The following is a 113398-nucleotide window of genomic DNA, read 5'->3' on the forward strand; positions in this document are numbered from 1 at the left end:
CTCGGCCGCTGGCTGATGAATACCCGCCCCAACTTGTGCGCGGCATTTCAGTGGAGGCCGAGCGCAGCGACGGCCCGTCGCCCTGCGAAGCAGTGGCTGTCCCCGCTCCCCGGGTCCCATCTGCGGGAGAGCGAGGAGCGGAGCAAAGGCGGATCAGGGCCACGACCTGTTTGAGCGAAGCGCAGCGTAGCGAGTTGTCGTGGACCCCGCCTTTGCGAGCACCGCAGCGTGCCCCCCTCGAAGAGGGGGACTCCCGCAGCTGGGTCGCCTTTCTTTGCTTACTTTCTTTGGCGAAGCAAAGAAAGTGAGCGCGGTCTGGGGCGCGCAGCCCCAGCTTCGCCCTCCGCAGGAGCAAAGCCCCCAGCAAAGGGACCAAAACCAAAACCACAAAGGCCAAACCTAAATGGGCTTCCTCCTAGAAACCCTCTTCGGCGGCCTCATGGTAGGCATGCTCTACGCCTTGGTAGCCCTGGGCTTCGTCCTGATCTACAAGGCCAGCGGAGTCTTCAACTTCGCCCAAGGCGCCATGGTCCTCTTCGCAGCCCTGGCCATGGCCAGATTCTCCGAATGGATCCCCCAATGGCTCGGCTTGGAAAACAAGACCATAGCCAACATCCTGGCCTTCGGAGCAGCCACGGCCAGCATGGTCGCAGTAGCCTGGCTGGTGGAACGACTGGCCCTCAGAAAGCTGGTCAACCAGCCCCCCATAGCGCTGCTCATGGCAACCCTGGGCATCAGCTACTTCATAGACGGCGCAGGCCAGCTCCTCTTCGGCAGCGCCGTCTACCGCATCGACGTAGGCATGCCCAAGGACCCCATGATCGTCATGGAGAAGACCTTCGAAGGCGGCCTGCTGCTCAGCCAGGAAGACCTCTACGCAGCGCTGATCTCGGCATTGCTGGTCGCAACCCTCACGCTCTTCTTCCAAAAGACCAGGACAGGAAGAGCCCTCAGGGCAGTAGCAGACGACCACCAGGCCGCCCAGTCCATCGGCATTCCGCTCTCACGCATCTGGGTGGTCGTCTGGTCCATCGGCGGCATCGTCGCGCTCGTCGCCGGGATCATCTGGGGCAGCAAGCTAGGCGTGCAGTTCTCCATCTCGCTGGTGGCGCTCAAAGCCTTCCCCGTGGTCATCCTCGGAGGACTGACATCGGTCCCCGGCGCCATCGTCGGCGGCCTGCTCATCGGCGTCGGCGAGAAGCTCTCCGAGATCTACCTCGGCCCCTACGTGGGCGGCGGCATCGAGAACTGGTTCGCCTATGTGCTCGCCCTCGCCTTCCTGCTGATTAGGCCGCAAGGTTTGTTCGGCGACAAGATCATCGACCGGGTCTAAAACCATGTTCTACCGGGAAAACGGCCAGTTCAAGACGAACTACCGCGCCGACGTCGCCCTCTTCCCCATCGCCCAGGACCGCTGGGCCATGCTGGGCTTGCTGGCCATCGCCTTCGTCGTCGTGCCGGGCTTCGCCAGCGACTACCTGTTCCGCGCGGTGCTCATCCCCTTCCTGATCCTGGCCCTGGCCGCCATCGGGCTCAACATCCTGGTCGGCTACTGCGGCCAGATCTCGCTGGGCACCGGCGCCTTCATGGCGGTGGGCGCCTATGCGGCCTACAACCTCAACGCCCGGATCGAAGGTTTGCCGTTGCTGCTGTCGCTGATCGGCGGCGGGCTGGCGGCCACCGTCTGCGGCGTGCTCTTCGGCATCCCCAGCCTGCGCATCCGCGGGCTCTACCTGGCCGTCGCCACGCTGGCCGCGCAGTTCTTCGTGGACTGGTTCACCAACCGGGTGAAGTGGGTGACGAACGACTCGTCCTCGGGCTCGGTCAGCGTCAACACGCTGGACATGTTCGGCTGGCGCTTCGACACCCCGGTGCAGAAATACCTGCTCTGCCTGAGCCTGGTCGCCGTGTTCGCGCTGCTGGCCAAGAACCTGGTGCGCGGCGCCATCGGCCGCGAGTGGATGGCCATGCGCGACATGGACGTGGCGGCCAGCGTGATCGGCATCCGGCCGGTGCACGCCAAGCTCACCGCCTTCGCGGTCAGCAGCTTCATCGTGGGCGTGGCCGGGGCGCTGTGGGGCTTCGTGCACCTGGGCTCCTGGGAGCCCGCGGCCTTCGGCATCGACAAGTCCTTCCAGCTGCTCTTCATGGTGATCATCGGCGGCCTCGGGTCGATTGCCGGCAGCTTCTTCGGCGCGGCCTTCATCGTGCTGCTGCCGCTGCTGCTGAACTACCTGCCGCACTGGCTGGGGCTGTCGCTGAGCACGGCCACCGCGGCGCAGCTGGAACACATGGTGTTCGGTGCGCTGATCGTGTTCTTCCTGATCGTGGAGCCGCATGGCCTGGCGCGGCTGTGGTCCACCGCACGCCAGAAGCTCAGGCTCTGGCCATTCCCGTACTGAGCATCAACAAAGAAGGAGACAAACCATGCAGAAGCTGAAGATCGTCGCCCTGGCCACCGCCCTGGCTGCATCCACCCTGGCCCTGGCGCAGCCGGCCGAGCAGTTCGTGCCGCTGCTGGTCTACCGCACCGGGCAGTTCGCGCCGCTGGGCATTCCCTGGGCCGACGGCAAGCAGGACTACTTGAAGCTCATCAACGCCCGCGACGGCGGCGTCAACGGCGTGAAGCTGGCCTACGAGGAATGCGAGACCGCCTACGACGCCGCCAAGGGCGTGGAGTGCTACGAACGCCTGAAGGCCAAGGGCACCGGCGCCTCCGGCTTCGACCCGCAGTCCACCGGCATCACCTTCGCCGTCACCGACAAGGCCTATGCCGACAAGGTCGCCATCGAGACGCCGGGCTACGGCCTGTCGCAGTCGGTCGACGGCACCGTCTTCCAGTGGAACTTCCCGCTGCTGGGCACCTACTGGACCGCCGCCGACGTGATGCTGCAGGACATCGCCAAGAAGGAAAAAGGCAGCCTCAAGGGCAAGAAGATCGCGCTGGTCTACCACGACAGTCCCTACGGCAAGGAACCGATCCCGCTGCTGCAGAAACGTGCGGCGGCCGATGGCTTCGAACTCGCGCTGTTCCCGGTCACGCCGCCCGGGGTGGAGCAGAAATCCACCTGGCTGCAGATCCGCCAGCAAAAGCCCGACTACGTGCTCTTCTGGTCGGCCGGCGTGATGACACCCGCCGGCATCCGCGAGGCCCAGGCCAGCGGCTATCCCCGCGACAAGATCTACGGCATCTGGTGGGCCGGCTCCGAACACGATGTGAAGGACATCGGCGCCGGCGCCACCGGCTACAACACCATCACCCTGCACAACGGCGCGGCCAAGGACAAGGTGCAGGACGACCTGCGCAAGTTCGTCTACGACAAGGGCCAGGGCACCGGCGATGCCTCCAGCGTGGGATCGCTGGCGCATACCCGCGGGATGATGATCGCCATGCTGCAGGTCGAGGCCATCCGCGCCGCGCAGGAGAAGTACGGCAAGGGCAAGACCCTCAGCTCCGAGCAGGTGCGCTGGGGCTTCGAGAACCTGGACCTCACCGCCGACAAGCTCAAGGCCCTGGGCTTCGGCGAGATCATGCGGCCGGTCAAGACCTCCTGCGCCAACCACATGGGCACCGACTGGGCGCGTATCGTGCAGTGGGATGGGGCCAAATGGCAGATCAAGTCGGACTGGTACCAGGCCGACAAGACGCATATCGACCCGCTGGTCAAGGAGTTCGCGGCCAAGTACGCCAAGGACAAGAACGTCACGCCACGGGCCTGCTGAACATGAGTGAAGCCACCGCGCCGCTGCTCGAAGTCAACGGCATCGAGGTCATCTACAACCATGTGATCCTGGTCCTCAAGGGTGTCTCGCTGACGGTGCCCGAAGGCGGCATCGTCGCCCTGCTCGGCGGCAACGGCGCGGGCAAGACGACCACGCTGCGGGCCGTCAGCAACCTGCTGGCGGGCGAGCGCGGCGAGGTGAGCAAGGGGCAGATCCGGCTGCGCGGCGAACGCATCGAAAGGCTCAGCCCTTCGGCCCTGGTGCAGCGCGGCGTGGTGCAGGTGATGGAGGGGCGGCACTGCTTCGCCCACCTCTCCATCGAGGAGAACCTGCTGGCCGGCGCCTACACCCGCAGCGACCGCGGCGAGGTGGCGGCCAACCTGGAGAAGGTCTACCGCTATTTCCCGCGCCTGAAGACCCGGCGCACCAGCCAGGCCGCCTACACCTCCGGCGGCGAGCAGCAGATGTGCGCCATCGGCCGCGCGCTGATGGCCAGCCCCCGCCTGGTGCTGCTGGACGAACCGTCTATGGGCCTGGCGCCGCAGATCGTCGAGGAGGTGTTCTCCATCGTGAAGGACCTCAACGACAAGGAGGGCGTGACCTTCCTGCTGGCCGAGCAGAACACCGGCATGGCCCTGCGTTTCGCCGACTACGGCTACATCCTGGAGAACGGCCGGGTGGTGATGGACGGCACGGCCGCGTCGCTGGCCGGCAACCAGGACGTGAAGGAGTTCTACCTCGGCATGGGCGATGCCCAGCGCAAGAGCTTCCGCGACGTGAAGAGCTACCGCCGCCGCAAGAGGTGGCTGGCATGAGCGCCGTGGCCGAGTTCTACGACACGCTCGAGACCCGCGCGCCCGAAGCCCGCGAGGCGGCCCTGTTCGCCGCCCTGCCCGCCCAGGTCGCGCTGGCGCAGCGTCACTCGCCGGCCCTGGCCCGCATCCTGGACGGCGTGGAGGCCGCAGCGGTGCGCGACCGCGCCGCGCTGGCCCGCCTGCCGGTCACCCGCAAGTCCGAACTGCTGCAGCTGCAACAGGCCGCGCGCGAGCAGGGCAGCGATGCCTTCGGCGGCTTCGCCACGCAAGGCTGGGGCGCCGGCATGCCGCGTGTCTTCGCCAGCCCCGGCACCTTGTACGAACCCGATGGCGCCCGGCCCGACCACTGGCGCCTGGCGCGCGCCTTCTTCGCCGCCGGCATCCGGCCCGGCCAGCTGCTGCACAACAGCTTCAGCTACCACTTCGTGCCGGCCGGCGCCATGATGGAGAGCGGCGCCCATGCCCTGGGCTGCACCGTCTTTCCCGGCGGCACGGGGCAGACCGAGCAGCAGCTGCAGGCCCTGGCCGAACTGCGCGCCGATGCCTATGTGGGCACGCCGAGTTTCCTGCGCATCCTGCTGGAGAAGGCGGCCGAGCGCGGCACCGCGCTGCCCCATCTGCGGCGTGCGCTGGTCTCCGGCGAGGCCTTTCCGCCCTCCCTGCGCGACTGGGTGGCGGAGCGCGGCGTGCAGGCCTTCCAGTGCTATGCCTCGGCCGACCTGGGCCTGATCGCCTACGAGACCGAGGCCCGCGAGGGCCTGGTGCTGGACGAGGGCGTGATCGTGGAGATCGTGCGCCCCGGCACCGGCGAGCCTGTGGCCGAGGGGGAGGTGGGCGAGGTGGTGGTGAGCAGCTTCAACCCGGTCTATCCGCTGCTGCGTTTCGGCACCGGCGACCTGTCGGCGGTGCTTCCCGGTCATTGCCCCACCGGCCGCAGCAACACCCGCATCCGCGGCTGGCTGGGCCGCGCCGACCAGACCACCAAGGTGCGCGGCATGTTCGTGCATCCGGCCCAGGTCGCGGAGATCGCGCGCCGTGTGCCCGGCCTGGGCCGGCTGCGCCTGGTGGTGTCCGGCGAGATGGCCGACGACCGGCTGCTGCTGCGTGCCGAATGCGATGCGCCCGGCCAGGCCCCACTGGCCGAGCGCCTGGGCGAGGCGGTGCGCGACATCACCCGGTTGCGCGCCGAGGTCGAGCTGTGCGCGACAGGCAGCCTGCCCAACGACGGCAAGGTGATCGAGGACGCGCGCAGCTACCGCTAGCCGGCAGCCGGTTTTCGCAGCCGGCCGTGGCGGCTTCGCAGGACGCATGGCGGGGCTGCGGCGTTTGCAGACACTGGCTCCTTTTTCGCTTCAGGAGCAGGAACCCATGCCAGGTTTGTCCCGTGGAATGGATCAGGACATCGGCCCTTTCGGCATCGCCATGCGGTTGATGGAAGCCTTGCAGCGCGCCAGCGGCGGGCAGGATGCGGTTGCGGCCGCGACCACGCCGGCCCGTGTGCTGCCGACGAATCCGCCAGGCGTGTCGCAGGGCGGCGCCATCGGCGGACCCATGGACATGGTGCTGAAGAAGGAGCTGGCCGAACTGCTGGGCCTGGGGCGCATGCTCCAGGGGCGCAACAGGAGCACGCAAGTCTTCAGCCGGCCCGGCACCACCACCGCCGCGCCCCGCACGACCACCACCACCATGCCGGCCGAGCTGCGCCGGGCGGAGGCGCCGCTGGACGCGCGGTTCCGCGAGGCCAGGCGCTGGCTCTCGCTTCCCCAGACCTCGGTCCTGATGCTGGAAAGAGGCATCCAGCCCGAGGCGGTGTGGACGCATCTCCGACGCCAGGTCGCGGCGGCGCGTGTCCTGCTCCGGTCCCGGATCGGCGGCGGCGAGGCCTTGCTGCCGCTGGTGCCCAGCGCGCACACCCTGTTCTCCGAGGCGTTCCGGGGCGCGGAGTCCGCCGGGCCGGCCTGAGCTGCGTCGGCACCGCCGACAGGACCGCCCTCGGGGGGCCTGTCGGCAGCCGCGCCATGCTTATGGTGCGCCGGCCGTGCCTGTGGCTTCCGCGCCTCGGACGGCCTTCAAGCCGCCATATCATCCGTCGATGGCCATGGCACCGCACCCCGCAGTTATTCCCGAGAGTGCCGTCATGGGTGATCGCCTGGGCCGCTTCGAGGTGCTGGAGGTGCTCTACCGCGGCGAGGCCTCCACCGTGCTGCGCTGCCTGCAGGACGAGCGGCCGCTGGTGGTCAAGTTCCTGCGCAACCAGGCGCTGGCGGTGGGCGACGTGGCGCGGTTCCGGCGCGAATACGAACTCTCGCGCCGGGTGCGCCACAGCCGGGTGGTCAGCGCCGAGACGCTGGGCAGCCACGACGGCGCGCTCTACCTCACCATGCCCGACGACGGCGCCGTCGCCCTGCGCGACCTGCTGCGCCAGGGCCCGCTGCCGCTGGCCGACGCGCTCTTCGTCGCCCTGGCCCTGGCCGACGCGCTGGCCGAGGTGCATGCCCACGACATCCTGCACAAGGACGTGGCGCCGGGCAATGTGGTGATGGACCTGGCGCGCGGCGTGGTCAAGCTGATCGACTTCGGCATCTCCGCCGAGATCTCCAGCGAACGCCCGGCGCTGGCAGCGCCGGCCGAGCTCGAAGGCACGCTGGCCTGCATGGCGCCGGAGCAGACCGGCCGCACCAACGGCGACGTGGATTACCGCTGCGACTTCTACGGCCTGGGCGCCACGCTCTACACCATGCTGGCCGGCAGCGCGCCCTTCACGGTGCAGGACCCGGTGGCGCTGGTGCATGCGCACCTGGCGCTGGCGCCGCCGCCGCTGGCCGAGCTGCGGCCCGATGCGCCGGCGGCGCTGTGCGCGGTGGTCGAGCGCCTGCTGGCCAAGCAGCCCGACGGCCGCTACCAGAGCCACGAGGCCCTGCGCCGCGACCTGGCCTATCTGCAAACCCATTTGGCCTTGCCGGATGCGCTGGCCGGCTGGGAGCCTGCGATGGGCGACCTGCCGCAGCGTTTCCAGCTGCCGGCCTGGCTGTACGGCCGCGAGGCGGAAACCCAGCGTCTGCTCGCCGCCTTCGAGGTGGCGGCCGGCGGGCCGGCCCAGGTGGTGCTGGTGGAGGGGCCTTCGGGCATCGGCAAGACCGCGCTGGTGCACGAGGTGCTGCGCGCCCTGCTGGCGCGGCGCGGCGAGATGATCGAGGGCAAGTTCAACCAGTTCGGCCAGCAGGCGCCCGGGGCGGCCTTCGCCCAGGCGCTGCGCCAGCGGGCGCGCCAGCTGCTGGCGGGCAGCCTGGAGCACCAGCGGCCCTGGCGCGAGGCCCTGGCCGCGCAGCTGGGCGCCAATGCCCATCTGGCGGTGCAGGCGGTGCCCGAGCTGGCCCTGCTGTTCGACGAGCCGCCGCGCGACGTGCCGCCGCTCGGTCCGCAGGAGGCCGAGAACCGTTTCCTGCGCACCTTGTGCAGCTGCTTTTCCGCGCTGTGCAGCGCGCAGCAGCCGCTGGTGGTGTTCATCGACGACCTGCAGTGGGCCGACCGGGTGTCACGCCGCCTGCTGCGCGAGCTGGCGCTGGACGACGGCCTGCGCCATTTGCTGGTGGTGGGCGCCTTCCGCAGCGACGAGGTGGGCGACGAGCATCCGCTGGCCCGCGACATCGAGGGCTGGACCGACGGCGACCGCGCGCCCCTGCGCCTGTCGGTCGGGCCGCTGCAGGTGGCGGACGTGGTGGCGCTGTGCGCCGATACGCTGAGCCGCGCCGCCGACGACGAGGAGCTGGCCGAACTGGCCGCGCTGTGCCACGAGAAGACCGGCGGCAACCCCTTCTTCCTCGGCCGCTTCCTGCAGGACCTGCAGCGCCGCCGCCTGATCTGGCGCGATCCGGACGGCCCGCGCTGGCGCTGGAGCCTGGTGCAGATCGGCCGCGAACGCATCGCCGAGAACGTGGTCGCGCTGATGCTGGAGCAGCTGCGCCGCCTGCCCGAGCTGACCCGCGAACTGCTGACCATCGCCGCCTGCCTGGATGCGCGGTTCCGGCTGCAGACCCTGGCGCAGATCCGCGGCGAAGGCGAGGACGCGGTGCTGCGCGGCCTGGAGCCGGCCCTGGCCAGCGGCGTGCTGGCGCCGACCGACGTGCGCTACAAGTGGGTGGGCGTGCTCGACGCCGCCGAGCGCGCCGGCCTGGAGGTGGAGCTGGCCTTCGCCCACGACCGGGTGCAGGAGGCGGCCTACCTGCTGCTGCCGCCCGAGCGCCGCGCCGCGCTGCACCTGCGCATCGGCCGCATGCTGTGCGCCACCATGGATACGGCCGTGCCGGACTTCGCGGTGGTCAACCACCTCAACCGCGGCGCCACGCTGATCCTGCACGACGCGGACGGCCGGGCCGAACGGGCACGGCTGGCGGCCTGGAACACGCGGCTGTCCTTCCTGGCGCGGGACCGGGCCTCCTTCGACTTGGCGGCCGACCATGCGGCGCGCGCGGTGGCGCTGTCCGGCACGGCGGCCTGGAAGGGCGACCGCGCCGGCGCGCTGGTGCTGCATGCGCACGCCGCCCGCATGGCCGGGCTCACCGGCGACGACGCGGCCATGCAGTCGCTGATCGAGGCGGCGATGGACCAGTCGCTGCAGGCCCACGAACGCGCCCTGCTGCTCGATGTGCGGGTGGAGGCCTCCTACGGCCTGGGCCGGCTCGACGAGACCATCGAACTCGGCCTGCAGGCCCTGGCCCTGCTCGACCTGGCGCTGCCGCAGGTCAATGCGCCGGCCGATGTGCTGCGCCTGGTGGCCGAGGTGCGTGCGGAGGTGGAGGCCCTGGGCATCGCCGCGCTGGAGGACCTGCCCGCCATGCAGGCGCCGCTGCCGCTGCAGCAGCTGGCGGTGATCGCCCGCATGACCGCCGCCGCCTATATCGCCCGACCCGCGCTGCTGCCGCTGCTGACGGTGGTGCAGATCCGCCTGATGCTGGCCCACGGCCATGCGCCGCTGGCGCTCTCGGCCTATACGGTGCTGGGCCTGCTGGTGGCCGAGCTGCTGGGCGAATACCGCTTCGGCTGGATGCTGGGCCGCATGTCGCTGGGCCTGATCGAGCGCCACGGCTGGCAGCCGGTGCAGGCGCATGCGGGCTTCTCCTTCGGCGCCTTCCTGCAGCATTGGGTGGAGCCGCCGCGGCCCACCCTGCCGGCCTGGATCGAGGTGCACCGCAACGGCCTGGAGAACGGCAACCTGCGCCATGCCAGCCTGGCCCTGGTGCTGCACGGCAGCCATGCGCTGCTGGGCGGCATGCCGCTGGCGCAGGTCGAGCCGCTGCTGGCGCGCCACCTGGGCGTGCTGCGCCGCATCCGCCAGCCGGTGGCCCACGACTATGTGCAGGTGCTGCACGAATCGGTGCGGGCGCTGCAGCGGCCCCATCTGCTGTCGCGGCCGTTGGAGCACGACGGCTGGCGGCGCGAGGCCACGCTCGAGGGCTTCGCGGCGCGCAAGGACCAGACCGGCGCGCTCTTCGTGCATGTCTTCGAATGCTGCCTGCTGGCCCTGGCCGGCAGGCATGCGGAGGCGGTGGCGGCGGGCGAATCCGCCGCCGCGCTGTTCTCCGCCGGACGCGGCCTGGGCATGGTGGCCTTCTGCATCTACTTCACCGCCTCGGCCCGGCTGGCGCTGGTGCGCGAAGGCCGGCCGCCCGAGGGCTGGCAGCAGCAGGTGGATGCCGCCCTGGCGCGCTTCGGCCCCTGGCTGGCCGCCAGCCCGCGGCTGCTGCCGCTGCAGCAGCTGCTGATCGCCCAGCGCGCGGCGGTGGCGGGCGAGGACGCCACCATGCGCCAGGCCCTGGACCAGGCCCTGGCGGCGGTGGCCGATCCCGACGAGCTGATGCTGCTGGCCATCGTGCGCCAGCAGCGCGCCCTGCTGCTCGACATGCCGGCCGAGCAGGCCGAGGCGCGTGCCGTGCTGCTGCGCTGGGGCGCGCCGGCGGCCGCGGCGGCGCTGTTCGGCGGCGGCCATGCGCCCACCGTGGCGGCTTCCGCGGCGCGCACGCTGGACCTGGGCGCGCTGATGAAGGCGGTGCAGGCCGTCACCGCGGAAATTGCCTTCGCGCCCCTGCTGCAGCGCCTGCTGCAGGTGCTGCGCGAGAACGCCGGCGCGGTGCGGGTGGCGGTGGTGCTGCGCGGCGGCGAAGGCTGGCTGCTGCAGGCCGACAACGAGGCGCCGCCCGGCGCGCCCTCGCCCGAGGCCCTGGCGCTGGAGCAGGCCGGCGCGCGCCTGCCGCTGGAGATCCTGCGCACCGTGCTGGCCACCGGCCAGCCGGTGCGCACCGACGACGCCCTGTCGGAACACCCCTGGAGCCGCCTCGACTACATCGCCCGCCGCCCGGTGCGTTCCCTGCTGTGCATGCCGCTGCTGCGCCAGGGCGTGGTCAGCGGCGCGCTCTACCTGGAGAACGACGAGGCCATCGGCGCCTTTCCGGCGCAGCGCATCGAGTTCCTGCAGCTGCTGCTGGGCAACCTGGTCAGCGCCCTGGAAAACGCCCGCCTCTATGCCGAGGTGCGCGGCCTGGCCGACTCGCTGGAAGCGCGTGTGGCCGAACGCACCCGCGAGCTGCGCGCCAGCGAGCAGCGCACCCTCGCCATCCTGCACAACATCCCCTTGCCCGTGGTGGTCTCGCGCACCTCCGACGACACCTTCGTCTATGCCAACGAGCGCGCCGCCGCGCTCGCCGGCATGAGCGCCCAGGCCCTGATCGGCCGGCCCCCGCACAGCATGTACCGCAACCCCGCGGAGCGCGACCGCATGATGGCGCTCTTCCAGCGCAACGGCCTGGTGCAGGACTTCGAGGCCAATCTCGTCGATGCGCGCGGCCGCGACTTCTGGGCCCTGATCTCCCTGGTGCCGGTGATGTACGACGGCGAGCCCGGCCGGCTGTCCACCGTGGTCGACATCACCGCCCGCAAGACCGAGGAGCAGGCCCTGCGCCGCGCCGCCGCCACCGACGACCTGACCGGCCTGGCCGGCCGCGGCCACTTCATGCGCATGGCCAGCCAGGAGCTGACCGAGGCGCTGGTGCATGGCCGGCCGATGGCCCTGGTGATGCTGGACGTGGACCACTTCAAGCGCATCAACGACCGCTACGGCCACGCCGCCGGCGACGGCGTGCTGCGCGAGGTGGCCCGGCTGTGCGAGGAGGTCACCCGCGCCCAGGACCTGGCCGGCCGCATCGGCGGCGAGGAGTTCTGCCTGCTCTTGCCCGATGCCGACATCGAGGCGGCCATGACCCTGGCCGAGCGCCTGCGCGCCACCCTGGCGCGCCATCCGCTGGAAGTGGGCGGCGAGACCCTGACCCTGAGCGCCAGCCTGGGTGTGGCCCAGGCAAGGGCGGGCGACTCGATCTCGCTGCTGCTGGCGCGCGCCGACGCGGCCCTGTATGTGGCCAAACGCAGCGGCCGCAACCGGGTCTCCGCCGCCTGAGCGCCGCTGAGCATGGTCCGGGTGCCGGCGGTCCGCTAAACTCGCGCACTTTGACACCGCTTGTCTCCATGGCCGCATCCCCTGGTTCCGCCACCCGCGCCAGTTTCGACCTGAAGAGCGCCACCCTGCCGCTGATCTCGGTGGTGCTGCGCACGGCGGACGCGGCCGCACTGGCGCACGAGGTCGAACGCCGCCTGGCGGAACAGGCCGATTTCTTCGACCACGACCCGGTGCTGATCGACCTGGCCCAGCTGCCCCCCGGCAGCGACATCGACTTCGCCGCCCTGGTGCGCTCGCTGCGCCGCCTGCGGGTGCAGCCGGTGGGTGTGCGCGGCGCGCGTGCCGACCAGCTCGATGCCGCCCGCGCCGCCGGCCTGACCGAAGCGCCCGACATTCCCGCGCCCCGGGCCGCCGCGCCCGCCGCCGCCGTCGCCCCGCCGCCGCCGGCCGTGCCCTCGGCCATGCCGACCATGGTGGTCGAGCGGCCGCTGCGTTCGGGCCAGCAGGTCTATGCACGCAATGCCGACCTGATCGTCATGGCGGCGGTGAGCAACGGCGCCGAGGTCATCGCCGACGGCAATGTGCATGTCTATGCGCCGCTGCGCGGCAAGGCCATCGCGGGTGCGCGCGGCAACACCGCCGCACGCATCTTCGCCACCTGCATGCAGCCGGAGCTGGTCTCCATCGCCGGCATCTACCGCACCGCCGAGACGCCGCTGCCCGAAGGCATCCTGGGCCGCGCGGCCAAGATCAGCCTGGTGGGCGAGAAGCTCGTGATCGAGTCGCTCGAATAGCGCGCGGCGCCGAGCACCCAACATCCCCGAATCCTCCAATTTTTCCGAATTCAACAAGGACAGCAACAACATGGCCAAGATCGTCGTGGTGACTTCCGGCAAGGGCGGCGTGGGCAAGACCACGACCAGCGCCAGCTTCGCCTCGGGCCTCGCGCTGCGCGGCTTCAAGACTGCGGTGATCGACTTCGACGTCGGCCTGCGCAACCTCGACCTGATCATGGGCTGCGAACGCCGCGTGGTGTACGACCTGATCAACGTGATCCAGGGCGAGGCCAATCTCAACCAGGCCCTGATCAAGGACAAGCAGTGCGAGAACCTCTTCGTGCTGGCCGCCTCGCAGACGCGAGACAAGGAGTCGCTCACGCAGGAAGGCGTGGAGCGGGTGCTGAAGGACCTGGGCGACATGGGCTTCGACTACGTGGTCTGCGACTCGCCCGCCGGCATCGAGACCGGCGCGCTGATGGCCATGTACTTCGCCGACGAGGCGCTGGTGGTGACCAACCCCGAAGTCTCCTCGGTGCGCGACTCCGACCGCATCCTGGGCATCCTCGGCAGCAAGACCAAGCGCGCGGTGGAGAGCGCCGAGCCGATCAAGGAACACCTCATCATCACCCGCTACAACCCGCTGCGGGTGGAAGACGGCCAGATGCTGTCGCTGCAGGACATCCAGGACATCCTGCGCATCCCGCTGATGGGCGTGGTGCCCGAGTCCGAAGTGGTGCTGCAGGCCTCCAACCAGGGCACGCCGGCGATCCACATCGAGAACAGCGATGTGTCGGAAGCCTACAAGGACGTGGTGGCGCGTTTCCTGGGCGAAGAGCGCCCGATGCGTTTCGTCGATGCCCAGAAGCCCGGCTTCTTCAAGCGCATCTTCGGGAGGTAACAGCCATGTCCCTGCTTTCCCTCCTGCTCGGAGAGAAGAAGAAGACCGCCAGCGTCGCCAAGGAGCGCCTGCAGATCATCCTGGCGCACGAGCGCACGGGCCTGGGCGGTTCGCGGCCGGACTACCTGCCGGCGCTGCAGCGCGAGCTGGTGGCGGTGATCTCCAAGTACGTCGCCATCGATGCGCGCGACATCAAGGTCAACCTGGAGCGCCAGGACAACTTCGACGTGCTCGACATCAAGATCGAGCTGCCCGAGGCCAGCGCCAAGCCGGCCCTCTGAAAGCCGGCCGCAAAAAAACGCCCGCGGGAGGCGGGCGCGTAACGGCAGGCGCTCGCATCGCCTACGTGGCGTTCATGAACCCCATGTCGCTCGGATAGTCGGGCCGCCCGGCAGCCGTGCCGAAGTTCTTCAGGTTGGGCAGCACGCCGTTGAGGTCCGCCTCGGCCACGCCGAACCAGCGCGCCAGGGTGGCCGCGTACTGGTCCACCGAGGTGCTCGGCAGCAGCCGGCCCTGGCCGATGTGCCACTGGTCTTCCGGCGCGGAGGTGTTGCCGATGCTGACCGGCGGCGCGGTGCCGTAGAAGGCCTGTCCCTTGACGGCGCCGCCCACGATGAAATGGTGGCTGCCCCAGCCGTGGTCCGAGCCGTTGCCGTTGGTCGCCAGGGTGCGGCCGAAGTCGGAGGCGGTGAAGGCGGTGACCTGGCTGGCCACCCCGAGCTCCACCGTGGCGTTGTAGAAGGCCGTCATGGCCGCGCTCACCTTGGTGAGAAGGTCCGGATGCTGGGCGTTGAAGTTGTCGTGCGTATCGAAGCCGCCCAGGGACACCATGAAGACCTGGCGCCGGGCCGGTCCCAGGCCGGCGCGGCCGGCGATCAGCCGGGCCACGATCTTCAGCTGGTCGGCCAGCGTGTTGCCCGATGGAAAGACCGTCTGCACCGCGCTGGTCGTGCCGATCGCGGCGGTGACCACGGTTTCGGAGGCGATCGCGCGGGCAGTCACCCGGGTGTACACGTCTTCCATCAGGTGGGTGCGCGGCTGCTGGATCAGCGTGCCCAGCGCCGCTTGCACGGCGGCCGAGCCATAGAGCGGTTTCTTGACGGCGGCGATGGCGATGGCACCGCTGGTACCCACCTGGTATTGCACCGCCTTCTTGCCGGATACGAACACCAGATTGCCCGCCGCGGAGATGCAGGTGAAGGTGGCGTTGCCGTTGGATGAGAGCACCAGGTCGCCGATGCGGCCGCCCCAGCCGCTGGTGGTGCCTTCGGCCCCCAGCGACTGCCAGACCGAGGCCTGGTCGTTGTGCGACATCAGCTTGGGCGGCAAGGCGTAGGCCTGGCTGTTGTACTGCACGCGCGTCAGCGGCACGACGAGCGGTCCGACGTTGAGCTGTACGGCCGCCTGACCGCTGTTGAACAGGTTCGCCAGCCCTGTCATGGCCGGGTTGAGTGCGTACTGGCGCCCGTCCGGCAGCGGGGTCTTGGGGTTGAGCAGCGTTGCTGCCAGGCTGGCCTTGCTCAGCGCGATGCCGCCGGCATTGCGGATGGCGAAGTACTTGGCATAGCTGGCGTCGTCGTAGGTCACGACGGTGTTGGCGTAGTCGTTGCCGCCGCCGAGGAACACGCAGACCAGCGCCTTGTAGTCCGATGCATCGGCCGCGGCGGCTTCGCCTAGCACGGCCAGGTCGATCGCCAGCGGCAGGGCGCCGCCGGCGAGCGCGAGCTGGCCGGCGCGTTGCAGGAAGCTGCGACGCGAAGTGTCGATGGCACGGGGCTCGCTCGAAATGTCGGGAGTGGGGACGGTTTTCATCATTTCTGCACCAGGTATTCGGGTGAGGACATGACCAGCAGCACGGCCGCGCCGATGCGGTCCAGCTTGGCGCTGGTGCTGCTGCTGTCCGTGAGGGGGATGGCGTTCAGCGCATTCACGATCAGGGTGACGGTGTCCGCGGACAGCTGCCCTGCGGCGAGCAGCAGGTTGAGCCGTGCCACCAGTGCCTGCGCATTGGTGGCCAGCGGCAATTCGTTGGTGTAGCTGGCGGCCAGGTCGAAGCTGTCGGAGGCATCGCTGGTGATCTGTGGCTTGTCTGGCGCGCCGACATATATGCCGTAGCGCACGACGGTCACCATGTAGTTGATGTAGCCGCTGACGGTCGATTCGTTGACGAGCTGGAATTCCGGCGCCACCAGCCCCGCCGTGGCGATGGTGGTGTCGGGCGGAACATAACCGGGCCGGAAGAAATTGAAGATGGAGGGCGCCCGCAGCGGGCTTTGCCCCAGTTGCGTGACCAGGGACTGGTCGTACATTTTCCAGCTGCCGGCGGCCGAATTGAGCCCGAAGGTGCGGCCCCATTGCGCCATGCGCAGCATCGGTTCGCGCAGATGGCCCCAGGTCGGATTGCTCAGGCCGGCGGGGCTGCGCGCCTCGTCGTCCAGCAATACCGCGGCCACGGTGGCCGCCAGATCGCCGCGCACGCCCCGGCCGTTGTTGGCGAATGCCGCCGCCACACGCCCCACATAGGCCGCGCTGGGATTGCTGGTGACCAGCCGCTGGATCAGCTGCCTGCCGATGAAGGGCCCGACGTTGGCATGGTTGGTCAGGGTGTCCAGCGCCGTCTGCCGCGCCGTCTCGGCGTCGGTGCCCGCCGGGATGGTGGTGCCGAGGAAGCTGATCTGCTCCGGGGAGTGCAGGCTGGCGTTCAGTGCCATCGGCAGGCGGGTGAAGGTGGTGGTGGGTGTCTGCAGACCGTTGAACCAGGTCATGACGTTGGCGGTCCAGTTGTAGTCGTAGCCGGTGAAGACCCGCGCCAGGTTGGAGACGTCGCTCTGCGTGTAGCTGTCCAGCGGCACGCCACCCGAGACGACCGGTGTGCCGTCCGCATTGAGCTGGACCAGGCCGATGGTCATCAGCTGCATGACCTCCCGGGCGAAGTTCTCGTCGGGCTGCCGGCCGTTGGCGTCGGCCTTCTGGCTGCCGCGGGTGTTGAGGTACATGCCCATGGCCAGGTGCAGCGAGACCTTGTCCAGCAGGGCTCGGAAGGTGCCCAGCGAGTAGCTCGACAGCATGTCGAACCAGTTGGCCATGATGTAGGTGAGCCAGAAGTAGTCGATGCCGTTGGCCGATACCGAGAAGATCTCCGACAGCGCCAGCGTGACGCGTTTGCGCACCATGTCCTTGGAATTGATGATCTGGTACCAGACCGCGAAGTCGAACTGGTAGGGCGTGAAATCGAAGATGTTGCTGTCCAGCACGCCATAGCCGTGCTGGCCCAGCCAGGTCCAGGCGTTGTTGGCCGGCACCACGTCGAACTGCTGCGCCAGGTAGCCGGCATAGCCGAGCGAGCGCACCAGGGCGATGTCGCCGTCGGAGGCATGGAACTGGCATTGCTGCAGGAACCTGGAAGCCTCCTGGTCGGTGGCCGGGACCATGTAGGCGCGGGTCTGCCCCAGCGGCCCCGCGGAGCCGCCGGCATAGCTGGTCTTGGCGATGGCGGCCAAGCCGGCGGCGGGTATCGGCGTGGCCGCCAGGCTGCGCAGGGCGGGATCGCTGCTGCTGGCGGAGACGGAGGCGGCCGGGTCGTCTCCGCCGCCGCCGCCGCCGCCGCAGGCTTCCAGCGCGGCCGCGGCGATCGCCGCGGGAGTCAGCCAGGCCGTGGAGGGCCGGGTCGCGGGCTCGGGCCCTGAATCGTGTTCAACGTTGGGAACATCGCTATTTGCCAGCGATGTCGATGGGTCGGGATGAAGGGTGGTGGTCATGCCTCCATCGTCGATCCAAGTGAGCATTCACTCAATATCCAGATGATCGAAATTCAAGCATCGTTTGGCGAGATGTGGCCCGAAATGGCCCTGGCGCCATTTCGCCGCTTGTGGCTGGCGCCTTATGCGCGGCCGGCCTGCAGCTGCGCGCGTGTGGCCAGGGCGGCGGTGCGCGCCGCTTCGGCGAAGTCGGCGCCGGAGGAGGCGTAGAGGATGGCGCGCGAGGAGTTCACGACGACCTGCCCGCCCTCGCGCCAGCCGGCCCTGACGGTGGCGGCCGCGTCGCCGCCCTGCGCACCCACGCCGGGGATCAGCAAGGGCAGCGTGGGCGCCAGCGAACGCACCCGTTCGATCTCCGCCGGATAGGTCGCGCCTACCACCAGGCCGAGCTGGCCGTTGCGGTTCCAGTCGCCCTGGGCCAGTTCGGCGATGCGTTCGTAGAGCATGGGCTGGCCCGGCAGGCCGTGCAGGCGCTGGGCCTGGAAGTCGTCGCCGCCCGGATTGGAGGTGCGGCACAGCAGGAAGGCCCCTTTGCCCGGCCGGCGCAGATAGGGCTCGACCGAATCGAAGCCCATGAAGGGCGACAGGGTCACCGCATCGGCGCCGTAGCGGTCGAAGGCCTCGCGGGCGTACTGCTCGGCGGTGGAGCCGATGTCGCCGCGCTTGGCGTCCAGGATGACGGGCACGCCCGGCGCCACCCGCTGCAGGGTGTTGACCAGGCGTTCGAGCTGGTCTTCGGCGCGGTGGGCGGCGAAGTAGGCGATCTGCGGCTTGAAGGCGATGGCGATGTCGGCGGTGGCTTCGGCGATCGCGGCGCAGAAGTCGTGGATGCGGCCGGCGTCGTTCTTCCAGGCGCCGGGGAAACGCGAGGGTTCGGGGTCCAGGCCGACGCAGAGCATCGAGCCGTTTTTGCGCTCGGCGTCGCGCAGCTGGTCGAGAAATGTCATCGGCCGATTTTACGGACGCTCGCCGCGCACCACGGCCAGGGCCCGGCAGATGTCTTCCCAGGCGCGCGCCTTGTCGTCCTGCGCGCGCAGCAAATAGGCCGGTTCGTAGCTGGCGATCAGCGGGAAACCGTCCACCGGATGCACCGCGCCGCGCAGCCGGCCCAGCGGATCGCCGCGGCCCAGCGCGGCTTGGGCGGACAGCCGGCCCAGCGCCAGCACCACGGCGGGCCGGTGCGCCTGCAGTGCCTGGGCCAGGCCCTCGGACAGGTCGATGCCCGGCTCGCCCTCACGTCCCACGGCCGCCGCCCAGACCCGGGCGCCACGGTGCAGGCCGGCGGCGCGCAGCATGGCGGCCAGGAGTTTTCCGGCGTCGCCGGCACCGGGGTCGGCGGTGGGACTGTCCACCAGCAGCAGCCAGACGGGTGCCTGCGGGTCTTCCCCCTCGGGTGTGGACATGGCCTGCCAGTCGCCGCGCAGAACCGCAGCCGGCACGGCTGCGGGCCGGACGGCGGGGGCGGGGCCGGCGGCCGGCGGGGTGTGCCGTGCGGCGGCTGGTGCCGGCGTTTCGGCGACGGGCGCGGCGGTGCGGACCGGCGGCGCAGGCGGTGGCGGCGCTGCCAGGGGCGGGGCCGCCGGAGCGGCCGCGGCAGCAGGGGCCGGGACACGCGGCATCCAGACCTGCACCCCCATCTCGCGCAGCATGGCGCGCTGGCGGTCGTCGAGCAGCAGGGAGTAGGGCGTATCGGTCACCGGCCGATTATCGACCGGCGGCGCGCGCGGCCTTCAGGACCACAGGCGCAGGCTCATCACGATGGCGTCTTCCCGCTCCGGGCCGTGCGAAGGGTAGTAGCGCTTCCTCAGCCCCACGCGGCGGTAGCCGTGGGCCTCGTAGACCTGCTGCGCGCGGGCATTGCTGGCGCGCACCTCCAGCCACAGCCAGAGCGCGCCCTGCCCGCGCGACCACAGCGCCAGCGCGTCCAGCATCACCTGGGCCCAGCCCTGGCGCTGGAAACGCGCGGCCACGGTGAGGTTGAGCAGATGGACTTCGTCCACCCCCTTCATCGCCACGAAATAGCCCAGCACCTGGCCCTGCGCCACCAGCTGCTGCGCCTGGTAGCCGGCGCGCAGCGAGTCGGCGAAATTGCCGGCGGTCCAGGGATGGGTGTAGGCCTCCTGCTCGATCGGCATGATGGCCGGCAGCTTGTCCACGGTGATCGGCTCGAATTGCGCCTCTAGGGCGTCTGCCAGTGCACTCATGGGCGGTATTTTCCGTCAGGGCTGCCCGTGCAGGGCCGCGGCGGATGCGCGTTCGGCGGCGCGCTCGGCCGTGGTCTTGGCGACCTTGTCGCGCACATACAGCGGCAGCGCATCGGCCGCGCCGCGCAGGCCGCCGGCGGCGATCAGGGCGGGCGCCAGCCGCAGCAGGGCGGCGGCGGTGGGCAGGGCGAACACCGAGGCGGCGGCCGGCGCGATACGGTCTCCATAGGCCGCGTGGGCATTGCCGCCCAGGGTCCAGCCCGCGGGCACGGACAGGTCTTCGGGGCGGTGCAGCCGCGCCTCGCCGGCCTCGGCCCGCCAGAGTCCGCTTTCGGCATCCCATACCAGGGCCTGGGCATAGACCTCGTCCATGCGGGCGTCCAGCGTGGCCAGCACGCGGGTGGCGCCGCTGAGCGCCCGGGTCTCTTCGGCCACCGCGGCCAGCGTATCGACCGGCAGCACCGGCAGGCCCTGCGGATGGGCCGCCGAGCGTGCGCCGTAGGCAATGCCCTGGGCGGTGGCGCAGGCGGTGCGCAGCCCGGTGAAGGAGCCCGGGCCGCGGCCGAACACCACCGCGTCGAGCCCGGCGAAATCCAGCCCGGCTTGCGCCAGCAGCGATTGCAGGAAGGGAATCAGGCTCGACGAAGCCTGCGCTCCGCCGGGGCCGGACCGGCTTTCGGTCTGGCCGCCGTGCAGGACGGCGGCGCTGAGCTGATCGGTACTGGTGTCGAAGGCCAGGAGCCGGTGGGAATCGCGGGACATCCGGCGATTATCGGCGCCCGCGGTGGTTAGACTGCCGCCCTTCTTCCCTGCCCGATCTGCCGCGATGCCCAGCTTTTCCTCCTCGCGCCGCGCCGCCGCCGCCCTGCTCTTGTCCCTGGCGCTGCCGGGCCTGCCCCTGACGGCCGCCGCGCAGAGCGCCGAGCGCCTGCCGCCCGAGGTGGAAGCCGCGCTGCAGCGGGCGCGCCTGCCGGCCGATGCGCTGTCAGTGATCGTGGCGCCGGCCGATGGCGGCGCCGCGCGCCTGCGCTGGCGTGCCGAGCGGCCGGTCAATCCCGCTTCGGTGATGAAGCTGGTCACCACCTATGCGGCGCTCGACATCCTCGGGCCGGCCTTCCGCTGGAACACGCCGGTGACGCTCGGCGGCCCGGTCGATACCGACGGCACGCTGCAGGGCGATGTGTTCATCAAGGGCCAGGGCGATCCGTCCATGGTGATGGAGCGCCTGTGGCTGCTGCTGCGGCGCCTGCAGGCCCAGGGCGTGAAGAACATCGCTGGCGACATCGTGCTCGACCGCAGCGCCTTCGTGCTGCCGCCGCACGACGCGGCCGCCTTCGACGGCGAGCCCAGCAAGCCCTACAACGCCGCGCCGGACGCGCTGCTGATCAACTTCCGCGCCCTCACCCTGGGCTTCGTGCCCGAGCCCGCCATCGGGCGTGCGCGGGTCATGGTCGATCCGCCGCTGGCCGGCCTGAAGCTGCCCGACACCGTGCCCCTGGCGCCGGCCCGCACCGCCTGCGGCGACTGGCGCGGCGCGCTGCAGGCCGACCTGTCCAGTCCGGACCGTATCGCCTTCGCCGGCAGCTACGCGGCCGAATGCGGCGAGAAGAGCTGGCCGGTGGCCTATGCCGATCCGGACCACTACGCGGAGCGCGCCATCTCCGGCATGTGGCGAGCCATGGGCGGTCGCCTGGCCGGGCGCGTGCGCGAGGGCCGGGCGCCGGCCGGCTTCGCGCCCGCCTTCAGCGCCGCCTCGCCCACCCTGGCCGAGGTGATCCGCGACATCAACAAGTACAGCAACAACGTGATGGCCCAGCAGGTCTTTCTCACGCTGTCGCTGCAGGCCGGCGGCAGCGGCAGCTTCGAGGCCTCCCGTGCGCTGGTGCAGGGCTGGTGGCGCGCGCGTTTTCCGGATGTGGAGCCGCCGGTGCTGGACAACGGCGCCGGTCTCAGCCGCGAAGGCCGCATCAGCGCCCAGGCCCTGGCGCGCCTGCTGCAGGCCGCCTGGCGCTCGCCGCTGATGCCCGACCTGGCCGCATCGCTGCCCATGGCGGGCATCGACGGCACCCTGCGCCGCAGCCAGGCGGCGGCCGGCAGCGCCCACCTGAAAACCGGCAGCCTGAACGACGTGGCCGCCGTGGCTGGCTATGTGCACACCGCCAGCGGGCGGCGCTGGGTGCTGGTGGCGGTGGCCAACGATCCGAATGCGGCAGCAGCCCGGCCGGCTTTCGATGCGCTGGTGAACTGGGCCGCGCGGCAGCCCTGACCGCCATGGAAAAAGCCCGCCGGGCTTGCGCGCGGCGGGCTTTGCTCGCGGGCCTGCGAGGCCCGGCCGTTCAGAACCGCAGGCGCAGGCGGTCGTAGGCGTAGTTGCCGAACAGGCGCTGCGCCTGGGGCGTGAAGTACACGAAGTCGGCGAACTCGTAGAGGTTGATGTCCAGCCCGCTGGCGATGGTGCCGGTGTTGCACAAGGCCGAGTTGACCTGGCCGTTGCCGATGCCGATCCCGGGACCGGAATCGACCGAGGTGCACACCACGGTGCCGCTGTCGGTGAAGCTGTAGCTGCTGGGGTAGGCCGTGATCAGGTTGTAGTAGTACTGCGCATCGACATACAGCACGTTCGCGCCCAGGTCGGCGATCGCCAGTTCCAGCGCGGTGTTGAAGGCGGTGGCGGCGGCGCTCAGGAGCGTGCCCTGGCCGCTGGTCGCGCCCAGGGGAGAGCGGGACAGGTCGTAGACGCCGGTCGACATCACGTACTTGGCACCGGCCGTCACCATGCGGCGCACCTGCGCGCCGAGTTCGGTGCCGGCGGTGCGGGCCTGGGCGACGTACTGGTCGCTGGTGATGGTGCCCGCGCGGTAGGCGGCAAAGCCCGCCAGCAGGTCGGAAGTGCCGCCGCCGACCAGGATCAGGTCGCTCGACTTGGGCGAGTCGGAGGCCAGGAAGCTGCTGATCTGCTCGGTCACCGTCGGCGTGCTGGCCACGCCGGCGGCATCGGGATGCAGGGTCACGCGGGCATTGCCCACGGCGTAGCCGGTGCCGCCCGAGGACTGCGGGGTGATGCCCACGCCGTAGCGCGAGGCCAGCTGCTGGGCCCAGATGTTGACCGTGCCGTCGTTGACGGTATAGCGGGTGCCGGTCTGGCCGACGTCGCTCAGGCCATCGCCGAACACGACGAAACGGCTGGGGCTGATCGCGGAATCGACGGTGCCGGAACCGCAGGCGGCGAGCAGCGCGGCCGATGCGCACGCGATGGTCAGCACGGCGGTGCGGCGCAACCAGGAAACAGTCATGAAAATCTCCGTCTGAAAAGTGGGGGGAGTGTAGCGAGCGGGTGGAAAGCCGGCGGTATCACCTTGGTTTCATTCGGCCGCGGCGCGCTGCAGGCGGTCGCGCACGCCGTCCCAGGCGGGATCGGCGGGCGGCGTTTCCACCCAGATCAGGGCCACGCCCTGCCGGTCGAAATCGCGCAGGGCGGCGAACAATTCGTGAGCGGCGGCCAGGGCGTCGCCGGGCATGGGCCGCAGCAGCACCGAGGGCGAGGGCGCCCGGATGGCCGAGCGGGCATACACCGCGATGCGCCTGGCGTCGGCGCCCAGCACATCGAGCGCGGACTGCAGCTCGCGGGCGCCCATCAGCCGCACCTTGGCGCGCGGCGCGTAATGCGATTCCAGCGTGCCGGAGGCGCGGGGCGCCGCGGTCTCCAGGCTCTGCGGCGAGCGCAGCGGCTGGCCGCAGGCGGCTTCGACCTGCGCGGCGGTCACGGCGCCCGGGCGCAGCAGCACCGGCGCGCCGCGGCTGCAATCGACGATGGTCGATTCGATGCCCACATCGCACGGGCCGCCATCGAGCACCAGCAGGTCGAAGTCGAACTCGGCCGCCACATGGGCGGCGGTGGTCGGGCTGACCCGGCCGAACTGGTTGGCGCTGGGCGCGGCCACGCCGTACACGCCGCGTGCCAGGCAAGCGGTGAGCACCGCCATGGCCACCGGATGCGAGGGGCAGCGCAGGCCGACCGAATCCTGCCCGGCGGCGGCCACGGCGGCGTGTTCCGGGCGGCGCGGCAGGATCAGGGTGAGCGGGCCGGGCCAGAAGGCATCGATCAGCCGGGCCGCGAAATCCGGCACATCAGCCGCGTAGCGGGCCAGTGCCTCGGGCCTTTGCCCCGGGGCGCTCGGGGGCGCCAGGTGCACGATCAGCGGATGGTCGCTGGGCCGCCCCTTGGCCGTGAAGATGGCCGCCACGGCGCTGGCGTCGTCGGCGTTGGCCGCCAAACCGTAGACCGTCTCGGTCGGCAGGCCGACGAGCCGGCCCTGCGTCAGCGCCTCGGCGGCGCGGGCGATGGCCCCGGGATCCTGTCCGTCCAGCACCATGGTCAGAAGGCTTCGATGCCCAGCAGCGCGCAGGCCGCCAGGGCGGCGTCGCGCGCGCCCCGGGCGTCGGCCGCGGTGAAGGTGAGGTGGCCCATCTTGCGGCCGGGCTTGGCATCGCGCTTGCCGTACAGGTGCAGGTGGGCGCCGGGCAGGGCCAGCACTTCGGCCCAGGCGGGGGTGCGCTGCGTGCCGGCGACATCGAACCACAGGTCGCCCAACAGGTTGAGCATCACGGCGGCGCTGTGCTGGCGCGGCTGCACCAGCGGCAGGCCGCAGAGCGTGCGCACCTGCAGGTCGAACTGCGAGCTGTCGCAGGCGTCGATCGTGTAGTGGCCGCTGTTGTGCGGGCGCGGGGCGATCTCGTTGACCACCAGGCGGCCGTCGGCCAGCACGAAGAATTCGACGCAGAGCACACCGACATAGTCCAGGCCGTCGGCGATCGCATGCGCCGAGCGCACCGCCTCGGCCGCCAGCGCCGCGTCGATGTTGCCGGCGTGGACCTCGGTCACCGCCAGGATGCCCTCGCGGTGCAGATTGCGCTGCACCGGGAAATGCACGAAGGCGCCGTCGCGCCCGCGTGCCAGCACCACCGAGCATTCGGCGGCCAGGGGCAGCATCTGCTCCAGCACGCAGGGCACGCGGCCAAGTCTTTCCCAGGCGGCGGCCAGCGCGGCGGCATCGGCAACACGGGCCTGGCCCTTGCCGTCGTAACCCATGCGGGAGGTCTTGAGGATGCCCGGCAGCAGGCGGGCATCGACGGCGGCCAGCTGCTCGGCCGTCTCGATCACCGCATAGGGCGCGCAGGGCACGCCGCAGGCCACGAAGTGCGCCTTCTCGGCCGCGCGGTCCTGGGCGATGCCCACGGCGCGCGCGGCGGGCGATACCGGCAGCCGCGTGGCCAGCGTGGCCAGCGAGGGCGCGGGCACGTTCTCGAATTCGGTGGTGACGGCGGCGCACAGGCCCGCCAGTTCGGCCAGGCCGGCGGCATCGTCGTAAGCCGTGCGGACATGGTGATGGCTGACCCGGCCGGCGGGGCTGTCCGGATCGGCGTCCAGCACCGCGGTGAAATAGCCCAGGCTCTGGGCCGAGTGCACGAACATGCGGCCCAGCTGGCCGCCGCCGAGCACACCCAGCGTGGCGCCGGGCAGGATGGGGGTCTGGACGGTCATGCGGCGTTGCCGGTGTCGGGCAGCGCCATGGCGCGGGCGGCCTCGGTCTGCGCCGCGCGGAAGGCTTCGAGCTGGCCGCGCAGGGCCGCGTCGGTGCTGGCCAGCATGGCGACGGCGAAGAGGGCGGCATTGGCCGCGCCGGCCGCGCCGATGGCAAAGGTCGCCACCGGAATGCCCTTGGGCATCTGCACGATGCTGTGCAGCGAATCCACGCCCTGCAGATGCCGGCTGGCCACCGGCACGCCGAGCACCGGCACGGTGGTCTTGGCCGCCAGCATGCCGGGCAGGTGGGCGGCGCCGCCGGCACCCGCGATGATGGCCCGCAGGCCGCGCCCGGAGGCCGCCTCGGCGTAGGCGAACATGTCGTCGGGCATGCGGTGCGCCGAAACCACCCGGGCCTCGTACACGATGCCGAACTGCTGAAGAATTTGCGTGGCCTGTGCCATGGTGTCCCAGTCGCTGCTGGACCCCATGACCACGCCGACCTGAACCGGACCCATGACTGCTCCTGTGTAGAGAGCGCGCGATTTTACCGGGTGCACCCCGGCACACGCCGCGGCCCGCGAATCGTGCTTGAATCCCGCCTTTCCATCCGTATCTCGAAACGATGATCGACGTCACCGTAGAAAACTTCGAAACCGAAGTCATCGCCGCCTCCCAGACCGTGCCGGTGCTGGTGGATTTCTGGGCGCCCTGGTGCGGCCCCTGCAAGTCGCTGGGCCCGGTGCTGGAGAAGCTGGAGACCGCTTACGAAGGCCGCTTCAAGCTGGTCAAGATCGACTCCGACCAGGAGCAGCAGCTCGCCGCCGCCTTCGGCATCCGCAGCATCCCGACCTGCGTGCTGCTGATGAACGGCCAGCCGGTGGACGGCTTCATGGGCGCCCTGCCCGAAGGCCAGGTGCGCGAGTTCCTCGACAAACACGTGCCGCCCGCCGATGAGGCAGAGCCCGAACCCGAGCCCGCCGAAGAAGCCCTGGCAGAGGAAGACGACGACAGCGCGCTCGAACGCCTGCAGGCCGCCGTCGCCACCGACCCGGCCGACGACGCGGCCCGCTTCGCCTACGTCAAGCTGCTGATGCAGCTCGGCCGCAGCGACGATGCCAAGGTGGCCTTCGCCCCCGTCATCGCCAAGGCCGGGCTCGACCGCCGGCTCGACGCCCTGCAGCGCTGGATGAAGGCCGACGACTTCGCGCAGGACGCCGACCTCGCCGCCATCGAGGCCCGCATCGCCGCCAACCGCCGCGACTTCGACGCCCGCTTCGAACGCGCCCAGCTGCTGATCGCCGCCCAGGCCTGGACCGAGGCCATGGACGAGCTGCTGGAGATCCTGATGCGCGACAAGGCCTGGAGCGAGGACCTGGCGCGCAAGACCTTCATCGCGGTGCTGGAGATCATCCAGCCGCCGCCGGTCAAGGTGGCCGACGGCCAGATCCCGCCGGAAGACCCGACGGTGGCCACCTACCGTCGTCGCCTGAGCAGCGTGGTGCTCAGCTGAGCCGATTCAGCGCTGGCCGAGCCGGGAGCCCTTGAACAGGTTCTTGAACTCGGCCGGCTGCGAGCGCCAGTACTGCGGCGGCGCATCCACCTGCGCGCCCAGGGCGGCCGCCGCGTGCCAGGGCCAGCGCGCGTCGTAGAGCACCGCACGCGCGATGCCGACCGCGTCGGCCTGGCCGCCGGCCACGATGTCCTCGGCCTGCTGCGGCTCGGTGATCAGGCCCACGGCGATGGTCGGCAGGCCGGTCGCCTCCTTCACCTTCTGCGCGAAGCTCACCTGGTAGCCCGGGCCCACCGGAATCTTCTGCAGCGGCGAGACACCGCCGGTGGACACATGGATCGCATCGCAGCCGCGCGCCTTCAGCGCCTGCGCGAAGGCGATGGTGCTTTCCAGGTCCCAGCCGCCCTCGACCCAGTCGCTGGCCGACACCCGGATCCACACCGGCAGCTCGGCCGGGAAGGCGGCACGCACCGCGTCGAACACCTCCAGCGGAAACCGCATGCGGTTCTCCAGGCTTCCGCCGTATTCGTCGGTGCGCTGGTTGGCCAGGGGCGACAGGAACTGGTGCAGCAGGTAGCCGTGGGCGCCGTGGATCTCGATGCCTTCGATGCCCAGGCGCGCGCAGCGCCGGGCGGCCTCGGCGAAGCCTTCGCGCACACGCGCCAGGCCAGCGGCGTCCAGCGCCAGCGGTGCCTCCTCGGTCGGCCCGTGCGGCACGGCCGAAGGCGCGACGGCCTGCCAGTGGCCGGGCTGGCCGCTGGGGATCTGCTGGCCGCCCATCCAGGGCGCCTGGCTCGAAGCCTTGCGCCCGGCATGGCCGAGCTGCACCGCCAGCTTGATCGGCGAGTGCTGGCGGATGGCCTTCAGCACCCGGGCCAGCGCGGCCTCGTTCGCGTCCGAATACAGGCCCAGGTCGGTCGGCGTGATGCGGCCTTCGGGCAGCACGGCGGTGGCTTCCAGGATCAGCAGGCCGGCGCCCGACAGGGCCAGCGAGCCGAGATGGATCATGTGCCAGTCGGTGGCGTTGCCGTCTTCGGCCGAGTACTGGCACATGGGCGCGATCACGACGCGGTTGGACAGCGGCAGCTGGCCGATCTGCCAAGGGGAAAAGAGCTGGCTCAAGGGCGACTCCGAAAGGGTTGGAAGGGCGGAACCGACAAATTATGGGAGCGCTGCGAAATCCGCGCCCGGCGCCCCAGTGTTGTGCATTTGCCTCAAATCTCCCGGGTTTTCCCGGAGATGTCACATCAACCATTTCAAATTGCGGGAGCTGCCTGACCGCAAGCTGACCTCGTCAACCTACAAAAAGCATCCAATGAAGAAGACCCTCGTCGCCATCGCCGCACTGACCGCCTCCCTCGGTGCATTCGCCCAATCCAACGTCACCCTGTTCGGCGTGCTCGACGCCTCGCTGGCCCGCATCTCCAGCGGCGGCAGCCATGTCACCGGCCTGGCCACCGGCGACCAGACCAGCAGCCGCCTGGGTTTTCGCGGTACCGAAGACCTCGGCGGCGGCCTGTCGGCCGGCTTCTGGCTCGAAGGCGGCGTGACGCTGGACAACGGCGGCGGCACGGGTTCGGGCACCGGCTTCGGTTTCGAACGCCGCTCCACCCTGAGCCTGGCCGGCAACTTCGGCGAAGTGCGCCTGGGCCGTGACAAGACCCCGCAGTACCTGAACATCGAGACCTTCGATCCCTTCGCCGACATCGGCGTGGGCGGCGTCGGCGCTTCCAACATGATCGGCAGCACCTCCACCGCCACCGGCACGCCTGAGGGCAGCGCACCCAAGCGCGCCAGCAACAGCGTGCAGTACATCCTGCCGGCCTCGCTGGGCGGCTTCTACGGCCAGGCCATGTACGCCTTCGGCGAGCAGGCTTCCAACGTCGCCAACGACGACCTGCGCAACTCCTTCGGCCTGCGTGGCGGCTACATGGCCGGCCCGCTGAACCTGGCCCTGGCCTACGGTGAAGTCACCGGCGGCACGACCACCACCGAATCCAAGTTCAAGAGCACCAACCTGGGCGCTTCCTACAACTTCGGCATGGTCAAGCCCATGGTGCAGTACGCCCAGGAAAAGGGCCTGAACCGCAAGATGGACATGTACCTGATCGGCGCCACCGCCCCCCTGGGCGCCGGCGAACTGCGCGTGGCCTTCAGCACCATCCAGCGCAAGGACCTCGACAACGCCGACTCGAAGAAGCTGGCCATCGGCTACGGCTACAACCTGTCGAAGCGGACCCAGGTCTACGCGACCATCGCCCGCGTGAGCAACGACGGCGCCGCCGCCCGCGGCCTGGCCGTGTCCTCGTCCTCGCTGGCCAGCCCCACCATCGCCAACGGCGCCAACGTGACCGGCTACGAACTGGGCCTGCGCCACAGCTTCTAAGCAGGCTGTCCGGGACTGCGGTCCCGGCCGAAATGTTTTCGGTTTTTCAGAGTTTTTCCAAGCGAGTTTTCGGGCTGGCATCGGCAGGTTCCAGCCCTTTTTTGCGTCCGCCCGCCGGGCTCAGGGCAGCGACCAGCGCTCCTGCCCCACCGGCAGCTGCAGCACCCGCTCGGGCAGCTCCCAGACGATGAGTTTGGGCGGCGTCTGCTTGAAGGCATCGCTGGCGAAATACGCGCCGGCCGAGCCCCAGAAATTGCCGCCGTCCCTGGCGAAGTTGCCCACCGGCGTCTGCAGCGCGGCGGCCAGGAATTCGGCGAAATGCGAGGTGCGCGAGAAGGAGGTGCCGATCAGCGCCACCTGCGGCAGGGCGGCGTCGCCGAACAGGTCGGCCTCGGCCGAAGCGGCCGGCGCAGCGGCGGCCGCCGGGCGCGGCGTGAAGCGGCTGGAGACGGCGTCTTCGGCCGCCGGCTGCAGCGCCTGCGGCAGGCCGTCCAGCCCGGCCAGGCGCACCAGGTCGCCGGGGCGGCGGGCGGGGGCGTCGCGCTGGATGTCGTAGTCCTGGTGGGGTTCGAGTTCCATGCCCAGGCCGCGCACCGCATCGGCCACCGCATGGGCGGCGGCATCGGCGCCGTTCTCGGTCCAGTGGGTGTCGGTGCGCAGGAAGGGGTCCTCGCCGCGCGTCAGCAGGCCTTGCAGCGCCGCGGTGGTGTCGATCAGGGGTACGCCGGCGGCGGCCATCTGCGCCGTCCAGACGCGGATGCGGTTGTCGATGGCGGCGGAGCGGCCCAGGGTGCACAGGCGCGCGGATTCGACCCGGCTCTTGTCCGGCACCACCGCCACCACCAGGCGGATGCCGCGCGCGCGCAACTGCTCCTGGATGGCGGCCACGGCCCTGGCGCGCTCGCGCAGGTGGCGGTCGGCGTCGGGCTGGGGCATCAGCTCCTCGGCCAGGAAGAGCCAGCCGTCGCAGCCCTGGCGCACCTGGGGGCCCAGGTCGCCGGTGGCGATCCAGCTGAACTGGCGTTCGCTGTCGGCGGCGATGCGGGCCAGCGGCGCATTGGCCAGGGCGGCGGCCATGTCGCGCATGCTGGCGCCGTCGAGGAAGTTGGTCCGGTTCAGCGGATGCGGCGCCAGGTCGAGCTTCTCCTGCTGCACGGCCAGCAGGGTGCTGGCCAGCCCGCCGGCCATGAACAGCAGCAGCACCGCGCCCGACACCCGCGCGGCCAGGCTGCGTGCGCGCGGCGCCTCGATCGGCGGTGCGGCATTGGCGGCGGACGGTGCGGGCATGGTGGTTTCCGCCTCAGAACTGGAAGTAGAGGAAGGGCACGGCGCCCCGGCTGGCGATCAGCGCGAAGGACAGCAAGAAGGCCGGCACCGGCCACAACGCGCCGATGGCGGCCAGGCGCGGTCCGGCGCGCAGCGTGACCGTCGGCGCCAGGGCCGGCCAGACCACGCAGGCCACGCCCAGCCCGAAGGCGAGCAGATGCGCGTTGCGCAGGCCGGCCGCCAGCGCATCGCCCAGCGCGAAGCCGCCGTGCAGCCCGAACTGGCCGGCCAGCATGCGCTGCGCGCCTTCGAAGTCATGCGCCCTGAACAGCGTCCAGGCCAGCATCACGAAGAGCAGGGTGGCGACGCGCGCCAGCACCGGGGCCACGCTGCGGCCGCTGGCGCTGTAGGCGCGTGCGGTGCAGAGCGCGATGCCGTGGGCGATGCCCCAGAGCAGGTAGTTCCAGCTGTCGCCGCCGTGCCAGAGGCCGGCGATCGCCATGGTCAGCAGCAGGTTCACATAGGTGCGCACGCTGCCGCGCCGGTTGCCGCCCAGGGGGATGTAGAGGTAGTCGCGGATCCAGCTGGACAGCGACAGGTGCCAGCGCCGCCAGAAGTCCTGGATGCTGCTGGCCAGATAAGGATGCTGGAAGTTCTCGGGAAAACGAAAGCCCAGCATCAGCGCGATGCCGATGGCCATGGCGCTGTAGCCGGCGAAGTCGAAGAAGAGCTGCAGGGTGTAGGCGGCGCAGCCGATCCAGGCATCGGCGAAGCCCGGCCGGGCCTGGGCGAAGGCCAGATCGGCCACCGGGGCCAGCGTGTCGGCGATCAGCACCTTCATGCTCATGCCCACCATGAAACGCCGTGCCCCGGCGCCGAAGCCGTCCCAGCCGAAACGCCGGTCGCCGATCTCGCGCTTGACCCAGTCGTAGCGGATGATGGGCCCGGCGATCAGCTGGCCGAACATGGCCTTGTAGGCGGCGAAGGCGATGAAGCTGCGCTGCGCATCGACGGTGCCGCGGTACACGTCCACCAGGTAGGAGATGGCCTGCAGCACGATGAAGGACAGGCCGATCGGCAGCACGATCTTCTGCCAGGCGATGGGCATGGCGCCGGCGTGGCCGAGCAGCTGGTTGATCGTCTCGACCACGATGTTGGCGTACTTGAACCAGGCCAGCAGGCCGGCCAGCACCACGATCAGCGCCGTCAGTTCGAGCTTGCGGGCACGCGGCGCCGCGGTGGCCGAGATGGCCAGCCCGCCGGCCCAGGTCAGCGCCGTCAGGCCGATCAGCATCAGCAGGAAGGGCGGGCTCCACCAGCCGTAGAAGATCCAGCTGCCGGCCAGCAGCGTGGCGTTGCGGCCGGCCCTTGGCGTGACCGCATAGGCGATCAGGAACAGCGGGAAGAACAGCAGCAGGAATTCGAGCGAGGCGAAGACCATGGTGGAGCGGCGGCGCCTCGGTGGGCGCCGTCAGCGCGCGATGGCGTCGGCGGCGAAGATCAGGCGCGAGGCGCCGGCACCGGCCGGCACCAGCAGCAGGCTGTAGCGCTCGCCGGCCTTGAGTTGGCCCAGGTCGACCGGCGCGCCGCGCGGCTTGCCTTCGCAGGTGGGCTGCACCGCCAGGGCGATGGGGTTGACCATGCGGCGCTGCACCGTCTTCTCGGCCAGGCCGTTGAAGATGCCCACCGCCTTGCCGGCGCTCTGCAGCCCGGCGGCCTTGCAGCCGGCGTCGAAGTTGTAGAAGGCGATGGCCGATTTCAGGCCATTGAAGTCATCGGGCGACTCGGTGATCACGACCGTGTTCAGCGCCTTGGCGTCGGCGCCCGGCAGGGCCACCACGGTGGCGAAGGCGCCGGGGGCGATGCGCACCTTCACCGGGCCGCGCCGGGCGCCGCCTTCGAAGTTGCCGCCGATGTCGGAATTGGGCTTGACCGAGAGGTAGTCGGACACCGGCTTGTCGGCCGGCAGCGGCAGCCGGGCCTGGCCCGACACCACTTCCAGCCGCTCGGGCGCGGCATTGACGAAACGCACGAAGGCCGAGTCTTGCGAAGGACCGGTGTCGTAGAGCTTGGGGCCGGCGGCATACGCGCCAGCACCGGCGCAGGCCGCGAGGATCAGCAGGGCGGGGCGCAGCATCATTTCTTCTTGGCCACGGCGGGCGATTCGGCGATGGCGTTGGCGATGGCCGAGCCCCACTGCTTGTAGCCGGTGGAGGTGAAATGCTGGCCGTCGATGGTGCGCCACTGGCCGGGCTTGGAGAACGCCAGCGAATCCACGTAGCTGCAGGGCGCCACGTTGGCGGCGAGGAATTCCGAGGCCTGCTTGACCCGGTCGAAGGTCTTGCCGTACTGGCCGCCCTCGCTGCCCCAGGCCGGGCCGACCCAGACGCAGGAGGTGCCGGTGGAGGCGATGTCCTTGGTCAGCGCCGAGACCTGGCTGTAGGCCCAGGCCTTGGGATAGGTGGCCTGCTTGTAGCCGCCCATGGTGTCGCCCATGACGACGACGACCAGGTCCGGCTTGTCCGCCGCGATCAGCTGCTTGACCGGCTTGGTGGCGGCGGCCGAACCCACGAAGGTGATCGGGCCCTTGCCCACCCGCTCGGCACCGCCGCAGTCGCTCTGCTTGACGGTGGTCCAGTCGCCGGCGACCGAGCCGCAGACGCCGATGGTGTGCACCTTGGCGCCGGCCTGCACCAGCGGGTCCTGCAGGGTGTCGATCAGGTAGCCGGCGTTGGCGAGGTGGCTGTCGCCGATGATGAGGATGCTGAGTCCGGCCAGGGTGGCGAGCATGGGTTTCCTTTCAGTCGTTTCACCGGGCGGGGCGGGTGGAGACGGGCTCCGGCAGCGCCGCGGGGCTTGGGTCGGCGGATCGTACCGAAGGCGTGTAGCCGGCAAAAGGATTGTCGGTAGAGACAAAGCCGGCGGGCGGGTTTTGCCCGCGCGGCACGGCACGCGGCACCAGGCCCGGATTGCGGGCGATCACGGCGGCCTCGGCGCGCTTCAGATAGACCACGGCCTGGGCCGGCCGGCCCTGCACCCGGTAGAGGCGGCCGCGGGTGGCCAGCACGTCGGGGTTCTGCGGCGCCAGGGTCTCGGCGCGACTGATGCGTTCGTCGGCCTCGCGCAGGTTGCGCTGCGACAGGGCCAGGCCGGCGGAGGCCAGCAGGGTGTTCACATCGTCGGGCTCGCGCTGCAGCATGTCGCGGTAGATGCGCTGGGCCTGCTCTTCCTGGCCGGCGTCGGCATACATGCGCGCCAGCAGGCCGAGCAGGGCCGGGTCCTGCGGGGTGTCGGCCAGCAGCGGCTTGATGAGTTCGTAGGCGGGGGCCAGCCGGCCCTGCTTGCGCAGCGCCTCGGCCTGGCGGGCCACGTAGGCGCGGCGCAGGGTCTCGACACTGCTGCGGTCGTCGCTGTCGAGCTGGCCGGCCTGGTCGCGTGCCTGCAGCTGGCGCAGCAGGGTGGCCAGGCTCGCATCGTCCTCGGCCGCCAGCAGCACGTCGCCGTAGCGCAGCTGCAGGGCGGTGGTGGCGCTGGCGTTGGCCGGGTTGCGGGCGGAGCGTTCGATGGCGCCGGTCAGCAACGCGCGGGCGCGGTCGAGTTCACCCAGGTCCACATAGGCCTGGGCGACGATGGCCAGCAGCTCGGCGTCGTCGCCCACGCGGGTGGCCGTCTGGGCCAGCAGGGCGTTGGCATCGGCGCGGCGGCCGTCGTGGGCCAGCGCCAGGGCCTGGTCGGCCTGCACATTGACGGCGGCGCTGCGCTGCAGGCTGCCCATGGCGGGCGTGCGCTGGGCGGGCGGGATGCGGTCCATCAGCTCCAGCACGCCGGGCCAGTCCTTGGTCTCGGCCAGGAACAGGCCGTTGGTGTAGATCACCTCGGGTTCTTTGGGCTGGCGCTCCAGCAGCGACTGCATCAGGTTGGCCGCGCCGGTGCGGGCGCCGTTGCGCAGGTCCAGGCGGGCCAGTTCCAGGCGCATCCAGGGGTTGTCGGGCGCCAGGTTCACGGCCTGCTGCAGCTTCTCGCGGGCGGTGCCGTCCTCGCCCCGGGCGAGGGCGGCGCGGCCTTCGCCGAAGGCCTGTTCGGCGCGCAGCTTGTCGATGTCGATGCGCGAACGCTGTTCGGGCGTGAGGCCTTCGATCAGCGCCAGCGCCTCGGCCGTGCGGCCGGTGGAGGACAGGGTGCCGACCAGGCCGCGCAGGGCGTCCGGATCGTCGGGGAAGCGGGCCAGGATGTGGCGGAAGGTGCGCTCGGCCTCGGCCGTGCGTTTCTGGTCGGTGTAGACGCCGGCCAGGGTGTTCTCGGCGGTGGTGTCGTCGCTGTCGGGGTCTATCGCCATGGCCTGCTGCAGGCGGCGCGTGGCCTCGTCGTAGCGGCCGGCGGTGCGCGACACGCCGGCCTGCTGCACCAGCTCCCAGTAGGCGGCGGAGTCCGATGCCTGCTTCCACTGCTGCGGGCCGTCGATGCGTTCGGCCTGGCGCAGGTAGTCGCGCGCCTCGCTCCAGCGCTGCTGCTTGATGCGCACCAGGCCCAGGCCGCCGAGCGGTCCGCCGGCGCCGGGGCGCAGGCGGTGGGCTTCGGCGAAGGCGGCCTCGGCCTCATCGATCTTGTTGCTGTTGAGCGCGGCGAAGCCGTCGGCCATGCGCAGCGAGACCGGGTCGAGCTTGCGCTGCCCGCCCAGGCCGCCGGCATTGCCGCCGGGGCCGCCTCGGCCCTGCTGCGCCACGCCCTGGCCCGGCAGCTTGGGGCCGCGGCCGGCGAGCTGCTCGCGGATCTCGGTGTCGTCCGGGTTGGCCGCCAGGTACTGGCGGAACAGGGGCACATAGGCGGCCGGCGGTGGCGAGCCCAGCCAGCCCATGGCGCCGCGCCATTGCTCGGTGGCTTCGCCGCCCACGTCGCCGCGCTTGGAAAGCGCCGCGAGCGAACGCATCGCGTCCATGCGGGTGGCCTGGTTCTGCAGACGCAGGCTGGCGATGGTGAGTTCGATGCGGCCGTCGTTGGGATAGGTCCTGGCCAGGCGCTGCAGGCCGGCCAGGGCTTCCTCGCGGCCGCCGCTGGTGTAGCCCAGCACCGAGTAGTACTCCACGCCGATGCGGCCCAGCGGCTGGCGGCCCTTGAAGAGCGACTTGTATTTCTGCGCGGATTCTTCCACCCGCTTCTCGCGCACCAGGATGCGGGCCTGGTCGAGGTCGGCCTTGGCGGCGGGGCTGGCCAGTTCGATGTCCTGTTCCAGGTCCTTCAGCTCCTGGCTGTCGGGATGGGCCTTCCTCAGCTGTTCCAGGTAGCGGCGGGCTTCGTCGGGTTTCTTGGCGTCGAGCGCCAGGCTGCCCAAGCGCGACAGGGCCTCGGCATTGCCGGGCTCCACGGCCAGCAGTTTTTTCCAGGCCTCGGCGGCGCGTTCGGGCTGGCGGCCCTGCCAGTAGCGGCCCTGCTGCTGCAGGGTGGCGATGACGGCGGGCGACTGCGTGGGCGGCGTGGCCTGGGCCAGCGCCGCGCCTTGGGCGGACAGAAGCAGGGCGGCCGCCACGGCGGCGGCGATCAATGAAGGGGAGTGGCTCGGCATGGCGATGTCCAGGCCGGCGCCAGGGCGCCGGATCGGGTGAATTGGTAGCGTCCGTCCAGCCAACCCTGGCCGAAGAGGGTGAGCACGAGGTCGTAATAGGGCGGCTGGCGCTGTTGCGTGGCCTGCGGCGCCAGGGCCGTGGCCAGGCCGTCGGCCACCCGCTGGCGTTGGCGCGCCAGGGCTTCGGTGGCGCCTTCGATGGACAGCAGCGGCAGCATGGCGGCAGAGAAACCGAAAGGCCCGCTGCCCTGGGTGGCGCCGGTGGACACGGCCACCGACTCGGGCGGCAGGCCATTGGCCACGGTGGCGCGCAGCTGGCCGGCAAGCGCGGCGCGCAACGGCGCCGACAGCGAGTCGCCGCGCGGCGTGACGCCGGCCCAGAGATAGGTGCGGATCGCGTCGTAGCTGCCGCGGTCCTGCTTTTCCGGATGCGGGCCGAAGCTGCCCTTGCCGGCGGCGTCGAGCGTGAAGGCGGTCCAGTCGGGCGCGAAGCCGCTGGGCTGGGTCACGGCCTTGAAGAGGGTCGCGGTATTGCGCGCCACCGCGCCCCAGGGGCCGAGCGGCGATGCGGAAATCAGCCGGCGCAGCACCGGCGGCGGCTGGTAGCTGGGGTTGAAGTACCAGCGCTCGGGGTTGTGGTGGGCGAAGCCGAACTCGCCGGGCATCAGCATGGGGCCCAGGCCGGGCACGTTGACGATCTCGCGTTTCTCGATCTCGGCCAGCAGCAGGCGGGCATCGCGTTCGTAGTCCGGCGCCTTCCACAGGCGGGCGGCTTCGAGCAGTGAGTAGGTGAACCACAGGTCGGCATCGGAGGCCGAATTGCCGTCGAGCACCCGCCAGGTGTTGTCCGGCGCCAGGCCCCACCACCAGGCGGGCAGGCGGCCCTGCACCTGGCCGCCCATCAGGTTGTCGATGCTCCAGCGCCAGAGCCGGTCGAAGCGCGGCCGGTCATTGGCGACCAGCGCGAAGAACATGGCGTAGGACTGGCCTTCGGAGGAGCTGTGCTTCTGCGGCGTGCTGGCATCGATCACCCGGCCGTCGGCCTGGATGAAGTGGGTGGCGAAGGCGTTCCACAGCGGCCAGGGCGCGGCGCAGCCCGCGGCCGACCAGGCCGGCGCGGCGGCGGCGGCCGAGAGCAGCGTGAGGCAGTCGCGCCGCATCACGTGCGATCAGCTCCCATACGGGGAACGGATCGGGTTGACGGGCATGACCTGCGGGCCTTCGTAGGGGCGGAAGGCGTAGCGCAGGTAGACGCTGCCCAGGTACTGGCGGTAGTCGCGCGAGTTGTCCACGCCCAGGCGGCCGCCGACGAACCATTGCGGCTCCAGTTGGTACTCGGCCGCGGCGGCGACGTTGTAGCCCACGCCGGTCTTGCTCTGCGCGCCGTAGGTGGTGCCGGCGGCGGCCTGCAGGCCGGCATCGCCGGGGAAGTAGTCCACCGCGTCCTGGCGCACATGCTGCACGCCGAGCGAGCCCTTCAGCTGGTAGGAGAGCTTGCCGGTGCGCTGCTGCCAGTCCACCGGAATGCCGACCGACACGAACTGCTGCGGGCTGAAGTAGCCGCCCTGGCCGTAGGTGTAGTAGCCCAGGTTCTTGTCGTAGGCCAGGCCGGTCAGCGCCAGGCCGGCGGTGAGCTTGGCGTCCTGCTGGTTGATCAGGCGGAAGAAGATGCCGGCGCCGAATTCGGCCCGGGTGTTGTCCACCACGTTGTGGCCGACCAGGCGGGCCAGGCCGCCGTAGCCGTAGATGCCGTAGCCGCCGCGGTCGTAGTTGGCGTCGATGCGGCCGCCGTTGGCCGACACGCCGCCCCATTCCTGGCCGGTGCGGGCATCGCGGGCGCCGGCGAAGGACAGCACGCTGTCGGTCACCGCGCGGCGCTGCAGGTTCATGGTGAGGCTGAATTCCTCGCTCACCGGCAGGCGGTAGCGCACGCCGCCGTTCACGTCGGTGTAGCGAAAGCCCATGGGGGTGGTGCCGATGTCGACCGCCAGGTTGCCCTGTTCGTAGCCGACACCCACGCCCAGGCCCGACTGGTTCTGGTCGCCCGCGCTCACGCCCGGCTGGGCGGTGGCCACCACCGGGCCGCCGCCGAAGCGGCTGATGCTGTTGAAGGCGGTGTCGAGGGTGCCGGTGCGCAGGGCGACCGGGGTGACGTGGCCGGTGAGAGTGCCGTCGCCCAGGTCCATGCGCAGCTGGATCGGCAGCTCGGTGTCGGTCAGCGTGCTCATGCCTTTTTCGCCCTGGCGCGAACGCACCACCAGGCCGGCGCTGATCTCGGGGCGGCCGCGCTGGGCCTCGATGTCGGCGATCTCGCGCTGCAGGCTTTGCAGCTGCGCGCGGCCGGGATCGCTGTCGCGTGCGACCGGGCCGACGGGATAGTCGGCGGCCGAGGCGAAGGCGCTGCCGCGGGCGGCATTGCGCGGCGGGATGTCGGCGATGGCGGGCTGCTGCTCGCGCGGCATCCAGGCGCTGCGTGCGGGCTGGGCCATCGCGGGTGCATTGGGGGCGGCGGTTGCCGGGAGCACCGGCGCCGGGATGAAGGCGCTGCCCTGGGGCGTGCTGTCCTGGGCCGGCGCCAGCGTCACCGGCGCCACATAGGCGGAGGTGCCGGCGATGCGGGCCACCGGTGCTGCAGCGGCGGCGGCGGCAGGCGCGCCGGCGGGCGACGTGGCGGCGCCGCGCTGGATCTCGGCCAGCCGCACACGCACGGCGGTGTCCTTGGGCCGCACCTTCAGGTAGGCCTGGTAGAGCGGAATGTCGGAGCGGTCGGTGCCGGCGAAACCGAGCGCTGCGCGCCAGCTGCCGATGGCTTCCGCGCCCACCGTGCGGTCGCGCGCGAGCTGCGACAGCTGCACGATGCCGCTGCGCAGGGTGTCGGGCTGGGAGGCCAGCAGCTGGGCCAGCGCCAGGCGCGAACGCATGTCGCCGGGTTGTTCGAGCACACGCTGTTCGAGTTCGCGGCGGGTCTGCTGCGGATCGGCGGGAATCTCGGCCACCGGCTCGGCCGGCAGGGGCGCGGCGGCATGCGCGTGGACGGGTGCGCCGCGCCGGGCGGCGGCCAGCGCCGGCATCGCGTGCAGGGCGCTCAGGATGCACAGGACGAGGGTGCGGCTGTGGGGAGGATGCATGAGCGGCTCGCAGGATCGGGCAAGGGACGCGAAAAAGGGCCGGGGCTGGGCAGCCCCGGCGGCCCGGACCCGCCGCGGTTCAGGATGGCGGCGGGTACCGGTCATGGCGTCAGACCACCAGGCGGCTGCGGGCACGGCCACGCAGCACCACGTAGATCACGATCGCCAGCAGGGCGGCGGCGGCCAGGCCCAGCAGCACCAGCAGCAGCGGGTGGTTGGACAGGAAGAACTGGATCGCGGTCAGGAAGCCCAGGCGGCCGACGTGGTAGCTCTGCTCGGCCACCAGGCTGTTGACCTGGTCGCCGCGCACCACCGAGACGCTGCCCTGGATCTGCTTGACGCGGTCCAGGTCCAGCACCGCATCGATGGTGTTGTTCAGGCTCTCGGGCTTGTCCGAGGAGATCAGCACCACGCTGCGGCCGCTGGCCAGCGGCGACTCGAAGCCGGAGATCACGCCCTGCGCGCCGTCGCTGGTGAACTTCAGCTCCTGCTTGCGGTCCTCCGGCGTCACGCGGTGGTGGCGGTCCCACCAGTCGAGGAACTTGCCGCGCAGGTCCGACAGCGGGAAGCTGCGGGCCGCGGGGGTGATCGCCGACGGGATGTTGGCGGCCCACTTCTGCAGCAGCGGCTGGTTGGTGCCGGAGGCGAAGACCAGCAGGTCGCGGTCCTTGACGTTGTCCACGCCGCCTGCGCGCACCACGGCCACGCCGGTGGCGGGGTAGCCGGAGGAGCGGCCCATCAGGCCCATGGTGTCGAGGTAGGCGGCCAGGTCGGGCGCGCTGGCGTTGTCCGGCAGCACCACGGCGGTCTCGGACAGGTCGGCCATGCGGGTGAACGGGAAGCCGGCGTTGCCGAAGGCGGCCAGGTCGGGCATCGGCAGGTAGTGCGAGAAGCCGGAGATGTCGATGGTCGAGTCCGCGTCGATCGCGCCCTTGACGTTGTCGAGCATCACGTCCTTGCAGAAGCCCTGCTTGATGTAGTCGTAGTAGTAGTGGAACTGCAGCTGCGACTGGGCCGGCAGCATGAACATCGGCACCCGCACATGTTCACGCGCCATCACCGTGCCGTCCTCGGTCGAGGGCAGCAGGGCGCTCAGCGCGGCCGGCACGCCGCGTTCCACCGCCAGCAGCGGATAGGAGCGCAGGAACTGCTCGTTGACGTTGATGTTGAGCGAGGACTTGTCGGTCGTCGGGCGCGGCGTGTAGCGGTAGCGCAGGTCGATCGGGATGCCCTTCTCGCGCCAGCCGAACAGGTCCGGCGGCACGCGGAAGTTGATGCGCACCAGGTCGGGTTCGTAGCCGGAGACGTTCAGGCTGCGCTGGTCGGCGATCTCGCCGAAGCGCACCGGGCGGTCGCTGCGCAGCCAGGCCGGGGCGTCGTAGGGCTTGCGCGCCACGACTTCCTTGAGCGGCTGCACGGTGGCCACGCGGCCGGACAGCGTGGTGCCGCCGACGGCCAGCACATTGGCCGCGACCTTCACGTCGGCCGCGTTGCGGCCCATCACGACCAGCAGCTTGGAGACCGGGTCGTTGGGGTTGGTGACCATGGCCACCGAGGGGCCGGTGGGCACCGGCAGCTCGACGCCGGGGATGCCGGTGTTGCCCACCATGAAGACCACGGCCGCGCCCTTGTCGGGGAGGGTGCCGGTGGAGACCGGGAACTTGGCGCCGCGGTAGCCGGCCAGCGAGCCGAACCAGGACGAGACCGCGCCGGCGCCTTCCAGGATCGGCTGGTCGGCATTGCCGACGAAGACGAAGGGCAGGCTGAGCGGGCGCACGTCGCGCCGGTCGAAGAAGGGCGCGGGCAGCAGGTTCAGGTCGTCGGGCAGGGCGATCGGCGCGACGGTGAGCTGCAGCTCGCTCTGGTTGGCGATGCTGGCCCACAGGCTGGTGTGGACCGGGTCCTCGCAGTCCAGCGTGTAGTGGCCGATCAGCTCGATGTCCAGGCGGTTGAAGTCGGTGATCATCCGCACGGGGATGTTGACTTCGGTCTCCAGGTCGGTGCCGGCCTGTTCGCGTGGCACGGCGATGGTCTGGGCGACTTCGCCGTTGACCCGCACGTTGATGTGCGAGATGTTGGCCAGCAGCGCGGGCGAGTAGGCGTACTTCAGCTTGAGCTTGGCCGAGGTCACGACCTCGTCGGCACGCACGCTGAAGGGCACGCCGCCGGAGCCCTGCACGCCGCGCAGCTGCAGCGGGAAGGCCGCGCCGAGCTGGCGCAGCGAGATCGCATAGCTGCGCGAGGGGCCGGGAGGCGCGGGCGGGTTTACGGTGGGCCGGCCGACCACGCCGGCGGGCGAGGTGGAGATGCCGGTCGAGCTGACGGCCTTGGCGCTGCCGCCGGCCGAGGGCTGGGTGTCCGCGCTGGCGGTGGCGCTGGCCTTTTCGGCCTTGTGGCCGCGCGAGCTGGCGGCGTCGGCCGGCAGGAGCACCGAGGTGCCGAGCGCCAGCGCGATAGCGGCGGGAAGCACGCCCCGCACCAGGGCGCGTCGCGCGCGTGGCGCTGCTGTTGCTGTTGTCGGACCCATCAATCCCCCGTCTTCAAAGTTGGACCTGTACGCCGCGAAAAGCGCGGCACGCGCAACATGCGCCAGGCGTTGGTAAAAAAGATGCCGAAGCCGCGTGCGCCGATGCGCATCACGCCGGCGAATGCCTTGAGCGGCGTGTCGCGTTCGCCGCGACCCCAGTTCTGCGCCCACAGGTCGGCGCGTGCGAAAGTCATCTGGGCCAGGGCCACCTGCTGCATGGTGGTCAGCTCCTCGAAGTGCACGCCGAGCTTGTTGCCGCGGCGGAACACCACCTCGGCCGGGAACGAGGCTTCGTCCTGGTCGCGGTAGATCGAGACATAGAGCCGCTCGCCCAGGGGAATCTCCACCTCCGAGGTGAGCGCCAGGCCCAGGCCGGTCTGCGAGAAGTCTTCCGTGCGGCAGGCCAGCACCCGGCCGTCGGCCAGCGAAACCGAGGCGCGCAGCGAGGCGATCACCCGCGGCGTCTTGCGCACCTGGCGGCTCTCCGAGGCCACGGCGATGGCGGCGCTCAGCATGATGATGTTGTAGCCGGTCCAGATCAGGTTGATCGCCAGCGTGGTGTATTGCTCGCGCTGGAAGTCGCCGACGAAGACGCGCCAGGCGCCGACCAGGATGCCGATCAGGCTGAGCAGCACCAGGATCACATAGGGCTTGGCGATGCCCCAGTCGAAGTAGGACTTGTCGATCACGCCGCCCTTGGCGGTGACGTTGAACTTGCCCAGGCGCGGGTTGATGAAGGCGGTGATGGTGGGCCGCAGGATGTACCAGGCCAGCACCGACTCGTACACCTCGTTCCAGAAGGAATGCCGGAAGCGCCCCTGCATGCGCGAGTTGGTGATGCCGGCGTGCAAGAGGTGGGGCAGGGCGAAGGCGGCGATCATCAGCGCGGTGGCCTGGAACACCTGCGCACCGAAGAACAGATAGGCCAGCGGCGCGGTCATGAAGATCAGCCGCGGCGCGCCGTAGAAGAAGTGCAGCATCGCGTTGAGGTAGCACAGGCGCTGGCCCAGCTTCAGGCCGGGGCCGAGCAGGGGGTTGTCGATGCGGCAGATCTGCGCCATGCCGCGCGCCCAGCGGATGCGCTGGCCGACGTGGCCGGCGAGCGATTCGGTGGCCAGGCCCGCGGCCTGCGGGATCGCCAGGTAGGCGGTGTTCCAGCCCAGGCGGTTGAGCTTCAAGGCGGTGTGGGCGTCTTCCGTCACCGTCTCCACCGCCATGCCGCCGATGGCCATCAGCGGCTCGCGGCGGATCAGCGCGCAGGAGCCGCAGAAGAAGGTGGCGTTCCACAGGTCGTTGCCGTCCTGCACCAGGCCGTAGAACAGCTCGCCCTCGTTGGGGATGGCGCGGAAGGTCTGCAGGTTCTTCTCGAAGGGGTCGGGCGAGAAGAAGAAGTGCGGCGTCTGCAGCATGGCCAGCTTCTCGTCCTTGAGGAACCAGCCCATGCAGATCTGCAGGAAGGAGCGGGTGGGCACGTGGTCGCAGTCGAAGATCGCGACGATCTCGCCCGAGGTCACGTGCAGCGCGCTGTTGATGTTGCCGGCCTTGGCGTGGCGGTTGTTGTCGCGGGTGATGTAGCCCACGCCGACTTCTTCGCAGAAGAGGCGGAATTCCTCGCGCCGGCCGTCGTCCAGCACATAGACCTTGAGCTTGTCGCCCGGCCAGTCGAGGCCCATGGCGGTGAAGACGGTCTGGCGCACCACTTCGAGCGGCTCGTTGTAGGTGGGGATCAGCACGTCGACGCTGGGCCAGACGGTGAGGTTGGCCGGCATCGGCAGGGGTTTGCGTTCCAGCGGCCAGGCGGTCTGGAAGTAGCCCAGCAGCAGCACCGTCAGCGCGTACAGCTCGGCCAGCACCAGGCCGGTGCCGAAGAAGGTGTCGACGAAGCCCTCGAAGCCGGTGGTCTCGGTGATGCGCCAGTAGATGTAGCGCAGCGAGGCGGTCAGCGAGAAGACGATCATGGTGAGCGTCGGCAGCCGGCCCGGCACCTTGCGCAGCAGCAGGGCGCAGCCGAAGCTGACGGCGGCGAAGATCACCTGGCCCCAGAAGTCCAGCGGCACGGTGAACACCACCACGAAGAGGAAGATGCCGAGGATGCCGGCGATCACCCGGGCGATCGGGTGGCGCCACATCTGCAGGTTGACCAGGTCGACCATGCCGGTGCGCAGTCGCTGGCGCACGCTGCGCTGGGGTACCTGGAAATTGTCTTGGCTGGTCATGGGGCGGGAGCTCCTGCGGCCAGGCGTGTGAGCACGGTCCTGGCGATTTCCGTCAGATCGGCCGCGGCCTGGCTGTCGATGGCGTAGTCGAAGACGCTCTGGTCATAGGCCAGGGCTTCGGCGACCACCTGGTCGCGGTGCACCAGGCCGACATAGCGGTCGCCGAACTGGCCGCGCATCACCTGGGCGACATCGGCCGAAAGCCGCCGCGTGGCATCGCCCTGGTTGATCAGGTGCATATGGCCACCGAAGCGGGGGTTGTGGGTGGTGTAGCTGTCGATGAGGCCTTCCATCATCGGCAGCGAGGCATAGGAGGCGGCGTCCGGCAGGTTGACCAGCAGCGCCATGTCGGCCGCGGCCAGCGCCTGGCGCAGGTAGACCGAGGGGCCGGGCGGCGTGTCCAGCAGCACGATGGCGTGGCGCACCATGCCGAGGCTTGCCAGGTGGGCCTGCAGCCAGTCGGGGTGGGCGGCCAGGTGTTCCTCGAACAGGGCGCGGTCGTCCTCGTTGAGCACGCCGTAGGACATCACGGCCACGCCGCGATCGCTGCGCTCGCAGCTGGCGCGCCAGGGGGCGCCGGCCAGGGTGGCGCGGGACATGCCGTCGATGCCCTCGGGGTCCAGGCCGAAATGCAGGCGCAGCGCGTTCTGCGGATCCAGGTCGGCGACCAGCACCGGCTGGCCGGCATGCGACATCGCCGAGGCCAGGTTGGCGGCCACGGTCGTCTTGCCGACCCCACCCTTGGCCGATGCGATCGCCAGGACCTTCACGGCTTGAGCAGCCTTCTGAGCAGGGACAGCTCGCGGTCGGCCGGAGCGGCCTTCGGTTCGGGGGCGCGCGCCAGGCGGGCGAACATGCCTTGCAGCTCGGTGCCGGCGACAGGGCTGGTGGCCGGCGGCAGCGGCGCGCCGGCCGGCGGCAGGCTGGCCGCGGGCACGGGCAGCGGCAATGGGGCGGGCTCGACAGGCGCTGCCTGCAGCACCGGCTCGATCGGCGCGGCGACGGGGTTCTGCGCCGGCGCACGCGGGCGCGCGACCGGTGGCCGGCGGCGGGCTTCCTCGGCGGCGGCGGCCGCGGCGGCTTCGTCGAAGACCGGCAGCGGGCCGCCCTGCGCCTGCGCCTCGGTGGGAGCTGAAGAGGACGAGACCGGCGAGGCGGCGCGGGCGCGCTCCTGCTGGCGCACATTGGCCAGCAGCGGCCAGCGTTCGCGCGACTGGCGCACCACGTTGTCGCGGCCGAGTTCCTGGTAGCTGTCGGACTGTCCGCCGAACTGGCGGTACAGGTTGGCGATGTCGTCGGAACTCATGCCTGCGTCTTTCCGCAAGCCTGGCTTGCCTGGCGTTTCATGCGGCCTCCAGCCGCAGTTCGATGGAGCCGGAAGCGTCCGGGCCCGCCACCTGGCGCACCTGCAGGCCGCCGGCCTGCGACTGGCGGAACCATTCCTGGTAGACGCCTTCGAGGAAGGCCGGCGCCCAGGCGGTCGCCAGGGTGCCCAGGGCGGTGAACAGCGGTGCGCAGTAATGCTGGATGCGCAGGCTGCCCTGCACCTCCTGCAGGGCCACCCAGCCCCAGTCCTGCGCCACCCAGACACGGCCCATGGCCAGCTGGAGCTCGTCGAGCGTGCGGCAGGCGGGCAAGGCTTCGGCCTGGGCGAAACGAGTGCCCAGGCGGTGCATCAGGTTGCGCAGTTCCGCTTCGGGCAGCTGCTGCGCAAACTCCTCGGACAGGGCCCGGAGGAACCCTTTCCATTGCCGCGAGCATTGCAGTTCGGCAAAGTATTCGACGATGGCAGGTTCCACAGATAGCGCCGCGTAGGGATGTTGACTTGTAACTTGACTAGATCAGATGTATGAAAAGGTAGGATAACAGAGCAACTATCGTCTGGGGCCTCGTGATCGCCCCAGGCTTGTAGGACCGTGACGCAATTGGCACGGTAAGACAATCGACCCCATGCCCCCTGAGTCCCCCGCCAGTCCGCCACCCTCCACACCCGCTCCCAAGGACGCTGTCGCCTCGCCGCTGGCGCCCTTGAAACTCCCCGTGTTCCGCATGCTCTGGGCGACCTGGATGGTGGCCAACACCTGCATGTGGATGAACGATGTGGCGGCGGCCTGGCTGATGACCTCGCTGACCACCTCGCCGGTGATGGTGGCGCTGGTGCAGTCGGCCTCCACCCTGCCCGTCTTCCTGCTCGGCCTGCCGAGCGGCGCGCTGGCCGACATCCTGGACCGGCGGCGCTATTTCATCGTCACCCAGATCTGGGTTTCGGCGGTGGCGGTGTTGCTGTGCGTGGTGGTGCTGTCGGGCTGGATCGGGCCGCGGCTGCTGCTGGGGCTGACCTTTCTGAACGGCATCGGGCTGGCGATGCGCTGGCCGGTGTTCTCGGCCATCGTGCCGGAGCTGGTGCCGCGCGCCCAGCTGCCGGCGGCCATGGGGCTCAACGGCGTGGCGATGAATGCCTCGCGCATCATCGGCCCGTTGGTGGCGGGCGCGCTGATCGCCGGTGCCGGCACCGCCTGGGTGTTCGTGCTGAACGCGGTGTTGTCGGCCGGCGCGGCCATCGCCATCACCCGCTGGAAACGCGAGCATGTGGTGAGCCCGCTGGGCCGCGAGCGCCTGGGCAGCGCGATCCGGGTGGGCCTGCAGTTCGTGGTGCAGTCGCCGCGCATGCGGGCGGTGCTGATCCGGGTGGCCTGCTTCTTCCTGCATTCGACCGCCCTGCTGGCCATGCTGCCGCTGGTGGCGCGTGCGCTGCCCGGCGGCGATGCCGGCACCTTCACCGTGCTGCTGGCCTCGATGGGCATAGGCGCGATCTTCGGCATCCTGGTGGTGCAGCCGCGCCTGCGGCGCGGTTTCGGCCGCGACGAGATCGTGCTGGGCGGCACGGTGCTGACCTCGCTGGCCACGGCCGGCGTGTCCTTCGCGCCCAATATCTACCTGGCCGTGCCCTGCATGATGGTGGGCGGCGGCGCCTGGCTGTGCGCGGCCAATTCGCTCACCACTTCGGCGCAGTTCGCCCTGCCCGACTGGGTGCGCGCCCGCGGCATGGCGATCTGCCAGATGGCCATCATGGGCGCCACTGCCTTCGGTGCGGCGCTGTGGGGCCAGGTGGCGGACATGGCCGGCCTGCATGCCGGCCTGACGGTGGCGGCCATCAGCGGCGTGGTGGTGATGTATGGCGTGCAGCGTTTCCTGCCGGACCGCAGCCTGATCGAGGACCTGACGCCCTCGCGCGCCTTCAAGCGGCCGGTGGTGGAGATCGCGCCGGAGGCCGGGCGCATCCAGGTCAGCATCGAATACTGCATCGACCCGGCGCGCGCCGAGGAATTCCGCGAGGTGATGAACGAGAGCCGCCGCAGCCGCCTGCGCCAGGGCGCGCTCGAATGGCATCTGCAGCGCGATGTGGTCGATGCGCGGCTCTACTACGAGCAGGTGACCGACGAGTCCTGGACGGAGCACCTGCGCCGCTTCGACCGAGTTACCGCTTCGGACGTGGCGCTGCGCGACCGCAAGCTGGCCTTCCACGTCGGCGAAAGCCCCCCGACGATCACCCGACGGATAGTGGAGCGTTAGTCGAACCGAAGCGAGACGCCGGTGACCAGGGACAGGTCGCCCTTCTTGAGGTTCACGCCCGGATCGCTGTCGTAGCGGTAGTTCAGGCCGGCGGTCAGGCTGATGGTGTTGGTCATGGCCACCGAGATGCCGGCGTCCAGCAGCGCGCGGTAGGCGCCGGTGTCGGTCAGGTTGGGATAGGCGGTGAACTTCTGGCGCAGCTTGGTGGTGCTGGTGAGCTGGTGGCTGGACTCTTCGGTCAGCACCAGTTCGGTACGGCCGTATTCCTCGCGGGTCTGGCCGAGCACGCTGGTCGGGTTCACGTACTTGTCCTGCGTGTAGCCCAGGCCGACGGAGATGTCGAAAGTCATGTCGTCGCGGCGGACCATGTGGCGGCCGACACCGCCCGCCAGCGAATAACGGTTGGCGATGTTGGAGGGCCGGTCGCGCAGGTAATCGCCGGTGCCGAAATAGAAGCTGTGCTGCGAGATGTCGCGGTTGTACTGGGTGCCCAGCAGGTAGCGCTGGGTGGCCGTCACGCCGTTGACCTTGCCGTAGTTGCCCTGGCCGCGGAAGGTGATCTTGTCATGGTCGCTCACCCGGGCCGCTTCGCCGGTGGCGTTGAACTGGGTGGTGTCGCTGTTGCCGGAGGTGGCATTGGCACCGGCCGTCAGCAGGTAGCGCCACTTGCCGTCCGGCTTCAGGGTCACCTGCGCCTGGGCGCAGCAGCAGGCGGTGGCAGCCGCCAGCAAAGTGAGATGTCGCACGGACGACTTGCGTAAACGCATGGGCGGGTTCCTTGTAAAGCGCTGGTCAAAGCGCGATGTTGCACCGCAGCAGCCCTGCGTCGCAAGAAAGTGCGGTGACGGTTGTTTCAAGTCGTAGTGTGGCGGCGTTTCCGGCGGCGGGTGGCGATGCTGCCTACGCAGCCCAGCCCGGCCAGCAGCATGGCGTAGGACTCGGGTTCGGGGACGGCGGCTACGACGAGGTTGCGCACATCAAGCGTGGAACCGGCGTTGTCGTCCATGTAATTGGCGACCCCGATCGTGATCATGCCGGTATAAGCCGTAGAAAACGTGACTGTCTGCCAGCCGGTGGGTTGCAGCGGGGTACCCGACAGCGAAGCCACATCTGCCAACTCCACGGTTGTCGAGCCGACGGTGTAATAGCTGAAATCGTTTTGGATATTGGGTATGTAGATGTCGGTGGTGCTGAAGTTCCACTCGAAGGACGTGAGGCCTGATACGTAGCCTGTGATGGATGCGGTCGCGAAGAGCTCAGCGAAATTCGGACTGACATCGGTAGTTCCGTTGATGCCTAAGGCGGTGGTGAAAGTGGTCAGATCCGCGTTGGCGGCATGTGCGGAGCCAAAAAAGGCGGGCAGCGCGAGGGCGGATATCAGAAACAGTTTCTTCACGACGATTCTCCAGGTGGGTTGAGAGGACGCCTAATTGTTTAAATGTGTAATGTAAGTGGGCGCAAACATATTTGGTAAAAATAAGTATGAAAGTAAAAGGGTGTGTATGTCGTCGTGTGGTCGGAAATTTCGTGAATTCGGTGCAACGTACCGAGAGAGTCCGCATCCAGAACCCCGATTTCCGCGTAAGTCCCGCATGAATCGCACGATTTCCCCGTCCGCACGCAGCGCCCGTCCGGGTTTCGCCCTGTTGCTCAGGCTTGGCGCTCTGAGTCTCTCGATCCTGACTTTGGCCGGCTGCTCGGGCGTGCAGGCGCTCGATGCACTGGTGCCGGATTCCGGCTATCGACTCGATGCCGGCCTGGCCTACGGCAGCGATGCACGCCAACGGCTGGACGTCTACCGTCCGGCCCGAGAAACCGAAGCCGGCGTGCCCCGGCCGCCGATGGTGGTGTTCTTCTACGGCGGCAACTGGACCACCGGCCAGCGCGAGGATTACCGCTTCGTCGGCCAGGCCCTGGCCAGCGCCGGCGCCGTGGTGGTGGTGCCCGACTACCGGCTCAGCCCGCAGGTGCGTTACCCGGTCTTCCTGCAGGACAGCGCCCAGGCGATGCGCTGGGCCCGCGACCATGCCGAGCTGTACGGCGCCGACCCGGCCCGCCTGGTCGTGATGGGCCACAGCGCCGGTGCCTACAACGCCGCCATGCTGGCGCTGGACGCCCGCTGGCTGGGGGCGGTGGGCATGAAGCCGTCGGACCTGTCGGCCTGGATCGGCCTGGCCGGTCCTTACGATTTCCTGCCGATCGGCGATCCGGCCACGCAGGTGGCGTTCGAATGGCCCGGCACCCCCGCCGATTCGCAGCCGCTGGCCCATGCCAGCAGGGCCTCGCCACCGGTCCTGCTGCTGGTGGCGCGCGACGACAAGACGGTCGACCCCGAGCGCAACACCGCGCGGCTGGCCGAGGCCCTGCGCGCCGACGGCGTCGAGGTGGTGTCGCGCAGCTATCCCCGGGTCAGCCACGCCACGCTGGTGGGCAGCCTGGGCACGCCCCTGCGCTGGCTGGCGCCGGTGCGCCGGGACATCCTGCGCTTCCTGGGACTGGAGACGGCGAGCGGCGGGTAAAACTTGCTCACGCGCGTCATGAAGCGCTGGCTAGAATCGTCAGTTACGGGCCGATTACAAACGGCCGCCGCGACTTTCGTTTTTCCCACTCTTCACCGGAACCCCCCATGGCCCTCGTCTCGATGCGCGAACTGCTGGATCACGCTGCCGCTAATGGCTACGGAATCCCCGCCTTCAATGTGAACAACCTGGAGCAGGTCCAGGCCGTGATGGAAGCCGCCAAGGAAACCGGCGCTCCCGTCATCCTGCAGGCCAGCGCCGGCGCCCGCAAATACGCCGGCGAGCCCTTCATCAAGCACCTGATCCAGGCGGCTGTCGAGGCCTATCCCAACATCCCGCTGGTGATGCACCAGGACCACGGCCAGAGCCCGGCGATCTGCCAGGGCGCGATCGACCTGGGCTTCTCCTCGGTGATGATGGACGGCTCCCTGAAGGAAGACGGCAAGACCCCGGCCGACTTCGAATACAACCTGAACGTGACCCGCAAGGTGGTCGAGCTGGCCCACAAGGTCGGCGTGACCGTCGAAGGCGAACTCGGCTGCCTGGGCAATCTCGAGACCGGCGATGCCGGCGAGGAAGACGGCATCGGCGCCGACGTGAAGCTGGACCACAGCCAGATGCTGACCGATCCGGAGGAAGCCGCCGAATTCGTCAAGCGCACCCAGCTCGACGCCCTGGCCATCGCCATCGGCACCAGCCACGGCGCCTACAAGTTCAGCCGCAAGCCCACCGGCGACATCCTGGCGATCAGCCGCGTCAAGGAAATCCACAAGCGCATTCCCAACACCCACCTGGTGATGCACGGCTCGTCGAGCGTGCCGCAAGACCTGCTGGCCATCATCAACCAGTACGGCGGCAAGATGAAGGAGACCTTCGGCGTGCCGGTCGAGGAGATCCAGGAAGCCATCAAGTTCGGCGTGCGCAAGATCAATATCGACACCGACATCCGCCTGGCCATGACCGGCGCGGTGCGCAAGTTCCTGTTCGAGAACCCGGACAAGTTCGATGCCCGCGAGTGGCTGAAGCCCGCCCGCGAAGCCGCCAAGCAGATCTGCAAGCAGCGCTACATCGAGTTCGGCTGCGAAGGCCAGGGCGCCAAGATCAAGGGCGATTCGCTGCAGGTCGTGGCCGGCAAATACGCCAGCGGCCAGCTCGAACAGGTCGTTCAGTAAGCGCCTGACAGGCGCCCCCGCCGCGCCGCGGGGGCCGCCGCGTTATCAGGTGCCGCTACGTGGCTGGCGCAGCCGCAGCAACGCGGCGCGTTCCAGCACCGGTGCCGCCACCGCCACGACATGCCGCTCCAGGGTTTCCAGGAGCGGCCGTTTGTCGTCTTCGTCCAGGCGCTGGAGCAGGGCTTCCGCCAGAGGGACGTGCAGTGCGGCCAGCCCGATGGCCGCCGCGAACAGGGGCGCGAAGTCCGAGCCGGCCGGGGCGGCCCGCTCGACGTTCTCCAGGACTCTCGCGAAGCGCTCCATCAGGATGGCGAGCTCCGCATCGCCATCCAGGTTCGCGTGCGCCGCCACGGCCTGCACATGGGCGATGGCCGCCGGCATCGCCGCCCGTGATTGCATCGGCGTGTAGTCGCGCGCTCGCGCCAGGGGCAGGCACTGGTGTTGCGATACCGCGGGCAGGCCGATGCTCAGCGCCGTCCAGCAGCGGGTGGCCATATCCATCTCCAGATCGAAATACCGCTCCAGGCCGGCCCAGGCCAGGAATTCCGCCAGGTTCTTGCGGGTGACGGATTCAAGGCAGCGGAAACCGGGCCTGCCCTGCGGGTCCACGAAGCTGCCCGGGCCGTCCTCCAGCGCGGCCTTGATCGCGACGGCGATGCTCATCGTGTAGCTGCCGTTGCGGCAGACCTGCGCCGGGCCGACGACGGCGCCGACAACGCTTTCCAGCAAAGCCGTGTCGCTCGACTCCGCGCGGCCGGGCAATTGCAGCCGCAGCGCGAACTGCATGGCGGGCTTCGAGTCCTTGCCCGCGTAGACCGTGGCGGCCAGGTGCGCCAGCTCGACGATCCTGTGCACCGGCCCATCCTCCGGTTGATCGATGACCAGGGCGCTGGCATGCCCCGGCAGGAAGAAGTTCTGGCCGTTGTGGCGGATGTCGGCCAGCAGGAAATGCTTGTCCAGGAAGGCATTGGCACCGCAGGACTCGTGGAACGCGATCGCCGGATCGTTGCTGCTGCCGTAGGCGCTGGCGGTGAAGGTGAGTGTGCCGTAGGCCGCATCGGGCCGGGGCAGCAGCTCATCCTCCACATCTGCAGGCCTCAGCAGGGCCTGCGCCACCTGGAAGGCCAGGGCGTTTTCCACCGGCGTGCGGTCGGGGTCGAAGAAGGACATCACGATGCGCGGCAGCAGTTGCGGCGGTTGCTCCGGATCGGGGAGGTAGAGCACGCGGATCTCGTGCGGCAGCAGGCTCAGCGGCATCATGTGACGCAGCGGCTGCTCCAGCGCAGGGGCGATTTCCCGGGCCAGCGCCAGCACCTTCTCGGCCGAGGGCAGGCGGCTCAGCTGCGAGCCGGTGGGGCCGTCGAACTTGGGCGTTTCATGGATGGGCAGGCCGAAATACGGCGGGCGACCGTAGGCCTCTTCGACCAGCCGTTTGAGGTCTGCCGCCGCCGCTTCCGTCTCGGCCGCCTCCACGGCTTGCACCTTCTTCAGCAGGTCCGGCCAGTCGGGGACGATACCGGTCTCGAGAAAGCTCAGCAGCGTCTCGATCGCGTGTGTACGAAAGGTGCCGTTGTACGGGGTGTCGCCGCCGGCCGCGGAAGGGATCTGCTCCTGATCCAAAGGCGTCAGCGGCGCACCCTTGGTGACCGCCGCGGTGCACAGCAGCTTGAGCAGTTCGTCCGCGAACGCCGGCGTGTGCAGCAAGGCCTTGATCGGCCCGCTGGTCTCGTCGCAAGGGCTGGCCAGGTAGAGCGCGACTCTGTCGTGCAGGGCCTCCACCACGCTGCGGTGGCAGCCGCCGTTCTCCAGGCAGCGCGTCACCGCGGTCAGCCGTTCCTGCGGCGGTTGGAAAGGCGGCGAAGCGGCCAGCAGAGCCGTCAACGCGGCAGGCAGGTTCGCCAGGGTGTCGGCCGCCAGTTGCCCGGTGGGAACCGGATCGGGCGCCATGAAGCTGGCGTCGTCGGCGCTGGCGGTGAGGCCGTCGGGCACGATGTCGTTCGCGGACGTGGGGGCAGGGCCCGGCTCGCTCTCGGTCTTGCTGCTGGCGGCGTTTGCGGCGGCCAGGTCGTGCTCTTGCGGTGCAGGCTCGACGGGGGGCACGGGACTGACGGGCGTGGCGGGGCGGATGGATAGGTTCAACATGGTGTGCGGTGAAGCTGCGCGCGGAATTGCGCCGCCACAGCTTTTCCCGGGCACCCGGCCCGATCGCCGGCCGAAAACGAAACCCCCTGCCACGCGCCGAAGCCGCGCCGGCGCACGCACAGGCCGATACACGTCGCACAATAGGCGGCTTGCCCGCCCACCGTCCGGGTTTCGGGAAATTCGCGAGCCTTTCTTCATGACGACATCCGCACTCCACACCTCCGCCCTCACGTCGCTGCCGCTGCTGGCCCGCGGCAAGGTGCGCGACAACTACGCCGTCGGCGACGACCGCATCCTGATGGTCGCGTCCGACCGCATCTCCGCCTTCGACGTGATCCTGGGCGAGCCGATTCCGGGCAAGGGCGCGCTGCTGACCCAGATGGCGCTGTTCTGGTTCGACAAGCTCGGCCACATCTGCCCCAACCACCTGACCGGCGACGCGCCCGAGAGCGTGGTGAGCGCCGCCGAGATCCCGCAGGTGCGCGGCCGCTCGATGCTGGTGCAGCGGCTCAAGCCCGTGCCGGTGGAAGCCGTGGTGCGCGGCTACCTCGCCGGCAGCGGCTGGCAGGAGTACCAGCAGAACCAGGCGGTCTGCGGCGTGCCCCTGCCGCCCGGCCTGAAGAACGCCAGCCCGCTGCCCGAGCCCATCTTCACGCCCGCGGCCAAGGCGGCGGTCGGCGAGCACGACGAGAACATCGACTTCGCCCAGGTCGTGGCCGTGGTCGGCCCGGAGCTGGCCGCGCAGATCCGCGACACCAGCATCGCGCTCTACAAGGCGGCTGCGGCCATCGCCGCCGAGAAGGGCATGATCATCGCGGACACCAAGTTCGAGTTCGGCCTCGACCAGGCCGGCAAGCTGGTGCTGATGGACGAAGTGCTGACGCCCGACTCCTCGCGCTACTGGCCGCGCGAGGGCTACGACGCGGCGTTTGCCGCTGGCGTCAATCCGCCGAGCTATGACAAGCAGTTCGTGCGCGACTGGCTGGAGTCTGCGCGGGTGCACGGCAAGCCGTGGGACAAGAGCCCGCCTGCGCCTCGGCTGCCTCAGGAGGTGATCGAGAAGACTGCGGCCAAGTACAGCGAGGCGTTGGAGCGGCTGACGGGCTGAGTTTTTTTGTTTGTCTCCTTGGCGGAGGGCTTGTTCTCCTGCGGAGGGCGGAGCTGGGGCTGCGCGCCCCAGACCGCGCTCACTTTCTTTGCTTCGCTGTTTAGACCGGGGACATGGGAAACACCCGTGCGGGGACATAGGAAACACCTCGGCTCAATTGGAAGCGGTCGCCGCAGCGCTGTCCAGACGCATGAAGCAATGGTGGCTGAAGTAGATATCGAAGCAGCCGTCGTGCTCGGGATCGGGCCGGAAGGCCACCGGCAGGCGGTGTAGCGCGTGCGACAAGCGCAGCTTGTGGCCCTGGAACTTCACGAAGCCGTTCCAGCCCACGGTCACGACGTGATCGTGCTCGGCGTATTCGATCTCCGGCAGCACCTGCGGCATGGCCCGCGGGCTCATGCGGTAGCGCTGTGCGGGTGTCTGCATGGCGATGCCTTCGTGCGGCCTCTCGTGGTTGTAGACAGCCCTCCAGCGGTCGAGCGCGTCCTGTGCATGGGCGAGGTTGTCGAAGGTCCTGCCGTTGAGCACCTCGGCCTTGAGCGAACGGTGGAAGCGCTCGAGCTTGCCGTTGGTCTGCGGGTGGTACGGCGCGCTGTGGCTGACGCGCATGCCCAGCCGGATGAACCAGATGTCGAGCCCGCTGAGGTGGCCCGGTGCGCTCGGCACGCCCCAGGGCGCGCCGTTGTCGGCGTTGATGCGCGCGGGCAGCCCGTAGCGCTCGAAGACGGCCTGGAGCTGGCTCTGCACCGTGGCGCTGTCGGTCCTGGCGCAGGCGGCCGCGGCCAGGTTGAAGCGCGAGTGGTCGTCGAGCAAGGTCAGCGGGTTGCAGCGCCCGGCAGCGGTCTCGAAGTGGCCTTTGAAGTCGAGCTGCCACAGCGCGTTGGGATGCTCGTGCTCGAAGCGCTGCCAGGGCTGGCTGGCAGCGCTCGCCTCTTGAGGGATCAGGCCGTTGCGTCGCAGGATGTCGGTGACGGTGCTGGTGGCGGGCACCTCGCGGTGGCCGAGGTCCAGCAGCCTGCGGCAGATCTTGCGCGCGCCCCAGGCAGGATGCTCGCGCCGCATCGCCAGGACGGTCGACTGCATGTCCGCGGGCGTCTGCAGCGGGCTGTGTACGGGGCGCCTGGAGCGCTCCACGAAGGCCGCCTGACCTTCCACTGCAAAACGCTTGAGCAGCGCATAGCCCGCCTTGGGCGTGATGTTGAAGCGCCGGCACAACTCGCGCCGATTAGCCCCTTCCTGCTGGGCCAGTTCCACGAACTCTTGCTTGGTGCTCATGAGGTCTCTCGGTTGCCAGGGCATGGGCTTCTCCTCGGCTTGTCTGCCGCACAGAAGTGTTTCCCATGTCCCCGCACACCCGTTTCCCATGTCCCCGGTCTGAACACTTCGCCAAAGAAAGTAAGCAAAGAAAGGCGACCCGGCTGCGGGAGTCCCCCTCCTGCGGAGGGGGCACGCTGCGGTGCTCGCAAAAGCGGGGTCCACGACAACTCGCTTCGCTCAAACAGGTCGTGGCCCTGATCCGCTTTTGCTGCGCTCCTCACTCACCCGCAGACGGGACCCGGGGAGCGGGGGCAGCCACTGCTTCGCAGGGCGACGGGCCTTCGCTGCGCTCGGCTGTCCTGGTCTAATTTCCAAAGACAAGTCGATAGGGGATTCAAACCCCTGAGGACAACTGGAACATGACGAACCGCCTTCCCCGCCGCAGCTTCGACGAGGCCTTCAAGCTTCAAGTCGTCAAGATGATCCGAGAGCAGAACCTGAGCGTGCCACAGGTCTGCAGAGACATGAGCCTGACCGACAGCGCGGTGCGCCGTTGGGTCGAGCAATACGATGCAGAGAGTGCAGGCCAGCCCGGCATTGGCAAGCCTTTGACCGAGGAGCAACGGCGTATTCGTCAGCTCGAAGCAGAGCTGCGGCAACTGCGCCAGGACAACGACATCTTAAAAAAAGCATCGGCCTTCTTCGCCCGGGAACTGAAGTAATCCACCGCGTGATTGCTCAGTGGCAGAAGAAGGCCGAGACAGTTGCAGTGAGCACGCTGTGTCGTGTCTTGAGTGTCAGCCGAGCAGGTTATTACGCAGCTCTTAAACGAGCAGCTCGGCCTGCCGTAATCGAGCCCATTGAGGTGCAATTGAAGGCCGCATTTACAGCGAGCGGGCGCAGTTACGGCAGCCGTCGGTTGCGTGCTGCGCTCGAGGTCCAGGGCATTGACGTTGGCCGCTGGCGCATACGCCGACTAATGCGCGAACACCGCCTGCAGCCAAGCTGGAAGCGCAAATTCGTTCACACCACCGACAGCCGCCACACGCTGCCGGTGGCTGCAAACGTGCTGCAGCGGCAATTCGCGCCAGCCTCGGCCAATCAAGCTTGGGTGGCAGACATCACCTATATCCGGACTCGCAGCGGCTGGCTTTATCTGGCTGCCGTCCTGGACCTGTATTCACGCAAGTTGATTGGCTGGGCTACTGCACCGAGCATGCCGGCAGAGCTGGTCTGTGCGGCTTTGGAGATGGCCATTGGCCAACGAAAACCCAGCCCCGGCTTGATCGTGCATACCGACCGGGGCAGTCAATATGCCAGCGAGCTTCATCGCGACGTACTGCAACGCCACGGCCTGCTGGCCAGCATGAGCGGCAAGGGCAACTGCTGGGACAACGCGGTGATGGAGCGCTTCTTCTTGAACTTGAAGATGGAGCGCGTCTGGCAGCGCGACTACGCCAATCACGCTGAGGCTGCTGCAGACATCGGCGACTACATCGTCGGCTTCTACAACAGCACTCGACTGCATTCGACATTGGGTTATCTGCCGCCCAACGCCTTCGAGCGAAAAATGGCAGCAACACGCCCTATCGAACTGTCCGAAAATTCTTGACCAGGACAGGCCTCTGATTGATAAATACCCGCCCTCTGCGACGCACGGTCTTTTAGCGGAGGCCGAGCGCAGCGAAGGCCCGTTGCGCTGCGAAGCAGCCGCTGTCCCCGTATCCGGGTCCCGTGAGCCCGAGAGCGAGGAACGGAGCAAAGGCGGATCAGGGCCACGACCTGTTTGAGCGAAGCGAGTTGTCGTGGACCCCGCCTTTGCGAGTACCGCAGCGGTGCCCGAAGGGCCTCGGGTGTCGGGTCGCCTTTCTTTGCTTACTTTCTTTGGCGAAGCAAAGAAAGTGAGCGCGGTCTGGGGCGCGCAGCCCCAGCCCCGCCCTCCGCAGAGGAGAACCCCCCCTCCGCCAGGGAGAACAACCCCCTCACCCCAGATGCTTACCCACGATGCCAGCCAACTCAAACATCGTGACCTGATCCTTGCCGAAGACAGCCCGCAGCTTCTCATCGGCATTGATCGCCCGCTTGTTCTGCGTGTCCTGCAGCCCGTGCTCCTTGATGTACTCCCAGAGCTTCTTGATGACCGCCGGCCGAGCGATCGGATCGCCCCCGATGACGGCGGCCAGCGCAGCACTGGGCGTGGCGCCGCCTGTGGAGGCCGTCTTGCGCGCAGGCGCCTTCACCGCAGCCGATTTGGCAGCGGCCTTCTTGGCAGCCGGCGCCTTCTTGGCAGCAGCTTTCTTGGCGGGCGCCGCAGCCTTGGCGGCAGCCCCCGCGCTCGCCGTCTTGCGCGGCGGAAACTTGCTCGTGCGCGGCTCGAACTCGAAGTTCACCTTGCCGGCAGCGGCATCCCAGGCCAGGAAGGCCTTGAAGGTGCGCCGCGTCTTGTTGGAGACGAACTTGTCGAGCAGCTGGGTCTTGCCGCTGTCCAGCAGCAGGCGCATCTGCTCGCGCACCACCGGCTGCTGCAGGATCACCTTGCCGCTCTTGAAGGTGCAGCTCGGCGTGGGCTGGGCGGCAGTGGGAACCGACTTCTCGCAGACGTAGTTCGCGCCGTGCTCGTACACGCCGGCCTGGCAGATCGGGCAGGGGCCGATCGCCTCCTGGCCGTGGAAGTCGACCAGCTCGCCGGACTCCTCCTCGTTCTTGTCGTCGCCGAAGTCGAACTCCAGCTTCCAGTTCTTCACCTCATCGTCGAACTTCAGCTGGATCTCCGAGGTGAAGGGCCAGCCCGCCTTGGAACGGAAGCCCTCCAGCGGCCCGATGCGGTGCTCGCTCACCAGGGTCTCGGCCTCGGCCAGTTCGAAGGTGCGGCCGGCCGGCGACTTGCCGAAGGAGAAGCCGCAGCCCTCGCGCGCCGGCGTGCCCAGGCGCGCCGGCTCGGAGTCGGCCGGGATGCCCACGCAGGTGTAGCGCCGGTAGTTCTCGCGCACGATGCCGCCGCAGTTGGGGCAGGGCGCCGACAGGGTGGCGTAGTCGCCGGGCACGGTGTCGCGGTCGTATTCCTTGGCCTTCTGCACGATGCGCTGGGTCATCTGCGCGATCTGCTGCATGAAGGCGTCGCGTGAGAGTTCGCCCTTCTCCATCTGCGCCAGCTTGTATTCCCAGTCGCCGGTGAGTTCGGCCTTGGACAGCTCCTCCACGCCCAGGCCGCGCAGCAGCGTCATCAGCTGGAAGGCCTTGGCGGTGGGGATCAGCTCGCGGCCCTCGCGCAGCATGTATTTCTCGGCGATCAGGCCTTCGATGATGGCGGCGCGGGTGGCAGGCGTGCCCAGGCCCTTCTCCTGCATGGCCTCGCGCAGCTCGTCGTCGTCGATCAGCTTGCCGGCGCCTTCCATGGCGCCGAGCAGCGTGGCTTCCGAATAACGGGCGGGCGGACGGGTCTTCAAGGCCTTGGGATCGACCTGCTCGGCCAGCGGCTTCTCGCCGGGCTGCACGCGGGTGAGGATCTTGCTGTCCTTGTTGTCCTTGTCCTCGGCCAGTTCGTCGGCCGCTTCCTTGCCGTAGATGGCCAGCCAGCCGGGCTTGACCAGCACCTTGCCGTCCGAGCGGAAGGCGTAGTTGCGGCCCTCGCTGGCCACAGTGCTGATGCGGGTGGTGACCTGGTATTCGGCGCTGGGGAAGAACACCGACAGGAAACGCCGCACCACGAAGTCGTAGAGCTTCTGTTCGGCATCGCTCAGGCCGCTGGGCGACTGCAGCGTGGGGATGATGGCGAAGTGGTCCGACACCTTGGCGTTGTCGAAGATGCGTTTGCTGGGCCGCACGTAGTTCTGCTCCAGCGCCTGCTTCGCGAAGGGCGCCAGGTGGCGCATGCCGCTGTTGGCCAGCATGCCCATGGTGTCCTTGACGACGGGCAGGTAGTCCTCGGGCAGGGCGCGCGAGTCGGTACGGGGATAGGTCAGGGCCTTGTGGCGCTCGTACAGGCTCTGGGCCAGGGCCAGCGTGGTCTTGGCCGAGAAGCCGAAGCGGCTGTTGGCCTCGCGCTGCAGCGAGGTCAGGTCGAACAGCAGGGGCGATGCCTGGGTGGTCGGCTTGCTTTCCTCGGTGACGGTGGCGGGCTTGCCGCGCGAGGCTTCGGCGATGGCCTGGGCCTCGCGCTCGGTCCAGACGCGGTCGGAGCGCTGCTCGGGGTCGGGCAGGCCGTCGGGGCCGGGCGGCGGCTTCTTCCAGGCGGGGTCGAAGTACTTGCCGTTGTAGAGGCCGGCCTGGGCGGCGAACTGGGCGTGCACCTCCCAGTAGTTGCGGCTGACGAACTTGCGGATCTTCTCCTCGCGCTCGACCACCACCGACAGCGTGGGGGTCTGCACCCGGCCGACGGTGGTGAGGAAGAAGCCGCCGTCGCGCGAGTTGAAGGCGGTCATGGCCCGCGTGCCGTTGATGCCGACCAGCCAGTCGGCCTCCGAACGCGAACGCGCCGCGTCGGCCAGGCCACGCATCTGCTCCTCGCTGCGCAGGGCGTCGAAGCCGTCGCGGATCGCCTGGGGCGTCATCGACTGCAGCCAGAGCCGGCGCACCGGCTTGTTCAGCGACTCCTTGGCGCCGGCGGCGTATTGCTCGATCAGGCGGAAGATCAGCTCGCCCTCGCGGCCCGCGTCGCAGGCGTTGATGAAGGCGCCCACGTCCTTGCGGCGCGCCTGCTTGACGACGGCGTTGAGCCGGCTCTTGGTCTTGTCGACCGGCTTCAGGTCGAAGCGCGGCGGGATGACGGGCAGGTTGGCGAAGCTCCACTTGCCGCGCTTGACGTCGAATTCCTCGGGCGCCTGGATTTCCACCAGGTGGCCGACGGCGCTGGTCACCACATAGGTCTCGTTCTCGAAGTGGTCTTCGAACTTCTCGAACTTGCCGACCACGGGGGTGAGGGCGCGCACGATGTCCTGTGCCACCGAAGGCTTTTCCGCGATCACCAGGGTCTTGCTCATGGATGGATGTTCTTCTGCAGTTTTATGTTGGGGGTGCGGGGCCCGATGGGGTGCATCGGCCTCCTACAATCCGGGTCTCGCGCATGCGCACGCACGCATGCCCGTGCCTTTTTCAAATTAACAGAGTTTCGGCCATGCCTTCAACCGCCCCCACCGCAGCAGGGCGCCGCATCCAGACCCGACGCTCCGGCGTGCACGGCAAAGGCGTCTTCGCCGTGGCCGATATCGCCGAGGGCGAGACCCTGATCGAATACGTCGGCGAGATCATCAGCTGGCAGGAGGCGCAGGACCGCCACCCCCACGATCCCGAGCAGCCCAACCACACCTTCTACTTCCATGTGGACGAGGACCGGGTGATCGACGCCAACCACGGCGGCAACTCCTCGCGCTGGATCAACCATTCCTGCGACCCGAACTGCATCGCCGACGAGGACGAGGGCCGCATCTTCATCAAGGCCATCCGTCCGATCGCCGCCGGCGAGGAACTCAGCTACGACTACGGCCTGATGATCGAGGAGCGCTACACCAAGAAGCTCAAGGCCGAATACCCCTGCTGGTGCGGCGCCGCCGACTGCCGCGGCACCCTGCTGGCGCCCAAGCGCGGCCGCCGCTGATGGAGCCGCAGCGCTGGCCGGCCGAGGCCATCTGGCAGGAGCTGTATCCGCTGCTGCCGGGCTTCACGGTGGAGATCCTGCCGGAGATCGATTCCACCAACAGCGAGCTGATGCGCCGGGCGCGCGCCGGCCGCCAGGAACCCATCCTGCTGGTGGCCGAGCACCAGACCGCCGGGCGGGGCCGCCTGGGCCGCGGCTGGCAGGCGGCGCCGGGCAGCGCGCTCACCTTCTCCTTCGGTTTGCCGCTGGCGCCGCGCGAATGGTCGGGCCTGTCGCTGGTGGCGGGCGTGGCGATCGCCGAGGCCCTGCATCCCGACCTGGGCCTGAAATGGCCCAACGACCTCTGGTGGCAGGACCGCAAGATCGGCGGCATCCTGGTCGAGACCGTCGGCGCGGGCGATGCCGATGCCGAGCGTTATGTGGTGGTGGGCGCGGGCCTGAACATCGCCCAGCCGCCCTCGCCCGAGGACATGCGCACGCCGCCGGCCGGCCTGCGCGAGCTGCTGCCGGGCGTGGCCGCCACGGCCGTGCTGCAGGCGGTGGCGCCGGCGCTGGTGCGGGGCCTGCTCGACTTCGCCGTCCAGGGCTTCGCCAGCTGGCAGCCGCGCTTCGAGGCACGCGACGTGCTGCGCGGCCGTGCCGTGGTGCTGTCCGACGGACGGCGCGGCACGGCGGCCAGCGTGGATGCCGAAGGCGTGCTGCGCCTGGCCACGGCCGAGGGCTGGGAGGCCGTGCGCAGCGCCGAAGTCAGCGTGCGGCCGGTGGCCTGAAGGCGCCCGATGCTGCGCCTCGTCGCCCTGCTGCTCGTGCTGGCCAACGGCATCTACTACGCCTGGTCGCAGAACGCCTTGCGTGCCTGGGGCCTGGAGCGGCCGACGCAGGCCGAGCCGCAGCGCGTCAGGCAGCAGATCCGGCCCGAGGCGCTGAAGCTGGTGTCGGCCGAGGAGGCGCGCAGCATCGCCGCCGCGGCCCAGGCGGCGCCCGCCGCGCCAGCGCCCACCGAGTGCCTGCAGGCCGGCCTGTTCGGCGATGCCGAGGCCGCCCTGCTGCGCACCCGCGCCGAGGCCTTGCTGCCCGCCGGCAGCTGGTCACTGGTGCCGGGCAGCACGCCGGCCCGCTGGATCGTCTACATGGGCCGCTACCCCAGCGCCGACTACGTGGCCAAGAAACGCGGCGAACTGCGCGCCCTGCATGTGGCCTTCGAAGCGCCGGGCAGCCCCGCGCTGGAGCCGGGCCTGTCGCTGGGCAGCTATGCCACCCAGTCCGAAGCCAATGCCGGCATGGCCGCGCTGGCGCAGCGCGGCGTGCGCACCGCACGGGTGGTCGAGCAGCGGCCAGCGGTGCAGGGCCAGACCCTGCGCCTGCCGGCGGTCGACGAGGCGATGCGGCCCGCGCTGCAGGGCCTGGCGCCGGCCCTGGCCGGCCATACGCTGCAGCCCTGCGGCTGACGCGGGTTTCCCAGATGCGGCCCGCCTGGTCCACCATTTCATCTTCTTCACCTGCCGGAGCCTGGCGATGAGCGCTTTTCCTGCCTGGCGTGCCCTGCCCCTGCTGGCCGCCGCCTTCACCACCCTGCCGGCCGCCGCGGCCACGCTGGAGAACATCCGCGCCGCGCAGGAGATCGTGCTGGCGCACCGCGATGCGTCCGTGCCCTTCTCCTACCTGGACCAGAACCGGCAGCCCGTCGGCTATGCCGTGGACATCTGCCTGAAGCTGGTCGAGGCGGTCAAGCGCGAACTGGCCCTGCCCAACCTGGCGGTGAAGTACCTGCCGGTGACCTCGGGCAACCGCATCGCCGCCGTCGCGGAAGGCAAGGCCGCGCTGGAATGCGGCTCCACCACCAACAACGCCGAGCGGCGCAAGCAGGTGGCATTCACGATCCCGCATTTCATCTCGGCGGTGCGGCTGCTGGTGCGCTCGGACAGCGGCTTCAAGAGCCTGGACGACATGAGCGGGCGCACCGTCACCGCCACCACCGGCACCACCACCCTGCCCACGCTGCGACGCATCGATGCCGAGCACGACCTGCGGCTGAAGATCGTCGAGGCGCCCGACCATGCCCAGGCCTTCGGCTTCCTGGAGACCGGCAAGGCCGATGCCTTCGCGCTGGACGACGTGCTGCTCTACGGCCTGCGCGCCAATTCGGCCAAGCCGCAGTCCTGGGAGGTGGTCGGCAAGGCGATGAGCATCGAGCCCTACGCCATCATGCTGCCGCCCCGGGATCCGGCCTTCAAGAAGGTGGTCGACCAGGAGATGCGCCGGCTGATCGCCAGCGGCGAGATCCAGACGCTGTACCGGCGCTGGTTCCAGCAGCCGATACCGCCCAAGGGCATCAACCTCGAACTGCCGATGCCGGCCATGCTGCGCGATTCCTTCCGCTACCCGTCCGACAAGACGGGCGACCTGGAATAGCAAAACGGCCTCGCGTCATGGACGGGAGGCCGCTGCTTCTGCCGCGGGGCGGCTTCAGAACTTCCCGTCCCAGGCGCCCAGCATTTCCAGCAGGGCCTTCAGGTCGCCCTGCAGCTTGTCGAAGCCCGGCTGCAGCACCGCGAAGCTCTGCTCGTCCATGTAGAGCTTGCGGTTGATCTCGACCTGGATGCTGTGCCGGCCCTCGGCCGGCACGCCGTAGCGGCGCACCAGCTCCACGCCCTTGTAGGGGTGGTTGTAGTCCACGCTGTAGCCGCGTCCGCGCAGGAACTCGCAGATGCGCTGCGACAGGCGCGGGTCGGCCGTGCTGCCATCGCGGTCGCCGATCACGAAGTCGGCATGGTGCAGGCCGGGGAAGTCGGTCGCATGGCTGCCGGCCACGGCGGGCATCGAATGGCAGTTGATGTGCACCGAGAAGCCGTGGCGCGCATGCGCCGCGTCGATCGCGCCGGCGACGGCCGCGTAGTACGGCTTCCAGCAGCGGTCGATCCGCGCCTGCACCTCGGCCACCGGCAGCAGCCGGTCGTAGATCGGCTGGCCGTCGTCGGTGAACTTCCAGATCAGCCCCTTGCCGAGCCGCACCTTGCTGAGCACCTTCGGATCGGTCGCCACCGGATGCGGCCAGGGGCCGTCCAGCAGGCCGGTGTCCAGCTCCAGCGTGTCGCGGTTGGCATCGAGGTAGCTGCGCGGGAACAGCGCCTCGATCCAGGCGGCACCCAGGGCCGGCGCGAAGCTGTAGAGCTTCTCGACGTGGGTGTCTTCCGCGGTGCGCAGGATGGCCATGTCGCAGCAGCTGCGGAAGTCGGCCGGGTAGAAGGTGCCGCTGTGCGGCGAGTCCAGCACCAGCGGCGAGCTGCCGGGCAGGCTCTTCACCATGGGCGCGGCCGCGGCCGCCCCGTCGGTGCCGGGCTCGGCCTGCTGGTAGCGGGTGTGGATCAGTTTCAGGGCGGTATGCATGGTCTATAGGCGATCAGTCCAAGGAAATCTTGGCGTAGGCGGCGACCTTCTTCATCTTGGCGATCTCGGAGACGATCTGCTTGGAGAAGGCCTGCGGGCTGGTGCCCGAGGGGTAGAGGCCCTGGCCGGCCAGGCGCTGGGCCACGGCGGGTTCGGCCAATGCCTGCGCCACCGCCTGCTGGATGCGCAGCACCACGGGCGCCGGCGTGCCGGCGGGCGCCACCAAGCCGAACCAAGACGGGTCGTTCAGGTTCTGGTAGCCCAGCTCGCCGTAGGTCGGCACATCGGGCAGGGATTCCAGGCGGGCGTTCCAGGACACGGCCAGGGCCTTGAGCTTGCCCTGCTTCACGTAAGGCAGCGAGGAGGCGACCTGGTCGAAGTACACCGCGACCTGGCCGGCCAGCACGTCGTTGAGCGCCGGGCCCGCGCCGCGGTAGGGGATGTGGACCATGGCGGTGCCGGTGGCGCTCTTGAACAGCTCGCCCCACATGTGGCCGATGGTGCCGTTGCCCGGGGTGGCGTAGGAGACCTTGCCCGGGTTGGCCTTCAGGTACTTCACCAGGTCGGCGAAGCTGTGGACCATCGGCAGCTCGGTCGGGTTGATCACGATCACGCCCGGTGCCTTCACCAGCTCGGTCACGCCCACGGTGTCCTTGATCGGGTCATATGGCAGCTTGGCGAACACGGCCGGGTTCACGCCGTGGGTGGACAGGGTGGCCACGGCCAGCGTCAGGCCGTCCGGTGCCGAGCGGGCGAGTTCGGACATGCCGATGGAGCCGCCGGCGCCGGCGCGGTTGTCGATCACCACCGTCTGGCCCAGGATGCGCTGCAGCGGCTCCTGCAGCACGCGGCCGCTGATGTCGGTGGCGCCGCCGGGCGGGAAGGGCACGATCAGGCGGATCGGCTTGCCGGCTTGCGCCCAGGACATTCCGGGAACGACAGAAGCTGCAGCCAGGGCGGAGAGGAGGAATCGACGTTGCATGACGCACCTTTCAAGGGATCGGGAGGGCCACTGAGGGCCATGAGGGGGAGATTACCGGCTTTGGTCCATTTGCTAAAGCAACACCTGTACCTGATAACATTCCGATCTGGAATGAACTCATTGCGCCTGGTGCCATGACCGTACGCCGCTTCCAGCCTCCCCTGCAATTGCTGAGGGCTTTTTCCACCGTGGTGCGCTTCGGTGGCGTGTCGCGCGCGGCCGAGGCCCTGCACCTCACGCAGAGCGCGGTCAGCAAGCAGGTGCAGGAGCTGGAGCGCTGGGTGGGCGTGGCCCTGTTCGAGCGCAGCCGCAAGCGCCTGGCGCTGACGCCGGCCGGCGAGCGCTACGAGGAGAAGGTGAGGGCCTTGCTGGCCCAGCTGGAGGCGGCCACGCTGGAGCTGATCACCAGCGGCGGCGAGGGCGGCGCGCTGCACCTGTCGGCCCTGCCCACCTTCGGTGCCAAGTGGCTGATCCCGCGCCTGCCGGACTTCCAGCACAAGGAGCCGCAGGTGACCCTGCATTTCGTGCCCTTCGTGCACGGCTACGACTTCGAGCGGCCCGAGCTCGACTGCTCCATCCTCTTCGGCGACGGCCACTGGCCCGGCGCCCGTTCGCATTACCTGGCGGGCCACGACGTGGCGCTGATCGCGCCCAGGCCCGGCGTGGGCGAATGCACCGTGCGTTCGGTGCGCGACGTGGCGCGCTGCACCCTGCTGCGCCACGTCACCGTGCCGGACGCCTGGCAGCGCTGGAGCGAGACCCACGGCATGAGCGGGCTGGACGCCCTGTCGGGCCCGCAGTTCGACCAGTTCCAGACCATGATCCGCGCCGTCACCGTCGGCATGGGCGTGGCCCTGGTGCCGCGCTGCCTGGTGCAGGACGAGATCAGCGCCGGCGTGGTGGACGAGCCGCTGGCCGAGGGCGGCTACCGCAGCAGCCTGGGCTACTGGTTCTGCTACCCCGAGGCGCGCGCCCGGCTTGGGCCGCTGGTGCGTTTTCGGACCTGGCTGCTGCCGCAGGCGGAAGCCCAGCCGGCGCAGCCGCAGGGCGCTGCGGCCGGCCGGCCGGCCGCGGATGACTGAACGCCTCAGCCCGCCTGCCGCGCGCTGAAACGCAGCACGAAGCGCGCGCCGGGCGGCTGGCGGCCGGGCTGGGCGTCCTCCAGCGAGAGCCGCGCGCCGTGCAGCATGGCGATCTCGCGCACGATGGACAGGCCCAGGCCCGAGCCGTCCACCCCGCTGCCCAGCACCCGGTAGAAGGGCTGGAACACCCGCTCGCGTTCGGCTTCGGCGATGCCGGGGCCGGAGTCCTCCACCTCGATCACCGGTGCGCCTTCGGCCGTCTGCAGCCGCACGGTGATGACACCCGGCTCGGTCTCGTTCGAGGGTGTGTAGGCGATGGCGTTGTCCACCAGGTTGCGCAGCATCTCGGCGATCAGCGTGGGATTGCCCGGCACCTGCACCCCGGGGCTGGCGGGCGCCAGGCCGTCGTAGCCCAGGTCGATGCGTTTTTCCAGCGCCCGCGGCACCGAATGGCGCACCACTTCCATGGTAATCGCGGCCAGGTCGCAGGTCTGGCTGACGAAGGGCGCCTTGCCCGCCACCTCGGCGCGCGCCAGCGCCAGCAGCTGGTTGACGGTGTGGGTGGCGTGCTTGCTGGCGCGGCCGATCTGCTGCAGCGACTGCTTGAGTTCCTCGGCGCTGCTGGCCTGGCGCTGGGCCAGGTCGGCCTGCATGCGCAGGCCGGCCAGCGGCGTCTTGAGCTGATGGGCGGCGTCGGCCAGGAAACGCTTTTGCGTGGCCACCGATTCCTGCAGTCGCGCCAGCAGGTCGTTGACCGAGGCCACCAGCGGCACCACCTCCAGCGGCACGGTGCGCACGTCCAGCGGGCTCAGGTCCTGCGGCCGGCGGGCGCGGATGCGGCGCTCCAGCTCCGACAGGGGCTTCAGGCCGCGCGCCAGCGCCAGCCACACCAGCAGCACCGCCAGCGGCAGGATGGCGAACTGCGGCAGCATCACGCCCTTGATGATTTCGGTGGCCAGCACCGAGCGTTTGCTGCGGGTTTCGGCCACCTGCACCAGCACCTGCACCTGCGGCGCATCGGCCTGCGGCGGCGTGAAGCGCACCCAGGTGGAGGCCACCCGCAGCGACAGCCCGCGCAGCTGCGCATCGTGCAGCCGCACCTCGCCGGTGGGCGGCCTGCCCTCGCCGGTGTAGGGCGGCGGGGCCAGGTCGCGTTCGCCCGAAAGCACCTCGCCGCCGCCGTCGCGCACCTGGTAGTAGATGGTGTCGGCATCGTCGGCGCGCAGCAGCTCGTTGGCCGGCTGCGGCAGGTTGAGCTGCACGCGGCCCTCGTGCAGGCTGACCAGCTGGGCCAGGGCCTGCACGTTGTATTCGAGGGCGCGGTCGAAGGGCTTGTCGGCCAGGCCCTGGGCCACCAGCCAGGTCAGCGCCAGGCTGATCGGCCAGAGCAGCAGCAGCGGCGTCAGCATCCAGTCGAGGATCTCCCCGAACAAGGACCGCTGCTGGCGCTGGAAGATCACGTCGGGATCTTTTCCAGGCAGTAACCGAGGCCGCGCACCGTGGCGATGCGGATCGGCCCATGCTCGATCTTCTTGCGCAGCCGGTGGATGTAGACCTCGATCGCGTTGTTGCTGACCTCCTCGCCCCACTCGCACAGGCGCTCCACCAGCTGGTCCTTGCTGACCAGCCGGCCGGCGCGCTGCAGCAGCACTTCGAGCAGGCCGAGTTCGCGCGCCGAGAGTTCGATCATGCGGCCGTCGATCGAGGCGACCCGCCCGGCCTGGTCGTAGACCAGCGGCCCGTGCTTGATGCTGCTGGTGGTGCCGCCCATGCCGCGCCTCGTCAGCGCGCGCACCCGGGCTTCGAGCTCCTGCAGGGAGAAGGGCTTGGCCATGTAGTCGTCGGCGCCGAAGTCCAGGCCCTTGACCCGTTCCTCCACGCCGTCGGCGGCGGTCAGCACCAGCACCGGCAGGCTGGCGCCGCGGGCGCGCAGGCGCTTCAACACATCCAGGCCGTGCAGCCGCGGCAGGCCCAGGTCCAGGATCAGCAGGTCGAACTCGTCGTGGGCCAGCAGGGCGGCGTCGGCCTCGGTGCCGCTGGCCACATGGTCCACGGCGGCGCCGGAGGCGCGCAGGGAGCGCAGCAGGCCGTCGGCCAGCACCTGGTCGTCTTCGGCTATCAGGATGCGCATGGGGTGTCTCCTTCGTTATCGCTTATGCCGCGATGCTAGTCCCGGATAACCCTGCCTGGGGGCGGAACAAGCCCTGCCCCCGGCGCTTTTTTACCGGCCCGCGCTGGCCGCGCCCGGCGCCAGCGGCCCCATGGTGCGGGCTACGCTGCCGTCGGCGCGCAGCGATTCGAAGGCGGTGGTGGTGCGCTGGGCCAGGTCCTCGGGCGTGGCCCGGCTGTAGGCCATGAAGAGGCTCAGCTGCAGCTCGTCGAGCGGCAGCAGCCGGGCCAGCCCGGCGCAGTCGGGCCGGGCCTCCTCGCACAGGCGCTGCGCCTCGTTCTCGGTCATGGCCACCAGGTCCACCTGGCGGTAGAGCAGCTTGCGCAGGTTCTCCAGCGGCTGGCCCGACAGCACCAGGCGCGTGAAGCCCTTGCGCTGCAGGAACTGGTGGCGCACGTCGTCGCGCACCACGCCGATGGTGAGGCCGCGCGCCTCGTCGAGCTGCTTCATGGGCGGCAGGGCCCGGTCGGGCAGGGCGTAGAAGAAGTAGCGGATGCGCTGGATCTCGCCGACCCAGCGGAAGCGCTCCTCGCGGTCGGCGGTGCGGGCGATCGGGTAGATCAGCACATTGGGCTCGCGCTGCGCCAGGTCCACCGCCCGCGCCCAGGGATAGAGGTCGATGCGGTAGTCGCGCAGGCCGGCGCGCTGCAGGGTCAGCTCCACCAGCTCGGTGCCGCGGCCGACCACCCGGCCGTCCTGCAGGAAGCTGTTGGGCGTGGTCTCGGTGACCACACGCACCATCTGGGCGGCGGCGCCGGCGGCGGCCCCTGCCAGGCAGAGGGCGGCCAGGACTCGGATGCACGGGCTCATGAGGGCTCCTTCGCCTGGGGGAGGTCGGCCGCACGCACGCGGTCGCGCCCGTCCTGCTTGGCCTGGTAGAGGGCCTGGTCGGCCCGGCGGAACAGGGTCTCGAAATTGGCGTCGATATCGGTCTGCAGCGTGGCCAGGCCCAGGCTCAGGGTGACGTATGCCGACACCTCCGAAGCCGCATGCGGTATGGCCAGCGCCGCCATCGCCTCGCGCACCCGCTCGGCCACCGCCAGGCCGGTCGCGCCGTCGCTGCCGGGCAGCAGGATGGCGAATTCCTCGCCGCCGATGCGCGCCACCAGGTCGGCGCCGCGCTGGGCCACGCCCTGCACCGCGGCGGCCACCGCCTGCAGGCAGGCATCGCCGCCGGCATGGCCGTAGGTGTCGTTGTAGCGTTTGAAATAGTCGATGTCGCAGAGCACCAGCGTCAGCGGCTGGCCGCCGCGCCGGGCGCGCTGGAATTCGGCGAGCTTGACCTGGTCGAAGCTGCGCCGGTTGGCCAGGCCGGTCAGTGAATCGGTGCGCGAGAGCTGCTCCAGCTGCCGGTTGAGGGTCTCCAGCTCGGCGGTGCGCTCCTGCACCAGCTCGGACAGGCGGTCGCGGTGCGCCGCGAGTTCCTGCTCGAAGCGCTGCTGCCGCTCCAGGTAGTCCGACAGATTGTTCTGCAGCTGGTTGACGCCGGTGACCAGCAGCTCCAGCTCGTCGTCGCGGCGGCTGGCGCGCTCGATGGTCAGCGGCTTGCCGAGGTTGAGCGGCGTGAGCTGCGCCAGGTGGCGCGCGATGCGCCGCACATGCACCGTCACCAGCCGATGGAACAGCGCCATCACCAGGCTGGCCAGCAGCAGCGACTGCAGGGCCTGGCGCACGACGATGCCGAGCAGCGCCTCGCGCAGCTGCCGCCAGAGCCGGGCCTCGTCGCCGAACAGGCGCAGCTCCCCGACCGCCTCGGTGCGGCCGGTGAAGGGTTCGTAGCGCAGCTGGGAGCGGTGCACCGGCGTCACCGAGGAGGGTGTCCAGCCCGGCCGCACCCGCTGGTATTCCAGCGGCGGCCCCACCGGCAGGCGCACCGAGATGTCCACCCGGCCGACCCAGGGCGCTTGGGACAGGATCTCGGCATAGGTGGCGATCTGGTCGCGGTCCAGGTCCCAGCTGGCCTTGGCCAGGGCGCTGCCGTACATGCGCTCCATCAGCGCGAGGTCGGCATCCATGGCCGCCTTGCCGGCGCGCCAGGCCGACCAGGTCTGGTAGGCGGCGGCACACAGGGTGAACACCAGGCAAAAGCCCAGGGTGGCCAGCATCAGGCGCATGCCCAGCGATTGCCGGCGCGGCGGCCGTTCAGTCATCGTGGCTTCTCTTCATGGGTTTCCTTGAGGGGTCCGCGAACGCATGCGCCATGGTGCTCAGCTCTGGCCATAGGCCTCCAGCCCGATCGCCACCACGGTTGCGATTTCCGTGCCCACGCTGGCGCGGAATTCGCCTTCCGCCCGCGCCACCGCGCGCCGGAAGGCCTCCAGCCAGGCATGGCCGATGGGTGTGAAGACGACCAGCCGGGCGCGCGCATCGCGCGGATCGGCATCGCGCCGCACCAGTCCCCAGGCCTCGCACTGGTCCACCAGCGCGCCCATGGACTGCTTGCTCATGCCGGCGGACTCGGCCAGTTCGGTCAGGCGCGAGCCGCGCAAGGCCAGATGGCGGGTGATGTGGATGTGGGCGGCGCCGACCTGGTCGCGCGCGGCCAGGTTGGACAGGGCCAGCGGCGCCTCCTCGTCCTCCACCATCAGTTCGAGCACCCGGGCATCGAAGCGCCGCATGGCATGGCCGAGCAGGCGGCCGAGGTGGGACTCGCGCCAGCGCTCGTCCGCCATCGTGGCGGCGGGTTCGGTCGGTTCGGAAGCGGGGACTGGGGACATGGCCTGGGCTTTGCTTCGATGTTCGCACAGGCCCCGCGCCGCGGGCGCCATATCCTTCGACGACCATGCCCTCCACCGCTTCCGACATCGGCACCGCCCAGGTCGCCGCCCAGGCCGAACGCATCGGCCTACCCATGAGCAGCGAACGCGCCGCCGCCATCGCCGCCACCGCCACGCGCCGCCTGGCGGCCTTCGCGCCCGCCCGGCAAGCGCTGGATTTCGACGACGGCCCGGCTCTCGGCCCCGCTTTGTTCGCCGCACGCGCGGTCGGCAGAGGGCCGGCCGGCCAGCCCCTGCCGGCCGGCACGGCCTGCGCCGAGGCGCCATCGGCGGACATGGACCTCAGCCAGGCGCTGCAGGCCCTGCAGGACGGCCGCACCACATCGGTGGCGCTGACCCAGGCCGCGCTGGCCCGGGCGCAGGCCCGCCAGGCCGATTTCAATGCCTTCGTGCGCCTGGACGGCCCGGCCGCGCTGGCCGAGGCCGAACGCTGCGACGCCGAGCGTGCAGCGGGCCGGTCGCGCGGCCCGCTGCACGGCATTCCGCTGGCCCACAAGGACATGTTCTACCGCGCCGGCCAGGTCAGCACCTGCGGCTCCAGGCTGCGCGCCGGCTGGGTGGCCGACCGCACCGCGCGGGTCCTGCAGCGGCTGGACGCGGCCGGCGCCATCCAGCTCGGCACCCTGCACATGACCGAGTTCGCCTACGGCCCCACCGGCCAGAACGCCTGGCTGGGCGATGCACGCAACCCCTGGAACCGCGAGCACATCACCGGCGGATCCTCCTCCGGCAGCGCGGTGGCGGTGGCCGCCGGCCTGGTCTTCGGCGCGCTGGGTTCGGACACCGGCGGCTCGGTACGCATGCCCGCGGCCCTGTGCGGCGTCACCGGCATGAAGACCACCCCCGGCCTGGTCTCGCGCGCCGGCTGCATGCCGCTGTCCGATGCCCTGGACACCATCGGCCCGCTCACCCGCAGCGTGGCCGACAACGCCCTGCTGCTGTCGGCGATCGCCGGCCACGACCCGGCCGACGGCGCCAGCGTGCATGCGGCGCAGCTCGAAGGCGTGGACCTCGACTACCCCGGCGCGGTGCAACGCGGACGTGAACGCGACCTGGGCGGCCTGCGCATCGGCATTCCCGCCGGCTACTTCGACCGCCATCTGAACCCCGAGGTGGCCAGCCTGCTGGCCGATGCCGCCCAGGTCCTGCGCATGCGCGGCGCCAGCCTGGTGACGGTGGCCATGCCCGACCTGGATGCGGTCAACGCGGCCGGCCAGATCCTCACCTGGGTCGAGGCGGTCGGCGTGCATGCGGCGCAGCTGCGCGAGCGTGCGCAGGACTACTCGCCGCAGACCCGCGGGCGCCTGGAATCGGCGCTGGCGGCCGGCTCGCAGGACTATCTCGATGCCCTGCGCTACCGCGGCCGCGCGTTGGCCGGCTTCGCCGAAACCGTCTTCGGTGCCTGCGACGTCCTGCTGGCGCCCACGCTGGCCTTCCCCGTGCCGCGGCTGGCCGATGTGGATGTCTCCGGCGGCGATGCGATGCTGCTGGTGCTCGACGAGATCACCCGCCTGGTGCGGCCGGCCAATCTGCTGGGCCTGCCCGCGCTGGCCCTGCCCTGCGGCTTCACCCCGGGGCCGCTGCCCTGCGGCATGCAGCTGATCGCAAGGCCCTTCGGCGAGAGCCTGCTCTACCGGGTGGGCGCGGCCTACCAGCACGCCACCGACTGGCACCAGCGCCAGCCCGCCGGCCTGTGAGGCCGACGGCGCCTCAGGACACGGCCTTGGTGCCGTTGCCGGCCGCGTGTTCCTCGCTGGCCAGGAAACGCAGCACCGCGGCCGTCGAGGCCGGATAGCCCGCTTCGGTGTTGCGGATGTGTTGTGCCAGCAGGGCGTTGAGCCGCGGCAGCGCGTGGAAGGGCACGGCCGGATAGGCATGGTGCTCGGCGTGGAAGGGCATGTTCCAGGCGAAGAAGCGCACCACCGCGTTGGTGTAGGTGGTGCGGGTGTTCTCCAGCATGTCGGGGCTGTAGGCGCAGCCGGTATGTTCGGCCAGCAGATAGGGCCGCAGCAGCCACTGGCCGACTGCCACCGGCAGCAGCCAGAGCCACAGCAGCGCCAGCGATTGCGCCGCCACCGAAGCCGCGATCAGCACCGCATAGGCCAGCAGATAGAAGCGCGCCTCACGCACGATCAAGGCGCGTTTGCCCTCGGCCACCCAGCGCTCCCGGACCACGCCGCGCACCCCGTGGGCCCACAGCATGCGCACCCGGTTGATCCAGGTCGGAATGCCCGACCAGTACCAGGCCAGCGCCGGCCCGGTGGGCGGCGGCGGCACGGCCAGCTCGGGGTCGCGGGCCGGGTCCTGGGTGTAGCGGTGGTGGTCCCAGTGGAAGCAGCGGTAGTACTCGTAGGGCATCAGGATCGCCAGCCCCGCCAGGTGGCCCATGGCGTAGTTGAGCGCGCGGGTCTTGAAGGGGGTCTGGTGCGCCGTCTCGTGCAGCACGTTGAACAGGAAGGCGATGAACCAGCCCTGCAGCACCGTCAGCGGCACGGCCCACCAGCTGCCGCGGGTGTGCCACAGCGCCACGCCGCCCAGCACGATCGCGCCCAGGTGGCCGGCGGCCCGCAGCAGGCCGGGCCGGTCGGAGCGCACCGACAGCGGCAGCAGCTCGGCGCCCTTCAGGCGGATGGAGACGGGTTTTTCCATGCGAGCAGCTCGTTGACTTGTTGTTCGATGAAGGCCCGGTCCTCCGGCTGGTTGGCCGGATTGCCCGCGCGGTGGCCCCAGATCGAGGGGATGGGCCGCAGCACCGCATTGCGCAGGTGCTGCATCTCGAAGGCGTGGTCGTCCACCTGGAAGTACAGGTCGTGGTCGCCCGGCATCAGCAGGGTGCGGGCGCGGATGCTGGCCAGCGCCTTGGGCAGGTCGCCGCCATAGAGCGGATTGGCGCTGATGTCGCCGTGCTGCCAGGTCCAGAACTGGGCCAGCAGGTCGGCCGGGTCGCGCCGGGCGAAGCTCACCTCCCAGGCGCTGACAAGATAGTCCTCCAGCGAGGAGGCGCCCAGCTGGCGCCACAGCTCCTGGCGGTAGAAGGTCTGCGACAGCGCCCAGCCGGCGTACACCCGGCCCATGGCACGCAAGCCGCGCACGGGGCGCTGGGTGAAGACGCCGTCCTGGTAAGCCGCATCGGCCATCAATGCATGCCTGGCCCCTTCGATGAAGACATGGTTGTGCGGCGCGCAGCGGGCGGAGCCGCAGACCACCGCGATGCGCTCCACCGCGTCGGGGTACATCGCGCCCCAGTGGTAGGCCTGCATGCCGCCCATGGACCAGCCGTAGACCAGGGCCACCCGCTCGATGCCCCACAGCTCCGAGAGCATGCGTTTCTGCACCTGCACCGCGTCGAAATAGCTCACGTCCGGATAGCGCGTGCCCACGTCCGGCCAGGGGGTGTTCGAGGGCGAACTCGACAGCCCGTTGCCGAACAGGTTGCAGATCACGATGAAGTATTTCGACGGGTCCAGCGCGCCGCCCTCGCGCACCATGAACTGCGTGTCGTAGTGCTGCGCCGCATACGAGGTGGGATAGACGATGACGTTGGACTTCTCGGCATTGAGCGTGCCGAAGGTCTTGTAGGCCAGCGCCATGTTGCGGAAGGTGCGGCCCGACTGCAGGACCACGTTGCCGGCCTGGAAGATCGCGTAGTCGCGCTCGGTGGGAGGTGTGCTCATCGGATGGTTTTCACCTGCATGGGGCGTTGCGGGACAATATCTGTACGGATGGTATAGAAAGTACCATCCATCACGCAACATGCGTGCCACCGACACCGATACAGTTGCCGCCATGAGCGATTCCATTCCCCCGCGGCGCCCCGGCAGGCCGCGCTCCGAAGCCGCCACCGCCGCCGTGCTCGAAGCCGCCTGGCGCCTGTGCGCCACCCAGGGCCTGCGCGGCGCCACCATGCAGGCGATCGCGGCCGAGTCGGGTGTCTCCAAGATGACGGTCTACAAATGGTGGGACAGCCGCCTGGCCCTGCTGATCGACGCCTTCCTGCAGCAGGCCACCGCCGTGCTGCCCCTGTCGCGCACCGACCCGCCCGCCGAGGCCATCGAGGCCCACGCGCTGCGCTACCTCGCCGCCCTGCAGGGCGACCTCGGCCGGGTGCAGCTGGCGGTGCTGGCCGAATGCATGGCCGAGACCGGCAGCTCGGCGCTTTTCGTCGAGCGCTACCTCAGCATCCGCCGCCGGCTGGGCCTGGCGGTGATCCGGCGCGGCCAGCGCGAAGGCGGCATCCGCGGCGACCGCCCGGCCGAGGCGCTCTACGACCAGATCTACGGCACCGTCTTCTACCGTTTCCAGTTCGGCCTCCAGGCCTTGAACCCGGCCTTCGTGCGTGCGCTGGTGCGGGAAACCTTGCGGGAACCGTCGGTCTGATTCGTCAGGCAAACGTACCAAAATACGCCTTGCAGTCGTTTGATCGACCCCTAGAATACTGGTCAAGCATCCAGCCTGTGCAAGCAAACAGCTGGATAAACCCAACGCAAGCCCTTGATTGACCGGAGAAATTCCATGGACGCCAAAACCGCTGCCGCCAACGCCGCCGCCACCGCCGAAAAGGCCAAGGCCCTGCAAGCCGCCCTCGCCCAGATCGAAAAGCAGTTCGGCAAGGGCACCATCATGCGGCTGGGCGAAGGCGAGAAGATCGAGGACATCCAGGTCGTCTCCACCGGTTCCCTGGGCCTGGACGTGGCGCTGGGCGTCGGCGGCCTGCCGCGCGGCCGGGTGATCGAGATCTACGGCCCGGAATCCTCGGGCAAGACCACACTCACCCTGCAGGTCATCGCCGAAATGCAGCGCCAGGCCGGCACCTGCGCCTTCGTCGATGCCGAACACGCACTCGACACCCAGTACGCCCAGAAGCTCGGCGTGAACCTGCAGGACCTGCTGATCTCCCAGCCCGACACCGGCGAGCAGGCGCTCGAGATCGTCGACAGCCTGGTGCGCTCCGGTGCGGTCGACCTGATCGTGGTCGACTCGGTGGCGGCTCTCACCCCCAAGGCCGAAATCGAGGGCGAGATGGGCGACTCCCTGCCCGGCCTGCAGGCCCGCCTGATGAGCCAGGCCCTGCGCAAGCTCACCGCCACCATCAAGAAGACCAACTGCATGGTCATCTTCATCAACCAGATCCGCATGAAGATCGGCGTGATGTTCGGCTCGCCCGAAACCACCACCGGCGGCAATGCGCTGAAGTTCTACGCCTCGGTGCGCCTGGACATCCGCCGCATCGGCAGCATCAAGAAGGGCGAGGAAGTCATCGGCAACGAGACCAAGGTCAAGGTGGTCAAGAACAAGGTGGCCGCGCCCTTCAAGACGGCCGAGTTCGACATCCTCTTCGGCGAAGGCATCAGCCGCGAGGGCGAGATCATCGACAAGGGCGTGGAAGCCAAGGTGATCGAGAAGTCCGGCGCCTGGTACGCCTACCAGGGCGAGAAGATCGGCCAGGGCCGCGACAACACCCGCGAGTTCCTGCGCGAGAACAAGGCCCTGGCGCGCGAGATCGAGAACAAGGTGCGTGCCAGCCTGGGCGTGGCCGAGCTGAACGCCGCGCCGGAAACCGAAGCGGCGACCGCCGCCGCCTGATCCAGCGCCCGTGGCCTTCGGCAAGATCTCGCTCAAGGGCCGGGCGCTGCGTTATCTCTCGGGCCGGGAGCATTCCCGCGCCGAACTGCGCCGCAAGCTCGCATCCTTCGAGGAGGAGCCGGGCCAGCTCGACGCGGTGCTCGACGAGCTGGCCGAGAAGGATTTCCTGAGCGATGCGCGTTATGTCGATTCGGTGCTGAACCGGCGCGCGGGCCGCATGGGCGGCGCCCGCATCCGCCAGGAACTGCAGCAGCGCGGGGTGGCGGCCGAAGCCGTGTCCGAGGCGGTGGCGCGGCTGCAATCCACCGAATTCGAGCGGGCCCGCGAGGTCTGGCGCCGCAAGTTCGGCCAGCCGCCCGCCGACGCGGCCGAGCGCGGCCGGCAGGGCCGCTTCCTGATGGCGCGCGGCTTCAGCGGCGATGTGGTGCGCCGGGTGCTCGGCAGTGCGGCTCAGGACGGCGGCGGGGACGAGGCCGGCTGAGCCCGGCCGCTGCACCGCGGCCCGACCTGGGCGGCGGCGCGGCCGGTGTCGGTGGCCCGGTGTGCCGGCGGTGTGGGCAATTCGTTCATGTGAAGCCAGATGAATCAATGATCTGAGATTAAGTCCAGGGTCGATTCCTGCGCGCCAGCCCGGAGAATTTTCGGCTCCCGCGCCGGGACGGCGCCGTATTTCGGGGGCCTGCGCCGGCCCTCGTCGCAGGCATGAACTGGATCGAACATCTCACCCGCTTCGGTGCCCCCACCGGCATTGTCTTTCTCGCCGGCCTGGGCATCACGCTCCTGGGCCGGCCGCTGGTGCGCCTGGCGCTGCCGCGCGGCAGCTGGGGCGAGCCGACGCCGGGCGAGATCTCGCAGGCCGCGGCGGCGCAGTGCCTCTCGGTGCTGCTGATGGGCCTGTGTTACGCGGTGGCCGACCGCGCCAGCGTGCTGCTGTTCCTGGGCCTGGGCATCGGCTGCGCGCTGTCCATGGTCTGCCTGCACCTGCGCTGGCGGCAGCTGCATCGGCGGCACACCTGCTGGGTGGCCGAGGGCGGCCCCGATGCGCCGCTGCGCCACCGCCTGCTGCCGATGGGCGCCGAGGCCGAGCTCTACGAACAGGCGCGGCTCGAATGGCAGCAGGCGCGTGTGCGGGAGCCCGAACTCTCGCTCTGCGCCTTCGTGCGGCGCCAGCTGGGCGTTTCGCGGCGCCTGTCCGTGCTGTGGCCGCCGCAGGCGCTGGCGGCCACGGTCGAGCGGCTGGAGGGCACGGCGATGTGGATGCTGCTGTGCGGCGCCAATGCGGCGGTGCTGGTCTGGGTGGCCGTGGCGGCCTGGTGGCGCTAGTAGCCGCGCGCGTGCAGGTAGAGGTGGTCGATGGCGCCGCCGCTCCGGTCGGCCGCGATGGTGTGCGCCGCCTGCCGTGCGCGCGCCGCGCGCGAGGCGGTCGATGCGATGTGCGGCGTGACGATCACCCGCGGATGCGACCACAGCGCATGTCCGGCCGGCAGCGGCTCCAGGTCGAACACGTCCAGCAGCGCGGCGCCGAGCCGGCCCTGGTCCAGCGCGTCGAGCAGGGCCTGCTCGTCCACATGGCTGCCGCGGCCGACGTTGATCAGGCAGGCGCCGGCCGGCAGCCGGGCGAAGGCCGCGGCGTCCAGGATGGCGGCGGTCTCGGGTGTGCCGGGCAGCAGGTTCACCAGGATCTCGCTGCGGGACAGGAAATCCGGCCAGTCGGCCTGGCCGCCCAGGCATTCGATGCCCGGCAGCTGCTTGGCCGAGCGCGACCAGCCCATCACCTGGAAGCCGGCGGCGCGCAGCCGCCCGGCCACATGGGCGCCGAGCTGGCCCAGGCCCATCACGCCGACCGTGGTCTGGCTGGCCAGGCGGCCGGTCAGCCGCGGGGACCAGCGCCGTTCGCGCTGGCTGTCGATCAGGGCGGGCAGTTCACGCACCATGCCGAGCGCGGCGAAGAGCACGAAGTCGCCCATGCGCTCGGCCGTCTCGGGCGTGACCATACGCACGATGGGCAGGGCCGGCAGCTGCGGGTCCGCCAGGATGTGGTCGACCCCGGCGGCGGCGCTTAGGATCAGGCGCAGATGCGGGAACCGCGCCAGCCAGCCGGGTTCCGGCTGCCACACCAGCGCATGGGTGACGGTGGCGGGGTCCACCGCGGGGTCGTCGAAGGCCCGCACCCGCAGCCCGGGCGCGGCCGCCTGGAAGGCCGCCTGCCATTCGGGCCACGCGGCGGCGCCGCCGACCTGCACCAGCAGCACATCTTCTTGTTCCATGGGATCTATTTGCTCAGTTCGACATTCCAGTAGCGCGGCTTGCGGCCGGCCCAGGCCTGGAAGCCCTTGACCTTGGGGGAGAGGGCCGAGAGGCTCCTCGGGGTGCTCCAGGCGATCATGGGGGCATCATCGACGAAGAGCTGGTGCAGCTGGTCGAACAGCGGCTGGCGTTCGGCCGCCGAGGCGGTGTTGCCGATGCGCGCCAGCAGCTGGCTGGCCTGGGGGTTGCCCCAGACCCGGTCGGCCTGCCTGCTCTTGTCGCCGGTGAAACGGTCGATCACGAAGAGCGCGTCGAGCTGGGGCGCGAAGTTCCAGACCATCATCTGGTAGCTGCCCTTGAAGTAGCGGTCGAGCTGCACCGCCCATTCCACCACCTCGACCTCGATGTTGATGCCGGCCTCGCGCGCCAGGGCCTGGTAGAGCACGGCGATGTCCTGCATCGACTGGAAACGCGAGTTGGTCGTCAGCTTGATCGACTGGCCCTTGTAGCCGGCCTCGGCCAGCAGCTTGCGCGCCAGCGGGATGTTGTAGGCCAGGCCCTTCTTCTCGGCCGCGCCGTAGTAGCGGCTGGTCAGCGGGATCGCCGAGGTGGCCGGGCGGCCGTAACCGTCGAGCACGGCATCGACCATGGCCTGGTTGTCGACGGCCAGGTTCAGCGCCTGGCGGATGCGTTTGTCGGCCAGCAGCGGATCGGCGGTCTGGATGACCAGGCTGTTCACGCTGGCGATCTCGGCGCCGCTCAGGCGCACCTTGCCGGTGGCCTCCATCTCCTTGGCGAACTTGGTGTCGATGGAAGGCCAGACATCGAGATTGCCGGCCAGCACCGCGGCGCGGGCGGCGGCCGGATCGGGCACGATGGTGAAGCGCAGCCGGTCCACCCTGGCCGCCTTGGCGCCGGCCAGTCCGTCGCTGGGTTCGCTGCGCGAGCGGTAGTCGGGGTTGCGGGCGAGTTCGACGTATTCGCCGCGCTTCCATTCCGCCCATTTGAAGGGGCCGGTGCCGATGGGGGTGGTCCAGACGCCGTTGACCACCGAATCGGGATGCGCGATGCCGGTGCCGTCGCAGTCGCCGCGGGCCATCATGCCGAGGAAGGCGCCGTAGGGCTGGGCCAGCTTGAACACCACGTGTCTGTCGTCGGCGGCACGCACCGATTCGACCTTCAGCGCGCGGCTGCCGTCGAAGTTGGCGCGGCATTGCCAGGGGCCCTTGGCCGGATCGAGGAAGTAGTTCCAGGTCCAGACGACTTCCTTGGCAGTCAGCGGGGCGCCGTTGTGGAACTTCACGCCGTCGCGCAGGGTGAAGGTGTAGTTCAGGCCGTCGGCCGAGGTGTCGATCTTCGCGGCCAGCATCGGTTCGACCGTGCCGTCGGCCCGGGAGGCGACCAGGCCCTCGTAGACCTGCTGCAGCACGGTGCCGTGGTTGTCGTCGGTGTTCGCGCCCGGCATCACGGTGCGCAGGTCGGCGGTGATCATGGTGCGCAGCGTGGTCTGGGCACCGGCCAGGCCGGGCGCGGCGGCCCCGGCCAGCAGCGCCAGCGCGCACAGGGACAGCCGGATCGGGTTCGGGACGGTCATCGGGGGTACCTCCTGTTTCGGTGGATCAGGCGCTGGCGACGGCCTGGGCGTGCACGTCCAGCGCCGGCGTGGCGGCCAGCAGCTCGCGGGTGTAGGGGTGCTGCGGGCGGTCGAAGATCTCGTCGCGCGAGCCGCTCTCCACGATCAGCCCGTGCTGCATCACCACCACCCGGTCGGCCACCTGCTCCACCGCCGCCAGGTCGTGGCTGATGAACATGCAGGCGAAGCCGTACTGCTCCTGCAGCGAGCGGAACAGGGCCAGCACCTGGGCCTGGATCGTCATGTCGAGCGCCGACACCGGCTCGTCGGCGACGATGAAGGCCGGCCGGCGCACCAGGGCGCGGGCGATCGCCACCCGCTGGCGCTGGCCGCCCGAGAGTTCGTGCGGGAAACGGCCGCCGAAGTCGGCCAGGCCCACCTCGGCCAGCGTCTCGTCGATGCGGCGCGCCCTGGCGGCCTCGTCCATGGCCGGCAGGTGGCGCAGCGGTTCGGCCACCAGGGCGCGGATGCGCATGCGCGGATCGAGCGAGGAATACGGGTCCTGGAACACCAGCTGGCAGCCCATGCGGAAGTCGTGCAGGGCGGCGCCGCCGGCCTTCAGCACATCCTGGCCGCGGAACAGCACCTCGCCCGCGCTGGCCGGCGCCAGGCGCAGCATGGCGCGGCCCAGGGTGGTCTTGCCCGAGCCGCTGCCGCCGACCACGGCGACCGTCTCGCCGGCGCGGATCTCCAGGTCGAGCCGGTCGATGGCCAGCCGCTGGCTGCGTTTTCCGAACAGGCCCTGGCTGCGCACCGCATAACTGACGGACAGGCCGCGCGCCGCGATCAGGGTGTCGCCGGATGCCGCGGCCGGCCGCGCCGCGGCGCGCCGGGGGATGGCCGCGATCAGCTGCCGGGTGTAGTCGGTCTGCGGCCGGTAGAGGATCTGCGCGGCGGGGCCCGCCTCCATCTGCCGGCCGCGCTGCATCACCACCGCGCGCTGCGCATAACGCGCCACCAGGCCCAGGTTGTGGGTGATCAGCAGCACGGCGGTGCCGTCCTCGCGCGCCAGCTCCACCATCAGGTCGAGCACCTCGCGCTGCGCCAGGTTGTCCAGGGCGGTGGTCGGCTCGTCGGCGATCAGCAGGCGCGGGCGCAGCAGCATCACGCTGGCCAGCATGATGCGCTGGCGCATGCCGCCGGAGAACTCGTGCGGATAGGCCTGCAGGCAGCGCTCGGGATCGCGGATCTGCACCCGCTCCAGCATCGCCAGGCAGCGCGCCCGGATCTGCGCCGCGCCCAGGCGGGTGTGCAGGCGCATGCCCTCGGCCATCTGGGTGCCGATGCGGTGCGCCGGGTTGAGCGACACCATCGGCTCCTGGAACACCATGCCGATGCTGCCGCCGCGCAGCTCGCGCATGCGCCGCACGCCGGCGGACGACAGGTTCTCGCCGCCGAAGCGCACCGCGCCGGCGGTCTGCCGGATGCCGGCGGGCAGCAGGCCCAGCACGGTGCGCGCGGCCAGCGTCTTGCCGCTGCCGGATTCGCCGACCAGGGCGACGAACTCGCCCCGCTCGATCTGGAAGTTCAGGTCCTCGACCAGCACCGCGCCGCTGGCGGCCTCCAGCCGCAGGTGCTCGATCGACAGCACGGGGCCGGACGGCGCGGCGTTCGCGGCGGCGCTCATCGGGCGGCCATCCGCGGGTCGAGCCGGTCGCGCAGCGCGTCGCCCAGCATGTTGATGCCCAGCAGCGTGAGCGCGATGCACAGGCCGGGCGCCACGCCCAGCCAGACGGCGGATTCCAGATAGGGCCGCGCGCCCGCCAGCATGTTGCCCCAGGTGGGTGCCGGCGGCGGCACGCCCAGGCCGAGGAAACTCAGCGCGCTCTCCGACAGCAGCACCCAGCCGAACATGCTGGTGGCCAGCACCGCCACCGGCGCCAGGCAGTTGGGCAGCACATGGCGGGCCATGGTGTAGGCCTCGGAATTGCCGATCATGCGCGAGGCCTCCACATATTCCTTCTCGCGCAGCGACATCACCGTGCCGCGCACCACCCGCACCACCGAAGGCGCATAGGCCAGCGACAGCGCGGCCACCACGCCCCAGCGGTTGGCGCCGAAGACGGCGGTCAGGCCCATCGCCAGCAGGATGCCGGGGAAGGCCAGCAGGGTGTCGTTGAAGGTCATCAGCACCCGGTCGGTCCAGCCGCGCAGAAAGCCCGCCAGCACACCGACCACGGTGCCCAGCACCACCGCCAGCACCACGGTGCAGATCGCCACGCTGGCGCTGGTGGAGGCGCCGGCCATGACGCGGCTGGCCACGTCGCGGCCGAACTCGTCGGTGCCCAGCCAGTGGCTCCAGGACGGCGGCTGCAGCTTGGCGCGCAGGCTCAGGCGCAGCGGATCGAAGGGGGTCCAGACGAAGGCGGTGGCCGCCAGCGCGCACATCGCACCGACGAGTGCGCCGCCGAACCAGGCGCGGGCATGCAGTTTCATGAGGCCGCCACCCGCGGATCGAAGAGGGGATAGCAGAGGTCGACGACCAGGTTGATCACCACGTAGATGCAGGCGGTGAACAGCAGGCAGCCCTGCACCACCGGATAGTCGCGGCCCAGGATGGAGTCCACCAGCAGCCGGCCCAGGCCCGGCAGGGTGAACACCGTCTCCAGCACCGCGATGCCGCCCAGCAGGTGGCCCAGCACCAGGCCGATCAGCGTCAGCGTGGGGCTGAAGGCGTTGGGCAGCACGTGGCGCCACAGCACGCCCCATTCCGACACGCCCTTGGCGCGGGCATGCGACACGTATTCCAGCCGCAGCACCTCGATGGCGCTGGCGCGCGACATGCGGGTGAGCACGCCGACCTCGATCAGCACCAGCGTGGCGACCGGCAGCACCAGGTAGACCAGGCCCTGCACCAGGTCCTGCCCCATCGGCACATAGCCCACCACCGGCAGCCAGCCCAGGTGCAGGCCGAACCACAGCAGCAGCAGCAGGCCGAGCCAGAAGCTGGGGATGGACAGCATCAGCGTGGAGACGGCGACGATGGCGAAATCCAGCGGCCCGTTCTGCTTCCAGGCCGCCAGCAGGCCGGCCGGCACCGCGATGGCCGCGGCCATGGCGACCGCGCTCAGCACGATGGAGGCGCTGACCTGGAAACGCTCCAGGATCAGCGGCAGCACCGGCTGGTCGCTGGTGATGGAGCGGCCCAGGTCGCCCGCCAGCACATGCTGCAGCCAGTGCAGGAACTGGCTCCACAGCGGCAGGTCGAGGCCCAGCTGCTGGCGCAACTGGGCGATCTGGGCGGCATCCGCGCCGTCGCCCAGCATCAGCTGGGCGGGATCGCCGGGCACCATGCGGATCAGCGTGAACACCGCCACCGCCGCCAGCAACAGCGTGGGCAGCGAGGAGGCGATGCGGCGGACGACGTAGGCGAGCATGGCCGGGTCCGTCCCGTCAGCCGATGGCGGCCGGCGCGGGCGCGGAACTCTCCGGCTGGATCTGCATGTCCAGGGTGAAGCGGCTGAACTCCTTGTTGAGCGCCGGCAGCATCGCCACCTCCATCACGCCCAGGGCCGGCTCCATCACCACCATGGCGACGGTGGCGCTGAGGTTGGTGGTCAGGCTCTGGCGCGGCGGGCGGCAGACGGCCCAGGGCGTCTCGAAGTCGTCGAACAGGGCGGCCTTCATCGAATCGAGGGTGACCTGGCCGGCCCTGGCCTGCGGCTCCAGCAGGGAGCGCACGCGCAGGTCGCGGTAGAGGCTGTCGGGCATGTTCGCCACGCCGGCCTCCTTGAGCTTGGACAGGGCCACCGGGCTCTGCCAGTGGTTGGCATGCACGATCAGGCCGTCGCTGGGGTGCAGCAGGAAGGTCTCGTCCGGCGCGCATTCGAAGTCGATGGCGATGCCGTGCACATGGCTCAGGATGTTGTTGACCGAGGCCGACTTGGGCGTGGTGTAGATGCAGTGCATGGCCAGCGCCAGGCGCTGCTGCTCCAGCACCTTGCGCCGCACGAAGGCCACCGGCAGGCCGACCTGGCGGTAGTCGCGGTCGGATTCGAGGTAGTTGGCGGTGATGGCGATGCCGGCCGCGTTCAGGCCCACGCGGGCCAGCTGGCCGGCCTCGCAGAAGGTCATCAGGTCGGGGCCGTCCTCGCGCCGCACCTTCAGCACCACCGCGGTCTCGGCGCATTCGGCCTTCCAGTCCCAGTTCAGGCCGTGCAGCAGGCGGCCGGAGGCGGTGGCCTCGCGGGTGGCCACCACGCCGGTGCAGCCGTCGGGCTCGGCATCGACGATGTCGCCGGGCTGCAGCGGCTGCTCGCCCCGGGCGCGCCGCTTGGCCAGCTGCAGCAGCTCGGTGCGGGCGTTGAGCAGCACGATGGCCTCGAAGGGCTGGCCCGCGCCCTGCGCCATGCCGCGCATTTCCTCGACATAGGCGGGCTCGAACTTCTCGATCACCGGCAGGTACTGGGCCACGGCGGCCACGATGTCGTCCCAGCCGAACTTGGCCGCCGCCAGCTGCGCGATGTAGTGGCCGGCGCCGATGCGGATGCGCTCGGCGGCCTGGCTGCCGTAGGAGACGCCGCGCTCGAAGGGGGCGCCGGAAACTTCGATGAATTGGCAGGGCTTGACCATGGGTGCGCTTCTTGCTGCAGGTTTTGAACGGCTTGTCGTTTGAATTATGTGGATATAAAACGCAACGAGCAAGCGCTTGATCGTTGCTGAATCCAAGATGAAATACGAATGGTGAAAATACTGTTCTCGACTTGGTGGTTTTATGTGATCATTTAAATCTCATGCCCTGGATCGATTCCGGCCGGCATCCGAGACAATGGACCGCATGACCGCCACGCCACCGGAACCCAAGTTGTCGCCCCTGCACCTCCAGCTCGCCGCCCAGGTGGTGGAGCTGGCCCGCGGCCGCGCCCTGCCCGCCGGCTCCGCGCTGACCGAGCTGGGCCTGGCCCAGCAACTGGGGGTGTCGCGCACGCCCATGCGTGCGGTGCTGGGCTTTCTGGCGGCGCGGGGCGTGGTCGAGCGCGACGGCGACGGCAAGCGCACCGGCTGGCGCCTGCGCCGCGATGCCGCCGGGCTCGCGCCGGTCGAACTCGAGGCGCCGGTGGCCGACGCCGACCGCCTCTTCGTCGAGATCGCCCGCGACCGCCTGACCGAGCAGCTGCCGGTCGATGTGTCCGAGGCCGACCTGATCCGCCGCTACGGCGTCAGCCGCCCGACCGTGCTGAAGGTGATGAACCGGCTGGCCGAGGTGGGCCAGGTGGAGCGCAAGTCCGGCCGCGGCTGGACCTTCATCCCGCCCTCCTACGACACCGCCACCCGCCTGGAGAGCTTCCGTTTCCGCATGCTGATCGAGCCCGCCGCCCTGCTTGAACCCGGCTGGAAGCTGGACCCGGCCTGGGCGCAGAACATGCGCCAGCGCCACGAGGACATGCTCGCCCGCCCCTGGCAGGACAGCAGCGCGGTGGCCCTGTTCGAGCTCAACGCGGAATTCCACGCCGGCCTGGCCGCGGCCTCGCAGAACCGGTTCTTCCAGCTCGCGGTCGAGCAGCAGAACCGCCTGCGGCGCTTCGTCAACCTGAACTGGAAATACGGCCGGGAGCGTGTCGAAGTCTCCTGCCGCGAGCACCTGGAGATCCTCGAGCGGGCCGAATCCGGCGCGCTCGAGGTGGCCGCCTCCCTGATGCGCCTGCACCTGCAGCGCGCCAGCGCCCTGCCCCAGGAAAAGACCTGAGCCCGCCCCGGGCACCCACGGAGCACCATCGCCATGAACCCATCCGCCAGCCCGCCAGACAAACGCTATCCCGCCGTCCTCCGCACCCGCCTGCGCCACAGCGATTTCGCCCCGCGCGAGCAGCGCCCGCGCTGGCCGGGCGGCGCGCAGTGCGCGGTGGTGATCACGGTGGATTACGACGGCGCCTCCAACGAGGCCGGCCGCGGCTGGCCCGCGCTGGGCATCCATTCGGCCGGGCGCTACTCGGCGCGGCGCGGCGTGCAGCGCTACCTCGACCTGCTGGAGCGCCGCGCCGTGCCCTGCACCTTCTTCGTGCCGGGCTACGACGCCGAGCGCTTTCCGCAGTCGGTGCGCGACATCGCCGCCGCCGGCCACGAGATCGGCGCCCACGGCTATCTGCACGAGAACTTCCTGCTGCAGCCCGACGAGGAAGTGCGCCGCCTGGGCCTGACCCACCGCATCCTGGGCGATCTGACCGGCAAGGCGCCGCGCGGCTGGCGCTCGCCGGGCGGCCAGAAGACGGCCGTCACGCTCGACACCCTGCAGGCCCTGGGCTACGCCTACGACTCCAGCGACAAGGACAGCGACATGCCCTATCTGCTGCGCATGCGCGACGGCGGATCCATGGTGGAGATACCCAACAACACCCTGAGCCTGGACGACTACCCTTGGTATGCCGTCTCGCGCACGCCGGTATCGGAGGTGCAGGCCCAGTGGTGCCGCGAGTTCGACGCCATCCACGCGGCCGGCGGCTTCTACATGCTGGTGGTGCATCCGCGCGCCAGCTGGGGCTCGGGCATGCCCTCGCGGGCGCATGCGGTGGAGAACGTGATCCGCCACATCCAGCAGCATCCGGGCGCGCGTTTCATGGAGCTGCAGGAGCTGGCCGACTGGGTCGCGTCGGATCCGTCGCAGTACGACGAGATGGCGATTTCCGGTGCCGGCGGCACCTCGGTCCTCTGAGCCAGGCAGGAGCGCACCCATGCAGAACACCCACCCACTTCCCGCAGGCCTGGCGCGGCATCCGGCCACGATCAGCATCAATGTGGACATCGAGGCGGTCGATGCCCTCGGCGCCGGCGAGGCCGGCCTGTTCGGCAAGTTCAGCTACGGCCGCTACGGCCTGCGCGAAGGCCTGCCCCGGCTGCTGGCGCTGCTGCGCCAGACCGGCATCCGGGCCACCTTCTTCGTGGTGCCGGCCGATGCGCTGCGCCATCCGCGCATGCTCGAAGCCCTGGCGGCCGACGGCCACGAGATCGCAGTGCAGACCAGCATCTGGCTGCCCGCCCATCCGACCGAAGGCAGCGAGGACCTCGACAGCCTGGCCCAGGCCTGCGAAACCCTGCGCGGCCTGACCGGCCAGGCGCCGCTGGGCTGGCGCGCCGCCAACGGCATCGTCACCACTGGCGCGCTGCGGCGCCTGGCCGAGCTGGGCATGACCTACGACAGCAGCTTCCTCGACGACGACCTGCCCTACGTGATGGGCGAGGGCGCGGCCCGGCTGGTCGAGCTGCCGGTCTTCGATTACCTGAACGACAGCATCTTCTACGGCGGCCGCCATCCCACCGACCGCGTCGCCAAGGTCTGGCAGGAGGAAACCACCGCCATGCTGGAGGCCGGCGCCTACCTGCACCTGGTGCTGCACAGCCGCGGCGACGTGGGCACCGCCCGCGAGATCCGCGTCGACGTGCTGGCCCGCTGGCTGGAGCGCACCGCCGCGCTGCCGGGCGTGGCCTTCTACCGCTGCTGCGACCTGGCGCGGATCTGGCTGGAGGGCACGCCGGCCGAGGCGGTCGAGGCCTTCGCCTCCTGAGGCCGCGTCAGGACGGCCGGTTCGCCTTCAGCGCGAGATGCGGCCCCAGGTCGCGCCGCGCCTGGTCTTCCAGCAGCCCGAGCGTGACCGAAACGCCGGCCGCGCGCAGGATCGCGATGCCCTGGCCGTCGTTGCGCGGGTCCGGGTCCAGCATCGCCACGTACACCGTCTTCACGCCACGCTCCACCAGGGTCTTCGCGCAGGAGGGCGTGCGGCCGTGGAAGGAGCAGGGCTCCAGGGTGACGAAGGCCGTCACGTCTTCGAGGCCGCCTTCGAGCTGCGCCAAAGCGCCGGCCTCGGCATGCGGATTGCCGGGCGGCTGGGTGTGGGCGCTGGCCACGATGGCGCTGCCGCGCACCAGCACGCAGCCGACCGGCGGGTTGGGAAGGCAGTCCGGCAGGGCACGCCGGCCTTCGGCGAGGGCGGCCTGCATGAAGCGGCGGGCGGTATCGGCATCCATGGCAGGAGCCTAACAGCGCGGGGTGGCTGGCTTTGACCCGGCGGCGACCGGGGCCGGGGCGCGCTGGGTAATCTTGCGGGTCCATGTCCGATTCCCTCACCGATCCCGCCACCGATCCGCCGCTCGCGGCATCCCCTCTCATCGGCCGGCCGCATGCGCGGCGGCTGCGCGACATCTACCGCTCGGCCGGCTGGCCGAGCCAGGACCTGGTCGAGGTCGAACTGCTGAGTGCCGGCCTGGTGCAGCAGCTGCACGACAGCCACGGCCGCATGTCGCTGCGGGTGACCGAGCAAGGCCTGGCGCTGATGGCGCGCAGCCTGGCCGGCAACCGCGCCGCGCTGTCGTCCCACCAGGCGCTGGAGGAGCAGGTGGCGCGGGCGATGCAGCGCGCCGGGCGCATCGTCTGGCGCGGCCTGGCCCTGCGCGCCCAGGTGCCCTGCGACGCGCCCGCCGCCGGGGCGGATGCCGCGCAGCTGGAAGACGCCGATGCGCCCCGCCCCTCGCGCTGGTGCATCGCCAAGCCGGATGTCTTCTCGATCCGCAACACCTCGGTCGAGGCCTATCTCGCACCGGTGGTGCACGAGATCAAGGTGCGCCGCTCCGATCTGCTGTCCGACCTGCGCAATCCCGCCAAGCGGGCGGCCTACCTCGATGTCAGCAGCGAATGCTGGTACGTGCTGGGCCCGGACGGCCACGGCCGGCCGATCGGCAGCGCGGAAGAAATCCCGCCCGAATGCGGCGTGATGCTGGCCGAGGGCGACCCCGCCCGGCCGCGCCTGACGGTGGCCCGCCCCGCGCCCCGCCGCGCCCGCACCCTGCCCTTCGGCCTGTGGCTGGCGCTGGCCAAGGCGACGCCGCTGCCGGTGCTGGGCGATGACGACCAGGCCCTGCTCTCACCCTGCGAGGATGATCCCGCCGCCAGCTCCTGAAAGCGTGCCGGCGCCACGCCAGGGCGCGGCCTCGTCCGACGGCCACGGCGGCGCCGGCCGCGCATGCTGTCCGGTCGGCATGGCGCGCAGGGACGGTCATGCCTTTTCCTCCATCCAACCGCGACCCGCAGGAGAGACCAGCATGATCGAGAAGTTCGCCACCGTTCATTGGGAAGGTGCAGGCAAGGCCGGCAAGGGCGCCATCAGCACCCAGACCGCGGCCCTGAAGGCGCAGCCCTACGGCTTCGCCACCCGCTTCGAGAACGACACCCAGGGCACCAACCCGGAAGAGCTGCTGGCGGCGGCGCATGCGGCCTGCTTCAGCATGGCTTTCGCCTTCGCCGCCGAGAAGGCGGGCTTTCCGACCGCCTCGGTGGACACCAAGGCCCTGGTGCGCCTGGCGCCCGAGGGCGGCGGCTTCAAGATCGACCGCATCGCCCTCACACTCGACGCCAGCGTGCCGAACATCGACGAGGCCAAGTTCCAGGAGATCGCCCAGGGCGCCAAGCAGAACTGCCCCCTGTCCAAGGCGCTGGCCTCGGTGCCCGAGATCACGCTGACCGCCACGCTGCGCAAGTAGCCAGGGAGATCCCATGAACACCCAGACTTCCCTGCTGCGCCAGGTTTGTGTGCTGGCCGCCGGCTGCATGCTCGGCCTGGCCGCCCATGCGGCCGTCCCGGGCGGCTGCAATGCCAACGAAGCCCGCAACGATCCGGCCGCCTGCAAACGTGAATCCGGCGCCGCCAAGCTGGAGGCCAAGCGCGGCAACCTCACATCGCCGGGCGCCGCCGCGGGCCGCAACGCGGCCGACCGCTGCCGCGACCTGACCGGCGGTGAAAAGACCGATTGCCTGACCCGCATGAGCGGCGGCGGCACCAGCAGCACCACCACCTCGGCCGGCGGCGCCAGCACCAGCAGTTCCACCTCCAGCAATGCCAGCGGCAGCGTGGAAGGCGGCGGCGTGATCCGGGAGACCACGACCACCACCACGACCACGGTGCCGGCCAAGCCCTGAGGGCGGCTGCGGCCGGCGCGGCTCAGGCCGCCCGGCTGCTCGCGGCCGTCGGCGCCTGCCAGCGCGCCATCAGTTCCGCCTCGCGCTGCCTGGCAGCGGCCAGGTTGCGCTCCTTGACGTGGCCGTAGCCCTTGATCATCTCGGGCAGGCGGGCGATCTCCAGCGCCAGCGCCATGTCGCCGCCGGCTTCGATGCCGGCCAGCAGCGTCTCCACCGTGGCGAGGTATGCATCCACCAGCGCGCGCTCGGTGCGGCGCTCCTCGGTCCGGCCGAAGGGGTCGAAGGCGGTACCGCGCAGGAACTTCATCCGGGCCAGCAGCCGGAAGGCTGGCAGCATCCAGGGTCCGAAGCGCTGCTTGACCGGCTCGCCACGGGCATTGCGTTTGCCCAGGATGGGCGGCGCCAGGTGGTAGTGCAGCCGGAAGTCGCCCTCGAACATTGCTTCGATCTTCTGCAGGAAACCGCTGTCGGCCTGCAGCCGCGCCACCTCGTATTCGTCCTTGTAGGCCATCAGCTTGAACAGCGATTTCGCCACCGCCTCGGCCAGGGCCTGGCGCTGGCCGCCCGCGGCCACCCGCTCGACCAGCAGGCGGTAGCGCTCGGCATAGGCGGCGTTCTGGTAGGCGGTGAGGAACTCGACCCGGCGCGCGACGATGCCGGTGAGCGACTCGCGCGGCTGGAAGGCGATCACCTGGGCGGGCGTGACCAGGGCCTCCACCGCCTGCGGCCGGTGTGCCGCCTGGCGGCCCCAGAGGAAGGCGGTCTTGTTGGCCTCGATGGCCACGCCGTTGAGTTCGATCGCCCGCATCAGCGCTGCCTGCCCCAGCGGAATCCAGCCGCGCTGCCAGGCATAGCCCAGCAGCATGGGGTTGATGTAGAGGCTGTCGCCCATGAGGCGGGTGGCGGCGGTTTCCGCATCGAAGCCGCCCAGGCCTTGCGCGCCGACCAGCCGCGTCAGCTCGGCGGCGCAGGCGTTCGACGGGTTCTGCCAGTCGGCCTGCCGCACGAAGGCGGCCGTCGGTGTGCCGTGGCTGTTCAGCGCGACATGGCTGCGGCCGGCGCGCAGGCGGTCGGTGGTCTCGTGGTGCACGGCCACCAGCGGATCGCAGGCCAGCACCAGGTCGGCCGCGGCGGTGCCGACACGGGTGGTGAGGATGTCGTCCTGCCGCTCGGCGATCAGCACATGGCTCCAGGTGGCGCCGCCCTTCTGCGCCAGGCCGGCTGCATCCTGGGTGACGATGCCCTTGCCCTCCAGGTGCGCCGCCACGCCCAGCAGCTGGCCGATGGTGATCACGCCGGTGCCGCCCACGCCGGCCACCACGCCGCCCCAGGGCTGGCCGGAGCGGCCCGACAGCGATGGCAGCTGCGGCTCGGGCAGCTCGCCCAGTTCCGCCGGTGTCGGCGCCTGCGCCTTGGCCTTCTTCTTCAGCTGGCCGCCGGACACTTCCACGAAGCTCGGGCAGAAGCCCTTGAGGCAGCTGGTGTCCTTGTTGCAACTGCTCTGGTTGATGGTGCGCTTGCGGCCGAACGGCGTCTCCAGCGGCTCCACCGACAGGCAATTGCTCTGCACGCCGCAGTCGCCGCAGCCCTCGCAGACCAGGTCGTTGATGACGATGCGGGTGGCCGGGTCGGCCAGGGTGCCGCGTTTCCTGCGGCGGCGCTTTTCGGTGGCGCAGGTCTGGTCGTAGATGAGGATGCTGGTGCCAGCCACCTCGCGCAGTTCGCGCTGGGTGGCATCGAGTTCGTCGCGGTGCCGCACGGGGGGATCGCCCGCGATCTTCACGCCCTGGTACTTGGACGGATCGTCCGTCACGATCACCAGCCGCGCCACGCCTTCGGCCTGCAGGCTCTGGCAGATCTGCAGCACGCTGTGGCCCTCGGGCCGCTCGCCGACCTGCTGGCCGCCGGTCATCGCCACCGCGTCGTTGTAGAGGATCTTGTAGGTGATGTTCACGCCCGAGGCGATGGCCTGGCGGATCGCCATCAGCCCGCTGTGGAAGTAGGTGCCGTCGCCCAGGTTGGCGAAGATGTGCTTCTCGGTGGTGAAGGGCTGCTGGCCCACCCAGGGCACGCCCTCGCCGCCCATCTGGGTGAAGCCCAGTGTCTCGCGGTCCATCCAGGTGGCCATGTAGTGGCAGCCGATGCCGCCCATGGCGCGCGAGCCTTCCGGCACCACGGTGCTGGTGTTGTGCGGGCAGCCCGAGCAGAACCAGGGCGTGCGTTCGGCCCCGCCCACGGCGGCTGCGGCATGCGCGGCGGCTTCCTGCGCATCGAGGATGGCCAGCTGCGCCTGCACCCGCGCCGCCACCTCGCCATGGTCGCGCAGCAGTCCCAGCTTGCCGATGCGGCGCGCGATGGCGCGGGCGATGAGGGCCGGCGACAGGTCGGCATTGGCGCGCAGCAGGGTGCCGCCGCTGGGGTTGGGCATGCTCCATTCGCCGCCGGAGAAGTCGCCCTCCACCTCGTCGAACTTGCCCAGCACCGTGGGCCGCACGTCGGGCCGCCAGTTGTAGAGCTCTTCCTTGATCTGGTATTCGATGACCTGGCGTTTTTCCTCGACGACCAGGATCTCCTGCAGGCCGGTGGCGAAGGCCCGCGTCAGCTGGGCTTCCAGCGGCCAGACCACACCCACCTTGTGCAGGCGGATGCCCAACCGGCGGCAGGTGTCGTCGTCCAGGCCCAGGTCGGTCAGCGCCTGGCGGGTGTCGTTCCAGGCCTTGCCGCTGGCGATGATGCCCAGGCGGTCGTTCGGACCTTCGACGGCGGTGTAGTTGAGCTTGTTGGCCCGGATATAGGCGAGCGCGGCGTACCACTTGAAGTCCATCAGCCGCGCTTCCTGCTCCAGCGGCGGATCGGGCCAGCGCACATGCAGGCCGCCGGGCGGCATTTCGAAATCGGTGGGGATGACGATCTTCACCCGCTCCGGATCGATGAGGGCGGTGGCGCTGGATTCGACGATCTCCTGGATCGTCTTCAAACCCGACCACACACCCGCGAAACGGCTGAGCGCGAAGGCATGCAGCCCCAGGTCCAGGATCTCCTGCACATTGGCCGGGAAGAACACCGGCAGGCCGCAGGCCTTGAAGATGTGGTCGCTCTGGTGGGCGGCGGTGCTGCTCTTGGCGATATGGTCGTCGCCCGCCACCGCGATCACGCCGCCGAGCGGGCTGGTGCCCGCCATGTTGGCGTGCTTGAAGACGTCTGAGCAGCGGTCCACGCCCGGGCCCTTGCCGTACCAGAGGCCGAACACGCCGTCGTACTTCTGCTGCTCGGGCGCCGTGTAGGCCAGGGTCTGCGTGCCCCAGACGGCGGTGGCGGCCAGCTCCTCGTTCACGCCCGGCTGGAACACCACATGCTGCGCGGCCAGGTATTTCTGTGCCTTCCACAGCGCCTGGTCGTAGCCGCCGAGCGGCGAGCCCCGGTAGCCGCTGACGAAGCCGGCGGTGTTGTGGCCGGCCAGCAGGTCGCGCTGGCGCTGCAGCATCGGCAGCCTCACCAGGGCCTGCACGCCGCTCATGAAGGCGCGGCCGTGGTCCAGGCTGTAGCGGTCGTCGAGGCTGGCTTCGGCCAGCGCACGCAGGACGGAATCGGGCAGGGGGGCATTCATCGCTTTGTCTCCTGTGTTGACCGCTTTTTTGGCGCGCGGCTTTTTGTCGGATCAGTGTAGGTTTTGCCCCCGGATAGGTGTTTGCGTTTATTGCCTCCAAACAGGGGTCTGGAGAAAGATCCTTTCTCTAAGAGAGGGCATATGAAGACGATCGACCGTTTCGACCTGGCCATCCTGCGCGAACTGCAGTCCGACGCCCGCCTGACCAATGCCGAGCTGGCCCAGCGGGTGGGCCTGTCGGCCGCGCCCTGCTGGCGCCGGGTGCGGGCGCTGGAGGAGTCCGGCTACATCCTGGGCTACCACGCGTCGCTCAACCGCCAGAAGCTGGGCCTGGGCGTGATGGCCTTCGTGCGCCTGGATGCCGAGCGCAATTCGGCCGGCGCCCTGCGCGAGCTGGAAGAGGCCGTGCGCCAGCTGCCGGAGGTGATCAGCTGCCACTACATCAGCGGCACCGGCACCTTCGAGCTGCAGGTGGTGGCCGAGGACCTGGACAGCTTCTCGCGCTTCGCCCTGCAGCGCCTGGCCGGGCTGCCGCAGGTCAAGGATTTGCACACCAGTTTTTCGCTGGGCGAGGTGAAGTCGCCGGCCGGACTGCCGCTGGGCCATCTGGTGCCGCAAAGCTAGCCTCTGGCGATGGACCACCGGTCCGTTCGTCGGGCCGGCCGGTGCTTCCCTGTGGACGGCGCGGAATCGGCGTCGCGGCGCTGCAATGGGGCTCCATCCACTTGGAGCGCCGCCATGTCCTTTCCGAGTAATGCCACGGCTTCCCTGAACCCGCCCGCCATCCCGCAGCTGCTGCACATCGTGCAGCCGCCCTGGCACGATCCCCATCGGCGCGAGGACTTCGGACCCGACCTGGACGAGGAACGGTCCGGCCGCGCCAGCCCCGAGGATTTCGAGCCTCTGCACGAAGCGGCTCCCGCCCTCTACGACACCCGCGTCGGCGGCAGGACGGTGAGCGACTGGCTGCGCGGCTTCGGCCAGTCCGCCTGGCAGCCGCCCGCGGCCGGCGAAGCGGCGCCGGAGACCTTGCGCAGCGAGGTGATCAATGCTCTCGGCGGGCGCAGGAGCGAGCTGGGAGCCGAGGCCTCGCGCCAGTTCAGCCGGCTCGGCCGCCACCTGCACCAGCTGAAGAGGATTCGCGACCACTTCGCAGAGGAGCATCCGGACCGGCGCGACGAAGTCCATGCCGCCGCCCGGGAATTGATGGCAAGGGCGGTCGAGCGGATGTCGCACGGCCGGGGCGAGGGCGACGCCGCCGCCACCCTGATGCTGCGCATGGAACCGCGGGCCGAGGCCGCGCAGGCGGTGGCGGTGCGTGCTCCGCAGGGCGGGGTCGAGCAGCAGATCCACCGCATCCGGGCCTTCTGGATCTCCCAGGTCTTCACTTCCGAAGAGTCGCTCTACTACCTCATGACCGGCACGATGATCTTCAAGTCCATCCAGGACATGGAAGAGAAATGCCCGGGCGGCAACTACCTGCGCCGCTACGACCCGCGGGTCGACAAGATCATGCAGACCGACGAGTTCGTCTATCCCGATGGCGGTGTCACCCGGGTCTTCCTGACCCTGGCCGAGGGCCTGGTGGAAGTCGCCTTCCGCGGGCCGACCTGGATCTACAAGCAGTGGGATACGCCGCAGACCCTCGCGGCCGGACAACAGCCCACGCCCGATCCGCGCCGCCACGTCAACCCGCACTGGAGCGACGACCCCGAGGTGATCGAGGCCCGCGCCCGCTACGCCAGGATGGCGCGCGGCGAGCGGCGCTAGCGCGTCGGTGGCGGCCTGCGGGCACCGGCGATGCGTGCGTTGACCACCTCGGGATCCGGATTCCAATGCGGGTTGATCTTGCGGGCCCGATGGGGCGGTGGTCGATCGTCCTTGTGCTTGAGCACATAGGGCGTGTCCACCCGGGCCAGCAGCCAGCTCGGGCCGCTGAAGTGCACGGTTTCCGCTGTTCCCTCCCTGACGACCAGCCGGACCGTGACGACGTCGGTGCCCGGGTAGACGAAGCGGCGCTTCTTGTTGCGGAGCCAGCGAAAAAACGGGATGGTGGGTTCGTAGCAGCCTGGCGGGCAGTACTTGTTGAGGCTTTCCGCGGAATAGAACGTCACCACCCCGCTGGAGCTGATGCCGGCCTGGAGGAGATTGCGCTGCTGCCAGTAATACGAGATGTCGATGGCCTGTTGGTCGGCGTTGCGCCTGGCCAGCCATTTCGCGTCGGGCGGGGGGCGTTCTCGGCCTTGCTGGCACTGCCGAGCTGCGGCTCGATGACGAAACCGAGGTCCGCCATCGCGTCGCCCACACCGCCGCCTTCAGCCATCTGCAAGGTGGCGTTGCGCATGAGCCGGTCGGCTTCGTTTTCGATCAGTTCGCGTGAACCGGCCGCGGTGCCCAGGTACTGATCGCGCATCTTCTTCAAATCACGCAGGTAGGCGTGCAGCATCGAGAACTGGCCGGACACCGCCCGGCCGCGGTCGCTGCGTTTGCCGCCCAGGCCATCGACGACACGGGCGCGCAGGGTTTCCGGCGCCGGGTCGTCGGGCGTGCGGTGCCAGGTGACGTTGCCGAAATCCGCGATCCATTGCGAGACGGGGCGGCCTTCGATGGGGAGCTGGAACAGGTCCGGCTCGGTCGTGGTGGTGGCCTGCGTGCTGGTGGAAGTCTCGGACAGAGTGGTGGTGTCGGTCGTGATCCGGGTCGTTGTCGTGGCCGTGGTGGTGGCTGTGGTGCTGTCCGGCATCGTGAAGATCCGCGTCAGCGTCGCGGCATGGGCCTGCCGGTCCGCAGGCAAGCGGGGCAGATCCAGCGGGAGTTGCGGATGCTGCAGGATCTCGACCTCGGGCGGGCGCGCGCCCTGGTAGGGCAGGTGCCAGACCACCGGCGCGTATGCGAAGGTGCTGGTGTTGGCGGGGGTGGTCGGGAACAAGGCCATGGCGGTATCGCTCGGGTGAAAAGACCCGATTCCAGGACCTGCATGGCCACCCTGCCAGCAGGCAAGGGAAAAGCCGCCCGCCGCTACGAAGGCCTCAGCGCATCAGCAGCGCCTGGCGCAGCAGCCGGGTGGCGCGGTCGCGGATGCGGCCCGGCAGCCGGTGCGCCGTCGCTTGCGGCCGGCGTTTTCCGGCGGCGCAGGCCTGCAGGAAGTCGTGCAGGATGGCCGTGTCGTCGATGGTGGCGTGGCGGCCCTGGCGGTGGAACTCGGGGTGCCACTGGGTGGCCGCGATATAGCCGCCGAGCGGCCCGCCGGTGCGGCGTATCGCCTCGGGCACGCCGTCGGGATGGCTCCAGGCCTCCACCGTGAAACCGTCGGCCAGGCGCTTGATGCCCTGGTGGTGGATGCTGTTGACGCGCGAATGGCGCAGGCCCGGGTAGAGGCCGGCCAGCCGCGTGCCCTGCACGATCTCGATGTCGTGGAAGTTCAGGTCGTAGGTGTCGGCATCGCGGTGGCGCAGCGCGCCCTCGTGCTGCGTCTCGATGTCCTGGTAGAGGCTGCCGCCGAAGGCCACGTTGATCAGCTGCAGGCCGCGGCAGACGCCGAAGACCGGCTTGCCCGCCTGGGCGAAGGCCTCCACCACGGCCAGGTCGTAGAGGTCGCGGATGCGGTCGCCCATCCAGGCTTCCTGCAGCGGCTCCTCGCCGTAGCTGCCGGGCCAGACGTCGGCGCCGCCGTGCATCACCACGCCGTCGAGCCACTCGGCGTAATGGGCCAGGGTGACGTCGCCGCGGGCGGTCTCGCCGGTGGGGCAGGGCACCATCACCACCAGCGCACCCGCCGACATCAGCCAGTGGGCGATGGACTGCTCCACGTACTGCAGCGTCTTGCCGGTGAACAGGGGGCGGGACGGGTCCGCGTGCTGGAAGCAGGCGGACAGTCCGATCTTGAGTCGGGTCTGGGCGGTGGAAGGCATCTTGGCGTGCGAGACGGGCGAACGCGCCAGCCTACGCCTTTTTGCCCCGCACCGTGTCAGCCCGGTACCACTTGTTGCGCACTGGCCGGCTCATGCATGGGACAGCCGTTGACCTTGCCGCGGAAGGCAGCCGAGTCCGGATAGACGGCCTTGCGCGCGCGCATCACGCCGCCCAGCGGCCGGTGCGCGGCCAGGCCGTGCCAGGGGTTGAAGGCCAAGCCGTCGTCGATGGCGCGCGAGCGCTCCTCGTTCCAGCCGGGCTGGCGGCCGATACGCAGGCGTGCGACGGCGACATAGGGGCTTTGTTCTTCCGGCCATTCGACCGAGGCGTCCTCGATCGGCATTTTTTCCAGGTCGGTGTTGAGCTGCGCACGCAGCTCCCACTCGGCGCCGTCGTTGCCGGCGAAGAAGCCGTTGACCGCGCCGCGCAGGCCGTCCGGATCGTCGGCGAGGGCGTCTTCGAGCGGCTTGTCCTTGAGTGCGGCCAGGGCCGGCGATACCGGCACCAGCGACAGCTTGGCGACATAGTCGCCGAAGCGCAGCGGCACCTGCGTGAAGAAGGTCTCGCCCAGCGGATGGGTCTGCGCATGGCCGCCCATGGAGACCAGCGTCGGGCTCTCGCCGCCGACCGCCTCCAGCACCTTTTCCGCGCCGCGCAGCAGCACAGACATGATGCGCTTGCCGCCTTCGGCCTTGTCGGTGGTCGAGGCCAGCAGCTTGAGGCTGCGCAGGAAATGCTTGGCATCGGGTGCGTTGAAGACCGGGCCATCGACCATCAGGAAGTCCTGCGTGCTGTCGCCTTCGGAGCCGGGCAGGCGTTCGCCGTCCACGCCCAGCACCTTGAGGGAGACGCCGCGCGGCAGCGAGACGCGGTCGTCGAGCTGCTCGGCCGGCGGCGTTGAGAAGCGCGCGATCACGTCATAGGCCTTGGGCGTGGCGAACAGGCCCTGGGCCAGGGTGGGCGGCAGGCCACCCAGGACTTCGAGCGTGCCGCGCAGCAGGCCGAAGCTCTTGGCATGCACCGAGCGCAGGCCGTGGCCGGTGTGCTCGGCCATGGTCTTGGACATGCCGAGCAGCGTCTCGCGCAGCTCGGCGATGGTTTCGGCCTCGTCCGCCTGCGGCTCTTCGACCGCGGGCGAATAAGGAATGGGCGTGGGGGTGTTGTTGGTGTTCATGCGTGCCGTTCTATCCCCCGCTTGCGATGCGGCATGTAGGCGGGCACGCCCCGTGCGCGAGAGCCTTAGAAGCCGACGTCCACCGTGATGCTGTCCGTGTAGATTCCGGCGGCCGGCAGCGGCTGGTCGGTGTAGATGCGGGCGGTGTAGGGCATCAGCTGGTTGGTGGTGCCGTCGGGAATGCCCACCGCGTTGGCGCGTGCGCCGGCGGTCAGGCCCCAGACGGTGCTGTCGGGCTTGAAGATGTCGTACTGCAGGCGGTTGGTGCCGGAGGACATCTGGCGCCGGCCGGCCAGCGGGCTGCCGCCGGCCGACAGGCCCACGGTGTAGACCATGCCCTTGGTGCAGAGAAAACCCATGTTCTGGCTCACCACCGGAAAGGCGCTGAGCAGGGGCGCGCTGCCGAACTGGATGTCGGGCGCGTTGATCGCGCAGTCGTTGGTGACGGTGAGGGTGATCTGCAGGGTGCTCGGCACATTGGTGCCGCTGGCGGGCACGCCCACGCAGATATCGCCGAGGCCGATCACGCCCTCGCAGATGTTGGCGTAGGTCCACAGCACGGTCAGGGTGTCGGTGTAGATGCCCGCCGCGACATTGGCGCTGAGGCCGGTGGTGATGTTGAAGGGCACACGCGCCCCGTTGCTGCCGAGCAGCGAGACCAGATTCGCGCCGTTGGCGCTCACCACCAGCTGGCCGGTGCTGTAGGGCGTGCCGCTGGCGGCCGTCACCGAATAGGGAATGCTGTCCGTACCGTTCTTCAGCGTGAGCCCGGTGGTGGCGCCGGAGATGCTGGCGCTCAGCACCGGATTGCCGTTGCCCAGGGCCAGCACCACGCCGTTGCAGCGCAGCTCGGTGACCGCCGTGCCGGTGCGCACCGGCCCGCTGCGCACCACGAAGGAGGAGACGCTGCCCAGCGCGTTGCCCGAAGTGACGAAGCTGCAGCCCCAGGCCGCGCCGCCCGCCAGGCAGGCCAGCAGCACCAGCAGGCGGGCGAGGCAGCGCCTCATGGCGGCGGCTCCCCGGCACTGCATTGCAGCTCGCGTCGTCCCTGGCGGTATTGGGCAGCCTCGAAACGCACATGGCAGGGGCCGCTGCCGGTCCGCATCAGCAGGGTGTTGAAGGGCAGCAGCTCCGGCAGGAAGACCACGCCGTCCCAGCCGACGACCGTGTCGAGATTCGCCTCCACATGGCGCAGCGGCGTGCCGGCGCGCAGCGGGGCGCCGTCCACGCCCACCAGGAAAAGCGTGGCCGATTCCACCGTGCGCACCGGCAGCTCCATCACGGCGCCGGTGCCGCCGCGCACGGCCATGCCGCGCTGGGGTGTCTGCACCTGCACGTCGGGCGGCAGGTCGAGCATCTCGATCGCGTACTGGCCTTCGAGGTAACCGGGTACCTGCGGCACGAGGAGATAGCCGTCGCGGTCGGTGGTGCCGATGAGCTGCTGGTCGTAGCGCACCGGCACGCCCTCGCGGCCGGTGGAGACCAGGGCGAAGGCATCGGTGACCCGGTTGGTGGCGAAGGCCCGGCCGTCCAGGTAGCCGAGCGAGCCGCTGGCGCCGGCCCAGCGCGAGACCTGGCCGCCGCTGCCGTAGACGCCGCCCTGCAGCAGCATCCGCCGGTCGCGGTACTGCAGGGCGGCCTGGGTGTAGTCGCCGTTGTGCTGCTCGGCGAGCGAATGGGAGATGTTCCAGCCGAAGCCGCCGTCGGACGGGATGTCCTGCTGGTACTGGGCCTGCAGGCGCTGCTGGTCGCCGCTCTTGACGGCGGCCAGGTTGGCGCTGGCGTTGCGGCCCAGGGTGTAGGTGAGCTGCAGCCGCACCTGGGTCTCGCCGGTCTCGATGGTGCGGCCGGCCGAGACCGACAGGAAGGCGGTATTGCTGATCGGGCGGGTGTAGCTGGCATAGACCACGCGGCTGCGGGCGTTGTCCGGCGACAGGGTGCTGCCGCCGCCGCGCAGGTCCACCATGCCGGCGCTGATCGCGCCCACGCCCAGCGTCATGTTGGCGCTGATCTGGCGCTGGCGGCGGTAGAGGCGATAGCCGTCGTTGGCATAACTCGCGGCGTCGCCGTAGCCGGCCTGGCGGTTGATCTGCTGCAGGCTGACACCGCCGCTCTGGGTGTTGTATTGGTAGCCCATGCTGGTCTGCCAGCCGCTGCCGGTGGTGGGTGTGCTGCCGCGCGACAGCGATGCGGCCAGGGTGCCGAAATAGCCCGGCTGCAGCACGGCGCCCAGGCCCGCCACCGACAGGCCACGGCCGGCCTGGCCCTGGGCCTCCAGCGTGAGTTTGTCGCTCCAGCCGCGCCGGACCACACCGGCGGCCAGCGGCGCGCCGTAGTCGAAGCTGCGCAGGCCGTAGTTGCGGCGCAGCGCGCCGATCGACACCGAGTAGTCGGTGAGCCCCGGCCGCAGCAAAGTGGTGCTGACGTAGAAGGGCAGGTTGGTCGAGACCTGGCGGCCCAGCGCGTCGGTGGTCACCACCGTGGCCGCGCCGGCGCCGCTCACATACGGCAGCTCGTTGAAGACGAAGGGCCCGGGATCGATGTTGCGGCTGGCCGTGCGGTAGCCGTTGACGAACAGGTCCACCGCCGAGGGCACGGCGGCCTGGCCAGCGAACTGCGGCAGCGGGTAGCTCACCAGGTCCGGCCGCAGTCCGAAATTGCGCGACCACTGCACCCCGCCCAAACGCACCGCGCTGCTCCAGGGCAGGGCGCCGAGCACCACGTCGCCGATGCTGCGTTCGGCCGCGCCTTCGGTGTCGGGTGTGGTCCAGCGGCTGTCGTAGCGCAGATAGGCCGGGCCGCTCCAGCCGCCGCGCCGCAGGATGCCGGTGTGGCTGAACACGCCGGTGGGGCTGAAGTAGCGCGCCTCGGTCCAGGCCGAGTTCATCGAGACGCCCTGGCTCTGGGTGCTGTAGAGGTCGTAGTTCAGCAGCAGGCCGGTGCCGGCGACCGCCTGCACCCGCCGGCGCAGGCCGCTGCCGGGCAGGCTCTGCTCGGGCAGCCATTCGGGCGGCACGCTCAGCAGCAGGCGCTGGCCGAGGCTGTCGTATTCGGTGGAGACGCCGGGCAGGCTGTCCACCGCCACGCGCTGGGCCGCCGCCGCCTGGCGCAGCACGTAGAGGCGCCGCAGGATGGCGGCATCCACCTCGTAGTGGGGGCCGCGCTGCGTCACCTCGACCACCTCGCCGCTGGAGCGGCCGTTGACGACCAGCTCCAGGAACAGCGGCACCGGCGCGCCCGCCTCGGCTTGCTGGGCCGCGGGCGGCACGCCGGCCGAGAGCTGGCGCGGCAGCCACAGGCAGACGGCCAGCACCGGCACGACATGGCGGCGGCGTCGTGCACCTTCAGCCCGCGGCACGTCGGATGTCGGCGGGGCGCCCGTTGATCTGCACCCGCAGCGCGGCCTTGGGCGGGATCGCCTGGGCGATGGGAAAACGCATGCGCGCGCCGGCCAGCACGTAGCCGAGCAGGCCGGGGTTGATCACCTGGCTGCGGCCATCCGGGCTGCTCCATTCCACGGCCGTCACCCGGGCGTGCGCGGCGCCGCTGTTGTCCAGCACCAGGACCGGCTTGCCGTCCTGCTGCATGCTGTCCCAGGACAGGGCGGGCTGCAGCGCGTCGCGGTCCGGTCCGCCCAGGCCGTCGCGGGTGCGCGAGAGCGGCGGCAGGGCGCCGGCGCCGTAGATGAAGAGCGGCACGGCGTAGCGCAGTTGCAGCTTGACCGAGGCGCCGGCGCGCTGGTCGGCCTCGGCCTGTTCGGGCGTGGGCAGCTCGTCGATGAACACGCGGTAGGGCTGCTCCACCCCGGGCGTGGCCGGCCGGGTGGCGATCAGCCGCACCAGCTGCCGGCCGCCGGGCGCGATGGTGGCGATCGGCGGGCTGGGCAGCACGCCCTGCTGGGGCTCGTAGCGGTCCTCGCCGCCGTCCTGGCGCCAGTCGAAGATGCGTACCTGCAGCGTGGCGCGGGCCCCGCCCTGGTTCTCCAGCCAGAGCGCGGCGGCCTGCTGGCCGGCGGGGATGATCGGGTCGATCGGCCAGATCAGCAGCGGCGTGCCGGCCCGCGCCGCTGTCAGGCCCAGGCCCGGCAGCAGCGACACGGCCAGGCCACGCGCCAGCAGCTGGCGACGGGCATCGGAGCGCGGCGGGATCTTCACCAGGTCAAGGTCACCTGGACCGTGTCGGAATACAGGCCCGCCGGCAGCCCCACGCCCGGCAGCAGCAGGCTGCCCTGCAGCGGCAGGGCCTGGGCGGCGGTGCCCAGCGCCAGGCCGATCTGCGTGCCGGGCAGCACCGGCTGGTTGCCGCCGACCGTGGTGGAGATCGAATAGGGCACGAAGGCCCCGCTGCCGTTGGCCAGGCGGCGCTGCACGCCCACGGCATGCAGGCCGGCGTCGATGCTCAGCTGCGCGGTGGTGCCGGCGGTGCAGACCAGCAGCGCCTGGCTGCCGCCGGAGGGGCCGAGCGCCGAGGTCTTCAGGCCGGTGTTCAGCGCCGAAAAGCTGCCGAAATTGATCGCGCCGAACACCAGTCCGCTGGTCTGGCCGATGTTGCCCGAGACCACGCAGCCGTTCTGCACCGTGGCGCCCACGCTGAAGCTGGGCGAGGGCGTGATGGTTGCCGCCGGCGCGCTGCCCGATGCGGCGGCCAGCGCCAGCCCCGGCCCGAGGCCGATGGCCGCGAGGCGGCGCAGCAGGGGGGACGGCGGCATCGGTCTGGTCAGAAGGTGAGCGTCACCGTCAGGGTGTCGGAGTAGGTGCCCGAGGGCAGGGCGGCGGCGCTGGTCTTGTTGACCTGGCCGAAGATCGGCAGGTTGATCGCCGCGCCGTTGGCGGGAATCGCGAAGCCGCTCAGCGCCGTGCCCACCGGATAGGCCACGGTGCGGCCGGCATCCTGGTAGATCTCGTAGGGGATGTAGGCGGTGCCGTTCTTCATGGCACGGCTGCCCACGCCCACGGAGGTGCCCTGGCCGGCGTTGCTGCCGCCGTCGATGGTGATGGACAGCCCGCTCACGTCGGGCGAGCACAGCACCTGGGTGGACCCGCCGCCGCTGGCGCCGCCGACCGGGATGGCGGTCAGGGTGCCGGTGAAGGTGCTGGGCTGGGAGGTGAAGCTGAGTGTGCCCAGGTTGATGCCGCTGCTCGAACCCGGCACGCCGACGACGATGCAGCTGGCCGTCAGGGTCAGCGTTGCGTTGAGCGTGCCGCTGAGGGTGGCCGTCTGGCCGTTGACCGCCAGCAGGGCCAGTCCCAGCGCAGCCGCCATGCCGCGCAGCCAACGCCAGTCGCCGCCGCTGCCTTGTTTGTCGAAAGCCATCTGTGCCCCTTGGATGCCGTGAAGTCAGGTGATCGCGGACTACGCGATGGTCGCGCGTCCAGTCTAGACTTCTTTATCGCACCGAGGGGCGGTTTACTTAAGGATTGTTACGAAGGGCGCGGGAAAATCCCGGGTTCTCAAGCCGCGCGGAAAGGCCGGCTGAGGTAGCGTGAGCCGGCTTCGCCGAAGCGCCAGGGCATGTCGATGGCACGGCTGATGCCGATGCGCGGGCCGGTCAGCAGCACCACTTGCTCGTCGTGCCGGCGCGGCAGCAGCTCGAAGGGCGGCGCGTCCAGGGCCAGGCCGTCGAGGCGGCGGTCGATGGCCAGCGCCTGGCCGATGCGGCCCGGGCCGGCGCAGAAGAGGCGGATGTCCTCCAGGCCGCGGCGTTCCCGCATGCGGTCCAGGCCCTGGGTGGGTTCGATGGCGCGGATCAGCACCCCAGCGCCATGGCCCGCCTCGCGGCAGACGACATTCAGGCACCAGTGGATGCCGTAGGAGCGGTAGACGTAGGCATGGCCGGGCGGCCCGAACATGGCCCGGTTGCGCTCTGTCGGCCCGGCATGGCTGTGCGATGCGGCGTCGTCGCGGTCATAGGCCTCGGTCTCGACGATGCGGCCGCCCACGCCGTCGACCAGCAGGGTCACGCCGATCAGCGCGGCGGCGACGATCTCGGCCGGCCGGTCGAAATCGACGCCCGCGATCACGCGGCCTGCCCCGCTGCGGGATAACGCCCGCCCAGGCTCTTGGTGATGGCGCGGCCGGCGGCCTGCACCGGCGCGGCATGGGCGCGGTCCAGGCGTTCGGTGGGCATGGTCAGGGTGACGGCGCCGGCCAGGCCGCCATCGGCGCCGAAGACCGGCGCGGCCAGGCCGGCCAGCTCGGGAATGCGGTCGCCGATCAGCACCACGACCTGCTCGCGCAGGATGCGTGCGCCGATCGCCGCATCGCCTTCGCTGCCGGCGCCGTAGGCCTGCAGGATGCGGCCGCCGGCGCCGCGGTCCAGGGGCAGCAGGTCGCCGGGCTTCTGGTTGTCGCGCACCGGCCGGGGCGAATCGATGCGGTAGAGGCACAGGCGCTGCGCGCCGTGAGGCACGTAATAGGCGGCGCTTTCGTGGGTGGCATCGACCAGCGCCTGCAGCGCCGGCATCACCGCGTCTTCCAGCGAGAAGGAGGCGGCGAACACCCGGTGCAGCCGCTCCACCTCGGCGCCCACCGTCCAGCGGCCATCGGGCAGGCGCTGCGCCAGGTGGGCATGGGCCAGCGAGGCCAGCATGCGCAGCACCGTGCTCTTGCTGATGCGGCTGCGGGCGGCGAGTTCGGCCAGGCTCAGCACCGGCTGGGCGGCGCTGAAGCAGGCCAGCAGCGAAAGGGCGCGGTCCAGCGTGGCGATGCCGCCCTCGGCGGCGTTCTGGTCGGCTAGCGCGGGGACGGCGGGGCGTTTGGGCATGAAGGCGGAATACGGATTGGAAGCGCGGTGAAAGCCGATATTTTGCGGGGCGAACCGCATCGTAGATAGAATTGCGTTCTATCTTTGCAAGCAATCGAGACACGACCATGCCCATTTCCCGACTTCGTCCCCTCACCCGCCGCGCCCTGGGCGCCGTCCTGCTGCTGGCCGCCGCCGCGGCGAACGCGCAGTCGGGTTTCCCGAACCAGCCGATCCGCCTGGTCGTGCCCTTCCCGCCCGCCGGCGGCACCGACACGCTCACCCGCCTGGTGATGAACGAGGTCACCCAGGCCACGCAGTGGAACTTCGTGATCGACAACCGCCCGGGCGCAGGCGGCAACATCGGCCTGGACATGGTCGCCAAGGCCAAGAACGACGGCTACACGCTCGGCAGCGGCCAGACCGCCAACCTGGCGATCAACCCCAGCCTGTATTCCAAGCTGCCCTTCGATCCGCTGAAGGATTTCGCCCCGGTGGCCCTGCTGGCCTCCCAGCCGGTGGTGATCGTGGTGCGCGCCGATTCGCCGCTGAAGAACGTGGCCGACCTCAAGGCCAAGGCGCTGAAGGACGCGGTCAACATGGCCTCGCCCGGCACCGGCACCGTCGGCCACATCGCCGGCGAGATGTTCGCGCGCCGCGCCGGCATCAAGTTCACCCATGTGCCCTACAAGGGCGCCGGCCCGGCGATCACCGACCTGATCGGCGGCGTGACCGACATCTACATCGCCACCCCGCCCAGCGTCATCCAGATGATCAAGGCCGGCAAGCTGCGCGCCCTGGCCGTGACCTCGGCCGCGCGTATCCCGGCCCTGGCTGACGTGCCGACCGTGGCCGAGTCCGGCTACTCGGGCTTCGTCGCCGAGGACTGGAAGGCCCTGGTCGCGCCCGCCGGCACGCCCGAGGCGGTGATCCACCAGCTCAACGTGGCCGTGAACGCCGCGCTGAAGAAGCCCGCCTTCATCACCCGCATGCAGGAAGAAGGCACCACCGCCCGCGGCGGCAGCCCGGCCGAGCTGGGCGCCTTCATCAAGACCGAGAACCAGCGCTGGGGCGCGGCCGTGAAGGCTTCCGGCGCCAAGGCAGACTAAGGGCATGACGACTGCATCTCCCCGCACCCCCACCCGGCCGCTGAAGGGCGTCCGGGTGCTGGACCTGACCAATGTGCTGGCCGGTCCCTTCGCCTGCCACCAGCTGGCCCACATGGGCGCCGACGTGATCAAGGTGGAAGCCCGCATTGGCGGCGACCTGGCACGCCAGCTCGGCGCCGACGCGGCGCTGAACAAGGCCTACATGGGCGCCTCCTTCCTGGCGCAGAACCCGGGCAAGCGCTCCATCACGCTGGACCTGAAGCAGGCGCGCGGCAAGGAGATCTTCCAGCGCCTGGTGGCCAGCGCCGACGTGCTGGTGGAGAACTTCCGCCCCGGCGTGATGCAGCGCCTGGGCCTGGGCTACGAGACCCTGCTGGCGTCGCAGCCCAAGCTGATTTATTGCGCCATCTCCGGTTTCGGCCAGGACGGCCCGCTGCGCGACCTGCCGGCCTATGACCAGATCATCCAGGGCATGTCCGGGATGATGAGCATCACCGGCGCACCCGAGAACGCGCCCTACCGCGTCGGCTACCCGGTGGCCGACACCATCGGCGGGCTGACCGCCGCGATGGCGGTGGCCGGAGCCCTGGCCGACAAGCAGCGCACCGGCGGCAGCTTCATCGACGTGTCCATGCTCGAAGCGGCGATGGCGACGATGGGCTGGGCCGTGTCCAACCACCTGGTGGCCGGGCGCGAGCCCAAGCCCATGGGCAACGACAACGTCACCGCCAGCCCCTCGGGCAGCTTCGCCACCGGCGAGGGCCTGCTCAACATCGCGGCCAACAAGCAGGAGCAGTTCGAGGCCGTCTGCCGCGTGGTCGGCCGGCCGGAACTGGCCACCGACCCCCGCTTCGCCGAACGCCAGGGCCGCCTGGCGCACCGCGCCGAACTCAAGGCCGAGCTGGAAGCGGCCATGGCCAGCGATTCGGCCGAGCGCTGGTGGAAACGCTTCAACGAAGCCGGCGTGCCGGCCGGCCCGGTCTACACCGTGCCGCAGGCGCTGGAGCATCCGCAGATCGCCGGGCGCGGCCTGGTCGCGCAGTTCGACAAGGTGCCCGGCGTCGGCCGCGACGTGCGGGTGATGCGCACCGGCTTCAAGCTCGACGGCCAGGCGCCGACGGTGGATGCACCGCCGCCGATGCTGGGCCAGCACAACGACGACATCCTGGGCGAACTCGGCTATGGCGCCGACGACATCGCCACCTTCAAGAGCGAGAAGATCGTATGAGCGAAGCAAAAGACAAATCCGCCGACCTGCAGGCCGCCGAGAACTGGTGGGCCACCGACATCATCGACATGAGCCCGGGCGTGATCCGCTACCGCGGCTATCCCATCCAGGAACTGATCTCCGGCGGCGTCGGCCTGGCCCAGATGATCTGGCTGATGACCCGCGGCGAGCTGCCCTCGCCCGCCCAGGCGCGGCTGCTGGACGCGGTGCTGATGTCGGCGGTGGACCACGGCCCGCAGGCGCCCAGCATCGCCATCGCCCGCATGGCCGCGACCTGCGGCGTGGGCCTGAACAACGCCATGGCCAGCGCGGTCAACGTGCTGGGCGACGTGCACGGCGGCGCGGGCGAGCAGGCGGTGGGCGTGTACCTGGACATCGCCGCGCGCATCGATGCCGGCGCCACGCAGGACGAGGCGGTGGAAGCCGGGCTCGACGCCTGCATCGCCGAATACGGCAAGTTCATCCCCGGCTTCGGCCACCGCTTCCACCCGGTCGATCCGCGCACCGCGCCGCTGCTGGCGCTGGTGGATGCGGCCGCCGGGCGGGGCGAGGTCTCCGGCCGCTACGCCGTCATCGGCCGCGCGGTGGAAGATGCCCTGGCGCGTCGCAAGGGCGGCCGGCGCATCCCGATGAACATCGACGGCGCCACGGCGGTGATCTATGCCGAGCTGGGTTTCCCGGCGCCGCTGGCGCGCGGCCTGTTCTGCCTGTCGCGCTCGGTCGGCATCCTGGCCCATGCCTGGGAGCAGACCCAGCAGGGCGGCCGCAACAAGGGTCCGCTGCCGCGCACGGTGATCCCGGCCTATACCGGGCAGCCGCAGCGCCCGGTGCCGCCGCAATAAACCAGCCTCCCGCGTGCATTTCCTGCCATGAGCATGGGGATGCACAATCAAACGATGCTCACCCTCCGCACCTCGCCTCTCTCACCCTTTGGCCGCAAGGTCCGCATCGCGGCGGACGTGGCCGGACTGTCGGACCGCATCACCATCGTGGCGGCCGACACCGGCAATCCGGACGACAGCCTGCGCAGCCAGAACCCGCTGGGCAAGATCCCGGCGCTGCTGCTGGAGGATGGCGAGGCGCTGTTCGACTCGCGGGTGATCGTCGAATACCTGCACGACATGGCGCCCTGGGGCGGCCTGTTCCCCGAAGGCCCGCAGCGCTTCGCCGTGCTGCGCCAGCAGGCCCTGGCCGACGGGCTGATGGATGCCTGCATCCTGCAGGTCTACGAGAAGCGCTACCGCCCAGCCGAGCACCATGTGCAGAGCTGGCTGGACTACCAGCGCGGCAAGATGGAGCGGGCACTGGAGTTCGCCCACCAGCGTTACGCGACGCCGCGCGAGGGCGCGCCCGATGCGGGCGAGATCGCGCTGGCCTGCGCCCTGGGTTATCTCGACCTGCGTTTCGAAGGGAAATGGCGTCAGCAGTACCCGGCGCTGCAGGCCTGGCTGGCTTCGTTCGCCGAGCGCACCCCGGCTTTCGCCGGGACCGCGCCGCCGACGGCCTGATCCGGCGGGCTCAGAGGCCCGTCATCAGCTTCAGGTTCTGCACCGCCGCGCCGCTGGCGCCCTTGCCCAGGTTGTCCAGCCGCGCCACCAGCAGGACGTGGCGGTGGTCGGTGTTGTGGAACACGCGCAGTTCCAGATCGTTGGTGTCGTTCAGCGCCTCGGGCTCCAGCTTGCCGTCGGCGGTCGGCGGCAGCACCTTCACGAACTGTTCCTCGGTATTGCTGCGCGCGTAGTGCGCGGCCAGGGCGTCGTGCAGGTCGGAGGCGCTGGGCTGGCCCGGCAGCAGGTCGAGGTGCAGGGGCAGCTGCACCAGCATGCCCTGGCGGAAATTGCCCACCGAGGGCACGAACAGCGGCCGGCGCGTCAGGCCGGTGTTGGCCATGATTTCCGGGATGTGTTTGTGCGACAGGCCCAGCGCGTACAGCTCGAAGGGCGCGGCCGTGCCGGCCTCGTAGGCTTCGATCATGCTGCGGCCGCCGCCGGAATAGCCGCTGACCGAGGGCAGCGAGATCGGGTGGTCGGCCGGCAGCAGCCCGGCATCGACCAGCGGCCGCACCAGCGCGATCGCGCCGGTGGCGTAGCAGCCGGGGTTGGCCACACGCGTGGCCTTCTGCAGCGCCTCTTTCTGGCCGGGAGCGACTTCCGGAAATCCGTAGACCCAGCCCGGCGCCACACGGTGCGCGGTGGAGGCATCGATGATGCGCGGGCCCGGCTTGCCGGTCTCGGCGGCCAGGGCGTCGGCCATGGCCACCGTCTCGCGCGCGGCGTCGTCGTGCAGGCAGAGGATGACCACGTCGGCCAACGCCAGCAGCTCGCGTTTGGCGGCGGGGTCCTTGCGGCGTGCCGGGTCGATGCTCAGCAGCTGGATCTGCGGCATCTTTTCCAGGCGCTCGCGAATCTGCAGGCCGGTGGTGCCTGCCTCGCCGTCAATGAAGATCTGGGGCATGTCGGTCGGATAAATGAGGGCTGGTCGGGCAGCTTAGCGCTTCCGGATGAAGCCCTTGTGTCCACGCTGCGCTGGGGGAAACCCCATGATACAGTCGGCGGCTATCCGGGATGCCGTCGGGCCACTGGCGTCCGGACTGTCCGCGCTTTTGCTCGTGGATGGAGACAAGAATCGACGGCGCGATGCTCCCATCCTTCTCCCCCCAGAGCGAGACCTCATGAAGATTCACGAGTACCAAGGCAAGGAAATCTTGCGCAAGTTCGGCGTGCCCGTTCCCAACGGCATTCCCGCCTTCAACGTGCAGGAGGCGGTGGAAGCCGCCCAGAAACTCGGCGGCCCGGTGTGGGTCGTCAAGGCCCAGATCCATGCCGGCGGACGCGGCAAGGGCGGCGGCGTCAAGGTCGCCAAGACCATCGAAGACGTGAAGCGCATCTCCGGCGAGATCCTGGGCATGCAGCTCAAGACCCACCAGACCGGCCCCGAAGGCCAAAAGGTCCGCCGCCTCTACATCGAAGACGGCGCGGACATCCAGAACGAGCTCTACGTCTCCATCGTGACCGACCGCGCCACCCAGAAGCTGGCGTTCATCGCTTCCAGCGAAGGCGGCATGGACATCGAGGAAGTGGCCCACTCCACTCCCGAGAAGATCATCACCGAATTCATCGACCCGCTCACCGGACTGGGTGACGCGCAGGCCAAGAAGATCGCCGACGCCATCGGCATCCCCGCCGGCTCGACCGCGCAGGCCATCGACATCTTCCAGAAGCTCTACACCTGCTACATGGAAACCGATGCGTCGCTGGTGGAAATCAACCCGCTGAACGTCGACGGCAAGGGCAAGCTGACGGCGCTCGACGCCAAGTTCAACTTCGACACCAACGCCCTGTTCCGCCTGCCGGAAATCGTCGCCCTGCGCGACCTGGACGAAGAAGACGCCGCCGAAATCGAAGCCAGCAAGTTCGACCTGGCCTACATCAGCCTCGACGGCAACATCGGCTGCCTGGTCAACGGCGCCGGCCTGGCCATGGCCACCATGGACACCATCAAGCTGTACGGCGCCGAGCCGGCCAACTTCCTGGACGTGGGCGGCGGTGCCACCCCGGAGAAGGTCACCGAAGCCTTCAAGATCATGCTGAAGAACCCCAAGGTCGAGGCCATCATGGTCAACATCTTCGGCGGCATCATGAAATGCGACACCATCGCCACCGGCGTCATCACCGCCTGCAAGGCCGTGAACCTGTCGGTGCCCCTGGTCGTGCGCATGAAGGGCACGAACGAACAGCTCGGCAAGAAGATGCTGGCCGAATCGGGCCTGCCCATCATCAGTGCCGACTCGATGGCCGAAGCGGCCCAAAAAGTGGTTGCAGCCGTTCAGGCCAAGTAAGGAACAAGCGTCATGTCGATCTACATCAACAAAGACACCAAGGTCATCACCCAGGGCATCACCGGCAAGACCGGTCAATTCCATACGGAAAAGTGCCAGGAATACGCCAACGGCAAGAACTGCTTCGTGGCGGGCGTGAACCCCAAGAAGGCCGGCGAGTCGATCTTCAACATCCCGATCTACGCTTCGGTCAAGGAAGCCGCCTCGCAGACCGGCGCCACCGTCTCGGTGATCTACGTGCCGCCGGCAGGCGCCGCCGCCGCCATCTGGGAAGCCGTCGAAGCCGACCTGGACATGGCCATCTGCATCACCGAAGGCATCCCCGTCCGGGACATGCTGATGGTGCGCAACCGCATGAAGGCCAAGGAAGCCGCCGGCGGCAAGAAGACCCTGCTGCTGGGCCCCAACTGCCCCGGCCTGATCACGCCCGACGAGATCAAGATCGGCATCATGCCCGGCCACATCCACAAGAAGGGCCGCATCGGCGTGGTCTCGCGCTCCGGCACGCTGACCTATGAAGCCGTGGCACAGCTGACCGAACTGGGCATCGGCCAGTCGTCCGCTGTCGGCATCGGTGGCGACCCGATCAACGGCCTGAAGCACATCGACGTGATGAAGGCCTTCAACGACGATCCGGATACCGACGCCGTCATCATGATCGGCGAAATCGGCGGTCCGGACGAAGCCGAAGCCGCCCGCTGGTGCAAGGACAACATGAAGAAGCCGATCGTCGGTTTCATCGCCGGTGTCACCGCCCCTCCGGGCAAGCGCATGGGCCACGCCGGCGCGCTGATCTCCGGTGGTGCCGACACGGCCGACGCCAAGCTGGCGATCATGGAAGAGTGCGGATTCACCATCACCCGCAACCCTTCCGAAATGGGCCGCCTGCTCAAGGGCCTGCTGTAAGGCTCCCCT

Annotated in this window: 99 protein-coding genes; 42 read left to right on the forward strand and 57 right to left on the reverse strand. The window is 70.0% G+C overall.

Going from position 1 to position 113398, the window contains the following annotated elements; all coding sequences use genetic code 11:
- Positions 1 to 403 precede the first annotated feature (403 nt).
- From GT347_RS13425 to minE, 10 genes are all read left to right on the forward strand, one after another.
- Positions 404 to 1333: a branched-chain amino acid ABC transporter permease gene (locus GT347_RS13425; RefSeq protein WP_160552516.1), complete on the forward strand. Its 930-nt coding sequence runs from the start codon at positions 404 to 406 to the stop codon at positions 1331 to 1333.
- Positions 1334 to 1337: 4 nt separating this feature from the next.
- On the forward strand, positions 1338 to 2402 hold the full coding sequence (locus tag GT347_RS13430) for a branched-chain amino acid ABC transporter permease (RefSeq protein WP_160552518.1): 1065 nt from the start codon (positions 1338 to 1340) through the stop codon (positions 2400 to 2402).
- A gap of 25 nt (positions 2403 to 2427) precedes the next feature.
- On the forward strand, positions 2428 to 3723 hold the full coding sequence (locus GT347_RS13435; protein ID WP_160552520.1) for an ABC transporter substrate-binding protein: 1296 nt from the start codon (positions 2428 to 2430) through the stop codon (positions 3721 to 3723).
- A 2-nt stretch (positions 3724 to 3725) separates the two neighbouring features.
- Positions 3726 to 4538 carry an ABC transporter ATP-binding protein gene (locus tag GT347_RS13440; RefSeq protein WP_160552522.1) on the forward strand — a complete coding sequence of 271 codons (813 nt, stop codon included), beginning with the start codon at positions 3726 to 3728 and terminating at the stop codon, positions 4536 to 4538.
- Positions 4539 to 4543: 5 nt separating this feature from the next.
- Entirely contained in the window at positions 4544 to 5800 is a 1257-nt protein-coding gene (locus GT347_RS13445; protein WP_160555344.1) for a phenylacetate--CoA ligase family protein, read from the forward strand.
- A 127-nt stretch (positions 5801 to 5927) separates the two neighbouring features.
- The gene (locus tag GT347_RS13450) at positions 5928 to 6500 is read left to right on the forward strand and encodes a hypothetical protein (RefSeq protein ID WP_229722871.1); all 573 of its coding nucleotides are present in this window, start codon (positions 5928 to 5930) and stop codon (positions 6498 to 6500) included.
- 175 nt (positions 6501 to 6675) lie between these two features.
- Positions 6676 to 11985 (forward strand): diguanylate cyclase, encoded by a 5310-nt coding sequence (locus tag GT347_RS27845; protein ID WP_160552526.1) that lies wholly within the window; start codon positions 6676 to 6678, stop codon positions 11983 to 11985.
- 68 nt (positions 11986 to 12053) lie between these two features.
- Positions 12054 to 12779, forward strand: a complete 726-nt coding sequence (gene minC / locus GT347_RS13460) for a septum site-determining protein MinC (RefSeq protein WP_160552528.1) — start codon at positions 12054 to 12056, stop codon at positions 12777 to 12779.
- 70 nt (positions 12780 to 12849) lie between these two features.
- A complete protein-coding gene (gene minD, locus GT347_RS13465) occupies positions 12850 to 13662 on the forward strand; it encodes a septum site-determining protein MinD (RefSeq protein WP_160552530.1) in 813 nt (270 codons plus the stop codon).
- A gap of 5 nt (positions 13663 to 13667) precedes the next feature.
- Positions 13668 to 13943 carry a cell division topological specificity factor MinE gene (minE, locus tag GT347_RS13470; protein WP_160552532.1) on the forward strand — a complete coding sequence of 92 codons (276 nt, stop codon included), beginning with the start codon at positions 13668 to 13670 and terminating at the stop codon, positions 13941 to 13943.
- 61 nt (positions 13944 to 14004) lie between these two features.
- Here the strand turns inward: minE and GT347_RS13475 are convergent, their stop codons facing one another.
- The 6 genes from GT347_RS13475 to tsaB form a co-directional block, all read right to left on the reverse strand.
- Positions 14005 to 15477, reverse strand: coding sequence for a DUF1501 domain-containing protein (locus GT347_RS13475; protein ID WP_229722296.1), 1473 nt, complete (start codon positions 15475 to 15477; stop codon positions 14005 to 14007).
- A complete protein-coding gene (locus GT347_RS13480; RefSeq protein WP_160552534.1) occupies positions 15474 to 17420 on the reverse strand; it encodes a DUF1800 domain-containing protein in 1947 nt (648 codons plus the stop codon). Before GT347_RS13480 ends, GT347_RS13475 begins: the two co-directional genes overlap by 4 nt.
- Before the next feature lie 122 nt (positions 17421 to 17542).
- Positions 17543 to 18367 carry an orotidine-5'-phosphate decarboxylase gene (gene pyrF, locus GT347_RS13485; protein WP_160552536.1) on the reverse strand — a complete coding sequence of 275 codons (825 nt, stop codon included), beginning with the start codon at positions 18365 to 18367 and terminating at the stop codon, positions 17543 to 17545.
- 9 nt (positions 18368 to 18376) lie between these two features.
- Positions 18377 to 19117, reverse strand: a complete 741-nt coding sequence (locus tag GT347_RS13490; protein ID WP_229722297.1) for a uracil-DNA glycosylase family protein — start codon at positions 19115 to 19117, stop codon at positions 18377 to 18379.
- Positions 19118 to 19150: 33 nt separating this feature from the next.
- Complete coding sequence (rimI, locus tag GT347_RS13495) at positions 19151 to 19624, reverse strand: ribosomal protein S18-alanine N-acetyltransferase (protein WP_160552538.1); 474 nt, start codon at positions 19622 to 19624, stop codon at positions 19151 to 19153.
- A gap of 15 nt (positions 19625 to 19639) precedes the next feature.
- Positions 19640 to 20386 (reverse strand): tRNA (adenosine(37)-N6)-threonylcarbamoyltransferase complex dimerization subunit type 1 TsaB, encoded by a 747-nt coding sequence (gene tsaB / locus GT347_RS13500; RefSeq protein ID WP_160552541.1) that lies wholly within the window; start codon positions 20384 to 20386, stop codon positions 19640 to 19642.
- A gap of 64 nt (positions 20387 to 20450) precedes the next feature.
- Here tsaB and dacB point away from each other — a divergent pair, with 64 nt between their 5' ends.
- Positions 20451 to 21890, forward strand: a complete 1440-nt coding sequence (dacB, locus tag GT347_RS13505; protein ID WP_160552543.1) for a D-alanyl-D-alanine carboxypeptidase/D-alanyl-D-alanine endopeptidase — start codon at positions 20451 to 20453, stop codon at positions 21888 to 21890.
- 70 nt (positions 21891 to 21960) lie between these two features.
- On the opposite strand, the gene GT347_RS13510 is transcribed toward dacB, so the two are convergent.
- The 4 genes from GT347_RS13510 to purE form a co-directional block, all read right to left on the reverse strand.
- Entirely contained in the window at positions 21961 to 22917 is a 957-nt protein-coding gene (locus GT347_RS13510) for an SGNH/GDSL hydrolase family protein (protein WP_160552545.1), read from the reverse strand.
- 69 nt (positions 22918 to 22986) lie between these two features.
- Complete coding sequence (locus GT347_RS13515; RefSeq protein WP_160552547.1) at positions 22987 to 23997, reverse strand: L-threonylcarbamoyladenylate synthase; 1011 nt, start codon at positions 23995 to 23997, stop codon at positions 22987 to 22989.
- Positions 23998 to 23999: 2 nt separating this feature from the next.
- Positions 24000 to 25166, reverse strand: a complete 1167-nt coding sequence (locus tag GT347_RS13520) for a 5-(carboxyamino)imidazole ribonucleotide synthase (protein WP_160552549.1) — start codon at positions 25164 to 25166, stop codon at positions 24000 to 24002.
- Positions 25163 to 25666 (reverse strand): 5-(carboxyamino)imidazole ribonucleotide mutase, encoded by a 504-nt coding sequence (gene purE / locus GT347_RS13525; protein ID WP_160552551.1) that lies wholly within the window; start codon positions 25664 to 25666, stop codon positions 25163 to 25165. The genes GT347_RS13520 and purE overlap by 4 nt, the downstream gene beginning before the upstream one ends.
- Before the next feature lie 107 nt (positions 25667 to 25773).
- On the opposite strand from purE, the gene trxA reads away from it, so the two are divergent.
- Positions 25774 to 26661 carry a thioredoxin gene (gene trxA, locus GT347_RS13530; protein ID WP_160552553.1) on the forward strand — a complete coding sequence of 296 codons (888 nt, stop codon included), beginning with the start codon at positions 25774 to 25776 and terminating at the stop codon, positions 26659 to 26661.
- 6 nt (positions 26662 to 26667) lie between these two features.
- On the opposite strand, the gene GT347_RS13535 is transcribed toward trxA, so the two are convergent.
- Positions 26668 to 27783: an NADH:flavin oxidoreductase/NADH oxidase gene (locus GT347_RS13535; protein WP_160552555.1), complete on the reverse strand. Its 1116-nt coding sequence runs from the start codon at positions 27781 to 27783 to the stop codon at positions 26668 to 26670.
- Positions 27784 to 27976: 193 nt separating this feature from the next.
- On the opposite strand from GT347_RS13535, the gene GT347_RS13540 reads away from it, so the two are divergent.
- Positions 27977 to 29047: a porin gene (locus GT347_RS13540; RefSeq protein ID WP_160552557.1), complete on the forward strand. Its 1071-nt coding sequence runs from the start codon at positions 27977 to 27979 to the stop codon at positions 29045 to 29047.
- 120 nt (positions 29048 to 29167) lie between these two features.
- On the opposite strand, the gene GT347_RS13545 is transcribed toward GT347_RS13540, so the two are convergent.
- From GT347_RS13545 to bcsD, 12 genes are all read right to left on the reverse strand, one after another.
- Positions 29168 to 30334, reverse strand: a complete 1167-nt coding sequence (locus tag GT347_RS13545; RefSeq protein WP_160552559.1) for an alginate O-acetyltransferase AlgX-related protein — start codon at positions 30332 to 30334, stop codon at positions 29168 to 29170.
- Between the two features lie 13 nt (positions 30335 to 30347).
- Positions 30348 to 31754 carry an MBOAT family O-acyltransferase gene (locus tag GT347_RS13550; RefSeq protein ID WP_160552560.1) on the reverse strand — a complete coding sequence of 469 codons (1407 nt, stop codon included), beginning with the start codon at positions 31752 to 31754 and terminating at the stop codon, positions 30348 to 30350.
- A 30-nt stretch (positions 31755 to 31784) separates the two neighbouring features.
- Complete coding sequence (locus GT347_RS13555) at positions 31785 to 32453, reverse strand: alginate O-acetyltransferase AlgF (RefSeq protein WP_229722298.1); 669 nt, start codon at positions 32451 to 32453, stop codon at positions 31785 to 31787.
- Positions 32450 to 33103: an SGNH/GDSL hydrolase family protein gene (locus tag GT347_RS13560; RefSeq protein ID WP_160552562.1), complete on the reverse strand. Its 654-nt coding sequence runs from the start codon at positions 33101 to 33103 to the stop codon at positions 32450 to 32452. Before GT347_RS13560 ends, GT347_RS13555 begins: the two co-directional genes overlap by 4 nt.
- Before the next feature lie 19 nt (positions 33104 to 33122).
- Entirely contained in the window at positions 33123 to 35873 is a 2751-nt protein-coding gene (locus GT347_RS13565; protein WP_160552564.1) for a tetratricopeptide repeat protein, read from the reverse strand.
- Positions 35849 to 37033 (reverse strand): cellulose synthase complex periplasmic endoglucanase BcsZ, encoded by a 1185-nt coding sequence (gene bcsZ / locus GT347_RS13570; RefSeq protein WP_160552566.1) that lies wholly within the window; start codon positions 37031 to 37033, stop codon positions 35849 to 35851. The genes GT347_RS13565 and bcsZ overlap by 25 nt, the downstream gene beginning before the upstream one ends.
- 9 nt (positions 37034 to 37042) lie before the next feature.
- Positions 37043 to 39001: a cellulose synthase subunit BcsC-related outer membrane protein gene (locus tag GT347_RS13575; RefSeq protein ID WP_160552568.1), complete on the reverse strand. Its 1959-nt coding sequence runs from the start codon at positions 38999 to 39001 to the stop codon at positions 37043 to 37045.
- A 109-nt stretch (positions 39002 to 39110) separates the two neighbouring features.
- Entirely contained in the window at positions 39111 to 41471 is a 2361-nt protein-coding gene (bcsB, locus tag GT347_RS13580; RefSeq protein ID WP_229722299.1) for a cellulose biosynthesis cyclic di-GMP-binding regulatory protein BcsB, read from the reverse strand.
- A 56-nt stretch (positions 41472 to 41527) separates the two neighbouring features.
- The gene (bcsA, locus tag GT347_RS13585) at positions 41528 to 43744 is read right to left on the reverse strand and encodes a UDP-forming cellulose synthase catalytic subunit (protein WP_195812349.1); all 2217 of its coding nucleotides are present in this window, start codon (positions 43742 to 43744) and stop codon (positions 41528 to 41530) included.
- On the reverse strand, positions 43741 to 44514 hold the full coding sequence (bcsQ, locus tag GT347_RS13590) for a cellulose biosynthesis protein BcsQ (RefSeq protein ID WP_160552572.1): 774 nt from the start codon (positions 44512 to 44514) through the stop codon (positions 43741 to 43743). Before bcsQ ends, bcsA begins: the two co-directional genes overlap by 4 nt.
- Positions 44511 to 45050 carry a cellulose biosynthesis protein BcsP gene (gene bcsP, locus GT347_RS13595; protein ID WP_160552574.1) on the reverse strand — a complete coding sequence of 180 codons (540 nt, stop codon included), beginning with the start codon at positions 45048 to 45050 and terminating at the stop codon, positions 44511 to 44513. The genes bcsQ and bcsP overlap by 4 nt, the downstream gene beginning before the upstream one ends.
- A gap of 37 nt (positions 45051 to 45087) precedes the next feature.
- A complete protein-coding gene (gene bcsD / locus GT347_RS13600) occupies positions 45088 to 45543 on the reverse strand; it encodes a cellulose biosynthesis protein BcsD (protein ID WP_160552576.1) in 456 nt (151 codons plus the stop codon).
- 151 nt (positions 45544 to 45694) lie between these two features.
- Here bcsD and GT347_RS13605 point away from each other — a divergent pair, with 151 nt between their 5' ends.
- Positions 45695 to 47317 (forward strand): MFS transporter, encoded by a 1623-nt coding sequence (locus GT347_RS13605; protein ID WP_160552577.1) that lies wholly within the window; start codon positions 45695 to 45697, stop codon positions 47315 to 47317.
- Here the strand turns inward: GT347_RS13605 and GT347_RS13610 are convergent.
- Positions 47314 to 48084, reverse strand: a complete 771-nt coding sequence (locus GT347_RS13610; protein WP_160552579.1) for a DUF481 domain-containing protein — start codon at positions 48082 to 48084, stop codon at positions 47314 to 47316. The two genes, GT347_RS13605 and GT347_RS13610, sit on opposite strands and share 4 nt — an antisense overlap.
- A gap of 86 nt (positions 48085 to 48170) precedes the next feature.
- Positions 48171 to 48713: a PEP-CTERM sorting domain-containing protein gene (locus GT347_RS27540; RefSeq protein WP_229722300.1), complete on the reverse strand. Its 543-nt coding sequence runs from the start codon at positions 48711 to 48713 to the stop codon at positions 48171 to 48173.
- Positions 48714 to 48909: 196 nt separating this feature from the next.
- On the opposite strand from GT347_RS27540, the gene GT347_RS13620 reads away from it, so the two are divergent.
- Positions 48910 to 49836, forward strand: coding sequence for an alpha/beta hydrolase (locus tag GT347_RS13620; RefSeq protein WP_160552581.1), 927 nt, complete (start codon positions 48910 to 48912; stop codon positions 49834 to 49836).
- A 107-nt stretch (positions 49837 to 49943) separates the two neighbouring features.
- Positions 49944 to 51008, forward strand: a complete 1065-nt coding sequence (gene fba, locus GT347_RS13625; protein ID WP_160552583.1) for a class II fructose-bisphosphate aldolase — start codon at positions 49944 to 49946, stop codon at positions 51006 to 51008.
- 45 nt (positions 51009 to 51053) lie between these two features.
- Here fba and GT347_RS13630 read toward each other — a convergent pair whose 3' ends face one another.
- The gene (locus GT347_RS13630; RefSeq protein ID WP_160552585.1) at positions 51054 to 53150 is read right to left on the reverse strand and encodes a hypothetical protein; all 2097 of its coding nucleotides are present in this window, start codon (positions 53148 to 53150) and stop codon (positions 51054 to 51056) included.
- 196 nt (positions 53151 to 53346) lie between these two features.
- On the opposite strand from GT347_RS13630, the gene GT347_RS13635 reads away from it, so the two are divergent.
- On the forward strand, positions 53347 to 54258 hold the full coding sequence (locus GT347_RS13635; RefSeq protein ID WP_160552587.1) for a phosphoribosylaminoimidazolesuccinocarboxamide synthase: 912 nt from the start codon (positions 53347 to 53349) through the stop codon (positions 54256 to 54258).
- 153 nt (positions 54259 to 54411) lie between these two features.
- On the opposite strand, the gene GT347_RS13640 is transcribed toward GT347_RS13635, so the two are convergent.
- The gene (locus GT347_RS13640; RefSeq protein WP_160552589.1) at positions 54412 to 55557 is read right to left on the reverse strand and encodes an IS481 family transposase; all 1146 of its coding nucleotides are present in this window, start codon (positions 55555 to 55557) and stop codon (positions 54412 to 54414) included.
- 377 nt (positions 55558 to 55934) lie between these two features.
- On the opposite strand from GT347_RS13640, the gene GT347_RS13645 reads away from it, so the two are divergent.
- Positions 55935 to 57127 (forward strand): IS3 family transposase gene (locus GT347_RS13645; RefSeq protein ID WP_160550549.1). Its coding sequence is split into 2 segments (ribosomal slippage): positions 55935 to 56208 and positions 56208 to 57127, totalling 1194 coding nucleotides; the frame shifts between segments, so codons are not numbered across the junction.
- A 370-nt stretch (positions 57128 to 57497) separates the two neighbouring features.
- Here GT347_RS13645 and GT347_RS13650 read toward each other — a convergent pair.
- On the reverse strand, positions 57498 to 60494 hold the full coding sequence (locus GT347_RS13650) for a DNA topoisomerase III (protein WP_160552591.1): 2997 nt from the start codon (positions 60492 to 60494) through the stop codon (positions 57498 to 57500).
- Between the two features lie 134 nt (positions 60495 to 60628).
- Here GT347_RS13650 and GT347_RS13655 point away from each other — a divergent pair, with 134 nt between their 5' ends.
- The 4 genes from GT347_RS13655 (at position 60629) to GT347_RS13670 (ending at position 63520) form a co-directional block, all read left to right on the forward strand.
- Positions 60629 to 61108 (forward strand): SET domain-containing protein, encoded by a 480-nt coding sequence (locus GT347_RS13655; protein WP_160552593.1) that lies wholly within the window; start codon positions 60629 to 60631, stop codon positions 61106 to 61108.
- Positions 61108 to 61878, forward strand: coding sequence for a biotin--[acetyl-CoA-carboxylase] ligase (locus tag GT347_RS13660; protein WP_160552594.1), 771 nt, complete (start codon positions 61108 to 61110; stop codon positions 61876 to 61878). Before GT347_RS13655 ends, GT347_RS13660 begins: the two co-directional genes overlap by 1 nt.
- A gap of 9 nt (positions 61879 to 61887) precedes the next feature.
- Positions 61888 to 62556 (forward strand): SPOR domain-containing protein, encoded by a 669-nt coding sequence (locus tag GT347_RS13665; RefSeq protein ID WP_160552596.1) that lies wholly within the window; start codon positions 61888 to 61890, stop codon positions 62554 to 62556.
- Between the two features lie 67 nt (positions 62557 to 62623).
- The gene (locus GT347_RS13670) at positions 62624 to 63520 is read left to right on the forward strand and encodes an amino acid ABC transporter substrate-binding protein (protein WP_160552598.1); all 897 of its coding nucleotides are present in this window, start codon (positions 62624 to 62626) and stop codon (positions 63518 to 63520) included.
- A 54-nt stretch (positions 63521 to 63574) separates the two neighbouring features.
- Here GT347_RS13670 and GT347_RS13675 read toward each other — a convergent pair whose 3' ends face one another.
- Both GT347_RS13675 and GT347_RS13680 read right to left on the reverse strand, forming a co-directional pair.
- Positions 63575 to 64495, reverse strand: coding sequence for an N-formylglutamate amidohydrolase (locus GT347_RS13675; protein ID WP_160552600.1), 921 nt, complete (start codon positions 64493 to 64495; stop codon positions 63575 to 63577).
- A 13-nt stretch (positions 64496 to 64508) separates the two neighbouring features.
- Complete coding sequence (locus tag GT347_RS13680) at positions 64509 to 65477, reverse strand: tripartite tricarboxylate transporter substrate binding protein BugE (RefSeq protein WP_160552602.1); 969 nt, start codon at positions 65475 to 65477, stop codon at positions 64509 to 64511.
- Positions 65478 to 65611: 134 nt separating this feature from the next.
- Here GT347_RS13680 and GT347_RS13685 point away from each other — a divergent pair, with 134 nt between their 5' ends.
- Positions 65612 to 66559, forward strand: a complete 948-nt coding sequence (locus GT347_RS13685) for a LysR substrate-binding domain-containing protein (protein WP_160552604.1) — start codon at positions 65612 to 65614, stop codon at positions 66557 to 66559.
- A gap of 5 nt (positions 66560 to 66564) precedes the next feature.
- Here the strand turns inward: GT347_RS13685 and GT347_RS13690 are convergent, their stop codons facing one another.
- The 5 genes from GT347_RS13690 to GT347_RS13710 all read right to left on the reverse strand — a co-directional run bounded on the left by GT347_RS13690 (position 66565) and on the right by GT347_RS13710 (position 71446).
- Positions 66565 to 67968 carry a sensor histidine kinase gene (locus GT347_RS13690; protein WP_160555350.1) on the reverse strand — a complete coding sequence of 468 codons (1404 nt, stop codon included), beginning with the start codon at positions 67966 to 67968 and terminating at the stop codon, positions 66565 to 66567.
- Between the two features lie 47 nt (positions 67969 to 68015).
- Entirely contained in the window at positions 68016 to 68690 is a 675-nt protein-coding gene (locus tag GT347_RS13695; protein ID WP_160552606.1) for a response regulator, read from the reverse strand.
- A gap of 90 nt (positions 68691 to 68780) precedes the next feature.
- Positions 68781 to 69539: a substrate-binding periplasmic protein gene (locus GT347_RS13700; protein WP_229722301.1), complete on the reverse strand. Its 759-nt coding sequence runs from the start codon at positions 69537 to 69539 to the stop codon at positions 68781 to 68783.
- The gene (locus GT347_RS13705) at positions 69536 to 70879 is read right to left on the reverse strand and encodes a diguanylate cyclase (protein ID WP_160552608.1); all 1344 of its coding nucleotides are present in this window, start codon (positions 70877 to 70879) and stop codon (positions 69536 to 69538) included. Before GT347_RS13705 ends, GT347_RS13700 begins: the two co-directional genes overlap by 4 nt.
- Before the next feature lie 57 nt (positions 70880 to 70936).
- The gene (locus GT347_RS13710) at positions 70937 to 71446 is read right to left on the reverse strand and encodes a MarR family winged helix-turn-helix transcriptional regulator (RefSeq protein WP_160552610.1); all 510 of its coding nucleotides are present in this window, start codon (positions 71444 to 71446) and stop codon (positions 70937 to 70939) included.
- Positions 71447 to 71511: 65 nt separating this feature from the next.
- Between GT347_RS13710 and GT347_RS13715 the strand changes: the two genes are divergently transcribed.
- The gene (locus GT347_RS13715; RefSeq protein WP_229722302.1) at positions 71512 to 73203 is read left to right on the forward strand and encodes an amidase; all 1692 of its coding nucleotides are present in this window, start codon (positions 71512 to 71514) and stop codon (positions 73201 to 73203) included.
- Positions 73204 to 73216: 13 nt separating this feature from the next.
- On the opposite strand, the gene GT347_RS13720 is transcribed toward GT347_RS13715, so the two are convergent.
- Entirely contained in the window at positions 73217 to 74155 is a 939-nt protein-coding gene (locus GT347_RS13720) for a fatty acid desaturase (protein ID WP_160552612.1), read from the reverse strand.
- Positions 74128 to 75180, reverse strand: a complete 1053-nt coding sequence (locus GT347_RS13725; RefSeq protein ID WP_160552614.1) for an alpha/beta fold hydrolase — start codon at positions 75178 to 75180, stop codon at positions 74128 to 74130. Before GT347_RS13725 ends, GT347_RS13720 begins: the two co-directional genes overlap by 28 nt.
- Positions 75181 to 75292: 112 nt before the next feature.
- Here GT347_RS13725 and GT347_RS13730 point away from each other — a divergent pair, with 112 nt between their 5' ends.
- The 4 genes from GT347_RS13730 to GT347_RS13745 all read left to right on the forward strand — a co-directional run bounded on the left by GT347_RS13730 (position 75293) and on the right by GT347_RS13745 (position 78412).
- Entirely contained in the window at positions 75293 to 75883 is a 591-nt protein-coding gene (locus GT347_RS13730; RefSeq protein WP_229722303.1) for a TetR/AcrR family transcriptional regulator, read from the forward strand.
- A gap of 135 nt (positions 75884 to 76018) precedes the next feature.
- The gene (gene recA, locus GT347_RS13735; protein ID WP_160552618.1) at positions 76019 to 77089 is read left to right on the forward strand and encodes a recombinase RecA; all 1071 of its coding nucleotides are present in this window, start codon (positions 76019 to 76021) and stop codon (positions 77087 to 77089) included.
- A gap of 10 nt (positions 77090 to 77099) precedes the next feature.
- Positions 77100 to 77570 carry a recombination regulator RecX gene (gene recX, locus GT347_RS13740; RefSeq protein ID WP_160552620.1) on the forward strand — a complete coding sequence of 157 codons (471 nt, stop codon included), beginning with the start codon at positions 77100 to 77102 and terminating at the stop codon, positions 77568 to 77570.
- A 221-nt stretch (positions 77571 to 77791) separates the two neighbouring features.
- Positions 77792 to 78412: a hypothetical protein gene (locus tag GT347_RS13745; RefSeq protein ID WP_160552622.1), complete on the forward strand. Its 621-nt coding sequence runs from the start codon at positions 77792 to 77794 to the stop codon at positions 78410 to 78412.
- Here GT347_RS13745 and GT347_RS13750 read toward each other — a convergent pair.
- From GT347_RS13750 to GT347_RS13775, 6 genes are read right to left on the reverse strand one after another with little or no spacing between them, the layout of a single operon-like run.
- Entirely contained in the window at positions 78409 to 79356 is a 948-nt protein-coding gene (locus tag GT347_RS13750) for a 2-hydroxyacid dehydrogenase (RefSeq protein ID WP_160552624.1), read from the reverse strand. The two genes, GT347_RS13745 and GT347_RS13750, sit on opposite strands and share 4 nt — an antisense overlap.
- Before the next feature lie 5 nt (positions 79357 to 79361).
- Positions 79362 to 80930 (reverse strand): ABC transporter substrate-binding protein, encoded by a 1569-nt coding sequence (locus GT347_RS13755; protein ID WP_160552626.1) that lies wholly within the window; start codon positions 80928 to 80930, stop codon positions 79362 to 79364.
- 25 nt (positions 80931 to 80955) lie between these two features.
- Positions 80956 to 82596, reverse strand: a complete 1641-nt coding sequence (locus tag GT347_RS13760; protein ID WP_160552628.1) for a dipeptide ABC transporter ATP-binding protein — start codon at positions 82594 to 82596, stop codon at positions 80956 to 80958.
- The gene (locus GT347_RS13765; protein WP_160552630.1) at positions 82593 to 83405 is read right to left on the reverse strand and encodes an ABC transporter permease; all 813 of its coding nucleotides are present in this window, start codon (positions 83403 to 83405) and stop codon (positions 82593 to 82595) included. The genes GT347_RS13760 and GT347_RS13765 overlap by 4 nt, the downstream gene beginning before the upstream one ends.
- Positions 83402 to 84346 carry an ABC transporter permease gene (locus GT347_RS13770; protein WP_160552632.1) on the reverse strand — a complete coding sequence of 315 codons (945 nt, stop codon included), beginning with the start codon at positions 84344 to 84346 and terminating at the stop codon, positions 83402 to 83404. The genes GT347_RS13765 and GT347_RS13770 overlap by 4 nt, the downstream gene beginning before the upstream one ends.
- 16 nt (positions 84347 to 84362) lie before the next feature.
- Complete coding sequence (locus GT347_RS13775; protein ID WP_160552634.1) at positions 84363 to 85541, reverse strand: C45 family autoproteolytic acyltransferase/hydolase; 1179 nt, start codon at positions 85539 to 85541, stop codon at positions 84363 to 84365.
- Between the two features lie 205 nt (positions 85542 to 85746).
- On the opposite strand from GT347_RS13775, the gene GT347_RS13780 reads away from it, so the two are divergent.
- Genes GT347_RS13780 through GT347_RS13790 form a run of 3 tightly spaced genes read left to right on the forward strand, consistent with a single transcriptional unit; the run spans position 85747 to position 88468 of the window.
- Positions 85747 to 86655, forward strand: coding sequence for a GntR family transcriptional regulator (locus GT347_RS13780; RefSeq protein ID WP_229722304.1), 909 nt, complete (start codon positions 85747 to 85749; stop codon positions 86653 to 86655).
- Between the two features lie 33 nt (positions 86656 to 86688).
- Complete coding sequence (locus tag GT347_RS13785) at positions 86689 to 87618, forward strand: polysaccharide deacetylase family protein (RefSeq protein ID WP_160552638.1); 930 nt, start codon at positions 86689 to 86691, stop codon at positions 87616 to 87618.
- 19 nt (positions 87619 to 87637) lie between these two features.
- Positions 87638 to 88468, forward strand: coding sequence for a polysaccharide deacetylase family protein (locus GT347_RS13790; RefSeq protein ID WP_160552640.1), 831 nt, complete (start codon positions 87638 to 87640; stop codon positions 88466 to 88468).
- A 7-nt stretch (positions 88469 to 88475) separates the two neighbouring features.
- Here GT347_RS13790 and GT347_RS13795 read toward each other — a convergent pair whose 3' ends face one another.
- Positions 88476 to 88928, reverse strand: a complete 453-nt coding sequence (locus GT347_RS13795; protein ID WP_160552642.1) for a bifunctional diaminohydroxyphosphoribosylaminopyrimidine deaminase/5-amino-6-(5-phosphoribosylamino)uracil reductase RibD — start codon at positions 88926 to 88928, stop codon at positions 88476 to 88478.
- 83 nt (positions 88929 to 89011) lie between these two features.
- On the opposite strand from GT347_RS13795, the gene GT347_RS13800 reads away from it, so the two are divergent.
- The 3 genes from GT347_RS13800 to GT347_RS13810 all read left to right on the forward strand — a co-directional run bounded on the left by GT347_RS13800 (position 89012) and on the right by GT347_RS13810 (position 90873).
- The gene (locus tag GT347_RS13800; protein ID WP_160552644.1) at positions 89012 to 89857 is read left to right on the forward strand and encodes a hypothetical protein; all 846 of its coding nucleotides are present in this window, start codon (positions 89012 to 89014) and stop codon (positions 89855 to 89857) included.
- 142 nt (positions 89858 to 89999) lie between these two features.
- Positions 90000 to 90437, forward strand: a complete 438-nt coding sequence (locus tag GT347_RS13805; protein ID WP_160552646.1) for an OsmC family peroxiredoxin — start codon at positions 90000 to 90002, stop codon at positions 90435 to 90437.
- 13 nt (positions 90438 to 90450) lie between these two features.
- The gene (locus tag GT347_RS13810) at positions 90451 to 90873 is read left to right on the forward strand and encodes a hypothetical protein (RefSeq protein ID WP_160552648.1); all 423 of its coding nucleotides are present in this window, start codon (positions 90451 to 90453) and stop codon (positions 90871 to 90873) included.
- A gap of 22 nt (positions 90874 to 90895) precedes the next feature.
- Here GT347_RS13810 and GT347_RS13815 read toward each other — a convergent pair whose 3' ends face one another.
- A complete protein-coding gene (locus GT347_RS13815; RefSeq protein WP_160552649.1) occupies positions 90896 to 94480 on the reverse strand; it encodes an indolepyruvate ferredoxin oxidoreductase family protein in 3585 nt (1194 codons plus the stop codon).
- Between the two features lie 141 nt (positions 94481 to 94621).
- Here GT347_RS13815 and GT347_RS13820 point away from each other — a divergent pair, with 141 nt between their 5' ends.
- Positions 94622 to 95104, forward strand: coding sequence for an Lrp/AsnC family transcriptional regulator (locus tag GT347_RS13820; RefSeq protein WP_160552651.1), 483 nt, complete (start codon positions 94622 to 94624; stop codon positions 95102 to 95104).
- A 114-nt stretch (positions 95105 to 95218) separates the two neighbouring features.
- Positions 95219 to 96250, forward strand: coding sequence for a hypothetical protein (locus tag GT347_RS13825; RefSeq protein ID WP_160552653.1), 1032 nt, complete (start codon positions 95219 to 95221; stop codon positions 96248 to 96250).
- On the opposite strand, the gene GT347_RS13830 is transcribed toward GT347_RS13825, so the two are convergent.
- The 11 genes from GT347_RS13830 to GT347_RS27550 all read right to left on the reverse strand — a co-directional run bounded on the left by GT347_RS13830 (position 96247) and on the right by GT347_RS27550 (position 106329).
- A complete protein-coding gene (locus GT347_RS13830; protein WP_160552655.1) occupies positions 96247 to 96594 on the reverse strand; it encodes a hypothetical protein in 348 nt (115 codons plus the stop codon). The genes GT347_RS13825 and GT347_RS13830 overlap by 4 nt on opposite strands.
- On the reverse strand, positions 96591 to 97415 hold the full coding sequence (locus GT347_RS13835; RefSeq protein ID WP_160552656.1) for a hypothetical protein: 825 nt from the start codon (positions 97413 to 97415) through the stop codon (positions 96591 to 96593). Before GT347_RS13835 ends, GT347_RS13830 begins: the two co-directional genes overlap by 4 nt.
- A 94-nt stretch (positions 97416 to 97509) precedes the next feature.
- The gene (locus GT347_RS13840; RefSeq protein WP_160552658.1) at positions 97510 to 98391 is read right to left on the reverse strand and encodes a gamma-glutamyl-gamma-aminobutyrate hydrolase family protein; all 882 of its coding nucleotides are present in this window, start codon (positions 98389 to 98391) and stop codon (positions 97510 to 97512) included.
- A 56-nt stretch (positions 98392 to 98447) separates the two neighbouring features.
- Positions 98448 to 99566: a catalase family protein gene (locus GT347_RS13845; protein WP_160552660.1), complete on the reverse strand. Its 1119-nt coding sequence runs from the start codon at positions 99564 to 99566 to the stop codon at positions 98448 to 98450.
- Between the two features lie 65 nt (positions 99567 to 99631).
- Positions 99632 to 100573, reverse strand: a complete 942-nt coding sequence (locus tag GT347_RS13850; RefSeq protein ID WP_160552662.1) for a Csu type fimbrial protein — start codon at positions 100571 to 100573, stop codon at positions 99632 to 99634.
- A complete protein-coding gene (locus tag GT347_RS13855; protein WP_160552664.1) occupies positions 100570 to 102924 on the reverse strand; it encodes a fimbria/pilus outer membrane usher protein in 2355 nt (784 codons plus the stop codon). Before GT347_RS13855 ends, GT347_RS13850 begins: the two co-directional genes overlap by 4 nt.
- On the reverse strand, positions 102911 to 103720 hold the full coding sequence (locus tag GT347_RS13860) for a fimbrial biogenesis chaperone (protein ID WP_160552666.1): 810 nt from the start codon (positions 103718 to 103720) through the stop codon (positions 102911 to 102913). Before GT347_RS13860 ends, GT347_RS13855 begins: the two co-directional genes overlap by 14 nt.
- Complete coding sequence (locus tag GT347_RS13865) at positions 103717 to 104274, reverse strand: spore coat protein U domain-containing protein (RefSeq protein ID WP_160552667.1); 558 nt, start codon at positions 104272 to 104274, stop codon at positions 103717 to 103719. Before GT347_RS13865 ends, GT347_RS13860 begins: the two co-directional genes overlap by 4 nt.
- A gap of 8 nt (positions 104275 to 104282) precedes the next feature.
- A complete protein-coding gene (locus tag GT347_RS13870) occupies positions 104283 to 104879 on the reverse strand; it encodes a Csu type fimbrial protein (protein ID WP_229722305.1) in 597 nt (198 codons plus the stop codon).
- A 137-nt stretch (positions 104880 to 105016) separates the two neighbouring features.
- Positions 105017 to 105586 carry a DNA-3-methyladenine glycosylase gene (locus GT347_RS27545; protein ID WP_229722306.1) on the reverse strand — a complete coding sequence of 190 codons (570 nt, stop codon included), beginning with the start codon at positions 105584 to 105586 and terminating at the stop codon, positions 105017 to 105019.
- Complete coding sequence (locus GT347_RS27550; protein WP_229722307.1) at positions 105583 to 106329, reverse strand: IclR family transcriptional regulator; 747 nt, start codon at positions 106327 to 106329, stop codon at positions 105583 to 105585. Before GT347_RS27550 ends, GT347_RS27545 begins: the two co-directional genes overlap by 4 nt.
- Before the next feature lie 107 nt (positions 106330 to 106436).
- Between GT347_RS27550 and GT347_RS13880 the strand changes: the two genes are divergently transcribed.
- The 4 genes from GT347_RS13880 to GT347_RS13895 are packed head-to-tail and all read left to right on the forward strand — an operon-like array spanning position 106437 to position 110153.
- Entirely contained in the window at positions 106437 to 107417 is a 981-nt protein-coding gene (locus GT347_RS13880; protein WP_160552669.1) for a Bug family tripartite tricarboxylate transporter substrate binding protein, read from the forward strand.
- A 4-nt stretch (positions 107418 to 107421) separates the two neighbouring features.
- Positions 107422 to 108645 (forward strand): CaiB/BaiF CoA transferase family protein, encoded by a 1224-nt coding sequence (locus tag GT347_RS13885; protein ID WP_160552671.1) that lies wholly within the window; start codon positions 107422 to 107424, stop codon positions 108643 to 108645.
- Positions 108642 to 109487, forward strand: a complete 846-nt coding sequence (locus GT347_RS13890) for a citryl-CoA lyase (protein ID WP_160552673.1) — start codon at positions 108642 to 108644, stop codon at positions 109485 to 109487. The genes GT347_RS13885 and GT347_RS13890 overlap by 4 nt, the downstream gene beginning before the upstream one ends.
- Positions 109488 to 109541: 54 nt before the next feature.
- Entirely contained in the window at positions 109542 to 110153 is a 612-nt protein-coding gene (locus tag GT347_RS13895) for a glutathione S-transferase family protein (RefSeq protein WP_160552675.1), read from the forward strand.
- Positions 110154 to 110163: 10 nt separating this feature from the next.
- Here GT347_RS13895 and argC read toward each other — a convergent pair whose 3' ends face one another.
- Positions 110164 to 111099: an N-acetyl-gamma-glutamyl-phosphate reductase gene (argC, locus tag GT347_RS13900; RefSeq protein ID WP_160552677.1), complete on the reverse strand. Its 936-nt coding sequence runs from the start codon at positions 111097 to 111099 to the stop codon at positions 110164 to 110166.
- A gap of 217 nt (positions 111100 to 111316) precedes the next feature.
- Here argC and sucC point away from each other — a divergent pair, with 217 nt between their 5' ends.
- Entirely contained in the window at positions 111317 to 112483 is a 1167-nt protein-coding gene (sucC, locus tag GT347_RS13905) for an ADP-forming succinate--CoA ligase subunit beta (RefSeq protein ID WP_160552679.1), read from the forward strand.
- A 12-nt stretch (positions 112484 to 112495) separates the two neighbouring features.
- Positions 112496 to 113389, forward strand: coding sequence for a succinate--CoA ligase subunit alpha (gene sucD / locus GT347_RS13910; protein WP_160552681.1), 894 nt, complete (start codon positions 112496 to 112498; stop codon positions 113387 to 113389).
- Positions 113390 to 113398: the final 9 nt, after the last annotated feature.

This window comes from Xylophilus rhododendri (genome assembly GCF_009906855.1).
Lineage (GTDB): Bacteria > Pseudomonadota > Gammaproteobacteria > Burkholderiales > Burkholderiaceae_C > Xylophilus > Xylophilus rhododendri.

Coding starts and splice junctions, on each gene's coding strand:
- GT347_RS13605 (WP_160552577.1), top strand. CDS start 45,695: ATGCCCCCTGAGTCCCCCGCCAGTCCGCCACCCTCCACACCCGCTCCC.
- GT347_RS13685 (WP_160552604.1), top strand. CDS start 65,612: ATGACCGTACGCCGCTTCCAGCCTCCCCTGCAATTGCTGAGGGCTTTT.
- GT347_RS13885 (WP_160552671.1), top strand. CDS start 107,422: ATGACGACTGCATCTCCCCGCACCCCCACCCGGCCGCTGAAGGGCGTC.
- GT347_RS13865 (WP_160552667.1), bottom strand. CDS start 104,274: ATGCCGCCGTCCCCCCTGCTGCGCCGCCTCGCGGCCATCGGCCTCGGG.
- GT347_RS13700 (WP_229722301.1), bottom strand. CDS start 69,539: ATGAGCCCGTGCATCCGAGTCCTGGCCGCCCTCTGCCTGGCAGGGGCC.
- fba (WP_160552583.1), top strand. CDS start 49,944: ATGGCCCTCGTCTCGATGCGCGAACTGCTGGATCACGCTGCCGCTAAT.
- GT347_RS13760 (WP_160552628.1), bottom strand. CDS start 82,596: ATGAGCGCCGCCGCGAACGCCGCGCCGTCCGGCCCCGTGCTGTCGATC.
- GT347_RS13545 (WP_160552559.1), bottom strand. CDS start 30,334: ATGCCCGCACCGTCCGCCGCCAATGCCGCACCGCCGATCGAGGCGCCG.
- GT347_RS13705 (WP_160552608.1), bottom strand. CDS start 70,879: ATGACTGAACGGCCGCCGCGCCGGCAATCGCTGGGCATGCGCCTGATG.
- GT347_RS13450 (WP_229722871.1), top strand. CDS start 5,928: ATGGATCAGGACATCGGCCCTTTCGGCATCGCCATGCGGTTGATGGAA.
- bcsP (WP_160552574.1), bottom strand. CDS start 45,050: ATGAGTTCCGACGACATCGCCAACCTGTACCGCCAGTTCGGCGGACAG.
- tsaB (WP_160552541.1), bottom strand. CDS start 20,386: ATGTCCCGCGATTCCCACCGGCTCCTGGCCTTCGACACCAGTACCGAT.
- GT347_RS13720 (WP_160552612.1), bottom strand. CDS start 74,155: ATGGAAAAACCCGTCTCCATCCGCCTGAAGGGCGCCGAGCTGCTGCCG.
- GT347_RS13870 (WP_229722305.1), bottom strand. CDS start 104,879: ATGGCTTTCGACAAACAAGGCAGCGGCGGCGACTGGCGTTGGCTGCGC.
- GT347_RS13880 (WP_160552669.1), top strand. CDS start 106,437: ATGCCCATTTCCCGACTTCGTCCCCTCACCCGCCGCGCCCTGGGCGCC.
- GT347_RS13895 (WP_160552675.1), top strand. CDS start 109,542: ATGCTCACCCTCCGCACCTCGCCTCTCTCACCCTTTGGCCGCAAGGTC.
- GT347_RS13675 (WP_160552600.1), bottom strand. CDS start 64,495: ATGCATACCGCCCTGAAACTGATCCACACCCGCTACCAGCAGGCCGAG.
- GT347_RS13755 (WP_160552626.1), bottom strand. CDS start 80,930: ATGACCGTCCCGAACCCGATCCGGCTGTCCCTGTGCGCGCTGGCGCTG.
- GT347_RS13520 (WP_160552549.1), bottom strand. CDS start 25,166: ATGACCGTCCAGACCCCCATCCTGCCCGGCGCCACGCTGGGTGTGCTC.
- GT347_RS13440 (WP_160552522.1), top strand. CDS start 3,726: ATGAGTGAAGCCACCGCGCCGCTGCTCGAAGTCAACGGCATCGAGGTC.
- GT347_RS13845 (WP_160552660.1), bottom strand. CDS start 99,566: ATGAACACCAACAACACCCCCACGCCCATTCCTTATTCGCCCGCGGTC.
- minC (WP_160552528.1), top strand. CDS start 12,054: ATGGCCGCATCCCCTGGTTCCGCCACCCGCGCCAGTTTCGACCTGAAG.
- GT347_RS13890 (WP_160552673.1), top strand. CDS start 108,642: ATGAGCGAAGCAAAAGACAAATCCGCCGACCTGCAGGCCGCCGAGAAC.
- GT347_RS13690 (WP_160555350.1), bottom strand. CDS start 67,968: ATGCTGACGCCGCTGCTGCTGCTCTGGCCGATCAGCCTGGCGCTGACC.
- GT347_RS13795 (WP_160552642.1), bottom strand. CDS start 88,928: ATGGATGCCGATACCGCCCGCCGCTTCATGCAGGCCGCCCTCGCCGAA.
- GT347_RS13835 (WP_160552656.1), bottom strand. CDS start 97,415: ATGGCCTTGTTCCCGACCACCCCCGCCAACACCAGCACCTTCGCATAC.
- GT347_RS13510 (WP_160552545.1), bottom strand. CDS start 22,917: ATGACTGTTTCCTGGTTGCGCCGCACCGCCGTGCTGACCATCGCGTGC.
- dacB (WP_160552543.1), top strand. CDS start 20,451: ATGCCCAGCTTTTCCTCCTCGCGCCGCGCCGCCGCCGCCCTGCTCTTG.
- GT347_RS13670 (WP_160552598.1), top strand. CDS start 62,624: ATGAGCGCTTTTCCTGCCTGGCGTGCCCTGCCCCTGCTGGCCGCCGCC.
- GT347_RS13435 (WP_160552520.1), top strand. CDS start 2,428: ATGCAGAAGCTGAAGATCGTCGCCCTGGCCACCGCCCTGGCTGCATCC.
- GT347_RS13620 (WP_160552581.1), top strand. CDS start 48,910: ATGAATCGCACGATTTCCCCGTCCGCACGCAGCGCCCGTCCGGGTTTC.
- GT347_RS13695 (WP_160552606.1), bottom strand. CDS start 68,690: ATGCGCATCCTGATAGCCGAAGACGACCAGGTGCTGGCCGACGGCCTG.
- GT347_RS13565 (WP_160552564.1), bottom strand. CDS start 35,873: ATGCCGAGCCACTCCCCTTCATTGATCGCCGCCGCCGTGGCGGCCGCC.
- GT347_RS13840 (WP_160552658.1), bottom strand. CDS start 98,391: ATGCCTTCCACCGCCCAGACCCGACTCAAGATCGGACTGTCCGCCTGC.
- GT347_RS13635 (WP_160552587.1), top strand. CDS start 53,347: ATGACGACATCCGCACTCCACACCTCCGCCCTCACGTCGCTGCCGCTG.
- GT347_RS13730 (WP_229722303.1), top strand. CDS start 75,293: ATGAGCGATTCCATTCCCCCGCGGCGCCCCGGCAGGCCGCGCTCCGAA.
- GT347_RS13770 (WP_160552632.1), bottom strand. CDS start 84,346: ATGCTCGCCTACGTCGTCCGCCGCATCGCCTCCTCGCTGCCCACGCTG.
- GT347_RS13630 (WP_160552585.1), bottom strand. CDS start 53,150: ATGTTGAACCTATCCATCCGCCCCGCCACGCCCGTCAGTCCCGTGCCC.
- GT347_RS13560 (WP_160552562.1), bottom strand. CDS start 33,103: ATGCTCGCCACCCTGGCCGGACTCAGCATCCTCATCATCGGCGACAGC.
- GT347_RS13810 (WP_160552648.1), top strand. CDS start 90,451: ATGAACACCCAGACTTCCCTGCTGCGCCAGGTTTGTGTGCTGGCCGCC.
- GT347_RS13765 (WP_160552630.1), bottom strand. CDS start 83,405: ATGAAACTGCATGCCCGCGCCTGGTTCGGCGGCGCACTCGTCGGTGCG.
- GT347_RS13425 (WP_160552516.1), top strand. CDS start 404: ATGGGCTTCCTCCTAGAAACCCTCTTCGGCGGCCTCATGGTAGGCATG.
- GT347_RS13800 (WP_160552644.1), top strand. CDS start 89,012: ATGTCCGATTCCCTCACCGATCCCGCCACCGATCCGCCGCTCGCGGCA.
- purE (WP_160552551.1), bottom strand. CDS start 25,666: ATGGGTCCGGTTCAGGTCGGCGTGGTCATGGGGTCCAGCAGCGACTGG.
- sucD (WP_160552681.1), top strand. CDS start 112,496: ATGTCGATCTACATCAACAAAGACACCAAGGTCATCACCCAGGGCATC.
- minD (WP_160552530.1), top strand. CDS start 12,850: ATGGCCAAGATCGTCGTGGTGACTTCCGGCAAGGGCGGCGTGGGCAAG.
- GT347_RS13555 (WP_229722298.1), bottom strand. CDS start 32,453: ATGATGCTGCGCCCCGCCCTGCTGATCCTCGCGGCCTGCGCCGGTGCT.
- GT347_RS13805 (WP_160552646.1), top strand. CDS start 90,000: ATGATCGAGAAGTTCGCCACCGTTCATTGGGAAGGTGCAGGCAAGGCC.
- rimI (WP_160552538.1), bottom strand. CDS start 19,624: ATGAGTGCACTGGCAGACGCCCTAGAGGCGCAATTCGAGCCGATCACC.
- bcsZ (WP_160552566.1), bottom strand. CDS start 37,033: ATGCGGCGCGACTGCCTCACGCTGCTCTCGGCCGCCGCCGCCGCGCCG.
- GT347_RS13780 (WP_229722304.1), top strand. CDS start 85,747: ATGACCGCCACGCCACCGGAACCCAAGTTGTCGCCCCTGCACCTCCAG.
- GT347_RS13775 (WP_160552634.1), bottom strand. CDS start 85,541: ATGGTCAAGCCCTGCCAATTCATCGAAGTTTCCGGCGCCCCCTTCGAG.
- GT347_RS13715 (WP_229722302.1), top strand. CDS start 71,512: ATGCCCTCCACCGCTTCCGACATCGGCACCGCCCAGGTCGCCGCCCAG.
- GT347_RS13750 (WP_160552624.1), bottom strand. CDS start 79,356: ATGGAACAAGAAGATGTGCTGCTGGTGCAGGTCGGCGGCGCCGCCGCG.
- GT347_RS13515 (WP_160552547.1), bottom strand. CDS start 23,997: ATGGTGCTGGACGGACAGGATCCCGGGGCCATCGCCCGCGCCGCCGAG.
- argC (WP_160552677.1), bottom strand. CDS start 111,099: ATGCCCCAGATCTTCATTGACGGCGAGGCAGGCACCACCGGCCTGCAG.
- pyrF (WP_160552536.1), bottom strand. CDS start 18,367: ATGACATTTCTCGACCAGCTGCGCGACGCCGAGCGCAAAAACGGCTCG.
- GT347_RS13660 (WP_160552594.1), top strand. CDS start 61,108: ATGGAGCCGCAGCGCTGGCCGGCCGAGGCCATCTGGCAGGAGCTGTAT.
- recA (WP_160552618.1), top strand. CDS start 76,019: ATGGACGCCAAAACCGCTGCCGCCAACGCCGCCGCCACCGCCGAAAAG.
- GT347_RS13640 (WP_160552589.1), bottom strand. CDS start 55,557: ATGCCCTGGCAACCGAGAGACCTCATGAGCACCAAGCAAGAGTTCGTG.
- trxA (WP_160552553.1), top strand. CDS start 25,774: ATGATCGACGTCACCGTAGAAAACTTCGAAACCGAAGTCATCGCCGCC.
- GT347_RS13680 (WP_160552602.1), bottom strand. CDS start 65,477: ATGCAACGTCGATTCCTCCTCTCCGCCCTGGCTGCAGCTTCTGTCGTT.
- GT347_RS13725 (WP_160552614.1), bottom strand. CDS start 75,180: ATGAGCACACCTCCCACCGAGCGCGACTACGCGATCTTCCAGGCCGGC.
- GT347_RS13655 (WP_160552593.1), top strand. CDS start 60,629: ATGCCTTCAACCGCCCCCACCGCAGCAGGGCGCCGCATCCAGACCCGA.
- GT347_RS13550 (WP_160552560.1), bottom strand. CDS start 31,754: ATGGTCTTCGCCTCGCTCGAATTCCTGCTGCTGTTCTTCCCGCTGTTC.
- GT347_RS27550 (WP_229722307.1), bottom strand. CDS start 106,329: ATGCCCAAACGCCCCGCCGTCCCCGCGCTAGCCGACCAGAACGCCGCC.
- GT347_RS13610 (WP_160552579.1), bottom strand. CDS start 48,084: ATGCGTTTACGCAAGTCGTCCGTGCGACATCTCACTTTGCTGGCGGCT.
- GT347_RS13825 (WP_160552653.1), top strand. CDS start 95,219: ATGTCCTTTCCGAGTAATGCCACGGCTTCCCTGAACCCGCCCGCCATC.
- GT347_RS13815 (WP_160552649.1), bottom strand. CDS start 94,480: ATGAATGCCCCCCTGCCCGATTCCGTCCTGCGTGCGCTGGCCGAAGCC.
- GT347_RS13480 (WP_160552534.1), bottom strand. CDS start 17,420: ATGACCACCACCCTTCATCCCGACCCATCGACATCGCTGGCAAATAGC.
- GT347_RS13790 (WP_160552640.1), top strand. CDS start 87,638: ATGCAGAACACCCACCCACTTCCCGCAGGCCTGGCGCGGCATCCGGCC.
- GT347_RS13475 (WP_229722296.1), bottom strand. CDS start 15,477: ATGATGAAAACCGTCCCCACTCCCGACATTTCGAGCGAGCCCCGTGCC.
- GT347_RS13650 (WP_160552591.1), bottom strand. CDS start 60,494: ATGAGCAAGACCCTGGTGATCGCGGAAAAGCCTTCGGTGGCACAGGAC.
- sucC (WP_160552679.1), top strand. CDS start 111,317: ATGAAGATTCACGAGTACCAAGGCAAGGAAATCTTGCGCAAGTTCGGC.
- GT347_RS13430 (WP_160552518.1), top strand. CDS start 1,338: ATGTTCTACCGGGAAAACGGCCAGTTCAAGACGAACTACCGCGCCGAC.
- bcsA (WP_195812349.1), bottom strand. CDS start 43,744: ATGACCAGCCAAGACAATTTCCAGGTACCCCAGCGCAGCGTGCGCCAG.
- GT347_RS13540 (WP_160552557.1), top strand. CDS start 27,977: ATGAAGAAGACCCTCGTCGCCATCGCCGCACTGACCGCCTCCCTCGGT.
- GT347_RS13575 (WP_160552568.1), bottom strand. CDS start 39,001: ATGCATCCTCCCCACAGCCGCACCCTCGTCCTGTGCATCCTGAGCGCC.
- GT347_RS13820 (WP_160552651.1), top strand. CDS start 94,622: ATGAAGACGATCGACCGTTTCGACCTGGCCATCCTGCGCGAACTGCAG.
- GT347_RS13850 (WP_160552662.1), bottom strand. CDS start 100,573: ATGAGGCGCTGCCTCGCCCGCCTGCTGGTGCTGCTGGCCTGCCTGGCG.
- GT347_RS13745 (WP_160552622.1), top strand. CDS start 77,792: ATGAACTGGATCGAACATCTCACCCGCTTCGGTGCCCCCACCGGCATT.
- GT347_RS13785 (WP_160552638.1), top strand. CDS start 86,689: ATGAACCCATCCGCCAGCCCGCCAGACAAACGCTATCCCGCCGTCCTC.
- GT347_RS13665 (WP_160552596.1), top strand. CDS start 61,888: ATGCTGCGCCTCGTCGCCCTGCTGCTCGTGCTGGCCAACGGCATCTAC.
- GT347_RS27845 (WP_160552526.1), top strand. CDS start 6,676: ATGGGTGATCGCCTGGGCCGCTTCGAGGTGCTGGAGGTGCTCTACCGC.
- minE (WP_160552532.1), top strand. CDS start 13,668: ATGTCCCTGCTTTCCCTCCTGCTCGGAGAGAAGAAGAAGACCGCCAGC.
- GT347_RS13710 (WP_160552610.1), bottom strand. CDS start 71,446: ATGTCCCCAGTCCCCGCTTCCGAACCGACCGAACCCGCCGCCACGATG.